Origin of the sequence: Solibacillus sp. FSL W7-1472 (assembly GCF_037969775.1) — a bacterium.
Lineage (GTDB): Bacteria > Bacillota > Bacilli > Bacillales_A > Planococcaceae > Solibacillus > Solibacillus silvestris.
On sequence record NZ_CP150208.1, the window covers coordinates 3,383,746 to 3,499,088 of the forward strand.

The window sequence follows — 115,343 nt, forward strand, 5'->3', positions numbered from 1 at the left end:
AATATAAACATCATATTCGATATTTTTTGTTTTTAGCTTTTTGGATTTAACCGGTAAGCTGGATGGATCACCTTCATGGAATGCCGTGCAGTAATCACGCACTGGGCATAATAAGCATTTTGGTGAAGTTGGTGTACAAATTAACGCACCTAGCTCCATCAGTCCTTGATTAAATGCAGATGCATTTTCAGGATCAATCAGCTCTGTTACCGCTTGTTCAAAAATTTTCTTTGTTTTTGGCAAAGCGATATCGGCATCAATATTTAATACGCGACTTAAAACACGCATGACATTTCCATCTACAGCATGCTCCGGCTTCCCGTAAGCAATACTTAATATTGCACCTGCAGTATATGGTCCAACACCTTTTAGCTTTGAAATATCAACGCGGTTATCCGGCACTTTTCCGCCGTACACCTCGACTACTTCTCGGACACCTGCTTGTAAATTACGTACACGGGAATAATACCCTAGACCTTCCCACATTTTAAGCAGCTCTTCTTCCGGTGAATAGGCTAAGCTTTCCGCTGTCGGGTATTTTTCGATAAAACGGTTGTAATATGGGATGACTGTATCAACTCTTGTTTGCTGCAGCATGACTTCAGACACCCAAATTTGATAGGGTTCTTTCGTACGACGCCAAGGCAAATCTCGTTGCTCTTCCAAAAACCATTGCACTAATGCTTGGCGAAACTGTTTTGTATATTGATAGTTCACATTGTCCTCCAAAAATTCGATTTTATTTCCTTAAAAAAGGGTATATTATAATGTGGATACGATTGCTAAATTTTTCCGTTCTCGAACGGTTTTAAGATCGAGGGGTTGATACATTTGGATTCTGGCACACATTTCGTCATGGGGATTGCTATTGGAGGCCTAGCACTTGTAGACCCGACTGTCGCAAGTCATTCTATGACCTTTACGGCTGTAATGGCAGGAACGATTATCGGACAACAGGCACCGGATATTGATACGGTTTTAAAACTTCGTAATAATGCGGTTTATATACGCCATCACCGAGGGATTACACATTCAATACCAGCCGTTTTACTATGGCCTCTATTAATAACAGGTGTTCTCGCCCTTATTTTACCTGATGTCCATCTGTTCAATGTTTGGCTATGGACTCAAATCGCCGTATTTTTACATGTTTTTGTAGATATTTTTAATGCATACGGCACACAGGCATTGCGCCCTTTTTCAAAAAAGTGGGTTGCACTCGGTGTTATTAATACATTCGATCCATTAATATTTACGATGCACTGTATTGGTATTTTACTTTGGTTATTAGGGACAGAACCCGTCCTCACATTTACGGTCATGTATATCGTTATTTTCTTCTATTATATTTTACGTTTTGCTCTTCAAAAGGCGGTTAAAACTGCTGTCCATCATGAATTGCAGGACGAAGAGTTTGTAATTGTCGCTCCGACAATGCGCTTTTTCCATTGGAAAGTTGCCGCTAAATCGAAAACGCATTTCTATGTTGGCCGTGCCTATCGCAGATCTGTCAATATTTACGATAAGTTCGAGATTGAACCTATCCCAAAAACAGAACTCGTTGAAAAAGCGTTAAAAGATCCAAATTTAGATGCCTTTTTATCGTTTTCACCACTTTACCGGTGGGAAATTTCAGAGCTTGAAAGCGGCGTGACAGAACTGCGTTTAATCGATTTACGCTACCGAAGTAATGATCGCTATCCATTCGTTGCAGTCGCCCATTTAGATGAAGAGCTTAACATTGTCAATTCTTATACCGGCTGGATTTTTACAGAAGAAAAATTGCAGAAACGACTGCAAATAGGGGCCGGCAATGACTAAATAAAATGACGTAAAACCACCAGCCACAACTGGTGGTTTTATATTGGAATCAGCTGTAAATAAAACAATTACACTAAAGCTGACTGGTTTTAATTTAACGTATCATCACTGTCATTTAATAAATGCGCATATTTCGGATTTTGGGCCGCAAATAAATGAAGCTTATCCCCATAGCTTTCAATTAACTGACTCACTAATTTAGCTGTATATTCGGCACCGCGGTAATCCGCCCCAGCCTTGGCAGATGTAGACTCGAAATCGCTGCATAATAATTCCACCCACGTTCGGGCACGACCTGCCGGTAATTTAGGGTTTTTCGCTAGTAATTGTTCTGTTAGTCTTTGGTATAACTCTTCCATGCTACTTCCCTTCCTTCATCGGACGTAAAATAGAAACAGGTAATGCTTCTTCAAAACGTTCCGAACCTAATCGGTGTCCCCATGCAAAGCGACCTTTTAAATAATCTACTTGGAAAAACTCACCCGGCGATCCATTTAGACGATAGATTTCGCGTGGAATAATTGTTGAAAGATCAACTAAATATGCCTCTGCCAGTAATGCTTTACGCTCATAAACTGCATATTCATTAACAATCCCCAATTGCTCTGCTTTTCTCGCACGTTCACGTAAATTCGCAATTTCCTGACGTAATTCCGGTTCAGACATTGCACTATATGTTAATTCATTCATTTTGTTGTTGCTCCTTCTGTTCAATATATTCATTAATTTTCTCTATCGGAAAGCCCTTTTGATAAAGCGCCTGTTTTACTTTTTGCCGAAGATCAGATCCTGTTAATTTAGCTGCATATTTGCGCCAAATTTTATCACCTTGAGCTTCTATTAATTCGGACCATTCATCTTCGTCACGGTCTAATGTAATCTGTTCGAGTATTTCTTTAACAATCTCATAGGAATACCCTTTACGCAACAGCACATCCTGAATTTTCTGCTTCACTTGTGTCGGAGTTTTATTTGTATTGGAACGCACAGCTTTTTCCGCCAGTTCCATTGCAAGCTTTAATTGCTCCTCATGATCATATGTCGCCAATACTTTCTGTTGCAAATTTTTATCAATCCCTTTTTGCATCAGGTCTTGCCGAATTGCAGCCGGTCCTTTTTTTGTCGTACGCTTTCTCGTTTCAAGCAGTGCTTTGGAATAGCTTTCATCATTTAAAAAACCTAAGCCCGTTAATTTATGAATAGCTTCTTGTACAACTGCTTCCCCATGCCCTGCTTTCAGGAGCTTGGACTTCACTTCATGTTCACTGCGCATTTGGAAGCTAAGAAAATTGAGCGCTTTGTTAAACGCTTTTGCAATTTCATCTTCATATTGTATTTCATCTATTTCCATCTGCTCAAGTACTTTGCCTTTTTGCAGACCGAACTTAATAAGTGTCCCTTCATCAACTGCAAAAGCATACTGTTCGTTCAAATAAATATTGTAGCGCTCTTGATTGTTTTTTTGTCGACCAATTTTCGTAATAATTTGCACTTGCACCGTGTACACCTCACAATAACAATGTACATTCTAGTATACATCTTTTTACTTATAGTTTCATCGAACGGTATACTGATACTAATGAAATGAAATAAGGCGGTGTTTGTATGAAAGTTGCAATTGCAGGTGGGACAGGAATGGTTGGCAGAAGGTTGAGTAAGCTATTACTTGAAAAAGGTCACGAAGTCATAATTTTAACTCGTGGAGAGCAGCAAGTTAAAAATAACATCCACTATGTACAATGGCTAAACGATGACTCGACACCCGAGCTTTTCATGGAAAATACTGATGCATTTGTAAATTTAGCCGGAGTATCACTAAATGAAGGTCGATGGACAGATGAACAAAAACAAAAAATACTATCAAGCCGAATCGAATCTACCGATGAAGTCATCCGTATACTACAAAATTTAATGGATAAACCAAAAGTACTTATTAATGCGAGTGCTGTTGGTATTTATCCTGTTTCTGAAAAAGCTGTTTATACAGAACAAGCTCCTGAAAAAGCATCTGATTTTTTAGGAAACGTTGTAGTCCAATGGGAAGAAAGAGCAATGCAGGCTCAACAACTAGGCATTCGCACTTGTTTAACCCGTTTTGGCGTTATTTTGGAAAAAGGCGAAGGTGCATTGCCGATGATGGTACTTCCTTATAAGCTTGGTGTTGGCGGAACAATTGGATCAGGCAGACAGTGGCTTAGCTGGATTCATGTAGAGGATGTAGCACGTGCTATACTTTTTGCAATCGAAAACGATACATTATCAGGGCCAATTAATTTTACAACACCAAATGTAAAACGAATGAAGCAATTCGGGCAATCAATAAGTCATGCATTGAAGCGTCCACATTGGTTCCCGGTTCCAAGTATTGCTTTAAAGATCGCTCTTGGTGAAAAAAGTATGCTCGTACTGGAAGGGCAGCATGTATTACCCGAAAAATTGTTAAACGCAAATTTTGAATTCAAGTTTATTTCTGTGGAAGATGCAATTCGTGATCTATATGAATAAAACAATGCTTTTCACGCAACCTACCTTGTAAAAGGAGGTTGCTTTTTCATTGAAAAAACATATTTTAGGGATTAGCTTCGTGTTAGTTGCCACATTTATATCCTTTATGTCTGTTGCAAAAGCCGAGGAATTTCATTGGGGCTTCAAGCCAAGCCGTAATGGCGAGCCTGTAGAAATAGGTGAACCGCTTGAATCTATGTTAAGTAAATACGGTGCCATTTATAAAGGCAATGAAGAAAAGAAAATCGTTTACTTAACATTCGATAACGGCTACGAAAATGGCTATACCGAGAGTATTTTAAATACTTTGCGGGAAGAAAAAGCTCCGGCCACTTTCTTCTTGACCGGTCATTATTTAACAAGCGCGACCGATTTAGTAAAAACGATGGTTAAAGATGGCCATATTATCGGAAACCACTCTTATGGGCATCCGAATATGGCGCGTTTGTCCGCTGAAGAAATGAAGAAGGAATGGAAACGGTTTGATGATAAATTAAATGAATTGACTGGTGTCAAACGGACTTATTATGCCCGACCGCCAGAAGGTATCTTTAATGAAGAAGTTTTGAAAGTCGGCAATGAAGTGGGCTATCGCCATATGTTCTGGTCCATCGCTTTTAAAGATTGGCTAAAAGATGAACGACGCGGCGCAAAATATGCTTATGATGCACTAATGAACCAGCTACATCCAGGTGCAATTATTTTAATGCATACGGTAGCTCAGGATAATGCCGAAGCGATACCTCAATTCATAAAAGATGCTAAAGCACAAGGTTACACGTTTGGCTCTCTGGATGATCTGGTGCTTGAATACGAAAAAATTTCCCCGTATTAAAAAAGTAGCGTTCCTTTCTTTTCATTGTACTTTCCGCTATACTGAAATGATGAAGAAAAGGAAGTGACTCGCACTAAATTTTGGTGCGAGTTACTCTATTTAAAGGACGTGTAAACTTGAGTGAACTAAAAATGGAAGTCGGGCAAAAGTTCCCGTTAACGATAAAGCGCCTTGGCATTAATGGTGAAGGTGTCGGTTTTTATAAACGCAATGTCGTATTCGTAAAAGGTGCGATTCCTGGGGAAGAAGTAACAGTAAAATTAACAAAAGTATCCCCGAAATTTGCTGAAGCGGAAATTTTGGCAGTACGTAAAGCAAGCGAATTCCGCCAAGAAGCACCTTGCCCTGTGTATTCTGAATGTGGTGGTTGTCAATTACAGCATATGACTTATGAAGCGCAGTTAATGAATAAGCGTGATATCGTCGTACAGGCATTCGAAAAATACGCAAAAGAAATTGGACAAACTGCTGAAATCCGCCCAACGATCGGAATGGATAATCCTTGGCATTACCGCAACAAATCCCAGTTCCAAGTACGTAAAGAAGGCAAGCGTGTATATGCAGGTCTATTTACTGAAGGAACTAACCAGCTTCTAAATATTAATGATTGTCTTGTACAGCATCCTGTAACTTCAAAAATTACAGTTGCTACTCGTAAAATTTTACAGAAACTAAATATCCCGATTTATGATGGGAAAACGTTAAATGGCTTAGTTCGAACAATTGTTGTTCGTACAGGTATGCGCTCTGGCGAAACACAAGTATGTCTTGTAACAACTCGCCGTGAGCTTCCGCATAAAGAAGAGTTAATTGAACGCATTAAAAAGATTGATCCTTCAATCGTTTCCATTACACAAAACGTCAACCGTGAGAAGACATCGCTTATATTTGGACCTGACACTTTTATTTTAGACGGAAAAGAAGCGATTCATGAAAAGTTGGGTGAATTTGCATTTGATTTATCAACTCGTGCATTTTTCCAGCTTAATCCTGAACAAACAGTACATTTATATAATGAAATTAAAAAAGCTGCAGCACTGACAGGGAAAGAAAATGTTGTCGATGCATATTGCGGTGTTGGAACAATCGGTATGTGGCTGGCAGAAGGTGCCCGTGAAGTCCGCGGTATGGACAATGTCGACGAAGCAATTGCTGATGCGAAGTATAATGCACGTACAAACGATAATCTGCAGCATGTACGTTTCTTCCCAGGCTCTGCAGATAAATGGCTTTTCCGCTGGTCAAAAGAAGATTACCGTCCAGATGTCATTTGTGTGGATCCACCCCGCACAGGTTTAGAGCCAGGCTTTATTAGAACTGTATTAAAAATTAAACCAAAGCGTTTTGTTTACACATCGTGTAACCCTTCAACACTAGCGCGTGATTTAAAGGAATTATCAAAGAGTTACAACGTTGAATATATTCAACCAGTCGATATGTTCCCGCAAACAGCACAGGTTGAATGTGTCGTGAAACTGACATTAAAAAAATAATAGGTTCCATACGCCTACACAAAATTTTGTGTAGGTTTTTTCTCTTGGTAAAAACTTGCATATACACTTCAATTAACGCAATATTAAATCAAATATACTTTCGGAGGGATTATTTTGGGAAGAATCATACATTTTGAAATTCATGTAGATGATATGGAACGCGCGAAAAATTTCTATGAGGCTGTTTTTGAATGGAGTTTTGAGGATTATAGTGAATATGCAGGCATGCCGTATTTGGGAGCGATTACTGGCGACGATCAATATCCGGGAATTAATGGTGCTTTAATGCAGCGACAAGGACCTTCCCCTGCAGAAGGACAAAGTGTTAACTCTGCAGTATGTACTTTAGGCGTAAGCAATTATGATGAAACCGAAGCAAAGATTTTAGCAAACGGCGGCAAAGTAGCAATGCCGAAATATGCGCTGCCAGGTATGGCTTGGCAAGGATATTTTCTTGATACTGAAAATAATATATTTGGTCTACATCAACCGGATCCGGAAGCAAAATAACATAAATTGAATTAGCGAACCGCTAGCTATTTTAGATACTACCATACTATGTGTAAGGATTTCACGAAGGCCTATTATGAATAGGTCCTTCGTAATTACAAGTAATTTTATTTATTATTGAGCGCAAAATTAAAGAAATTAAGCTTTAATCTCTTATCTAAGCCCTACCCTTTCATATAGTTGCGGGAAAGAACTTTAACTTACGGATTAGTTAGTTAGTGCTTTGCTCTAGAATATATTTAAAATCCTTTAAAGCATAAAATGGATAAATCCCCTGCCTAGGAATCTCAAGGATATGTTGAGATGATTCAGCGTAACCAGGCTTAATGGTAAAAGCCATTTTAATATCCAACTCTCTTAATATATCTAATGTATTGGTATTATAATTCCCGTAAGGAGCTGCAAAGGCTATTGAATTTCCTAACCATTCCTTTGCTTTAGCAATATCAGCCTTCACCTTTTCAACTTCGTATAATACTAAGTATGATTCTCCGTTATCGTAAACCTTATGAAAGGAGTGAGTATGGTTTTCATAATCAAAGACATCCGCTGCTTCTTTTAATTCTTCAATGCTTGCATATTGGTGATCGAGAGGGTTATATAAAATATTTTTCTCTGTAATTAAACTAGTAATGATAAAATTAACAGCATTATACCCATGATTTCGTAAAATTGGATAAGCAAATTCAAATATATTCTTATATCCATCATCGAATGTAATCAACACACTTTTTGCTGGCACTTTCTTCTGGTTATTCATAAAAGATTCGAATTCCTTTAATGATAAAACAGTAAAATTTTCATCCTTTAAATAATTCATTTGTTCAATAAATTGTTCAAGTGTCACGACTTCATCAATTATGTCCCCCGATTCTGTGAAATGGTGTTTTTTTAATTGATTCTCAGGAATAATTTGATGATACATTAAAACTGTTACCTTGTCGGCATACTCCTCAAAATCAGAAAAATTACGGTTAATTGAAATGGAAGAAATGTTAGCATTACTTAATGATTCTTTAGCTGCTACAAAGGGAACATCGAAAGATAAAATGTAATTGTAAAGTATATAACATAAAGGTGTAAATATAATGAGGAAAGAGAGGGTAAATAAAAAGTTTGATATGATGTATTTTTTCAATACATTAACCTCCGAGAGTATCTTTAATATTAATTTCCACTCTGGTATTAAGAATTATTGGCTGTCCAATACGTTCTGAAGGGTTCCATCCATCCTTTTTAAAAAAGTATAAAATTGTTCCAATCGAAACAAAAAATAACTCTGTAAGTCGATATAAGATTACCTCGAATGGTAAAAATAAAAACAGTAAAAATTTATCTTTTAAGCTATAACTGTGACCAAATCTTTTTGAAACTAGTAATGAAGCTATCACCTGCATAATTACCAATACAAATGAAATTATAAAAAGAATAAGGAAAAATTTAATATGATTTAAAGAAAAGAATATGAGAATTGGAATCATGAGGGTTGGGAAAGCCGAGAGTGTTCCAAGGAGTAGTGAGTCTAAAAGTAAGTAGGTTGATACTTTAAAATTCATTTTTCGATACAATGACTTACGATAGGTTATAATGCAATCCATAAATCCTTTTTGCCAACGGATTCGCTGGGTGTATAAACTTTTGAAACTTGAAGGGCATTCAGTATAACAAACTGCTTCAGGAACAAATACAATACGTTTATTCTTCAAACATGTGCTAATTAATTCATGAATCCTCAACGTAATGTCCATATCTTCACCTACGGTTTGTCTGAAACCTTTTATTTGATTTAGTATACTTCTTTGAAAAGCACCGAATGCTCCAGCTATCACTGTAATCGATCCTAGTTTTGATTGCGTAGTCTTGTGTAAATAAAATGCTGTCAAATATTGCACTACTTGATAGCGGATTATGCCCGGTATTTTAAAGAAAGGAGTTAATTTTTCATCACTGTGTTTAAAACCCTGAACAACTTTTACTAATCCACCCGCTGCAATTACTGAATCATCTGAAAATATTCGATTCATTTCATTTAATGAATTTTCCTCGAGAATGCTATCGGCATCTAATGTAATTACAATTTCGTTTATCGCAAAGTCTATGCCAGCATTAAGAGCATCTGCCTTTCCACCATTACTTTTGTCAATTATCCAGATATTGTTATACTTTTGCGAATGGTAAATTTTCTTTACCTTTCCATAATTTAGTAACCCAGAATTAAATCTGGGGGTTTTAATTAGTCTAAGATGTTTGTGGAATATTTCAAGGGTGTCATCAGTGGAGCCATCATTTATAAATAGGACCTCAAAATTGGTATAATTTAAATTTTTAATTCCAACCAAACAATTTTCAATTACAAGTGCTTCGTTATATGCAGGAATTAATATGCTAATCCCCTTCTCCTTTGAAGGATGACCATACGCTTGCTGGCGGAGAGTATACAATGGTACAAATATATATAATATATGGAACAATATAAAAATACAGAAAAGACCAATTGTTATAATTAAAAACATTATTATAACCTCCAATTTCACAAAAGCATTTCTTGTGGGAAGAAAAGTAAAGAACCCTATTAATAATGTTTTTTGGTAAAAACATTATTAAAATTAATTTACTTTATTTCTTTTAAAAACTTTTACATAGTCAATTTCATAAATGGCCGGAAAACCCGTAGTATGATCCGGAGATCCAGGCCAATTCCCGCCAACAGCAGTATTTAAGTATAAATACATATTCACATTAGGAATATACATAGTGGATTTAAATCTTTCAATACCATCAATAAACCACGAAATTGTATCTGGCGCCCATTCAATACTAAAGGTATGGAATTCTTTAGAGAAGTCTTCACCTGTATAGGAGGAAAAATCACTCTTTAACTTCCCATTTTCACCTAGCCAATGTGAAACCATCCAGATTTCATTGGGTTGGTGACCTAACATTTCCATAATATCTATTTCCGGCAACCAAGTATTTTCCTTATCTGTTATCAACCAAAAGGCGGGGAATATCCCTTGACCAGTTGGTAATTTAGCCCTCATTTCAGCTTTTCCATACAATAAGTCAAATTTCCCTTTTGTGTGAACTGCACCAGAGGTATATTTCTTCCCTTTATACCTTTCATTTTTACTTATTAACTTTAAGACACCGTCTTCAACCTTGACGTTATTAGAAGTGTAATATTGTAGTTCATTATTTTTCTCGGCTGCGAAATCTTCTATATTCCAATTGTTTATATTTATACAATTGTCCTCAAATTCATCTTGCCAAATCAATACCCAATCATCATGATTTGAAGTAATTTGTTTTTTTGGTTCATTATTAGGGATATTAAATGTAGGAGTTTCTTTTAAACAACTTTTATTATCGTTCGGTAATAATATTGTTTCTTCAGATTTTTGAATACCTTGCTCAATTAGAGGTTTAAGTATTTTATCCTCGGTATCATTAAAAATAAATTTAAGTAGGGTGAGGAACATTACCAAAGAAAGTACTGTTAAGAAAAAAAATTTATAAAGTCTCTTCATTAATTCTCTTCACTCCCCAATTAAGATATTCTACTTAAATAAATAATATGCCAAAACACCTACACTTTAGAAATAATTATTTTAATTAAAAAGGTTTCGTATATCTTTTGAAGCAATATATAAGGATTAGTGAAACAAGAAGTTAATAATCTAATAAATTATTGGAGTTAATTAATAACCTGGTGCATAAATGCAGTTTCCAGAAACTTCGTACTTTTTAATATGAATTATTTTACAAGACCCCCCACTGCTTTACTTTTCATGTAAAATAGTAATCGCCAGGAGGTATTAATATGAAGAATTTTCTATTTGTAGTAATCACTTTTATTATTTCTTATTGGGCGATTTCATCTTTTGCAGGCCTCATCTTTCAAAGCAATGATGAAAATTCAGCAACTTCAGCAAGCTCACTTCAAGCTGCTGTTACATTTGGTGGTGTAAACTATTTAAATGTGTTCATCTACATAATTTTAGCAATGATTTTTACCGCAATAGTCTTCTTTTCAGTAAAAAGCAGACGTTCCAAGTAAGAGAACGTCTGCTTTTTTATATAGCTATTTTTTTCGATTTGCCAAAAAAGAGTATGACCACTGCAACTGTCAGCAGCATGACCGAAATAACAAATAAAAATCCGCTACTCGGGAAAACTTCCAAATATAAACCGCCTAAAAGCGGACCAGTTAAACTGCCTAAACTGAAGAATATACCACAAAGCAAGTTCCCTGTCGGCAGCAGCTCTTTCGGAGTCAAATCGGTCATATATGTAATACCGAGTGAGAACATCGAACCGACACACATTCCTGCACAAAAAAAGACAGCAGCTACAAACAGTTCCGAATGCTCAAAGAAATTGCCTATTAAGAAAAATATGCTTCCGGCAAAGAGCCCTGAAACAATGACTTTATGTCGACCAATTTTATCACCTAATGCACCAAGCGGAAATTGCATAACAATCGCTCCGATCGAAAAGCCAGCCAAAATAATAGATACAAATGCTACGTCAAAATCTTTTCGTAAAGCATACACCGGAAATAAAGCATTCAGTGACGATTCTAAAAAGCCATAAACAAACGGTGGCAAAAAGGCAATCCATCCGTATTTTATAGCTAGACTATAACGTTTGATACCTGATTCATTTGCATCTCCTGCCAACGCTTCCGGCTTTTCATTTTTCACGAAAAAGATTAACGACCATGCTAATAAACATAATGCCGACGAAATAATAAACGGAAAGCTTTCCGATATTTTAATTAGCGGGACAAACAATGGGCCAACAGCAAAGCCTACTCCAAAAGATATGCCGTATATTGACATGCTTTTACCGAGTTTATGTGTAGCTGTAGTTGATGTAATCCAAGTCTGTGTTGAAAAATGCAGTGCATGATCACCGATGCCAATTAACAGCCGGAGTATAAACCAAAACATGACACTTTTCCAAAATGGAAATAAAAACAGTGACATGAAAACGAGTGCCCCACCAAATAGGATAATAGGTTTATACCCATATTTGCGTAATGGCTGCTCGATAAACGGCGAGATCAATAATGTTCCTATGTATAAGCCTGTGGCATTCAAACCATTGAGCGTTGAGGATACGCCATCCCCTTCAAAAATCACCGAAATCAGAGGTAAAAGCATTCCTTGCGAAAATCCTGAAATTGATACAATAATAACTAAAATTGTAAACCTGCGCTGTTCATAACTCATTTCAATTTTCTCCCTTAGTTCATACAATTCATCGTATCACAGCTTTTAGGAGAAATAAAAGTAAACTCAAAAACCCCAGCTAACTTTATCTCTAAAAGTTAACCGGGGTTTTAAATATCACTATATTCCATTTCTGCGTTGCGTAAACAGTCGTATCGGCGAATAGCCGTAAATGTTTAAACTTCCTCCTTTTCTTGAGTTTGTCTATACATGTTTTTTCCGACCATCTCCTTCGTATTTAAGTATGAATTTACTTTATCATAACACTTCATTAATGTAAATATTCAAAATTAACAGAATGTTAAAATAATTAACAAGTACTATACAATTTCCTATTTTTTAAAGTTAATTTAATAGGTTAGTCCGATATATACTATAAGTTGTTGTTTAACTTTTAGAAAATAGCGTAGTATAATATTAATAAGTCAATACAAAAGGAGCATCATACATTATGAAGCCAATTACAAACAAAGAACAGCAAGTAACATATTTAAAAGAACGCCTGGAAATTTTCCTTGAAGTGCTTGATGCAATCGATCCTGAAACGACGGAAATTGAAGATATTGATCGCTTAATTCAAATGATGGATGATTTAGAAGAAAAAATGGATCAATTCCAATCCCGCGAAGATAAATAGAAAATTCAGCAATACCTGTACACTGGGTATTGCTTTTTTCATTCTTTTGACTAGTTCTGCTATTATTCGCCGTTTTTTCTTTTAATCTGACAAACATTCATGTAAGCGCTCTTTTTTTTCCACATTAAAAGAGTTATAATGTAAGATGGTTTATTAAGAAAGACATAACATTCATTTCTTCGTGAAAGTTTTGTTCTAACTTATATCAATTTTATTGATCAAAATACACATATTTTTCTGGGGGGAAAAATAAGATGGCATACTTAGAAACTTTAGAAAAAAGTCTTTATTCTTTAGTAACTGAAACATCTACTAACTTACCAAAAGACGTTCGTCGTGCTATTAAAGCTGCAAAAGAGGCAGAAAATGCTGGTACACGTGCAGCGATGTCTTTAGACACAATCACTACAAATATTGTAATGGCAGAAGATAATGTATCTCCTATTTGTCAAGATACGGGTCTACCAACATTTAAAGTATATACTCCGGTTGGCGTAAACCAAATCGAAATTAAAAAAGCAATCCACACTGCAATTGCTGCAGCTACTGGTGATGCAAAATTACGCCCGAATTCAGTTGATTCATTGACTGGTAAAAACTCTGGAACAAACATTGGCGCTGGACTTCCAGTAGTAAAGTTTGAGCAATGGGAAAATGACTATATTACAGTGAAGCTTATTTTAAAAGGCGGCGGCTGTGAAAACAAAAATATCCAATATTCTTTACCTACAGAATTAGAAGGTTTAGGCCGCGCTGGTCGTGACTTAGACGGTATCCGTAAATGTATTTTACATTCTGTATGGCAAGCACAAGGACAAGGCTGTTCTGCTGGTTTCATCGGAGTTGGTATTGGTGGTGACCGCTCTTCAGGTTATGATCTTGCAAAAGAGCAATTATTCCGTCATGTTGATGATGTGAATCCAATTAAAGACTTAGCAAAACTAGAACAGTATATTGTAGAAAAATCAAATACATTCGGTGTTGGTACAATGGGCTTCGGCGGTGAAGCAACATTACTAGGTTGTAAAATTGGTGTAATGGACCGTTTACCAGCTTCATTCTTCGTATCTGTAGCTTACAACTGTTGGGCTTACCGTCGTATGGCAATCGATATCGATCCGGCGACTGGCGAAATCACAAACTGGCACTACCAAGAAGGTGAAAAAATCACTTTCCGTGATGAAGAAAAACAAGAAAACTCGGACAACAAAGTAGTTGAATTGGTTGCACCGATTACTGAAGAAAAAATTCGTTCACTTAAAGTTGGGGACGTAGTAAAAATTTCTGGCCGTATGTATACAGGTCGTGACGCAATCCATCACCACTTAATCGGTGAAGATGTAGAAGCGCCAGTAGATTTAGATGGTCAAATTATTTACCACTGTGGTCCGGTAATGGCGAAAGACGAAGCAGGCAACTGGGTCGTAAAAGCTGCTGGTCCAACAACTTCAATTCGTGAGGAGCCATACCAAGGCGACATCATGAAAAAATTCGGTATCCGTGCAGTTATGGGTAAAGGCGGTATGGGACCAAAAACTCTTAAAGCTTTAGAAGAACACGGTGGCGTTTACTTAAATGCAATCGGCGGTGCAGCTCAGTACTACGCAGACTGCATTAAGTCAGTTGACGGTGTAGACTTAATGGAATTCGGCATTCCAGAAGCAATGTGGCACTTAACTGTAAAAGACTTTACTGCAGTAGTAACGATGGACTCTCATGGTAACTCATTACATGCTGATGTAGAGAAATCTTCTTTAGATAAATTAGCATTGCATGCAGAGCGCGTATTCTAATAGTTATGAAAAACGACTTCTTCCTAAATGGTTGAAGTCGTTTTTTATTTCCTTATTATAAATTACATATAATTCTAACTATTCTTTTTATTGGTATGCTATACTATTTTATTATATAAGGTATAGGTGGTGTTATATGCTCTATATTAAGATATTGATTAATGCATTATTTATAGCTGCCCAAATACACGTGAGTACTAAATATCAGTATAGACGCAGCTTTCTTGTTGCCCTTTCGTATACAATTTATGTGATTATTATTCTCCCTTACGTAACCTTTGAATATATATATCTATATCTTTCATTAATGCTTTGGCTATTTTTCAGCGCATGTTTTTTTATGCGGGATCGATTGTTTGGTTAAAAAAAGCAGCACAGAATTTGTCTGTGCTGCTTTACTTTTTCATGTTATTGAACTAATTGTGTATCGGCTGGTTCATTGTAGATTGTTGTATCGAGCTCTTTTGTTGCACGGCTTGATACGACACCTGAAACCATTGACCCGCTTACATTAAGCGCTGTACGACCCATGTCGATTAAAGGTTCTACCGAAATTAAAACACCTGCTAACGCAATCGGTAAATCCATTGCAGATAAGACGATAATGGCTGCGAATGTCGCACCACCACCTACACCTGCAACACCAAATGAACTAATCGCCACAATTAAAATTAATGTTGCGATAAAGCCAGGTGTTAACGGATCAATACCTACTGTCGGTGCAATCATTACTGCCAACATTGCCGGATAAACACCCGCACAACCATTTTGCCCGATTGAAAGACCAAATGAAGCAGCAAAGTTGGCAATGCCATCCGGAACACCAAGACGCTTTGTCTGCGTTTGAATATTTAACGGTAATGCTCCTGCACTTGAACGTGAAGTAAATGCAAATAGCAGTACTTCAGCTGTTTTTTTCAAATAAGTTAATGGACTTAAACCTGTTAATGCCACAATGATTAAATGCAGAATGAACATAGCGATCAGTGCAACATAAGAAGCTAGGATGAATTTACCTAAATCCATAATCGCCCCTAAATCACTCGTTGCAACGGTACGTGCCATAATGGCAGCTACACCATATGGAGTTAAACGTAAAATAATACGTACAACACCCATGATTAAACCGTAAAGTGCATCGACACCTTTTTTAACATTTGCCGCCGTTTCTTCTTCTTTTCGACGGAGTGTTAAATAACTAAATCCTAAAAATGCTGCGAAAATTACAACCCCAATTGTTGATGTTGCACGAGATCCTGTTAAATCCGCAAATGGATTTGCAGGAAACATTGATAAAATCTGTTCAGGTAAAGGTGTCACTTCTGCCGAACGTTCAACCAATGATTCACCACGTGCAATTTCAGCCTCACCTTGCATAATTTGAGATGCATCTAAGTCAAATAACACTGTTGATGCAATACCTAAACCAGCTGCAACAGCAGTTGTACTGATTAAAACTGATAAAATAACCGCTGCTGACTTACCTAAGTTTTTACCAAATGTCACTTTTGTAAATGCAGCTAATATCGAAATGAATACTAAAGGCATTGCAATCATCTGCAGTAACTTTACATAGCCCGTTCCGACGATGTTGTACCATGGCACAGTTTCATTAATGGCATCCGACCCTACCCCATATGCAAATTGTAATCCTACCCCAAGTATAATACCTAAACCTAAGGCGATAAAAACACGATTTGAAAACTTAACATGCTTTGTTTTAAGGAAATATAAAAAAGCAATGACAATAAGCAGCAAAGCAATATTAAGCAATACGTAGAAATTCAAAGTATACTCCTCCAATTTTATAAATGTACTTCATTATATTACTCTATAATCCTTATAAGTCAAGTAGGCATTATTTTTTTTAATTCTCTATTGTATGTTATTTACAAAATAAATGACCTATATTATAATTATTATAAATAAGAAATAATTCTAATCTAATTGAAATTCATTATCAGTCCTTATCAATAGTAATAATCATTATCAAGGAGGTATTTATGATTAATTCTAATCGAGAAAACTTATCATTAAATGAGAAAATCTTAGAACACAAAGAATTAATTGCAGCTTTAGTATCCGGCTTTATCATTTTGCTCGCGTGGCGAATGGAGTCAACAGAGCAAACGACAGCCGCTGTAATCGCATATTTAACAGCATTCTTTATCGGTGGATATGCAAAAGCAAAAGAAGGTATTGAAGATACAATAGAAAGCAAGTCTTTAAATGTAGAAATTTTAATGATTATTGCTGCCATTGGTTCTGCTATTATCGGTTACTGGATGGAAGGTGCTATATTAATCTTTATATTTGCCTTAAGCGGCGCACTTGAAACATATGCAATGAATAAAAACAATCGTGAAATCTCTTCATTAATGGACCTGCAGCCAGAGGAAGCATGGCTTGTACGAGGCGGATTTGAACCGATTAAAGTTTCCGTAAAAGATTTGAAGGTAAACGATCATATATTAGTAAAACCAGGTGAACGTATACCGGCAGATGGCGAAATTTATAAAGGTATTTCAACAGTTGATGAGGCAGCGATTACCGGTGAATCAATGCCTATTACGAAAAAAGCAGGTAATGAAGTTTTTGCCGGTACAGTAAATTTAAACAGTGTGTTAACTATAAAAGTAACAAAGCCTAGTTCCGAAACATTGTTCCAAAAAATCATTACACTTGTTCAATCTGCACAAAGCGAAAAATCACCTTCCCAACAGTTTATTGAACGCTTTGAAAGTGTGTATGTAAAAGCAGTATTATTGGCCGTAGCACTCATGATGTTTTTACCGCACTATTTATTAGACTGGGATTGGACGACAACTCTTTACCGCGCAATGGTATTACTTGTTGTTGCTTCTCCTTGTGCATTAGTTGCTTCTATTATGCCGGCTACCCTTTCAGCGATTTCCAATGGTGCGAGAAACGGGATACTTGTTAAAGGCGGTGTGCATTTAGAAAATTTAAGCTCGATCCGCGTATTGGCAGTAGATAAGACTGGTACATTAACACAAGGAACACCTGTTGTGACAGATTTTATTGTTCGTGATGATTTAGACAAACAGCAGACGTTAGCTTTAATAGCAGGGATTGAAGGACAGTCAAACCATCCCCTTGCACAGGCGATTAACGCATTCGCAAAAGAGCAGGGTGTCATCAACGAGCAAAATATTACCATAGAAGATATTCCTGGTTACGGAATGAAAGCGCAGTTTAATGAACAATCCTATATAATCGGAAAACCTGACTTTGTTGGAGCAAAATTGGCAAAACAATTTGCTGATGGAGCGCTCGAACAATTAGCGAATGAAGGTAAAACAGTTGTATTTCTTAAAGATCACCAAGGCATTGCAGCACTTATCGCCCTTAAAGATGTCGTTCGGGAAGAGGCAAAAAAGGCGGTAGCTGCACTGCAAGAGCTAGGTATTAATGTAGCCATGCTGACTGGTGACAATGAAACAACCGCAAAAGCAATTGCAAAAGAAGCTGGTGTTTCGACTTATGTGGCGGAGTGCTTGCCGGAAACGAAGGTCGAGCATATTAAGCAATACGAAAAAACATCCGGCCATGTCGGCATGGTTGGTGACGGTATCAATGATGCCCCTGCCCTTGCTACTGCCTCCGTCGGTATTGCAATGGGTGGCGGTACAGATGTCGCACTAGAGACAGCGGATGTAATATTAATGAAAAACGACTTATCTAAAATTGCCCATGCCGTTAAGCTTTCGCGAAAAATGCAGCGTATCGTGAAACAGAACATTATTTTTTCATTAACGGTTATTGCTCTGCTGATCATTTCGAACTTCTTCCAAGCAATCAGCCTTCCTCTAGGCGTTATTGGTCATGAAGGCAGTACAATTTTAGTTATTTTAAATGGATTACGTATGCTAAGTAAAAATGTTTAGTCCAATAATAAAGGTGCATCCCAACAACAGGATGCACCTTTTGCTTTCTCTATTAAACTAGTACAAACCATAATGCCATTGTGAAGATAATTGTCGTTAAACCCATCAGCAATGTTGCCATCGTTTGCGCTTTATATGCATCCGTAACTTTCATTCCGCTGTATTGAGTAATTACCCAGAAGAAACTATCGTTTACATGACTAACTGTCATAGATCCCGCACCAATTGCCATAACGACTAATGCTAACGGCACTGCCCCTTCGATTCCTAAAGTCGGTAGCATCGGTGCGATTAAAGAAGATGTAATAACTAATGCTGCAGTTGATGAACCTTGCGCTGTTTTTAGAGCAGCGGCAATTAAAAACGGAATTAATAAAAATAATGCGCCTGTTGCTAATGCACCTAAATCCATTTCCTGAAGTTTATCACCGACACCTGTATTTTTAATAACCGTACCAAATGCGCCACCAGCACCTGTGATTAATAAAATTGGCGCTGCTTCTTTTAAAGCTTCACCGATCCAGTTTGATAATGTTTCTTCACTCATTTCAGGCAATAGTAAAAATGCAGCAAATACCCCTAGTATTAGTGCGACTGTCGGTGAACCGAGGAATCTGAAGAATGTATTAACTCCCGCTTCCGGGTCACCTACTAATGCAGCGACAGAACCTGCCCCGATCAATACAATCGGCAATACAATCGGTAAGAATGACTTGAATGTAGAAGGCATTTTACCAAACGACTTAATAATTTCATCGTAATCCAATGCCGGCTCATCATCTGCCTCAACCCGAATTTTCGATGCTACTTTCGTCGCCCAAATATAGCCTACGATTGTTGCTGGAATAGCAACGATTAATCCTATTAAAATGATTGTGCCTAAATAATCTGCTGCACCAATATTTCCAGCAGCCGCAATCGGTCCTGGTGTAGGCGGTACGAGTACGTGGGTCGCATATAAACCAGTAGCTAAAGCAACTGCCATTGAAGCAATTGTTACGCCTGCGCGTTTAGCCAGCGCTTTCTTTAAACTCGTTAAAATGATATAGCCTGAATCGCAAAATACCGGAATGGATACAATGTAGCCAATGATCGACATTGCTAATTGCGGTCGTTTTGGTCCAATTACCCGCAATACGACTTCAGCCATACGATATGCAGCGCCGGATTTTTCTAAGATAATTCCAATAATCGTACCTGCTACGATGACGATACCAATGCTCGTCATCAGCCCTCCAAACCCTGTGTTAATACTTTCTACAACTGTTAACAAAGGCATACCCGCTGCAATACCAACAAAGAATGAACTAATTAATAATGCAAGAAAAGGATGCAGCTTTAGTTTTGCCGTTGCAAAGACAATGAACAACACACCAATCAGAATAATTAGAAACAACATTTCTCCCCACTCCTTATATTAATCTTTTTATTAAATCCGTAACCTTTTGTTCCAAATAATAACTTGGATTATTTAATGATTGCTCCGCCGAAATATCATTACCGACAATACTTTCAACTTGATGAAAATAGGTTTTTAGAATACTGGAATTTTCAATCATTCCCGAAATTAAAATTGTTGGCACACCTTTTTCTTTTGCCAGCTTAGCAACCCCTATTGGCGCTTTTCCGGAAAGTGTTTGCTCATCCGATTTCCCTTCACCTGTAATGACAAAATCCGCTTTTTCCAGGTGATTTGTAAATTGCACTGCTTCCAGCACAATATCTACACCAGGCTTAAACTGGTGCGGAAAAAAGGCCATAAACGCCGAGCCAATTCCACCAGCCGCGCCAGCTCCTGCACGATGACGGACTTTTACGTTTTGTTGTGATTCGATAATAGTAATATAATGATTTAAATTTTGATCAAATATATTAATATCATGCGGCTCTACCCCTTTTTGCGGCCCAAATACAGCTGTAGCTCCATTCGAACCTATTAACGGGTTATCTACATCACAGGCAATCATAAATGTACTTTCAGAAATTCGTGAATCAAAATTAGACAAATCGATTTTTTTAAGTGCATTAAATTGGTATACGTCGTTTAAAATTTCATTACCATCTTTGTCTATGAATTTCATTCCAAGTGCCCTTAGCATTCCCTGGCCACCATCATTTGTAGCGCTTCCTCCAATACCGATAATAAAGTGACGATAACCTGTATCCATTGCATGTTGGATTAATTGACCTGTTCCGTATGTTGTTGCAAAACGAGGGTTTTTTTCTTCTTCATTTATAAGTGTTAACCCTGACGCCTGGGCCATTTCTATCACACAAGTTTTCCCATCGCCCAGTACTCCATATTTTGCTTCAATCCGCTTCCCTAAAGGATTTTGAACCGACGCTGTCAAATACTTTCCTTTTGTAGCTTTGACTAATGCATCAAGGGTTCCTTCGCCGCCATCTGCAATCGGTAAACAAATTGTTTCAATCTTATTGTCCACCTTTTTAATTGCTTCCTTTATCACTGATGTAACCTCTCCGGAAGACAATGTCCCTTTAAAGGAATCCGGACTTATAATAATCTTCATTTGATTCCTCCCTCACATAAATAAAGCGCTTACAAAAATTATAGTAGTAATATTCTGAATTTACTTTATACTTGTTGTATAATTTTTTATTAATTATTACTTTATTTTTATACGAGGTGTATAAATTGTTAACAATAAGACTGGCAAATGAAATTGTAGAACAAACAATGCTGCGGTTAAAGCGTAATGTAAATGTAATGAGCATTGACGGCATTATATTAGCTTCCGGTGATAAGGAGCGGGTGGAAAAGTTTCATGAAGGCGCGAAGTTTGTAGCAGAATCGAAGAAAACGCTCATAATATCAGACGACAATATTCATGATTTCCCGCAAACAAAGCACGGGATAAATTTGCCGATCTTTTTTCAGGAGGAAATCGTTTGTATTATTGGAATTACCGGTGTGGTCGATGAGGAACTGCTAAATATTTCTTCATTAGTTCAGTTAACAGCAGAGGTATTAGTCCATCAGGCTCTTATTGAATCTAAAAGCGAATGGCAGCGGAAAATGAGTGTACATATTTTTGAGGAACTAATTAGTGGCACTTCTATAAATCGGTTTGTAAAAGAACGGATAAATAAACTGACCATACCCTTTATTGCCCCCTATTGCATCATATTATTAAAGGCCGAACAAAAGACTGGTTCCCATCGGACACTTATACAATATATCGATGATTTCTTTTATAACAAACCCGTTATCTTTGGACATTTTCAGCTAGATGAATACTTTATTTTAACTACAGAGTTGAATCAAACATTTTTAACAAAAATAGTGGAAGCATTTAATACTTATATAAAAAGCAAATTCAGTATTAAAATTGCTGTCGGTGAACATGTTGAAAATCTTGAACGGTTACCGCATTCCTATAAAACAGCGCAGTTAGCTTTAAAGCATCACCATACCGTCTCGAAAGTAATCTACCATCAGGAAGTTGAAGTATTCACCTTATTTAATACAGAGGTAGCCCATCACTACAGTATAAAAACATTGAACCAACTGGATGATAAATTAATTACTACATTGCAATGCTTTTTTAATAATAATAAGTCAGCTTCAGCGACTGCCGACGAATTGGAAATACACCGACATACGTTAGCTTACCGGCTTTCTCAAATTAGAGAGCATACCTATTTAAATCCTACTGAGTTTCATGATGCATTAAAACTGCAAATCGCACTATGGCATCGTGAAGGATTAAACCAATAAAAAAGTGCCATTTCCATAAAACGAAATGGCACCTTTCTGTATATGATTCCAATTAAAAAATAGGGGATTTAGCTTGCTTTTTACTTTCTTTAGCAAGCTGCCTTTTTTGGAATGATGCATTAAGCAAGCCGCCTAATATGATGATCATTCCTGTGAAATATAGCCAAAGCATTAAAATAATGACCCCGCCGATACTGCCGTATGTTGAACTGTAATTGCCGAAATTATTAATATAGAATGAGAATCCGTACGTTAATACAAGCCAGCCCAAAGTCGCAAAAACAGCACCCGGAATCACACTGAACATCGTTAACCGAGGATCTGTATTCGGGACAATCCAATACATGACTGATATTACGATGAAAATAAGTGTTGGCGGCGTAATCCAGCGCACAAAGGTCCAAACGTTTGCGAATGACTCCTCTACACCTAAATAGCCGAATACGATATTGCCAATCTGCTGACCAAAAACCGGGAATACAAGTGCTATTAAAATAACTGCAACTAATGCAATTGTAAAAACAAGTGACCATAAACGGTTTAAAAATCCTGCTCTGCCTTCTACATCATAGGCACGGTTTAATGATTTCATCAGTGCATCTACACCTCTAGAGGCAGACCATAGTGTACCAATAATACCGATTGAAAGTAAACCGCCGTTTTGATTGTTCAGAACATCTGTTAATGTCGTTTCGATCAGTCCATATACTTCTCCAGGCATAACATCACTTAAAAAATCGAATATTTGCCCTTGTTCCAAATTTAAGTAAGGTAAAAGCGTTACCATAAAAATAAGCATAGGGAAAAATGATAACAGGAAAAAATAGGCCAACTGTGCCCCCATGCCTGACATGTCCACATTTTTAGTTCGATAAATTAAATCTTGGATAAACCCTTTTGTCGTCAGTATATCTATTTGGCTACGATCCGGTGAAACATATGATTTAACTAGCGAAATCTTTTCTTTTAGTTCTCCCTTTTCTTCCATGCTGCCACCACCTGTTCACATTATGTTGATTCAGTGGATATCATGGACATCCGATTACCCGATTTGTTCATCCTTTTTTGAGAAAGCCTGAATCGTTTCTGAAACCATACTTTGAATTGTAGCAGGTAACTCTTTAATATCATTTTCATTTTGCATAATTGATTGGACACCATTATTTACTGTCCCATACAAAGATTGTGCTTGTTCCATCTTAGTTTCTACTAACGCCACTAATTCATCACGATTTTCAGCATAGTATGCTACTGTATCTTTTGCTTTCTTTGCTGTTTCTACAGTATGCTCACGTGTTTGTTTATCCAACATACTAATTGCTGCACCTGTTACTGCTCCAATTGCTATAAAAGGTAATAGTTTACTTTTCATTAGTTTTCTCCTCCTACTATATGCTTTCGTATTCCCCTAATACTTTTTCATAAAACTTATCTATATGTATTTTAACGAATATCCAATATTATTAAAAGTATTCAGTCAACTTTATCCTGTTGACAAGTTGATGGTTGCATGAAATGATATTTTTGTAAACATTGAAAGGTAGGGGCAAAAATTATGGACTTATCCAACCCGTCGCAACAGAATGTCATCTATATGATCGAGCAAATTAAAGAAAAACTTCGTATGGTAAATGTTGATGCTATGCAGTCTTCTGCATTTGATGAAGAAAAATACGAAGATCTGCAATATTTATACGAAATGGTTATGAAACGCGATTCATTTAGCCCAAGTGAAATGAATGCCATCGTAGCTGAACTAGGCGCCCTTCGTAAATAACATCAATAGCATAGTGTGAAAAAGAAGCTCATCGATTAATTCGACAAGCTTCTTTTTTTATTCCCTATTCCCCAGGAAATATTAATTATTTATTTAATTCGACAGCAATTTTTGCACCTACACGGGCATTATGTTTAACAAGGGCAATATTGGCATCCAGTGATTTACCTTCTGTCAGCTCTTTCACTTTACCTAATAAGAATGGCGTTACATTTTTGCCTGCGATGCCTTGTTCTTTCGCTTCATTTAATGCATTGTCAATAATTCCGTCAATAACACTTGATTCCATAGCATCTTCTACTGGGATCGGATTTGCGATCAATGCACCGCCACGTAAACCTAAATCCCACTTAGCACGTAGAATTGCAGCAGTTTCTTCTGCAGAATCAACGCGGATATTTACATCGAATTCACTTTCACGTGCATAGAATGCAGGCAATTTATCTGTTCCGTAACCAATTACCGGTACACCTTTAGTTTCAAGGTATTCCAATGTTAAGCCGATGTCTAAAATTGATTTGGCACCTGCACATACTACAGCCACATTTGTCATTGCCAGTTCTTCCAAGTCTGCAGAAATATCCATTGTAGTTTCAGCGCCACGGTGAACCCCACCAATACCGCCTGTTACGAATAGTTCAATACCAGCTAGCTCAGCACAGATCATTGTTGCCGCTACAGTAGTTGCACCGATTTTCTTTGTTGCAAGTAAATAGCCAATATCACGACGGCTTGTTTTTGCTACACCTTGAGCATTACCGAACATTTCTAATTCTTCATCAGATAGGCCGATTTTAATTTTCCCATCGATTAATGCGATTGTTGCCGGTACTGCACCGCCATCACGAATAATTTGTTCTACTTCACGAGCTGTTTGTACATTTTGAGGATATGGCATACCGTGTGAAATAATCGTTGATTCCAACGCTACGATTGGTAAGCCTTTCTCTTTAGCTTCTAATACCTCTTGTGAATATGATAAATATTGTTTCATTATAAATTCCTCCATTCAATTAAATTATCTTTTGTTAAATCTTCACGTACTGTTTTATCCGATTGCAATGTTTTCGATGCATTTACCAACCCGAGCTGGATTGCTTCTTCAAGCTCTTCATCGTTTAATACACCATGTAAAAATGCACTAACAAAAGCATCTCCGGCACCTGTAACATCTACTATATTTCTAGTTGCAATGGCTTTGTAGTGTACTATATTACCTTCGTTCCCCACCATTACTCCATGTTCGCCAAGAGTGAGCACAACATGCTCCGCTCCTTTTTGCAACAACATGTTAACAGCCTTTTCATATTGGCTATATGTTTCCAGCTTCACATTTAAATAGCTTTCCGCTTCATCTCGATTGCAAATAAAGTAACGGATACCGTGCAGATCCTGCGACATATTTTTCATCTTAGGTGAAGAAACAGGGATAACCGCCAATGCGATATTACGCTCTATTGCGAAATTCCTAATATATTCTACTGTTTCTAACGGGCTGTTTAAGTCAATGACAATACAGCTGGCATTTTGTAGTATCGCTTCGTGCTTTTTTAAAATACTCGGCAACAACTGATCATAAATCGCCATATTTGCCATCGATATTACCAGTTCACCCATATTATCAAGTACTGCTGTATAAGAACCTGTATTATAATCGTTTAATTTCTCTACTAAATCCACATTCATCATACTCTTACAATTTTGTTCAATAAATGCACTATCATGATCTTCACCCATTACAGTAATTAAGGAAACACGGTTACCTAACCGCCCTAAGTTTTCAGCTATATTGCGGGCAACACCGCCTACCGATTCTGTAACAGAAGCAGGATTGGAAGTCCCTAATTGGACATTTTGCTCAATAGTGAATTTACGATCGATATTGGCACCACCAATTGCAATGATTTGATTTTTCTCTGGCAAAACATAGGCACGTCCTAAAATTTCCCCTCGTTTTATAAGCGATGAGATTATATTAGCTAGCGCTGGCCTGGACATTCCCAGTTGTTCTGCCATTTCCTGTTGTGATAAGTAGGGATTCTTCTTTATTAATTGGAAAATCAATTTTTCCTTTTCATTCAACTTTATCACCTCTAATCAAACATTTGTTTATAATTATAAACTTTTGTTTACGTAATGTCAAATTAATATTAAATTTTTCGTCTTGCGTAGTATGGAAGTACTTTCTTCTTTTATGAGCTGTGACATAATAAAAAAGCTGTTTGGAAAGTTTCCCTTCCAAACAGCTTTCTTGCTATTCTACTATTACATCGCCATTTTCTGCTATACGTGGCTGTACGAGCACCTCAACACGGCGGTTTTTAGCTCTGCCTTCTTTAGTATCATTCGTAGCTATCGGCTGGAATTCTCCGAAACCTTTTACACTGAAGTATTTGGAATCAAGTTGTTCATTTCCTGAAACGATTTCTTTCATGAAGTTTACTGCACGCATTACAGACAGATCCCAGTTGGAATCGAATTCAGGTGTCTTAATCGGTACATTATCTGTATGACCAGTAATGACAATATTACGCGGTGGATCAAACATTAATAATTGAGCAAGCTCGTCAGCAATTGTTGCATATTCCGCTTTCACATCTGCTCGTCCCATATCGAATAAAATACTGTCCCGGATGGTAATTAATAATCCCTCTTCTGTCATTTTCGTTTCAAACTGGTCTTCCAGCTCATTAATCGCAATAAACTCGTCCACACGGTTTTGCGTTTCATGTAGGCGTTGCTGATCTTCCATATATTTAGAGATACCTGTTGGTGTAGAGTTATCCGGTGTTTGTATGATAGATGAGTTGTCCATTACACCTGTGCCACCGGTAAAAATATTATTAAATACTGCAGACATTTGCTCCAATTTTTTCTCATCCACTGAGCTTGATGCAAAAAGTACAATAAATAATGCTAGTAATAACGTTAATATATCTGCATAAGGTACTAACCAGGACTCGTCAATATGTTCCTCATGCTTTTTATGTCTTTTACGCTTCTTTGCCAAGGCCACCCGCCCCGCTTTCGGTAATTTGCTTACGTTCTTCCATTGTTAAATATGAAGCCAGCTTTTGCTCGATTACTCTAGGTGCTTCACCTTCAAGTACGGATAAAATCCCTTCAATCATCATTAGCTTTTGCTTAACTTCTACAGCGGATTTACGTTTTAACTTGTTTGCAAAAGGATGCCATAATACGTACCCAGTAAAGATACCTAATAATGTCGCAACAAAGGCCGCTGAAATGGCGTGTCCTAATTTATCAATATCAGACATATCTTTTAATGCAGCAATAAGGCCTACTACAGCACCTAATACCCCAAGTGTCGGTGCATAAGTACCTGCTTGTGAAAAAATGCCTGCTCCACTTGCATGGCGGTCTTCCAGCGCTTCAACTTCCTCTGTTAAAACATCGCGAATATAGTCTGCGTTTTGTCCATCAATCGCTAATGTCAGTCCATTTTTTAAAAATGGATCTTCAATTTCAGCTGCTTTGCTTTCTAATGCCAATAGCCCTTCACGACGAGCTAAATCTGCCCATTGTGAAAACATTTTGATCAAGTCGATATCACTCGCGAGTTTTGTTTCTGAAAATAAAATTTTAAAAAGCTTTGGAATTCTTTTTAATTCCTTCATTGGGAAAGCGATTGTAACTGCAGCAATCGTACCAAAAATAATAATTAAAATAGCAGCAGGGTTTATTAACACTTCCGGTGTAACGCCCTTTAAAAACATCCCGAATAACAGGGCGATAAAGGCGATGATAACCCCAACAACTGATGAAATATCCATATGTAGTACCTCCAAATTACGATGTCTTTTCTTATTTCGGTATATTTAAATTTTTATTAACTTCCTTTACACTAGTTATAAGAAGATTTTTTTATTTTTGACACATTATTGTTCTTTTCTGAGCTGGAATATGAGTAATAATAGGTTAAGAATTAACTAATTTTTAAGATAATTATTGGAGGAATGAATCAATGAATTCAACGTTCGAAGCAAAGCTAACGAAATACGCAGAACTAGCAGTAAAAATCGGTGTCAATATTCAGCCAAATCAATATTTGTATATTGCAGCCTCTATCGAATCGGCACCCTTTGTACAAGTAGTGACAAAAATCGCTTATGAAATTGGAGCCAAACAAGTATTTGTAGATTATACAGATGATCAAATAACACGTACTCGATATGAGTTGGCACCGGCGGATTCTTTCGATTTCTTCCCGCCTTGGAAAGTACAGGAACGTGAATGGCTTGCTGAAGAAGGTGCGGCATTTATGAGCATCGTATCCCAAAGCCCCGATTTACTGTCTGGCATTGATTCAAAACGTATTGCATCATTCCAAAAGGCTTCAGGCACTGCATTGAACAAATATCGTCAATATGTTCAGTCAGATAAAATTAGCTGGACGGTCATTGCAGCTCCATCTAAACAATGGGCTCGTAAAGTATTTCCTGAATTGCCGGAAGAAAAGCAAGTAGAGGCATTATGGGATGCCATCTTTAAAGCAACACGTGCGGATCTGGATAACCCGGTAGAAGCATGGGCACAGCATAATGACAACTTGCATGAAAAAGTTGATTACTTAAACAATAAAAACTATGCAAAATTACACTATACAGCTCCAGGGACGGACTTGACGATCGAGCTTCCTAAAGGACATTTATGGTGCGGGGCAGGCAGTATTAACGAAAAAGGCGAAGAGTTCATGGCAAATATGCCGACAGAAGAAGTTTTCACAGTACCACATAAAGATGGTGTTAACGGGTATGTATCTAGTACAAAGCCATTAAGCTATGGTGGTAATATTATCGATAACTTTAAACTTACATTTGAAAACGGTCGTATCGTTCAAGTAGAGGCAGCACAAGGTGAAGAAGTATTAAAAAATCTTGTTGCTACAGACGAGGGATCACATTATTTAGGAGAAGTGGCGCTTGTTCCATTCCATTCTCCAATTTCACAGTCGAATATTTTGTTTTACAATACACTATTCGATGAAAATGCATCAAATCACTTGGCAATTGGCAGCGCCTACGCATTTTGTATCGAAGGCGGCAAGTCAATGTCGTCTGATGAATTAAAAGCTCACGGTTTAAATGAGAGCATTACACATGTCGACTTCATGATTGGCTCTGAACAGATGAATATTGATGGTGTTACAGCTGATGGGCAAAGCGAGCCAGTTTTCCGTAATGGGAACTGGGCATTTTAACCGCTGTTTCACTTCCGGCTTTACCGATAAATAAAATTTCAAGATGTCGCCATATTTACAGTTTTTTCTACATTAACTAACTAAATTACCCTACAATGTTCCAATTTAATAGGGTATAATTGGTTAATGATTGTTATTACTAAATAGAGAGGAGTTTTTATAATGTTTGATCACCATTATCCGTTCTTATCTGACTACTATACGTTAGTGATAGGGTTTACGGTTATACTTCTTGTATTCTTATTTATGTTTATTATGTACTTACGTATTGGTTTACAATCACACGACTCTGTTATAGTAGATTCAAAGGCAAATACATTTGCGCCAAACGAAAAATCATTGGATGGTCACCATCATCATTAAATTTTTTTACAACCACTCTATTGAGTGGTTGTTTTTTTGATATTAATACATCACTTCTTCTTTATTTATTTTATTTTTAACTTTATTAGTGCGCATTTGTTTGAATTATCTAAAAAATATTTTAAAATAAAACAAGAATCGAAAGGGGTTTGAAGAACAATGTCTGCATTGCAAACGATTTTAGAATTTAACGAAAAATTCGTAGAAGAAAAACAATATGAACAATATGCCACAACGAAGTTTCCAGATAAGAAAATTGTAGTTTTATCTTGTATGGATACACGTTTAGTAGAATTACTACCTAAAGCTATGAACTTGCGCAATGGGGATGTCAAAGTTGTAAAAAGTGCAGGGGCAATCGTAAATCACCCATTCGGCGGGATTATGCGCAGTTTACTTGTAGCCGTTTATGAATTACAGGCAGATGAAGTATATATTATCGGCCACTATGACTGTGGAATGAGTGCAGTTGATCCGAACGTAATGATCGGCCATATGCTTGAACGCGGGGTTAAACAGGAAACGATTGATGTCATCAATTATGCCCGTTTTGATTTAAAAGAATGGTTACGCGGTTTTGGGGATGTTAAAACAAGTGTATTAAAAAGTGTGGACTTAGTCAGAACACATCCATTAATGCCAAAAGGCGTTCCAGTACATGGTCTTATCATCGATCCTGCAACAGGAAAACTTGATTTAGTAACAGACGGCTCAGTTGAACAAAAATAGATAATAAGTAATTAGCGACAGCGCTCAATATAATGAGCACTGCCGCTATTTTTTATAATGTGGCCCCTTTATATTCCCGCTGTAAAATGGCATACATATAATGATCCACCCATTTTCCGTTTATATACAATAGCTCTCGTAATAACCCTTCTCTTGTAAAGCCCGACTTTTCCAATACACGAATAGAAGCAGAATTTTGCGGCGCGACATATGCCTCAATCCGGTGAATATTTAACGTAATAAAAGCGAATTCCATTATTAGACGTACTGCTTCAGTGACAATTCCTCTACCTGTAAACTTCTCATCCATCGAATAGCCGATAAAACCGCTTGAATAAGGTAAACGTTTAATCGAATAGAGAGAAATATGCCCGATTAACTGACCTGTTGCATTATAAAAAATGCCAAATGAAAATTCCCTGTTTGACTGCAGTAAATGTATGCTTTCTAAAATTTTATTGTACTGTACTTGTTCTGTATAAAATTCATCGTGATGTAATGGCTCAAATTCGGACCAATACATTTTATTGTCATTTAATAATTTTGCCAATCCTTTCGCATCCGACGGGGTAAACGTACGAAGCGAACATTGTTGCCCAATAAGTTGAACCATTGGACCCTCCTTCTTGTGAAATAGCTTGAATAAGCTTTTCATTGAACCACCTACATTTCATTTCAAAGCTTGCTACCGTTTTTTCAACTTTTTCTTTTTTGATTTTACAGGCTTTGGTATTATATCTATAAATTCCGATTTTTCTTTATGTGCAGTTGTTTTATTACCGCTTTCGAAAATGTTCGTTAGCTTTAATCCGCGCTTTGTAATTTCTTTTTCTATATGGGTAACTACTTCTTTAAGTACTTGAACACGTGCATAGTTTTTGTCGTTCCCCGGAATTAAGTGCCAAGGAGCGTTTTCCGAATCAGTTTTTTCAAACATTTCATCGGCTGCCTCACAATATAAATCAAATTTATCACGGTTCCGCCAATCTTCAGCCGTCAATTTCCATGATTTATATGGATCAGCTGCTCTTTCATTAAAACGTTTAAGCTGTTCATCCGAATCGATATGAATCCAAAACTTTATCATTATATAATCTTCATCTGTCAATTGCTTCTCAAAACTATTTATTTCTTCATAAGCACGCTTCCATTCTGCTTCTTCAGCAAAACCCTCTATACGCTCCACCAGCACCCGACCATACCAAGAGCGATCAAAAATCGCAATCTGGCCATGCTGCGGCAACTTTCTCCAAAAGCGTTGCATATAATGATAGCGCATCTCATGGGGCTGTGGGGCAGAAATTGGCCATACCATTAACCCACGCGGATCGATACGCTCTGTTAAACGCTTAATCGCTCCCCCTTTTCCTGCTGCATCCATTCCTTCAAATGCAATAATAAGGCCAATTTTATTATTAAATAAAAATTGCTGGGCATTTAGCATTTCATATTGCAAAGCTTTCAATTGCTTCTTATAGACTTCCTTCTCCAGTTTTTGCGATAAATCCACATCTTGTAGCTTTTTCAAATAGTGCTGCCTCCCCTATTCCATTTATTATGTATATTTTACTCGAAAGTGTATGGAATTGGTAATTGTTGCGTTTATTTATTTGAATCATTTGATTATTTTATGTTGGCATCCTGTTTTAATAGAACAAAAAAACGCGGGCGCACTTATATATGCACCCACGGTTATAATTTAGTCTTCCAATGTTGTTAAAATAATTGGTTTATCTTTTGTTACAATAATCGAGTGTTCGATCTGGGCAACTAATGATTTATCCGGTGTAATAAATGTCCAGCCGTCACCTGATTCTACGATGTGCTCAGCCTTCGCCGAAATGAACGGCTCTACCGCCAACACCATGCCTTCTTTCATGATTGTCGTATCCCAAGCATCGTAATAGTTCAAGACATGGTTTGGTTCTTCGTGTAATGATTTACCTAAGCCGTGTCCTGTTAAGTTCATAATTACCGTCAACCCGTGATCACGTGCTTCACGCTCTACTGCTTTACCGATCTGATTTAATTTCGAACCTGCTTTAACCTTTGTCATCGCACGGTCAAATGCTGATTTTGCTACAGAGCAAAGTTTTTCTTTATCTTCATAACCTTCACCAACAACAAAAGAAATACCTGTATCTGCAAAGTATCCGTTTAAAGAGCCAGAAACATCAATGTTTACGATATCGCCGTCCTGAATAACCTTGTTCCCTGGAATGCCATGTGCAACTTCGTGATTTACTGAAATGCATGTATATCCCGGAAAATCGTATTCGCCTTTAGGACCAGAAACCGCGCCTGCTTCCGCAAACATACGGCCTGCAATTTCATCTAATTCTTTCGTTGTCACGCCAGGTACTGTCGCAGCTTTCATTGCCTCGCGAATTTCAGCACAAATGCGTCCAATTTTTTTAAACGCTTCTATTTCTTCTTGTGTAGTAACAATCATGTGTAACTTCCTTCCTCTTAAACAATGTCTACCCTTAACTATAGCATACTTAATATCGGTTGTAATTGTTCAAGGATTTTAAAATTATTTGGATTTATGATCAAATTAATACGACATTGTACAATAGAAATTAGAAAAGGCTTGCAACGGGAAAATAATCCCTTGCTGCAAGCTTTGAGTTTTTCATTCATTATGGTGTTTGTGCTTTTTGGAGTAAACGGGGTGCAGATGTGAATAATATAACTGCAATAACCGCTGTAATTATTGTTGCAGGTACCATATAAGTACTGTTATAAATTATTGAGTAGATCCACACATTATCATCGCCTGCGTACTCTTTAAAGAACACGACACCTGCGAGCAAGTGCGAAACAAATCTTAAAGCTCCGCCTATTAGAGCTCCTATAACGATATAAATTGCCATTTTTACTTTATTGAGTGATTGTGTTGCCTGTAATAATGGCTTTCTTACAATTGCCGCTAACCCTACTACTGTAAAGGCAAGACCGTAATCTAAAATCGCCTGAAGCCAGTGTACTATGTAAGCGCCAAACATCATTTGCATAACGCCAATCAGCAAGCCAGTTGCAAGTCCTGCTGTTAGCCCCCAACGAATGGCCATTAACATAATCGGTACCATAACAAAGCTGATTGACCCGCCCTGTGCCCACATTTTAAAAGATACTTGGTCCAATACAAGTCCGATGGCAGCAAATATCGCTATCTCCACCATCATCAATAATTTTTTTCTGTCCATAACAATTCCCCTTTCTTTTATCCGATGTAACAAAAGTGAAGAGGGATAGAATGGAACTTTTACTTCTTCTAGGTATTTAGAAAAAGCAAAAAACGATAATCAGGACAAAAGCCTGACTATCGTTTGAACAGTCGGATTCTATCCACATCCCTACGCAAGTGCTAACTTACAGGTTCAAAGAGTCAGTGCAATCCCGTGCACAATCTCAGCCGACTTTCTCGGCACCCCTTGTGGTACATCTAAATTTTTATTGTTTGAACATGCTCATTGTAACGAATATTTCTACAACTTTCAACAGCTATTATTTTGAAACGTACTAGAATTACATATAATAGATACGAAGGAGTGATAAATGATGGATCAATCGAAAGGTTTAAGTGCATTAAGCTATTTGAGCTTTTATTTTGCACCGTTTATTTTACCGGTAATTATATTTATCGTTACGAAAGATCAAGCCGTTAAAGGCCATTCTAAAAAAGCTTTTATTTCTCAACTTATTCCAATACTGTTAGGGATTTTGTACATGATTTACTTTTTCACTTCCGTTCTTTCCTGGAATAATACTTTGACAGTGAGCGTGCAGGATTTCTTTATTAGTTCACATTTTATCGGATTTATTCTTTTAGTCCTTATTACGTTTATTCTGGCGATTTGGAATCTAGTCCAAGCGATTAAAGTTTTACGTTAATGTTTATGATAGCTCCTTCTTTGGGTATATTTTTTATACGAAATGTATTCGTTAAGGAGTGTATATCATGAAATTAAATAAACTCATTAAAACCGCAATTAAATATGGACCGATCGTGTACCCGATCATTAAAAAAATGATGGATAAAAAATCTGCACCCCAACCAGCAACTACACGACGAACGCCAAAACGTTAACGCAGAAAAACACATTTCGCACTAAAACTCGTGTGAAATGTGTTTTTTGTTGTCTTTTATTTAATAATAATTTCTGTTTTACTGTAGCCTTCTTTTAACTTTTGGACTTGTAAAATGGCAGGCATTGCTGCTTTTAATTCGGCCACATGGGAGATGACGCCGATTAAGCGGCCTGTTTGCTGAAGATCGATCAAAATATCGATTGCCCGTCTTAACGCCTCCTCATCCAATGTACCGAAGCCTTCATCGATAAACATCGTATCGATATGCACACTTCCTTGAACACTTTGAATAACATCGGCCATTCCTAATGCTAATGAAAGTGAGGCATTGAATTTTTCACCGCCGGACAATGTTTTTACATCCCGCGTTTGTCCTGTATGGCTGTCATATACATCGATACTGAGCCCGCTTTGTGCATTTCCTTCTTTACGACCTGTCGATTTCAGGAAGTATTGACCATTTGACAGGACACGTAAACGTTCATTTGCCGCATGGGTTACTTTTTCCAAATAACCAATTTGCACAAATCGCTCAAATGAAATTTTCGAATCGTTTTGTCCGCGGATTAAATTATAAACATGCTCCACCTGCATCAGTTTCGCTTTATAGCTTTCGATCTGCTGTGCGGATTGGTCAAGTTTTTCGAGGGTTTCTTCACATTGCTCCACATAGGACTGGGTTAATGTAATTTTAGAATACTGTGCCTCGATTTGCTCATTCAGCTCATGAATCTGTTGCTCACTTGCCGTTAAATCAGCCCGTTCTTTTCCTTCGAGCAAAGGTTCTTCCTCGGCAATTTGAACAGATAATGTATGAACATTTTGCTTGTAAGCTTCAACTTCATCCTGAATTTGCTGCTGAACATTTAATGGCAGTAATGCATTCTTATATGTTTCCAAGTCAAAACTTTCTTGCTGCAATGCTGTATCAAACGCTTTTTGCGCTGAAAGAGTCTCCTGCTGTTTTTCTGTTACAAGGTTTTGTGCATGTAGATGGTTCACTTCACAAGATTTTTCATCTAATTGGATTTTTTGCATTGCCTCCAGTGCACTTTGAATTGCACTTTTTAAATGGCGGTGTTTTTGCTGCTGGCTGGCCAATTCTTGTGTTACTTCATCCAATGTAGAAAACTGAGGCAATAATGACTGCTCACTTTGCTCAAGCTTCCCTTTTTCTTGTGCATATTGTTTATCGATATCGACTACATATTGCTGCCCTTTTTCAATACGGCCTTGCAGCACTTCTTTACTTTCAATAAGCTGTGCCATCGTTTTCTTTTCAGTGATGAGCTGTGCCTGCTGCTGCTTTTGCTTTGTCAATTGCTCAGTCAGTTCGGCCAATTGCTGTTCATAATAATGTAGTTGTGAAAGCTCGACGCTCAGTAACTCTAGAGCACTTCTTTTCTGTTCCAATGCTGCCTTTTCTACATCCAATTTCGAGTTGACCTGGTAAAAGCTTTGCATAGCACGGTCGCCTTCTTGACGAAGATGTTCCAGTGCATTTTCATCAATGGTAAACGCTTCGCTATTATGAATGGCTGGATGCTCCGTGCTCCCACATACAGGACATGCTTCTCCATGATGTAATGAAGCCGCTAGAAACGCTGCCTGATTGCTGCGTATTTGCTGCTCCATATTTTGCAGCTTCTGTTGCGCTCCATCGGCAATTTGTTTCTTATCAGCAAGCTGTTTCACTAAAGTTTCTATATTCATTTGTATTGCAGCCACTTCTTTTGCCATTTCAATTTTTCGTGTTAATACAGCCTGTGCTTCATACGTTTCATGGTACGTCACTGTCGCATCTTCCAGCTCATTTATAATAGCCTGCTGCTGTTGATGTTTTTCTTTTAAAGAAGCTGCTTCCTTTTGGAGCTTATCAAATAATTGCTTTGCGTTTTTCTGGTTTTCTGCAAGCTTTGCCACCTTTTCCCGCTGCGTATTAATCGATTGATAGATCGGGACAAGCTGTTCAAGCTGTGAAATTGATTTCGTAAATTCATCCAACAGTGGCTCATGCTGCTTTTGCTCCTGATAGTGATTTGTCGCCTGCAGAAGTTGTGCCTGTGCACGTTCATAGTCAGCCTTTGCTTTCTGTAAGGAAACTTCCGCTTGTTCAAGCTGCCGTTTTACCTTCTCATATTCACGTTCTAAAGGTTCTATTTGATTAGCCTTTTTTGCAAGTACAAGTTTCTGTTGTTCTGCTTGTATTTTATCCTTTTGCTGCAGCAATTCATCGAGCCGGGCTTTCCTGATTAAAAACTTTTCAATTCGCTCATTTAACAGCCTTTGCTCATTTAATGATTTAACTAACGTTTGTAAATGCGTTTTCGAGGCTGCATATTGCCCTTTTAATGCCGCACATTGCTCTTCATAAAATTGCTGTTCTGTTTCCAATGCCGTTTTTACTTGATACAGATTAATGACATCATTGTTCAGAGCTGTAAACAGTTCCGAGTCTCTGTGCGGGAGGCGGGACCGAATATCATGAATCGTATTATCCTGCTGCATCCTTGCTTGTTCATAATGCTTTTCAGCAATATTCTTTTTCTCTTTCAGCAGTTCCACCATTTTCGTAAAGCGTTCCGTTTTAAAAATTTTTCGGAAAATCTCTTCTTTATGCTTTGATTCCGAAGTGAGGAGCTTTTGAAATTCTCCTTGCGGCAGCATGACGATTTGATTGAACTGGGACTGTGTTAAGCCGATCAGTTCTTCAATTTTCGACTGAATGAGCTTCACTTGAAACTTCTCTACAGCGGGCACAGTGACCCCATCCGTAATTTCAAAAAACTCGCGCTTTGCACTTGCCCCGTCATGACCAAATTTCCGCCAAATACGGTAAAGGCGACCGCGTACTTCAAATTCCAGTTCGACTTCCGTATCAACTGTTTCATCCGCAAAATCACTGCGCAAAAACAGCGACTTTTCCCGATCCTCTCCACTTCCAGAATCATAAAGCGCAAACGTAATCGCATCAAAAATAGTCGTTTTTCCCGCGCCCGTTGCACCGGAAACGACAAAAATTCCATGTTCATGGAGTTTAGTAAAATCAATGACTTCTTTTTGATGATATGATCCAAATGCTGTCATCGATAATTTTATTGGTTTCATCGTTACAGCACCTCCTGTTTTTCACGTTCATTTTCGATTAGCTGCTCTAAAACATCTGTATAAATCTCTTTTATTTCATCACTTAAAGGCTTGCCTGTCATCTCCGTATAAAATAGCTCAAACAGTTCCGAATCATCCATCTGAACACGGTTCATTGTTGTCGCATGCTGTTCAAGTTGTTCATACACAACCGTTCGTTCAATATGCAAAGCATTGGGATAAACTGTGCGGACAAGTTCGGCAGCACCTTTTACATAATGTTCATCCTGTAATTTTACAAATACATAATCGTCGTTTACTTTATGCTGCAATATATCCTCAAGCATTCCCGTCACGACACGCATATCCCGTACTGGGGTAAGCATTCTTTTTTCAATCGTCACTGACCCATCTTCATTTAAATCAACAATCAAAAATCTCTTTTTATGTGTCACTTCAGATTCTGAATACTTAAGTGGTGATCCTGCATATTGGATTTTCTCGTTTGCGACAAAGTGGGCCTGGTGTAAATGGCCTAACGCTGTATAACAGAATGGTTCAAACAACGCTGAACTGATACACTCCGTCCCGCCAATCGTCAACTTGCGTTCAGAGTCACTCGTATTCGGTTCCGGCATCCCGTCTTTTGTAATGAAAGCGTGGCCGATAATGATATTACGTTTCGTACAGTCCATTGTCTGTTTAATCTGTTCAATGATTTTCGCCATCGCCGCTTCATGAGTTGTAACGGATTGATCGTCAAATACTGCCCGTACAATTGAAGGCTCCGCAAATGGAACTAAATAAAAATGAACTTCTCCGTATTCATCGTGCATTATGACCGGATCGATATTCTGTTCTAAATGGCCAACGATATGTAACCCGCTCGCCTTCATAAATTCACTGCCAAAATTTAAACGTGTAGCGCTATCATGATTTCCAGCAATTGCTAAAATCGGTGTTTCCTCATCGACTAAAATTTCCTTCAACGTTTTATTTAATAGTTGGATTGCATCTGTCGGTGGTACAGAACGATCGTACAAATCTCCGGCAATAATGATGACATCCGGCTTTTCTTTTCTGATTTCTTCGATAAACTGTTCAAGCACAAATTGCTGGTCTCTTGTCATCGATACACCTTGTACTATTTTTCCTAAATGCCAATCTGCTGTATGAAAAATTTTCATGAATACCGCCTCCTATCTTCTAACTATAAGTGTACATGAGGAAAAATAAAAAAACCACATTGTACGAATATTCGTTCGTACGATGTGGTCTCCTCCAATAAATATTGTCGGAATGCTTTTTATACTAAGATCGGGATTGGTCGATCAAGATTATGCAGTGCTATAAATGGTACGTCTTCTACTGCTAACTTATTTTGTTGGATCCTCAGCATTTCTTCAAATGTTTTCGGATTTGGTGCTGGCATTGCATCGATTGGCAATATAAGTGCCTCATTACCACTATAGCTTTTCAGCATTTCATTAGCCATAATACGGTACCCAAGCTGGTTTGGATGCACATCCGCCACGTTCGGCAAATATGTTGAACGCTGCTGGTCAAATGTTTCATAAACATCTACAAATATATGGCCTGCCGCTTCTGTTTCCTGCTTTAATATCGCATTTAAAAGCTGCACCGCTTCTACTGCTCCGTCTACCTGTTCTTTATGAACACCTACATAAGGGAAATAATAGCCAAGTACATATACTGTCGCTTTCGGGGCCTTTTCGTTAATTATTGAAAGCAGCTCTCTCATCTGATTCCTTACTTCATTTAAAGCGAAATTGGCGTTAAGCTGACTAAAAGCGAGTGTTCCCTGTTGAGGGTTATGTGTAATGAGCGGCAGTAAATTATTCGCTCCGGCTGACAGTGTGATCAATGTTGCTTCACTTAGTAATGGTGCTGCCTTTTCGGACTGAACTGTTTCCATTACATTTCCAACACGGTATCCGGGGAAAGTAAGCTCTTTTGAAAAATGTGCGAGCTTACCATGTCGCTCTAGCTGCAAAGCAATGTAATCCGTATATCCTGCATCAATTTGACTGTAAGGTGTTTGCCCTGCTGCCAAAGAGTCGCCAAGTGCAATATAAACTTCTCGTTCATTGGCTAATGCTCCCGTTGGAAACAGGACAATACAAAAAATAAGAATCCCTATTATTTTTCGCATTTATTCACCCCACTTCTTTTGTTAGAATGCCCAATTACCTTTTCTGAAAATCGGTTCTGTTGTGCCATCTGCCAGAATCCCGTCAATATCCATTTCCGCACTGCCGATCATGAAATCCTCATGTGTAATCGACGTATTAATGCCCAGTGCTTCCAGTTGGCCCTTTTCAAGTTCCTTGCCACCTTCATAGCACGTCGGATATGCTTCTCCGATTGCTAAATGGTTAGAGGCATTTTCATCGAATAATGTGTTGTAATATAAAATATTAGATGAAGAAATAGGTGACTCATGCGGTACTAATGCAACTTCTCCCAAATATGAAGAACCTTCATCGGAAGCAACTAGCTGCTTTAATAAGTCCTGACCTACTTTTGCCTCAACATTAACGATTTTACCCTTTTCAAATGTCAGCTTAAAATCATCAATAATATTCCCTTTATAAACGAGCGGTTTCGTATTGGATACATAGCCGTTTACACCATATTTTGCAGGCAGCGTAAAGACTTCTTCTGTCGGCATATTCGCGATGAATGTCGTGCCATCAGGTGCTTCGCTGCTTCCGCTTTTCCACAAATGTTTTTCCGGTAGTTCAATCGTCAAGTCTGTACCAGGAGCCGTGTAGTGAAGCTTCGCATACTTTTTCTTGTTCAGCTGATCTGCACGTGCATGTAAGTTTTCAATATGAGTTTGCCAGTTTCCTACTGCATCCCCTTCACCAATACGTACTGTTTTGAAAATAGCATCCCATAGCGCAGGAACCTGCTCCTTTTCCGGTAAATCAGGGAATACTTTTGCCGCCCATTTCGGCGAAGGAACAGCAATAATTGACCAGGCGATATCATCATTCATAACAGCTTTACGGTAATTAACTAATGCCGTACCTGCTGCTTTTTGCTGTGCTCCGATCTTTTCTGAATCAATACCTGCCAGTAAATCAGGATTTTCCGCATCGATCCAAAGAAGTGCACCTTTACGTTCAATTAATTCTTCACGTTGTGCGACAACCCATTTCGGGAAATTAGCTGTTTCTTCCACCGTAACATTCTCATAATAAGCACGTTCAAAGCTGGCATCAGTTAAATTAACATGAACACGGCTTGCGCCTGCTTCATATGCTTTTTTAACGACAATACGTGTAAAGTCCAGCGTATCCGTAGATGTGTTAATTAATAAATATTGTCCTTTTTGAATATTTACTCCGATTCGAACGGCCAAATCTGCAAATTGCTCTAACTTCTCTTGGAATGTCATGAATTATTTCTCCTTTTTCTTACTGAAAGTCATGCCTTTTTTATTGGACTTTGGTTGATACGGCTTTTTCTCTGATGCTTTGTTTGCTGCGGGTGCCGCTTTTGAAGTTACTGTCTTAGCATTTCCCTCGACAAGTTGCCCTTGTGTCCAAACTTTTTGAACACCTTTTAAGGAAAGATCACGCAACCATTTTTTGAATGTCTTTTCGTCCTTGTAAGATAGTAATGTCAATACTTCTCCGTCTGCACCGGCACGTCCAGTACGTCCTGAACGGTGTGTATACTGCTCGATTGTACGAGGTACATCAACATGAATAACATGTGTTAAACCTGAAATATCTAAACCTCGTGCTGCAATATCTGTCGCAATTAAAATGCGCGCTTCCCCTTTTCGGAACGCGTCCAACGCTTTTTTACGCTCATCTTTTTTCATGTCCGAGTGAAGTGCTACAATCGGTGCATCACGGTATTCCAGCTTGTTCTGTTTCATTAGTACTTGGTCGATGTTATTAACAAATGCCAATCCGCGCAATCCTTCAATATTAGCTAAACGACGAAGCATATCTGTTTTGTCCCGCTCTTCTACTTTTACAAAAGAATGCACAACTTTACCGAACTTCACCATATCTTCCGGTTTGATCTCGATGCTGATCGGTTCAAACATTAATCGTTCCGCTACAAGCTTGATCTCTTCTGTAATCGTAGCCGATACAACAACGACTTGACGACCGAATGCGGCATTTTCAATAAATGATTTTACGACAACACGGTACTCGCGGCTAAGCAGCTGATCGCATTCATCCAAAACAATCGTCTCGATTTCTTTAAGTTTTAATTTACCTTGGCGTGCCAATTCATTTAGACGTCCTGGTGTCCCGACTACAATCGTTGGCTTTTTCTTTAATTTTTCGATTTGGCGTGCCGAATTCGCTCCGCCAATTAGTTGCTGAACAGTGATGTCTGTCCCTGCTGTCCAGTCACGGATTACTTCAACAATCTGCATCGCAAGCTCTTGTGAAGGTGCAACGATTAATGCCTGAGTTTGTTTCTTGTTACCGTCTACTTTATTTAAAATCGGTAATGTGTAGGCTAGTGTTTTCCCTGAACCTGTCGGTGATTCCGCTACGATATCTTTTCCTTCAACCATCGCAGGAATCATTTCCTCTTGTATTTTCATTGTCGTTTCAAACGACCATTTATTTTGAAGTGTTTCGTTTAATAAGCTAATTGCTGACATATTGTTTTACCACCTTTTATTCGTTGGCTTTAGTGTACCATATTCCGTTATTAATGCGGAAATTTGGCGGGTTGTCAGTTACTGTTTTAAAACGAAATTAGGAGGCGATGTGTCAAATGAAAAATGGAGCATGGAAGCTGGGGGTTTTTCTAATAAATTCGGAAATCATCTAATATATTTTAATTTGTTCTAATAAAATGGCGATCTTCTAATATATCCGTCCGTTGTGCTAATATCGGTTCGGTTCGGTTCGCTTTGTTCTAATATCACCTAGCCTTTTTCTAATAAAGCTCCGACATTTTCGAATATCCCGTATAATTGTTCTAATAAAACTTAAACCGTATGCTTTTCCACACGATTTGCACTAAAAAACTCGCCCATAAACTTCAAGCGTTCACCGAAGTTCTAATAACCTCCTCATTTCTCTCACAACAAAAAAGCATGCCAGAAATCTTTTTCCGGCATGCCTAGTTTTTACACTCTCTCAATAATTAAAGCAATTCCTTGGCCGCCACCGATACATAGACTTGCAACGGCATACTTTCCGCTGCGTCGTTGCAGTTCGTATGCAGCGGATAAGATGATTCTTGTTCCACTTGCACCAACCGGATGACCAAGTGCGATTGCACCACCGTTTACATTCGTTTTCTCACGGTCCAGACCAAGTTCCTTTTCCACTGCAATATATTGAGCTGCAAAAGCTTCATTTATTTCAACTAAATCCATGTCTTCAATTGTTAAATTTGCACGCTCCAATGCTTGACGAATTGCCGGAGCCGGGCCGATTCCCATAATCGTCGGATCAACGCCTGCTATTCCCCATGATACAATGCGGGCTAACGGCTTTAACCCTTGTTCATTTACAAAATTTTCACTTGCAACAACGATAGAAGCTGCCCCGTCGTTAATGCCGGAAGCATTCGCAGCAGTAACGGATCCGTCCTTTTTAAATGCCGGGCGTAATTTTGCCAAGCTTTCCATTGTGCCACCTTCTTTAATATGTTCATCCTGATCTATTAAAATCTCGCCTTTTCTTGTAGCTACTGCAACAGGCACGATCTCTTTTGCAAACGTACCGTTCTCGCGTGCTATTGCCGCACGTTCGTTTGATAGAAGTGCAAATGCATCTTGCTCCACGCGGGAAATCGTATATTGTTCAGCAAGTTTCTCTGCCGTCAAGCCCATTCCTGAGCCAGTATACTGGTCAGTTAATGTCGCTTGAAGCATATCTGTAAACTGCAGGTTGCCAAGTTTGGAACCGCTGAAGCGTTGTTCGAAATTTGAGTATGGCGACTGTGACATATTTTCTGCTCCCCCAGCTAGTACGACTTCCCCTTCACCTAGCTGAATCATCTGTGCAGCCGATACGACCGATTGCATACCGGATCCGCATAGACGATTTAATGTTAATGCCGGCACTTCCTTTGGCACGCCAGCATAAAGTCCGATATGACGGGCTAAATATGCTGAGTTTGCACCAGTTGTAATTACACCCCCGTAAATGACATGGTCGACTTGCTCAGGCTGTACGTTCGCACGCTTTAACGCTTCCACTGCTGTTTTTGTGCCAAGCTGTACTGCATCTGTTGTTGCAAAAGAACCTCCAAAAGCTGTAAATGCTGTACGTGCCCCGTCTACGATATATACGTTTTTCATTATTCTATCCCCTTTGTCAGTACTATTTAATAATTTGCTTTGCGATAATCCCCTTCATGATTTCGGTAGTACCCGCATAAATCGCAGCTACCGGAATATCACGATATCGTCTTGCGATTTCGTATTCCTCCATATAACCGTAGCCACCATGCAGCTGCAGACAATCTGCTACGACACGCTTTGCCATTTCACTAATCCACCATTTGGCCATCGACACTTCCTTTACGATATCCTGTCCTGCAATATGTTTGGCAATTAAACTATCGACATATGTACGGCCAAGGTCAATTTCAGTTGCCATTTCAGCTAACTTGAATTGAGTATTTTGGAAATCGGCAATGCGGCTGCCGAATGCTTTACGTTCTTTTACATAGTCAACCGTCAGTTTTAAACAGCATTCTGCCTCGATTTGTGTTTCCAGTGCGACAATCAGTCGTTCCTGCTGCAGTTTTTCCATTAAATAATAAAAGCCACGGTTTTCTTCCCCTAAAAGGTTTTCTGCTGGTACACGAACATCCTCAAAAATCAGCTCCCCGGTATCTGCGCTATGCATGCCGATCTTATCTAGTTTTTTTCCGCGCTTAAAACCAGGTGTACCGCTTTCCACAATTAACAGACTAATTCCTTTATATGCCGGACTTGCCTGCGGGTCTGTTTTACAAACGACAACCACATAATCTGCATGAATCCCATTCGTAATAAAGGTTTTTTCTCCGTTTAAAATATAAAAATCCCCATCTTTTTTCGCTGTCGTTTGAATGCCTGCGAGGTCAGATCCTGCACCGGGTTCCGTCATAGCAATAGCCGAAATATACTCTCCTGTAACGCTCTTAGGTAGCCATTTTTCCTTTTGTGAAGCTGTCCCATATGCTTCAATATAAGGTGTCACAATATCGGAATGAAGCGATATCCCACTTGCTAACCCTGCACCAACACGCTCTAGTTCCTCCGTTAATATAGCAGAATAGCCAAAATCGAGCGCAAGCCCCCCATATTCTTCACTGACCATTGGACATAAAAAGCCATTCTCCCCGAGCTTCAGCCAAAAATCCCGTGGAATATCGCGATCTTTTTCCCATTGCTCGAAATAAGGATACGCCTCTTTATCCAGCATTTTTCGTAAAGCTTTTCTAAACATCTCATGCTCTTCTGTATAAATGCCCATTTCCCCGCCCCTTTGTTTTTTCTGAATATTAGTACACTTCAATATTAACAGGCACAAAAAATGGAAACAATGGTTTTATAAGAAATATTATTGCACTATACAGAAATTCAAGTAAAAAACAAAAAAAGAGTTGCCAGAATTATTCATGACAACTCTCGATATTAACTATTGTTTAACAGTAAAATCGCTTTTCTCGTATGCCCATCTACTTGTTCTAACGCATGGATTACCCGATCATAATTTTGATTTGTTTTTAGCATGACAATGGCAGGTTTAACAGCAAATTTTGTTTTTTCAAGCATTTGTTCCGCTTCCACATATTCACAATCCGTAGCAGCGATGACAATTCTTTTAGCCCGCTCTATTAATTTTTTATTGCTGGCATGTACATCGACCATTAAGTTTTCATACACTTTGCCTAGCTGCACCATCGAAGCTGTACTGATCATATTTAAAATCATTTTATGTGATGTAGCCGCTTTTAACCTTGTTGAACCTGTTAATATTTCGGGACCTACGACGACTTCAATCGCTTCTTCCGCATGGCGACTTACTTCGGAGTTAATATTGCTCGTCAAACTTACCGTAAAAGCCCCGACAGATTGCGCATATTGTAAAGCACCCATTACAAATGGCGTTGTACCGCTTGCTGTAATACCGATAACGGAATCGAACGGTGTTATGTTTTTTTCCTTTAATTTGTTTATTCCGTCTTCCAAACGGTCTTCAGCATTTTCCACTGCCTGGAAAAAGGCTTCCTTTCCGCCTGCCATGACGGTTTGCACAAGTTCCGGATCGGTCATAAAAGTAGGGGGACATTCTGATGCATCAAGCATACCTAAACGACCACTAGTCCCCGCTCCGATATAAAAAAGGCGTCCACCGTTACTTATATTTTCAACCACTCTTTTAATTACTTTTTCAATAATAGGCAAAACTTGTTCGACACTTTTCACAACCTGCATATCTTCTTTATTCATTATTTGCAGTATGTCCGAGATAGGCATTACATCCAAATTCAATGTTTCGTCATTCCGTTTTTCAGTCGTTAATTGATCGTAATTCATGTTATCTCACCTTCCAATAGACGCCATGTTTGTTGAATCGTTTGTTTAACTGGATCACTTACTCCAATTTCACTTTCATGTAATGCTAATAAGTAAGCTCCAACTGTCCCCGAAATTGGTGGCTTCAAAGCAATCAAATCAGGAAATCGCAATGAAAAACGTACGGTAAACCGTTCAAAAAATGGCTTATTCGAAAATAATCCGCCATGTAAAACTACCGGTTTTGTCCGATCAATTCGTGAATAGGCACTTTCAATAAGTTCTAATAATGCTTCTTGAACAGTGCTAACGATGGATTTTGCTATTAGATCTTCCTCAAAAGCGTCTAGCACAATCCTGCCCACAGAAGAAATAGCGGCCACGGAGTTCGTGCTGCCGTAAACTTTTGTAATGAGCTGATCAGGTGACAGTATATTAAAATGGGACAATATCTTTTCCTGAAATAGCTTCAAAGGCATTTTGTTGTCATGCGCCTTTAAAACAGAACGAATGGCCAGCTTCCCTAAGTGATAGCCGCTTCCTTCGTCACCTAATAAATAACCCCAGCCTCCGACACGAAATGTTTTTTGCTGCTCATAACCGAATATAATTGCTCCGGTTCCCGCAATAAGTAAAGTACCTTCTCTGCCCCATGTTCCCGCTGCTAATGCTGCATGGATATCACTCTGTACTCTAAGTTTTTCCAGAACGGGTGATTGCTTAAATGCATCATATATTTTCTGCTGCTCAGCTTGTCGATCTGCACCTGCCATTGCAGCAAATACTGTTTCAACGTCCGATAATGTCGCACCTGTTTGTATGAACAACTGGTCGATCAAATTATTTATAAGTGTGTACAACTGATCTATTGAAATCGCTGTTAAATTGCCGGAACTTCCCTTGGCAACCGCAAGTAAATGTCCGTTTTCATCACCGATTACAGCGGTTGTTTTCGTGCCGCCACCATCTATACCAATCCATAATTTCCCTGCCATTTACTCACCTTATCTATTCATTTTCAAGTGCAACTAAGTTGTGCACAATTCTTCGAAACCTTTGAATTTCGCAACCACGTCCAAAATGAACGCGATTTGTTACCAAAATAATTGCTAATTGCTTCTCATCCGATACCCAAATTGAAGTGCCCGTAAAACCGGTATGCCCAAAACCGTCTCGCAAATATTGGCCGGAAAATGAAGGCGAAGAATACAACTGCCACCCTAAGCCACGCTGTTCCTCATGCTGCTCTGTAAAACTTTGCTTTGCTAATTGTTTAGTATGCTCGCGAAAAATAGAATCTTTATTTTTCATAAAAGATTGAGCAAACTTCGTTAAATCCTCAGCAGTCGAAAACAACCCTGCATGACCGCTAACTCCGCCAAAATGGAGAGCATTTTCATCATGCACTTCACCCCACTGATGTTTCTTTAAATAGGTGCGGTATTCAGTTGCCGCAATTTTCCCCTGTAACTGGACAGGCGGATTAAATAGAGTATTGTGCATACAAAGCGGCTGAAAAATAGTTTTACTGGCATAGTCGGCCAATGAGATACCTGTAACCTTTTCGATCAGCTTCCCTAATAAAATATAGTTTACATCACTATAGATCACCTGCTGCTCTACATTTTTTCGTCCTGTTTCCTGTGCAATACGTTCTATGACATCTTCATAAGCTACCTCTTCTTTATAGAACTTGATTTCTGCCCGAAAGCCGCTTGTATGTGTTAATAAATGACGAATCCTAACTTCTTCATGCATTTCCTTAAATTCTGAAAAGTAGTAACTAATGGACTCATCTATATCAATAACCCCCTGCTCAAGCAATAATAAAACCGAGCTTGCCGTTGCTACTACTTTCGTTAATGAAGCACAATCAAATATCGTCTGTTCCGACATCGGAATTTGCTGCTTTGTATGTGCCATCCCAAATGCTTTACAGTAAAGGACATCCTTTGCATTTGCCACAGACAATACTGCACCGGGCAGTTCTTTGTTTTGGATTGCTGTTTCAATAAATTGTTCAACTCGTGAAAAAGCCATGATCTCCCCCCTATTTGATTGCTCCTTCTGTCATACCTTTTACGATATGGCGTTGGAAAATCGAATAGAAAACAATTACCGGTATGACAGCAATACATAATCCCGCAAACAAGACACCCCATGCACTATCGTATTGTGCGTCTATTTTCAGTAAGTTCATCGCAACACCTAACGTATTTTTGCTTTCTGTCTGCAGTAAAATTAGCGCCATGAAAAATTCATTCCAATAAGAAATGGCATTCAAAATCGTCACGGTCATAATTCCTGACTTTATAAGCGGTGTCACAATTTTAAAGAGGATTCCATATGGACTCATACCATCGACGACCGCTGCTTCTTCAAGCTCTTTAGGAATATTGCCGATAAATCCAACAAGTATGAAAATTGTAAACGGTACATGTGAAATGGCATATACAAGCGATAATGCCCACAAGTTATCTAATAAATTAAACTTCATTAATAAGAAAAATAGAGGAATCCAACCTAAAACGGATGGAATCATCATTGAAGCCAAATAAACATTAATCAGCACTTCACCAAATTTTGAACGAACACGTTCCAGCGCATAAGCCGTAGGAATCGATAAAATGAGTGTTAAAAAAGAGCCAAGCACTGTTACAAAAAAACTGTTCAAAAATGCACGCCCGATATTATAGTCGTTCCATGCTCGTTCAAAATTTGTAAAACTAAAATCAGTCGGCATTGACCAAGGTGACGTGAAGATTTCTGCATTCGATTTAAACGCACCCATAAACATCCATATTAACGGGAAAATTACGATAAACGCCCATAGGATTAACGGGATACGTACTAAAATTTGTGAAACTACTTTCATCTCAATTCCCCCGTTAATATTCGACTTTTTCTTTTTTCAGAATAAATTGTGACACGAGAACGGTAATGAGCGACACGACCAAGATTAGAACACCAATCGCTGCACCATAGCCAAATTGAAAATCTTCAAAAGCGCGCTGGTATAAATATGACCCCATTACTTCTGAAGCGCTTCCCGGTCCACCACCTGTCATTACTTGCACAAGGACAAACGAACCGTTCAGAGAAGTAATGATGATATAAAGAATGGATGTTTTTATTTGTGGCCAAACGAGTGGGACCGTAATATGCCAAAATTGTTGCCACTCGGATGCCCCATCAATATCTGCCGCCTCATATAAACTTTTCGGAACATTCGAGATACCACCCATAATAAGTAGCATAAATAATCCAATCCCTGCCCAGATTGCAGGAATGGCAATACTAGGAAGTACCCATGTTTTATCACCTAACCAAGGGCGGGCCCACTCAGTTAATCCAATCTGATTTAATAAGCTATTTACAATCCCCATATTCGGATCATAAATAAATTGCCATAAAATCCCTATAACTACAACCGACATAATATTCGGAAAGAAAAATACAATCCGGTAAAATGGCGCTTCTTTAATCTTAAGCTGCGTCAATGCCACAGCAAAAAATAGAGCGAGCGTCATAATCCCAATAACTTTTACAAATACGAAGAAAAAGTCATTTATGATCGCCTTTTTAATTATGGAGTCATTCCATAGACGAATATAATTATCTAAGCCGATAAACGTTTTGTTTGCACTTGTTCCGGACCACTCAAAAAATGAGTAATACAATCCGCCCAACATCGGATAAACAGTAAAAATTAAAAAGAGCAGAAAAGTCGGCAGTAAACAAAATGCTAAAAACAAATATTTACTTTTGGAAGAAAAGGTCATTGTTCATTACTCCTTTCTCTACTGATTAAATAAGGTTGCTAAAAAGCTTTTAGCAACCTCATTTCCAGCAGTCATTTATTTGCAAAGTGACTCTCTCGTTATTTTCTTAGCTCTTCTGCTTTTTTCACCATCTTATCGACAAATTCTTCAGCAGTAATTTCACCAAGTAAGATATCAATAATTAATAATTTAATTTCATTTGTAATTTCAACTGCAATTTTTTGCAGTTCAGCATCTGGTGTGTAACGTTTGTACGTATGAACAGCACCTGGATTGTTAATCATTTCATTAATATTTTTCAAGAAATCCTGAACATTTGTATTCGAAGATAAATCAACGTCCTTCATGTTCATAATCGCACCTGTTGATTCAGCAAATGCCTGCGCATATTCTTCCGTAAAGATGAATTCCAAAAATGCCTTTGCAGCTTCCGGATTTTGCGATTTTTCAGCAATTGCAATTGTACGAATATCCGGTACAAGTGCTAATGGCTTACCAGGATCATTCATCGGTGTTGGTGTGAAGCCGAATTCAAAACTTTCCGGCGTATCATTTTTCATTTCATTTGGTAACCAGAAACCTACTGGAATATAGGCATTTTTATGCATTAAAAAGTTCATTTGTGATTGCGTATGATTGTAGGCAGCAAAACCGCTGTCAATTAGTCCTGCTTTAGCAATTTTTTCTACCTTTTTCAATACTTCAAGCGTTTCAGGTTTTTTCCAAGCCTCTACTACACCATTATTTAAGTCATTTAATAACTCTTCACCGCCTGCAGCAGCAAAAGCCGGATTCAATACGCCACGGTGGAAGTATTGTGTATGTTGGCCTGTCGTTACAAATGGTGCAATTTTCGTATCGGCTTTAATTTTTTCCATAGAGCTGATCCAGCTGTCAAAATCTGTTGGTACTTCCCATCCGTTTTCTTCAAACCACTTCGCATCATACCAAGTTCCCCACGTATCGAATACTAATGGCAAACTATAGATTTTCCCGCCATCTACTTCTTCTGCCGGTGAGATAAAGCTATCTAATAATGCTGTACCATTTTCAAGTTTAATTCCTTTTGCAAATTCACTAATATCCATTAACTGACCTTCAGCGATCATTTGTGTTTCACTAGCTCCTGCTCCATCGATATAGACGACATCAGGTGGTGTTTCCGAAATCCAGCGTGTGTTCATCTCCGTATTAATATTCGGACCTGCATGTTCTACAATTTCTAAATCCGGATGCTGTTTTTGGAAGTCCCCTATAACTTGCTTCCACCATCCGTCACCATATCCTCCAACGAAATATTGAATTTCCAGTTTTCCTGATAACCCATCCCCTGTACTTTCTGTAGAAGTATTATCCGATGAAGTCGTTGATTGTTCTGTACTGCTGTTTCCTTCAGTGTCGCTGTTTGATTCCTCGTCATTCGAACACGCTACGAGCAATAGCATTAAACTCATTAATGCTACTAAAAACCAAGTCTGCTTTCTCTCTTTGATAACAAACATACATTACACCCCTTCATTTTCATTATGTTAACTATATGAATATAGTCAGCACCAATATTAACGAGAAAAACCCTTAATTACCTCGAGTGTGCGATTTAACGCAACAATCGATTTATCATAGTTTAATGTTGCGATTCCTGTATATAAAATATCAATTAATGTCAGTTGGGCGATGCGTGATGCGGTTGCCGAGCTACGAATATCTGCTTCGTTAGAAACGACGTACAGAGCAGAATCTGCAAAGCTTTGTATTGTATTTCGCTTGTTTTGTGTCATGGTAATAATCGTTGCTTGATTCTCTTTTGCAACGGTAAGCGCATTAATAACTTCCTTCGTTTCACCTGAGTACGAGATCGCGAATACAACATCTTCGCTCGTTGCATGTGCTGCTGCAATCAGCTGCCCATGACTATCGAAAATTGTTTCACAGTTTTTATTAATCCGTTTCAATTTATGTTCAAAATCTTGCGCAACGATTGCTGAGGCCCCGATGCCGATAAAGATAATCTTTCTTGCATTATTAATTTGGTGAATAATTTTCTCCAATTCCCTTTCGCCATTAATCATTAGCGTTCGTTGGATTGCATCGATATTGTGCATTTCAATGGTCTGTATCATTTGCAATATGGTCGAATCTTTTTCCAGTTCAAAATTGTGGTTGTGTTGAATTTCCAGAGTAGGTGCTGTAGCAATACTTAGTTTTAAATCTTTGAACCCGGAAAAGTTTAATGCCCTGCACATTCTCACTATTGTTGCTTCACTTGTTTTAGCTTTTTCAGCGAGTACAGCAATCGGCATGCGAATAACATCCTCTAAGTGACTTAAAATATATAAAGCTACATTTCTTTCTGCAGGCTTCAGCAATTCCATCCCCGAACGTATTCTTTCAATACTATTTTCCAAATTCATTACCTACTCTCAAACAAAATGTTGTAAAACTTCCTTTTTAATGTAAAATATATGAAATTTAACTCCATAATAAAACCTATATTGCTAGTCGTCAAGATTTTATTTTAAATTTTCTGAAAATAAAAGGAAATAAATGTTTTATTTTATCGATTAATTGACTATTGCTATACTATTGTAGAAATTCAAATATACGGTGGTGATTCTTAATGAAGTATGCAATTTTAAGTGACTTACATTCGCATTATAAAAATACTAAAAAGGTGTTAAACCATATACAGCAAGTAGCACCAAATGCAGAGATTATTGGCTTAGGGGATTTATTCGAGTGTAAAATCGGCAAGAAAAAGGCGAAAATGGTTCGTCATGCAAAGCTAAAAGATGCGGCAATTATTGATGATAAGTTTATGAGCCTCTTAACATTCCCTTCTATCATCGGCAACCAGGAAGAACGGATTGCTCTTGTAACAGGCGATAATCGTTTTCTCCAATATAAAAATGCGCTTGTAATTGAACATGCAACTTTAATTCACGGGCACCAAATAGAGTGGGATAAAACATTCAATCCTACCTTCCCTAACATCCAAACGCCATTGCTGTTTTTTGGACATAGTCATGAAGCAGCCATCTATAAGGATGGGCTACGACAATCTGTCCCTTACGATATCCCTCTGGCAGTTGGAAAAAAACAATACCAGATTAATGTTGGTCCTGTCGTAGATAATAAAGAATGGTGCCTATATGACAGTGAGGAAATGACGGTCACTTTTATGCAGGCGCAATAGGAAAAGGCTGCCCTGAAGTAAATTCAGGACAGCCTTTTAATCTATTTATATAGCCGATTACAAAACATCCGGCAGTTCTGAATCCATGCCAAACTTTTGGCGGAAACCGCATTTTTTGCAAAGTTCTTCAATTGCTTCACGACGAGAAAAACCATCTACTAAGTTTTGTGCACGGTCGGTAGTAATAATTTCGCCGAATTTTTGATCGTGGACATTCCCTAGATTAATGACACCCTCGCCATCCAAACAACAAGGAACAACAGAACCATCTACTAAAATAGCTGCATGTGTACGCAATGCATGACAGAACCCTTTTCCTTCATCCGCTTTTTCAAGTAGACTCGGCCAGCGGAACTCATGATCCTGGTTCAAATAGATGTTTTTTGCAATTTTTACTCCTGAGCCCATTTCTACCCGCTCTTGAATTTCATAGTCCAGTTCATACTCTTTTTCGAGAATTTCAAGTGTTTCGCGGTTTCTACGGTTTGCAAGTTCAGAAACATTATTGCGCTGCAAATTCCATAGCCTGTAAGAAATAATGACATTATGTTTTCGTACATCCCGTACAAATTCCAAAATATCACTTAAGTACTTTTCGCGGTTTTCAGAGCCTTCATGTCCATCAAAACTATGAAGCGAAAAATTTATTTGTCTGAGTGCAGGCTTGCCTAAAAGCTTTTCACGGTTCTTTTTAATTAACGTCCCGTTTGTCGTAATATTGACTTTAAAGCCCTTTTCATGTGCAATATCAAGTAATTGCCCAATGCGCGGATGCAATAAAGGCTCCCCTTTTACATGTAGGTATATATATTTTGTATAGCCGCTAATTTCATCTAAAATATGAGCAAATTGCTCTACCTTTATTAATCCTTTTGCGCGCTCTGTAGGTGGACAAAAGCTGCATGCTAAATTACATACACTTGTAATTTCGATATACACTTTCTTAAAAGTTTTCAACGCTCGTTCACCATTCCTTTTTTTGATCCTAAACAATACTTTTCATTGTAACAAATTTCTTATGTAAAAAGGAAGCTGTCTGTTTGGCTTAATACACAATGCAAATAAAAAACCGCCTAGAATATGAATGATATTCTAGGCAGTTCGTATTTTTATCCGCGGTAGCGAACGGATAGGCCTTTAAGGAATTTACGGGCAAAGTTGTCGCCGCATTCTTTGTAATTACGGTGACCCGGTTTACGCATAATGGCGCCAAGTTCGCCTTTTGATACTGCAATACCCCCGTCATCAAGCACATCCAGCATCTCTTCTGTCGTCAGCTGGCATGCAACTTTCAGCTTTTTCAGCATCATGTTGTTAACATGATCCGGCTTTTCCTGCACAGGCGCTGGCTGCCCTTCTTTTTTCGGCATCGGTCCACGCTTATACGTAATCAACCCATTGAAAAATGCTTCCAAATTTTTATGATTCACTTTCATTTGGTCATAATCAGCAGGTGCTTCCTCATCTTTTTCCAAAGACTTCGTTAAAATTTTCGGCATATCCTCCGGGGAAACTGTAACGCCACCTAACTTAAAAATTTCAATCATTTCTTTATTTTTCAAATCCAATGCATAACGCGTTCGGATGAGAATATCATTATTATCCATAATAACCTCCATACTTCTTTCGCTAGCAAATATTATATCAGAGGTTGGACTTGGAATGTTAGCGCGATCTCTTAAACGTTCCATATCTTTTAGCGTATTTTTTTATACATTTCCACTCAGCAAAAACTAGTATTCACAATATTCCGAATCCAGAAACCCCGCGCAAAATCAATAACACTAAATAGTAATTTTATGCTCTAAACAGAAAATTTACGTGATTTATAAAAAATAGGTTTATAATTATCTGAAGATTTGATATAGTTATATTGCATTAATTTGCAAAAAATATCATGTTTTTACACAAAATGGGGGGTTTTAAGATGAAATTGAACAAGTTTCTAACACTTTTCATGGCACTTGTACTATCTGTAGTACTTGCGGCATGTGGTGGGGACGACAGTAAGGACAATGAAACATCGGAAGGTTCTACAGGTACTGAAACAAACAATGAAGGGTCTACAAGCACTTCATCAGAACCAAAAGAGCTTAACCTAGTATTTATGTCTGAACCACCGTCTTTACACCCGGGTTTAGCATCTGATACTACATCAAGTACAGCAATCAACAACATTTTCGAAGGTTTAATGACAATGGAAAACGGCGTTCCGGTTGAAGCTGCCGCAGAGAGCTATGAAATTTCCGATGACTTATTAACTTATACATTTAAATTACGTGATTCAAAATGGTCTAACGGCGACCCTGTAACAGCAAACGACTTTGCTTTTGCTTGGAAATGGGCATTAACGCCAGAAAACGCTTCTGAATATGCTTCAATTTTATATCCAATCAAAGGCGCTGAAGCTTACCACTCAGGTACTGGCTCTGCCGATGATTTAGGTATTAAAGTTGTGGATGACAAAACTTTAGAAGTAACATTAGAAGTTCCAACACCATATTTCTTGGAATTAACTGCTTTCAAAACATTTTCACCAATTCACCAAGCTACTCAGGAAGCAAATGCTAACTGGTACACTGAGGCAGACACAATCGTATCAAATGGTGCTTACACTTTAACGGAGTGGGTTCACAATGGTAACTTGGTATTCACTAAATCAGAAAATTACTGGGATAAAGAGAACGTGAAAATTGATACGGTAAACGTAGCAATCGTTGAATCTGAAGCTTCTCAAATGAACATGTTTGATGCTGGGGAAGTTGACTTCTTAGGGACAAATTATGGTTCGATCTCCCTTGATGCAATCGATCGCTTAAAATCAGAAGGCACGCTTAAAGTAGCAGAGTACTCTGGTGTTTACTGGTATAAATTCAACACGACAGACAAAGTGACAAGTAACGTAAATATTCGTAAAGCTTTAACTTTAGCAATAGACCGTGCAAGCTTAATTGCCAACATTACGAAGGCGGAACAACAACCTGCATTAGGATATGTTCCAAACTCAGTAGATGGATTTGGTGATGATGAAGGTTATTTCAAAGATGCTGATTTCGAAGGTGCTAAAGAGTATTTAGCAAAAGGTTTAGAAGAACTTGGTTTATCAGATCCTTCTGAATTAGAAATTACAGTTTCTCACAATACTTCTGAAGCTCATGCTGCAATTGCACAATTCGTTCAACAAGGATGGACAAAAGAATTAGGTATTAAAGTAAAACTTGATAACTCTGAATGGCAAGTATATTTAGATAAACTTTCTAGCTTAGATTATCAAGTAGGTCGTTTAGGTTGGATTGCTGACTTCAACGATGCTTATACATTCCTGGAAATGTATAACTCTGCAGAAAACGGAAACAACGATACTGGTTGGGAAAATGCTGAATACTCTGACCTATTAAAACAATCAGTTACTGAAACAGATCCAGACAAACGTACTCAGATTATGTTACAAGCAGAAGCAATTATGGCTGAAGAAGTTCCAGTTGCGCCAATCTACTTCTATACTAACCCTTACATCGTAAAAGATTATGTAACAGGCATGGAGCCAGATGCATTAGGTAATATTTCACTTAAAAATGTTGATATCAACAAATAATTTTTAACATATCAACACAACTTATTGTGTATGTTTACATGAAAGGCTGCTCAGAATCCATGTGATTTAGGGCAGCCTTTCTATATATTTCAGAATATTCATTTCATTCTAACAAAAAGGGGGTCTGTTTAGTGCTTAACTACATTTTCAAGCGATTAATTTATATTTTGGTAGCATTATTTTTCATCATATCGGCAACGTTCTTTTTAATGAAGCTTGCACCAGGTAGCCCATTTGCCAGCGAGCGTGAGTTATTACCAGCAATCGAACAGCAACTTAATGCAAAATACGGACTTGATAATCCATGGTACATCCAATATAAAGATTATTTAATCTCATCCCTTACATTTGATTTTGGAGAATCCATGAAATATAAAGGACGTTCAGTAAACGACATGATTTCCGAAGGATTCCCTGTTTCATTAGTACTAGGTTTAGAGGCAATGTTCTTAGCAGTAGGTTTTGGAATTTTACTAGGTGTTATTTCTGCACTTTATCACAATCGATTTCCTGACTATGTGTCGACTGTCATCGCTGTTATAGGAATTTCTGTCCCTTCCTTTATTCTTGCAGCGATATTACAGCTCTATTTATCACTAAAATTGGGGTGGTTCCCTGTGACTGGATGGAAAGGCTTTAGCTACACGGTTTTACCTGCAGTCGCTATTGCCCTGACACATGTTGGATTTATTGCGAAGCTAACTCGATCCAGTATGCTGGAACAAAATAACAGTGAATATGTAAAGCTTGCACGTGCTAAAGGAATCGGAAAATGGACAATTGTATTTAAACACTCGCTTCGTAATGCGTTGTTGCCGGTTATCACCTATTTAGGACCTTTAACTGCAGGCGTACTGACAGGAAGTTTCATTATTGAACAAATTTTTGCCATACCGGGTATTGGCCGTCACTTCGTACAATCTATTACAAATCGTGATTATACGACGATTATGGGTGTAACTGTTTTCTATTCAATTATTTTACTCTTTGCGGTATTAATTGTAGACATTTTGTATCACTACATTGACCCTCGTATCAAATTGAAAGGAGCGAAAAAATAATGACTTTAGAAAATAAATTTAATGAACAAATCGCTCCGGAGCGTTTTGAAATTGTAGGCGCCCGTCCAAGTGATGCGGATTCTCTAAACAGAAAGCAAATTTCATTTTGGCAAGAGGTAATGTACAGGTTTTCACATAACAAGCTAGCAATTATAGGCTTGGTTATTTTATCGTTTATTACAATTATGGCTATCTTTGCACCGATGTTTTCCTCTTGGAGTTATGAAGAAAATACGGGTCTTTACAATACAGCCCCTTCAGCTGCCCACTGGTTCGGTACAGACGACCTTGCACGCGACTTATTCGTTCGTGTCTGGATTGGCGCAAGAATTTCGTTATTCATCGGTCTTGCCGCAGCTGTGATTGATTTAATTATTGGTGTTCTCTGGGGAAGTATTTCAGGATTGCTTGGTGGGCGCGTTGACAATATTATGATGCGTATTGCTGATGTGTTAACAGCGATTCCTTATTTATTAGTTGTTATCATTTTACTAGTCGTTATGGAGAAAGGATTAATTCCTATGATTATCGCCCTATCCTTTACGGGATGGGTAAACATGGCACGTATCGTTCGTGCTGAGGTACTTTCAATTAAGAGTCGTGAATTTGTTTTAGCTTCTCGCACATTAGGCGCTGGTTCATGGCATTTAATTAAACGTCACCTAATTCCAAATGCAATGGGCGCTATTTTAGTAACAATGACATTAACTATTCCAGCTGCAATCTTTACAGAATCATTTTTAAGCTATATTGGTTTAGGGGTACAGCAGCCGCTTGCAAGTTGGGGCACAATGGCTTCAGAAGGAAATAAGGCAATCCAATCTGCACCTTGGCGATTAATGTTCCCTGCCCTCTTCATTTCGTTAACGATTTTCGCTTTTAACGCTGTTGGAGATGGTCTTCGCGATGCTTTAGATCCGAAATTACGTAAGTAGAAAGGGGTGTATGAGATGAAGAAGAAAATTTTAGAAGTTAATGATTTACATATTCACTTCAAAACGTACGCCGGTATTGTCCAGGCTGTACGAGGCGTAAACTTTGAATTATACGAAGGCGAAACATTGGCTATCGTAGGTGAGTCGGGCTCAGGTAAAAGTGTTACGAGTAATGCTTTGATGAAGCTTATTCCTGAGCCACCCGGTATTTATGCCAATGGCGAAATAAAATTTAACGGTCGTGATCTGATTCCTCTTTCTGAAAAAGATATGTTATCTATCCGGGGCAATGAAGTGGCAATGATTTTCCAAGATCCGATGACTGCACTAAACCCAACAATGCGTATCGGCAAGCAAATCATGGAAGTTTTATTAAAGCATAAAAAAGTTTCCAGTAAAGGGGCTGCGAAAACGCGTTCCATTGAATTATTAAATCAGGTTGGTATACCTTTTCCCGAAAAACGGTTTGCTTCTTATCCACACGAGCTTTCGGGGGGGATGCGTCAGCGTGTTGTCATCGCAATTGCCCTTGCTGCAGATCCTAAGCTTCTAATTGCCGATGAACCAACAACAGCACTTGATGTAACGATTCAGGCGCAAATTTTAGAATTGATGAAGGACATTCAGAGAAGTTCGAATACTTCGATTATTTTTATCACTCATGATTTAGGGGTCGTAGCAAACGTGGCTGACCGTGTTGCCGTTATGTACGCCGGACAAATTGTTGAGTATGGCACAGTAGAGGACATTTTCTACAATCCTAAGCACCCTTATACTTGGGGGCTGCTAGGTTCAATGCCCGACTTAAACAACTCTACAGATGAGTTATTACGTGCAATACCTGGTTCGCCGCCAAACTTGATTAATCCACCTATCGGCTGTGCATTCGCCCCTCGTAATGAGCTGGCTTTAGCAATCGACTATGAGGAAGAGCCACCGATGTTCCAAGTTTCTGACACTCATTATGCAAAAACTTGGTTACTCCATCCGAACGCTCCAAAAATTCCACTTCCTGAAGCGGTTGCTCGCCGGATTGAAATGGCAAGAGGAGGCACAGCTAATGCGTAAAAAGATTTTAGAAGTAAAAGGATTAAAACAATATTTCGGTACTGCTAAAGAGCCTATTAAAGCGGTTGACGGCATTAGCTTCGACGTTTATGAAGGCGAAACACTTGGACTAGTGGGTGAATCAGGCTGTGGTAAATCAACAACAGGACGTTCAATTATTCGCCTGTATGATATTACAGAAGGTGAAATTTTATTTAACCAAAAAAACGTGAATTCTTATTCTTCACGAAAGGAATCGATGCAATTCAACCGCGACATGCAAATGATTTTTCAAGATCCCTACGCATCGTTAAACCCGCGGATGACAGCTGGTGAAATTATTGCGGAAGGCTATGATATCCACGGCCTTCACAAAAATAAAAAAGAGCGTCAAGAAAAAATTGGAGAGCTGTTAGAATCTGTTGGTTTAAACCGTGAGCATGCAAACCGTTATGCACATGAATTTTCAGGCGGTCAACGTCAACGTATTGGGATTGCCCGCGCATTGAGCTTGGATCCAAGCTTCATTATTGCGGATGAGCCAATTTCTGCTCTAGACGTATCTATTCAAGCTCAAGTCGTTAACTTATTAAAGCAGCTACAAAAAGAACGCGGTTTAACATATTTATTCATCGCCCATGATTTATCGATGGTGAAGTATATCTCGGACCGTATTGCTGTTATGTATCGCGGGAAAATTTTAGAGTTAGGTGATGCGGACGAGATTTACAACAATCCGATTCATCCTTATACAAAGTCTTTACTTTCTGCCGTACCTCAACCAAACCCTGAGTATGAGCGTAAACGTGTTCGTATTCCATACAAGCATGAAGAAACACCAGAAAATGCGGAGACTTTAGAAGCACGTCCCGGGCATTTCGTATTTGCTACAAAACAGCAACTTGCCAGCTGGTTATAAATAGAGAGCCGAGTATCCAAATTGAGTACTCGGCTTTTTCCATTATAGTGGTCCAATTTCTCTACCATTTTCTCACTCCTTCATTGCAAAGGATTGGAAAATGACCCTTATATTTTTCATGAAAAATAGCCTCGACAAAAATCGAGACTACGTTTGTTTATATGGTTTGTTTTGGTCTTAATGTATGCTTCAGTACTTTACCGGAAGCATTACGTGGCAGTTGATCGATAAAGTCAACTTCAAATGGAACTTTATATTTTGCGAGCTGTGTCATGCAATAGTCCAGTACATCTTGTTCCATTAGTTGTTTGTCTTCCTTTAATACAACAAACGCCTTAGGAACTTCACCGTAAACTTCATGTGGGATCCCTACGACCGCGGCTTCCAGAATTTGAGGCATTTGGTACAGTACTTCTTCCACTTCAATTGGGTAAATATTTTCGCCTCCACGAATGATCATATCCTTTTTGCGATCTACAATATATAAATAGCCTTCCTCATCAAAACGGCCTAAATCTCCTGTATACAGCCACCCATCCTGAATCGACTTGGCTGTTTCTTCCGGTGCGCGCAAATATCCCTTCATTACTTGGGGACCTCTCATGCAAATTTCACCGACTTCCCCTAGTGGCACAATTTCACCATTCGCATCGCGCAACTGAATATCCGTCCGTGCTAACGGTTTGCCTACTGAACCGATTTTAAACAGTGCCGCATCATCCAGCAATGAGCTGGCTGCGGGTGAATTTTCCGTTTGCCCATATAAGTTCTGTACTTTTACATTAGGGAATGTATCCTTTAGACGCTTCACAAGCTCATACGGCATTGGTGCAGCCCCATAGCAGAACAGGCGCAGTTCACTAAAATCATAGGACTGCAGCTCTGGTTTGTTTAATAAAATGGTATACATTGCCGGTACCCCAAAGAAAATAGATGCCTTTGTTTCAACTAAATTTTTCAAAGTCTGGTCTGGTGAAAATGCCTCTTCAATAAGAACTGCACCCCCCTTATAAATTGTCGGCACTGCAAATACATGACTGCCTGCACAATGGAATAAAGGTGTACAAATAAACATGCGCTCCTCACTTGTCATCTTCATTGAGTCAGACCAGATTTGCGCCGTCTCTAAAATGTTCCGGTGACTGAGCATAACCCCTTTTGGTTTTCCCGTCGTTCCGGATGTATACATAACAACTGACGTGTCCTCGAGCTCTAACTCCGGCATTGTTGGAGAATTGCTTTGTTCATTTAAAATATTTTTGATTTGTGATAGTGAAAGAATTTCCTGAAAACCATGTGTCGTGAGATCAATCGTCTCTTGCAGTTTTTCATCATAAATTAACACTTTTGCTTCTGAATGCTTAAATATAAAATCGACTTCAGGAGGAGCAAGTTTTGTATTCACAGGCATTACGGTTAAGCCTGCGAGCTGCACACCATAATAAACAGCCATAAATAAATGGGAGTTTAGGGCAAACTCTGCTACAATATCATTCTTTTGAAAACCTTTTTCAATTAGATAACCGGCAATTTTCCGGGAATTATCCAGAAGTTCATCGTATGTCCATACTTCATTTTCAAATTGAATAGCCGTTGCATTCGGTGTCTCCAGAGCTTGGTCAACTAATGCCTGTAAAACCGTCATTTAACATCCCCCTTAGTATATAAATATACAAATATCTTAATATTCTAAATTTTAACAATTTATAGCTGCCTAATGCAATATTTTCATTTTTTATTTTTTTCAACTAATGAAAATTGAATTATTTATTAGGTTCCGCGAATGGTATACGTTTATTTTGGATAAGCTAGTTGTCAAATAAAGTTAATACACCCATTTTATTTGAACATAAAAACATTCAGAGTGGACAAATTAATGATGAAGATTTTAAAAGGAAAGCAATCAAGATCAAGCGCCTTTTTCTTCATTATTGCTAAATCAAAGAGGAGGAAAGCTAATGCCAACTTTAGAGGTGAAATGTACTGTATCAGATTGTTTTTTCCATGCAAAGGGAAATTTTTGTGGGGCAGAAAAAATAGAAATTGATATGGAAGGTATAACCAACAAAAAAGAACGGACGGAGTTTGCTTCTGATTTTGATTTGCAAGCCCCTAAACAAAAAGAAGCGAAATCGTCCAGCGACACTTGCTGCAAAACGTTTATTTCTAAAAAAGATAAGCAGCACTAATTAATTTTGAAGAAGCTGTCTAGAAAGTATACACTTTCAAGACAGCTTCCTTTTTCATAAAATTTAATGTGGACCATTGCCACCTAATTGCCCACCAGGTACCTCACTGATTTTATAAGTACTGCTGTCGACTTCCAGATTTTCTGTTAATGGTCGAAGCGGCATTTCATCAGTGGTCTTTACTTCCTGTTCCTTGGCAAGTAAAGCAAGCGTGTCATTATAAGAAAGACCGGACGCTGCATTCAATCTCTTTACTTCATCAACATCTGTTCCTGCTTCTGTGAATTTTTTCTCGTTCATTCATCCACCTCCTCAATTACTAGGATGTGCGATGAACAATTGTTTATGTAATTACTTGCTCAAGTCGACATTGTTTCAGTAACAGATCCTTCTTTGTATAACATAATTCCAATTAAACCGACTGAAGAAAAAATAACTGGAATAATAAACCCGTAAAAGTACCCATTTTGTAAATTTAACGAGCTTGCCTGAACATAGTCTAATATTGCACCTAAAAAAATCGGCAATAGGACGGCACTTAAAAAGCCTCCTGTATTGGCAAATCCCGATACAATGCCAGACTCTTTCATTGGGAATGACTGCCGTACAGCAGCAAATGTCAATGCACTTGCTCCATATCCGAAGCCGATGAGGAAGAAAAGAACAATAACTCCGATCAGGGACGGATATCCTTGAAATAAAAGAAATGTAAACCAGCTTGCAAAAACAATCGTTTGCACTGCTATATAAGGTTTTTTAATCGATTCATACATACTTGCAACCCAGCTCATAAAAGGCGCACCAATAATTGCACCAACGAGCCCAACCATAATTAACTGACTCGCCTGTGACCGGCTCATTTCGTAAAGATCCATTCCGTACGGCACCGCCCACGAACTGATAAATCCAACATAGCCGCCCACTACCCCAAAATGGCATAAAAATAATGCCCATGCTTGACGGCTGGAAAAGACTCTTTTTACGATGCCAGCTGTTTTTTCGCGTTGGACAGGCTCAGTTACTACAGGCGTAATTTGCGGGAAAGCCTTTTTTGCTTGTTTTATCAGGACAACATATAATAGTACTCCGCATATGCTTACAAGAAGTCCCAATGAGAAAAATGCCCCTCTCCATCCAAGCAGTCCAATCCATGCCGAAAATGGAACAGTCGCCAACAAGAATCCTAAACTGCCTGTCATACCGGCAAAACCAACTAAACGGACAAATTCCTTTTTATAAAACCACTGTCCTAATATGAGCATCATATTAACCCAAATGGTCGCATCCCCTATTCCGGTAAAAATTCGCGAAAGAAATAATACCGATTCATGCGTTCCTATACTGTAAAGAACCGTTCCCACCCCGGCAAGGACTGCACCAAAAATAAGAAAAAAATTGGGTCCAAAGCGATCCGCCAAAATCCCCATTGGAATTTGCAGACTTGTATAAACAAAAAATTGAACACCTGTAATTAATCCGATTGTGGTGGCCGTGATATTAAAGTCATTCATTAATTGATCAGTAATCAATCCAGGCGCTGTCCGCTGACTAGCCATTAACAAATACGTAAGCAATACCGAAACAAATACTACCCATCTGTACTTACTGTTCTGTTTTTCCAATGATCACGACTCCCATAATGTTTTTCTTTACACATTGAATTGTTTAATTACGAGTTCCTTATCATCATCCATTTTATGAAAGAACTTTGCATGTTATCTTTTCAAGCCTTCACTTTCATAAAGTTATATACACTACATATAAATAACAGTATGCAGGGTATGATGCATATTGTTATTTAAGAAAAAAAAATGAAGGAAGTGAAACTATTCTTCAAATTGGTCCAATGCCTGTTAGTACTGTTCGATTAGATTGTGGACCGAATCAATTGGTATATTATCCTCATGTTTCTTACAAGTGGGATCATTTATGGGAAAACGAGATGAATGAGGCGATTAAGGAGCAAGTACAAAAGCAAATTGCACAGCAAGTTGGTGAAATGCCGACAACTGTAGAAGAAATGCTGGGGCTATACGAAATAAAAAACAATCAGCGGCAAGTGCTAAGTTTGAGTCTTTCCAATTATACGTATCATCAAAAGGCCGCGCATGGGATGACGACAATCCAATCACTGACATTTGATATTGAAAAAAAGAAGCTATGTACACTTAAAGATTTATTTAAACCGGGCAGCAACTATGTTAGAAGACTTTCTGCTCTTGTCGATATTCAAATACAGGAGCGAGACCTCCCGACATTAGGAGATTTTCGGGGTATAAGTCCAGATCAGGATTTTTATATTGCAGATAAAACACTCGTTATTTATTTTCAATTATATGAGATTACTCCATATGTAGTAGGTCTGCCAATGTTTCCGATTTCTGTTTTTGATTTGGCTGATATTATCGACGAATCCGGCCCGCTCGGCAGATTGGCAACTAACGGTTAAAGTTAAGTGAAATGTACTATATTTTCACATTCAAAATATAGTACATTTTTTCAATTTAGTTAATGGTCATCAATATGCGGTGGCTGCACGGGATGGGCATCGTTAATAACGCGAATCGGTCGCATCATATCATGATCTTCATGCTCAAGAAAATGACAGTGCCACATATAATCCCCTGTATGTTCTTTCCAATGCATAATAATTTTCGTTACTTTTCCAATGTCCGCTTTTACAGTATCCTTCCAACCTCTTTCATAATCTCTCGGTTTTTCCGGCTCACCTGTAAACTCTAATTTCCCTTCCGAAACATATAGATCTACATTAAACGGTCTACGCTCCAATATTTTGAACTGTACTAAATGGAGATGGATTGGATGATGGACTGGTGTCGTATTTATAAAGTTCCAAATTTCTATACTATCTAACGAAGGCTTTTCTGTTGCGGGATCATGGTACATTTTATTATCCAGCATGAGCATAAGCCTGCCATAACGGTCTAGAGAAGATGTTAAAGGCAGATTACGAATGGTATGTGCATGATGCTCATGTAAATCCATCGCTGGTTCCAACAATGTAGGTATTTGGCTTGTATCTTCTCGCCTTAGAGGTAAGTTCACAATGAATTTCATAATGACATTCGTATGTTCATCTGCAAACTCCTCATCATCATTCATCAGAAAAATTTCTTCATTCGCAAATTTACTAAAATCAATAATTACATCTATACGCTCAGCAGGATTTAATTCAGCTGTGATGATTTTCGTTGTTGCAGCTAAAAATCCGCCATCTGTTCCAATCTGGTTCATTTCTTCTTCATTTGAGAGACGTAGTTTGTAACTTCTACGGTTTGAGCCATTTAATATTCGGAAGCGATATTTTCTCGGCTCAACATTTAAATATGGCCATACCTTCCCATTTACAATAACTGTATTTCCAACATAGCCTAACGTAACAGTCGGATCCGGCAGTGGAAGCTGGTCAGGGACAGGTAGAGGAAATGGGGGATCAAGTTTCGTTGGATAAAAAATAGAACCATCTTCATTAAAGGAGCGATCCTGAATGAGCAATGGTATTTCGTAATCTCCCTTTGGCAGTTTTAATCTTTCCTCCAAAGAATCACGAAGCAAATAAAATCCTGCCAATCCTGCCACAACGTTTATTCTTGTAAGTGCCATCGCATGGTCGTGATACCACATAGTCGTACCCGGCTGATGGTTCGTATATGCATGCACTTCCTGTTTAAATAGTGGTCCTGTAGCAGCATAGTTTTTTGTATACCATGCTTCAGGGTGCCCGTCACTTGCAGAAGCGACATTCGCCCCATGTAAATGAACTACTGTTCGGACTTCTGCAGAATTGTTTACTCCATGCAAACTGTAATCTACCGGCAGAAAATGTTTATCGGGAAGTTTATTTAAATATTTCACATAAGTCGTAACATCTTTTTTTGCTTCAATTGTTGGACCAGGAACGATTCCATCATAGCCCCACACATCAGTATAAGGAAAGTCTTTATGAAATCGATGCCTTGCTTTAAGCATCTGGATTTCATAATAGGAATTAGGCGGATAGTTATTGTTTGGTTTAGATCTTGCAACTCGCGGTATAACGAGTTTATCTTCAAATTTTGATATTGTAGCAGGATCTGCTGGGTTCACCGGCTGATCATTAATTTTCAAATTGTCCCATCCTTCATTGTTTATTACTCTATTTTATTCTCTATATAATTAGGCGTTCCACATTATTTGAAATCCGACATTTATTCAAGTTTCCCGGACAGCAAACATACTGCAGCGAGTGGTTTGTTATATCCGTGTAACATGTTAGATAATGAAAAGCGCTACAATCGTCGTTACGATTAGTCCGATTATTACCGGTACAAGATTTCTTCGTGCCAGTTCAAATGGGCTAACATTACAAATGGCCGCTGCAGGAATTAACGCCCATGGAACAAGTGTCCCGCCACCTACCCAAATAGCCGCAATTTGACCAAGAGCAGTCAATGTGGCCGTACCTTCTCCGATTGCCGTACCAAATAAATTTCCGAGTGAACCGACTAAAGAAATTCCGGAAAACCCTGATCCGTCCAGCCCTGTAATGGCTCCTACACCCGTCAGTGTTACAACTGCAATTTCGGTTGTTAATGGTACGAGTGCCGCCAGTCCCATCCCTAGATCATTCACAATACCATGTGACGTTTCAGGCAGATGATTCCCGAGAATTGTAAGGAAACCTGCATCTCCTAAATAGAAAAACGCCGCAATCGGGATGACCGGTCCAAATACTTTAAAACCAAACTGAAACCCTTTAATAAAGTAGCTTGTCGTTTGGTCGAGCCCTTTCTTTTTAAAAGCAATAACACAAAGAATAAGCAGGATAAATACAGAAGTTCCTCCTACCAGCGCTGTTGCATCTCCCCCTTGGAGATCAAAAATAGCCATTGCAACAACATCCAATACAAAGGCAACCGGAATGAGCAACGCAAACAATTTTTTCTGAGTCATCGATAATAGATTTTCTGTTTGCTCCAGCTCTTGCTCCGTACTATTATCGTACGTTCCTACTAAAGGAATAGTGCCGCGCTTCATATCCCGTTTCAAAAAGTAAAATGCGACAACTGTCGTTACAACCCCCATCGTTATGACAAGCGGTATACTTGCCATCACGACATCCCCAACTGGAAGACCGGCAGCATCAGCCGTTAATTTTGGTGCACCTTGAATAATAAAATCACTGGATAACGCAATCCCGTGACCGAATAAGTTCATCGCCATAGCCACACCTAATGCCGGCAGCCCCGCCCGTATTGCTACAGGCAATAAAACAGCTCCGAGCAGAGCTACTGCAGGAGATGGCCAGAAAAACCAGGAAATGATCATCATTAATATCCCGATTGTCCAAAATCCTAGTGTCGGGTTTTTTATGATTTTTGTAAAAGGTGCAATCATTACTTCGTTAATTCCCGTTTTAGTTAGTACCCGACTCATGGCGACGATAATTGAGATAATTAAAATAGTAGATAAAAGTTCGGTAATTGCATAAATAAAGCTATTAAATACACCGCCTATTGACGCTACAAAATCCCCTGTTGCGACGAGAGCAATAACAAAAATCCCCACAATACTAATCAATGTTGTATCCAGGCGCCTCACCATAAAGATAATGATCAGCATGATAAAAACAACATAGATCCAGTGGAGAGCTGTTATCTCAATTCCCATACTCCAACCTCTTTTCCTTTTTTACTTAGCATATGGAGAAAAAAGAAAGGTTGTGAGCGCCTAGTACCAATATATATATTTTAATCTTTCATGGTATTCGCCTAGATTCTATAAAATGGGACGCAATGTTAGTAAGGCATTATTAAATGTAACTTCATCGGGCAATTGTGTTTAATTAATGGTGGAAAAGAGACATATTGCATACATACGATAAAAATAGAGGTGTGTTTATGGCGATTTGTCCGTTGTGCAATGCATTAGAAAAAGTCAGCAAGGATTGTCCTTCTTGCAACAGTCCACTGCAGGATGGAGGAAAGGTAGCCGATTATTCGGATCCATATGGACATTATAATGATGAAAATACCGTTAAGCTTGGGGATGGCTACCCTAATACTGCAAAAGATGAAATTTGTCCGCATTTACTTGTTTGCAAAGAGTGCAGCTTTGAGCAGGTTCTGTTTATACAGGAACAGTAAAAAACATGTCCGAAACAAAGTTTCGGACATGCCATAATCAAAATTATTAAATAAATATATCCAAAATTAATACTACGCAAAGGCCGACAATCGATGTCGTGAATAGTAAAAGACCCCATGTTTTAAATGTATCTTTAATCGATAAGTTAAAGTACTCTTTAAACAGCCAGAAAGATGCATCATTAACATGTGTAATTGTATTACTTCCCGCTGCTGTTGCCAAAACCATCAGGACTGGATTGACATCAAACGTATGGATTAACGGTCCTACAATACCTGCAGCTGTAATTGCCGACACAACCCCAGTACCAGTCGCAATACGAATAACGGCTGTAATCAGCCATGCCATAATTAATGGGTTAATGGACGTATTTTGCATCACACCTGCAATGAGATCACCAATGCCTGTATCTAAAATGATTTGTTTAAACGCCCCACCGGAACCAACGATAAAGATAATCATTGCAATACCTTCTATTGCACCCGAGAACGAATTCATTACTTCCTTCATCGTACGGCCAAGACGGATACCGAATACATAAATTGCGATCAGCACTGCCAGAATCATACTAATTTCAGCACTGCCTAAAAAGTTGATGAATTGACCGACTGCCGACTCTTTATCGAAAATCATATTGTAAATCGTAGCACCTGTAATAATAATTGCAGGTAATAATGGAATTAATAAACTAATTCCAAACCCTGGTGCCTTGTCCAGATCTACTTCTTCAGATTTCTTCAATAATGGAGGTATTGGCAAATCCAAATTCTTTAAAACCCGCGGAAGAATAATCCCCGCAGCAATAATCGCAGGTACAGCTACAACAACCCCCAGCAGGTAAACCATCCCCATATCTGCACCATATGCTTCTACAAGTGCAGTTGGACCAGGCTGTGGCGGGAATATACTATGCGCCATCGTAGCGGCAGCAACCATCGTAATCCCTAAACGCAAGTAAGGCATTTTTGCTTCAATTGCAATTGAAATAACTAAAGGCGCCAAAATAATAAATGCCACTTCATAGAAAACGGAAATACCGAAAATTGCACCGACAATTAAAATTGCCCATTCTACATTTTTTGCTCCGAATTTTTTAAGCAATGTCGAGGCAACTCGTTGTGCGGCTCCCGAATCGACCATTAACTTCCCGAGAACTGCACCCATCCCGATAATAATCGCTAAACTTCCAAGTGTGCTCCCAAAGCCTGTTTTAACAGATGTCACAACATCCGTTAATGATAAACCATTTAAAACCCCAACAAGAATTGCAACAATAAGTAAAGCTAATACACTATTTAATTTGACAACGATGTTTAAATATAATAATAAACCGACACCAAGTGCGACCCAGATGATCGGTAAATAGTCTACTATGAAATCCATGTTTTCCCCCTAGGTTAATAGCTGTACATCCAGTCTATCTATCAACACAGCTTATTGTATTAATGACTTTGACGCATATTAAGTTGGCCACCAAAGCGGATTGTTTTAGACAGCTTTTGTTCCCCTTTGATTTGCTGTAATAACAACTCCACGGCTTTATTCGCCATTTTTGTTGTTGGCTGTGAAATGGTCGTAAGTTGGGGTGTAAACAAGTTTGCAAATGACACATCATCTATTCCAATAACAGCTAAATCTTTTGGAATGACAAGTTGATACTCTTTTGCAAAGTTTAAGATTTCGACTAATACACGGTCACTGCCTGCGATAATCGCTTCCGGCCGCTGATCCAGTTCAAACATATTACGAAGAGATACTTTCATTTCTTCGACTTCGACACTATGTATATATTCATCCCGTACTTGTATGCCTCTACTCACTAAAGCTTTTTTATAACCTTCAATTCGCTCCAGCCGTGGTGTAATATTACGTGTTACCGGTGCGGTCAGTATGGCAATCCGGCTATGCCCGTTATCGGTCAATGCCTTTACCGCCACTTCTGCCGCCTGTTCATTTTCCAGTAAAATAGAGGGAATTCCTAAGCCCTCTATCGTACGGTCCATGAAAACAATCGGATATTTTTTCTTTTTCATTTGCTCATATAAATCCAAATTGTCGCCAGTAGGAAAGATTATCATCCCATCCACCTGTTTTGCCATGAGCATTTCAATATACTGCCGTTCTTTCTCAGGTTCGTCGTCAGCGTTACATACAATTGTATGAAAGCCGTGTTTATTAAAGTTCAATTCAATTGCGCGAATAATATGAGTGGAGAATGAATGTAGAATATTCGCGACAATAATCCCAACAGTGAAAGTAGATTTTTGCGACAAACTACGAGCAATAATATTTGGTCGGTAATTAAGCTCGCGAATGGAATATTCCACTTTTTTTCGGGTATGCTCACTCATATATTCATAGCGGCCATTCAAATATTGTGAAATAGTACTTTTAGAAACCCCCGCATGCTTTGCGACATCGGAAATCGTGACATTTTTCAAATATCACACCCCCGAATACGCGTTAAAGCCACCATCTACTGCAATTGTTGTACCCGTAATAAACGAAGAATAAGAAGAGTCCAGTAAAAATAGCAGAGCCCCTAATAATTGATCTGGCTCACCAAATTTTTTCATCGGTGTTGCTTCAATAATTTTTTTTGAACGTGCTGTATACTCTCCTTCTGCATCAACGAGCAGATCTTTATTTTGCTGGGTAATGAAAAATCCAGGTGCAATTGCATTTACACGTAAGCCTGTTTCAGCAAAGTGAACAGCCATCCAGCTTGTAAAGTTGTTTATCGCCGCTTTTGCTGCACTGTACGCAGGGATTTTCGTTAATGGTGTGTATGCGCTCATCGATGAAATGTTGATGATGGCTGGATTTTCTGCCTGTAAAAGTGCCTCTCCAAATACTTGGCATGCCAGGAATGTTCCTGTGAAATTTAAAGAGAATACATCGGAAAAGCCATTTTCCTGCAAGTCAAAAAATGAAAGACCAGTGGAATTCGCCTCATAATATTCTTTTTCGGTAATCGCATCCGGATGGTTTCCGCCTGCACCGTTAATTAAAAAATCAATACGTCCAAAATGCTCAAGAATTTGCTCTTTTGCTGCAAGTAAAGAATCTTTGTTAAGTACATCAGCAGTTATTGCCACAGCAGTACCCCCTGCCGCAACGATTTCCTCTTTAACTGCTTCGACCTTTGACTCAGTACGACCGATAATCGCCACCTTTACTTGCTGGCGTGCCAATTCCTGTGCCATCTTTGAGCATAGAACACCGCTGCCACCTGTAATTACTGCTACTTTATTTGCTAAATTTTCGTGTATTGGAATCATTATTTGCCTCCTGTTTGTTCGCTGTAAGCATCCCATAAACCATTTAAATACATAATACCGAGTGCACGATCATATAAACCGTAGCCAGGGCGACAAACTTCTCCCCATAAGTGACGGCCATGATCCGGACGTACATACCCTGTATAATTTTGTTCATGCAATGTTTTAACGATCCCTTTAATATCAATTGAACCATCTGATGTAAAATGAGAAGTTTCTGCAAAGCTGCCATTTTCGTAGATTTTCACATTACGAATATGGGCAAACGGTGAACGATATGCATATTTTTCAGCAATTGCGACCATGTCATTATCCGGTGATGCACCCATCGATCCAGAGCAGAATGTAAAACTGTTTGCTAAAGAATCATTAATCTCGATTAATTTTTCATAGCTTGCTGCTCCTGTAATGATGCGAGGTAAGCCAAAAATTGAATACGGCGGATCGTCCGGATGGATTGCCATGCGTATTCCAACCTCTTCTGCAACAGGAATAATGGCATCTAAAAAGTAACGTAAGTTGTTCCATAGCTTTTGCTCATCCACTTCTTTATACGCTTCGAAAAGTTCCGCGATACGGGCCATACGTTCAGGCTCCCAACCTGGCAAAGTTAAATCAGAAGCTTCACTAACCGTTTTTACAAGCTGCTGCGGATCAAGACTTTGTACTTTTTCTTTATCGAAATAAAGTGCTGTCGACCCATCTTCAAGCGGGTGGAACATATCTGTACGTGTCCAGTCGAAAATCGGCATGAAATTATAACAAATTACTTTAACGCCTACTTCCGCCAAGTTCCGTATTGTCTGTTTATAATTTTCAATATATAAATCGCGATTACCAAGACCGAGCTTAATATCTTCATGAACGTTGACACTTTCAACAACATCAATATGGAAACCTTTTGACTGTATATACTCTGCTTCTCCTTTAATCTCTTCTTTCGTCCAAAGCTCGCCTGCTGCCTTTTGATGCAATGCCCAAACAATTCCTTTAACATTCGGAATCTGACGGATATGGTCGAGCGTTACTGTATCATTGTTTCTTCCGTACCAGCGAAATGTAATATTCATCTTTTACACCTCTCCTTGTTTTGCTGCTTCTACATATTTTCTGCTCGCTTCTACTACTGCTGCATGTCCGCCTGTTGCATAAGCTTTATTTAAATCACTGCCAATCCCTACTGCGATTGCTCCCGCATCAAGCCATTCACCGATATTGTCAGTATTTATGCCACCAGTCGGCATAATCTGTACATGCGGTAATGGACCTTTAACAGACTTAATGAACGATGGCTTAAAGTTATTTGCAGGGAATAATTTAATCACATCACAGCCATACTCAAGTGCCGATACCATTTCCTGAATCGTCATACAACCAGGGAAATACGGAATAGCGTAGCGATTGCATACTTTTGCTACTTCTTTGCTGAACTGTGGACCTACAACAAACTTTGCTCCATTCATAATTGCATGACGAGCTGTTTCCGCATCAAGCACCGTCCCAGCACCTACTACTGCATCAGAATTGCGAAATGTTTCCAGTACTTGCTGCGTATTTGGCGTTGTATAAGTGAGCTCAATTAAATGAATGCCCCCTTCAATCGCTGCATTAGAAAGAGCGATTGCTTCTTCTGCTGAACTTCCTCGAATCACTGCTACTACTTTCGAACTTGTAATCGCTGCTAATGTTTCAGCCTTTACCATATGTTCATCTCCCTTTTATATGATTAACGTTCAATTGCTTTTTTATTGTTCATAAAGTCGAGCACTTCCTGTAGTTCCGGCAATCCTTCATTATCACCTTTTACAGTCGTTACTAGCGCACCCACCGCATTCGCAAACGTAAGACTTTCTATTGGTGAATAATTGTGAAGAGCTGCGTATATATAGCCTGCATCAAACCCGTCTCCGGCACCTACTGTATCAATTGGAGTGATTTTGAAAGCTTCCTTTTCATGCCACATATTTTCTGAATAAAGCTTTGCACCATTGGCTCCGTCTTTAATAACAAGTTGTCCGATTCCGTGCTGCTTTGCGAAAGCTTCCAGTGCTGGTTTGCTTACATCATGTTGAATAAGCTCCACTTCCTCCATTCCTGCCAGCAGAATATCTACATAAGGGAAAATTTGCTCATATGCTTTACGAGCGTCTTCAATCGTCCATAGTTTTAGTCGAATATTCGGATCGAATGAAATCTTTATATTTTTTTCTTTCGCCTTTTTTAGTACAGCTAGTACAATTTGCAGATTCTTTGGTGCGATTGCCAAAAATACACCTGTTAAATGGACAATCGACACGCCATTCAACAATTCGTCCGTAATATGCTCCGGTTCTATTGTTAATACCGGAGATTGATGGCGGTAGTAAAACGTTTTTCCGGAACCGTCTTCGCGGATTTCTTTAAAATTCAGAGATGTCGGATACCCATCAACGAACTCAACTTCCGATACATCAATGCCTTCTCCGCGAGCAAACTTGTAAATGCCTTTACCGAATTCATCATTACCTAGGCGACTCATCCATTTCGACTGCAATCCAAGTCGGGCACAACCAATAGCAAAGTTTAACTCTGCCCCACCCGCTTTCTTAGCAAAGCTTTGCACATAACGAAGCGGACCTGTTTCGGATGGGTTAAACGTAACTAATGCATCTCCTAATGTAAAAACAGTTGGATTTGTAGTCAAAATTATTCCTCCTTGAGAAAACTTTTAAGCTAAATATTTTACTAAACCGGTTTAGTAATTTGAATTATTCAAATCTTACATTGAAAGTGCTTTCATTTCAATAGTAAAATTTAGAATATTTTAAATGTAAAGTGTTTTTCGATAGTACTGAATGCTGTTATATAAGGACTCAATACGCTTTTTCAGGCCATAAATTTCTTTTCAATTTTTTGGCGATTAAATTTACGGGATAGTAATTCTTAATATCCAATTTTGTTTAATATTAATAAGCCCATTTTATTTTTAATATCATATACTGTTATGACATCAAATTTAAAAAATCATTATAAAAATACCAAAGCTGCTAACTTCTAGCCGGAAATGTGTTGAACGTTCTGAATGATTATAAGGAAGGAGAGAACGAATGATTGTAGACGGGGTTTTTTCAGGCGGCGGTATTAAAGGCTTTGCATATGTAGGTGCCATTCGGGCGCTCGAAGAAAAGGGCGTGAAGTTCGAACGTGTAGCCGGTACAAGTGCCGGAGCCATATTGGCAACTTTTATCGCTGCGGGATTTAATACAAAGGAACTTGAAGAAATTTTTGATGAACTAAATTTAAAGGTTTTACTCGATCCCCCGAAATTCATAATCGAGTTACCGTTTTTAAAATGGCTTAATTTATATAAAAGAATGGGCTTGTATCGTGGTAAATCCTTGGAAAACTGGTTTCTCGAAAAACTTGCGACAAAAGGCATCTACACATTCGGAGATTTACCAAAGGGCAGTTTAAAACTAGTAGCCTCCGATTTAACAAACGGCAAGATTCTTGTTCTCCCGGATGATTTGCATCACTATAATATAGATCCCAAAAGTTTTCCGGTCTCACGCGCTTTACGCATGAGTTGCGGTCTTCCATTCTTCTTTGAGCCTGTCTATTTAAAAAATGGGAGAAGGGAGTCTGTTATTGTAGATGGTGGTGTTTTAAGTAATTTCCCAATGTGGATTTATGATAATGGAAATAGAGTACGGCCCGTTCTTGGAATGAAGCTTAGCAGTTCAAGCGAGGATAAGAAACCTCATGATATTAATAATGGAATTCAACTATTTGAAGCGTTATTTAGTACGATGCAAAATGCTCATGATAATCGGTATATTTCTCGAAGACACGAGAAGAATATTATCTTTATTCCGGTTGAAGAATATAGTGCAACCCAATTTGATTTAGATGAAGCGACAAAAAATAAATTAATGGGCATCGGAAAAGAGCGGACAATTCAATTTTTAAAAACCTGGTCTCCAGTTTGGTAAATTACCCAAAAAAACTGGATGCTTTCATAGTTATGATTCACCCAGTAATTGAAGTATCCACTTTTTCAAATCAACTAGTCGATCAGATTCAGGTAATTCACTTTCCCCAGTCACTATAATCGGAACAATCGAATCTACTTTATGAAGAGATCCATGTGCGCCGCCACCCGCATGGTCATGGCTATGCTTTTCAATAAACTCATAAGATGGTTTAGCATCCACGATAATAACACGCCCTTCCTGTGAATGAAGCGCTCCATGCAGCCTTGCAAGTGCATCTGGATAATCCTGATATACAATACGTTGTTCTTTCGTAATGTTTAAATCCAAAATTGAGGCATCGCCAGCAATTCGCCATGCTTGATTGTATTCATCAATAAATTTACCTTCTCTTGAAAATTCTAACTCTCCGTCACTTTGTGGGCTGACAACATAGTTTGTTTGTCCACTCTTCCATGCGATAAAGCCAATTCGCTCATCCTCTTTTAAAACATTTACAATTTCCGATAGCTCAACTTGGGGGTCAGTTAAGTAAATGTATGACATACGCTCGTTAACAGCGACAGCAAGTTGGGCATTCGGATTTTTCCTTTCCCAAAAAGTATAATCCTTCAATAACTGATTTAAATCAATTAATGCCGTTTCTTTATCATCAGTTACAATCGATTGACCACTATCGCCCAGTATAATCCAAGTTACTTCTTGTATAGCCTCTTCCCATGATGGAAAGCGATTTAGAATGTTTTGTACTGCTTGATCCGCTTTCTGTATTCCCTTTAAATCTTCAGGCCCGTGTTTGTGTATAGAAGCATCTGCATCCGGTAAATAGGCAAGTGTAAAGGGCGGTAACATTTTTTGGTCAATCAAGTAATTCAGTTCATTCGCAGTAAATTGGTTATTGACACCTAAACGATTCCATACAAATTTATAACGATTATTTTCTGAATTATATTGAGATAACGTTCCAAGTGAAAATATTGCAGGACCATTAACATCAATATTTTTCGGCAAAAGATCTGCTACCGTAATTAATTTAGGTATATTTAGGCGATGTTGAAAATTTCCACGATATAATAGACCGTTGATCGAAGCTGAAGAAAGATTCCGATGAGCCAGCTCTTCATGGATTGTTTGCACTTCTTTACTTAAATGGCTGCTATTCAAATGAACAACACTATCAAGAGCAACATTTTTAACTCCATTACTCCAGATTTCGCCGATTCCGCTGCCGTAGCTAATCATTCGATTTTCTTCTTCTTTAAACCAGATTAATCCCGGCACTTGATGCTGATCTGGATATGTACCCGTTAGTAACGTACTGTCAATCGTGACTGACATCGTCGGATAAGAGCTAATCATTTCCTGATGCAGCTGTCCGTTGTTCATTAAATATGCTAAAGCAGGTGCATCACCTTCTTTTATCACTTTTTGCAATGGTTCATTCATTAAGGAATCTACGACAATGAGAACTACAGGTTTATTCGGGTTTTTCATTATTTGACCTTCCAGTTTTTTTAATGGCGAAATTGAAAGCGCTAATAAAAAACTAGCACAGATAACAGCAACAAAGATTGCTGCAACTATTAATTTTCGTTTCATCGTGTCACCTTCAAATTAATTATATAAAGAATAGTATGGTTTGAACTTTATGAATGTATGCCGCTAATAACAAATCCTGGCCTGAAATAATTTTTTTTGAAATGGGCAAAGTAATTAATATTGCGATCATATTGCCTTGAAAGGTGGTTTTCCATCATGAATAATACAAAAGTCAAACTATGGACAAACCAATACTTAATAATTATTTTACTGTCTTTAATAATGTTCGTTTCTTTTTATATGATTACAGCAGGTTTTCCAATTTATGTAGCCACGATTAGTGAGAACCCTGCAATTGCAGGAATTATGACGACAACTTTAATGACTGCATCCCTGATTACACGCTTCTTCGCTAGTATAATTATCCAAAAAATTAATATGAAATTGCTGCTGATTATTTCTTTGCTTTATTTTATAGGAACAATCGCCCTCACTTTCGTCAATGATTCAATCGGATTTTTAATCGTCATTAGAGCTCTTCAAGGGATTGGATTTTGCATGCTTACAAATTTGGTGTTTACTATATCCAGTACTATTGTGCCAAAGTCCCGCTTAGGTGAAGGAATTGTTTTCTTTGCAATGTCTACGAGCCTTGGGACAACAATTGGGCCTCTTATTGCTATTTCCTATTTAGCAAATTTTTCATTCCAGTCTATGATGATACTAACATTAGGTCTTATGGCATTTTCATTTGTGTGCAGTCTTTTTACAAAAAATACGAAAGTTGAAAAGGAACATCCAAAGGAGAGAAATAAAGAGCCGTTCTATAAATATATGTTCGATAAACGTGTTCTTCTTCCGTCTATTTTAGTAGCATTCAATTATATGACGATTGCAGGGATTGTGAACTTTATGGGGGCATTTGGGAAAGAAATTAATGTAGGGGCAAGCATATCACAGTTTTTTATTGCTCAAGGAATTACAATGGTGATCATCCGTTCTTTCTCCGGTAAGATTTTCGATAAGTTCGGGCATAGAATTCTCATTATTCCGGCTGCAGTTTCAGGTGCTGTCGGGTTGGTTGTATTAGGCTTTTCAACTAACATGATCATGGTTTTACTGTCAGGTGTACTGTTCGGAATTGCTTTTGCTATTCTTCATCCCATTATTCAAGCTTGGGCATTAACACTTGTTCCACCGGAGAAAAAGGCAACAGCCAATTCGATGCTTCTTATATTTATCGATTCCGGTTTAGCTATTGGTTCAGTAGGATTAGGTTTTATAGCAAGTATAGTTGGCTACGGCATGACCTTCAGTTTTTCTGCGGTACTTATGATTCTTATTTTAATCATCTATTTAATTGGAAGTAAGAAAATGACCGTATATAACGATAATTAAAGCATAAAAAAGGTGAAATCTTTTCGATTTCACCTTTTTTGAATTACTTATTCATTACTTTAAACATTTCCGGTACTGAATTCAGATCAATATCCCACATAATTGGAAGCAGGAAATAAATGGCCAGTGTGATGAATACTACACCAAACACATTCAGTGCAAATCCAGCCTTCATCATGTCCTTAATCTTAATATACCCTGATCCAAAAACTGCCGCATTTGGCGGTGTGGCTACTGGTAGCATGAATGCACAAGATGCTGCTACACCAGCAGCAATCATTAATGCGTATGGATGAACTCCTAACGCTACAGCCAGCGATGCCATAATCGGGAACATCATAGAAGCAGTTGCAGTATTTGAAGTAATTTCAGTTAAACCAAGAACAAGTGCTGCTACAAGGAAAATCAGGACGATAACACTTACGCCTTCAAGCCCCATAAGTTGTGTACCAATCCACTCAGATAAGCCCGTTCCTACAAAACCGGAAGCAATCGCAAGCCCTCCACCGAATAGTAGCAGAATGCCCCATGGTAACTTTACTGCTGTTTGCCAATCCATTAAGCGTTCTCCTTTACGGTTTGCAGAAGGCAACGCAAATAACACAAGCGCAAAAATAACTGCAATCATACCATCTGTTAAACCGTCGACAAATTTGCTCAGTAAAAATGTACGCGTAATCCAAGAAAATGCAGCTAATGCAAAGACAATGAATACAAGTTTCTCTTCGAATGATGCTTCTCCAAGATCTTTTTTCTGTTTATCAATAACAGCACGTCCACCAGGCATTGTTTTTAATTTTGATGGGAACGCAATTTTAACAAGGTAAATCCATGTCACAAAAATAAAAATCCATGCAAATGGTACACCAAACAGCATCCATCCAGCAAATGATAGTTCAATGCCATACATTTTATTAATCGCTCCAGCAAGCAATGTATTTGGCGGTGTACCGATTAATGTGGCGATTCCACCAAGTGAGGCAGAATATGCAATTCCGAGCATCAATGCTTTACCAAATGCAAAACGCTGTGGAGATGTATCAATCGACGGGTCATTTTTTAATCCGTCTGCAACTTGGTTGATGATGGCAAGTCCAATTGGAATCATCATCATCGCTGTAGCGGTATTAGAAATCCACATCGATAAAAATCCTGTTGCAATCATAAATCCTAGAACAATTCGGTCCATATTTGTACCGACCATTGAAATAATTGAAATTGCTATACGTCTATGTAAGTTCCATTTCTCCATTGCAAGAGCGATGATAAATCCACCCATGAACAGGAAAATCGTTTCATCCCCATAAGAAGATGCTGTCACCTTCATATCCAAGCTATTCGTTAACGGAAACAATACGAGCGGCAATAACGATGTTGCCGGAATCGGAATCGCTTCCGTAATCCACCATGTCGCAATCCAAATAGTACTTGCCAATACTCCCCTTGCTTCTGTTGAGAGACCTTCTGGCTGGAAGAACAATAATGTTAAAACAAAAAGCAGTGGACCTAAAAATAGACCAATCATCTGCGCTGTTGTATAACTGCGAGGCGTATATCCACCACCATTACCTGAGTTTTCGTTACCAGACTTTCCGGTAACACCCTTTGATACGACCTTTGAAGAATTTGGTTTTATGAAAAAAGTAAACATGTCTTTTACTTGATCATGCATTTCCCATAACCGATTCCAAGTTGTTGAAAACAATTCCTTACCCCCTAAAATTTGATTATAAATAGCCTTATACCTATTTTTGATGCTATATTGTTATTACCTTTTACATTTTTACTTAGGTTAAGAAAAAAAGCAATAGTATTTAAAATATTTCGATTTAAGTATACAAATGAATATTAAGAGGGAAATATACAAAAAATCCCACTATTTAATCGATGTAAATAGTATTTTTATACATAAAGCATTGTTATATAACACTTTAATATTATATTAAAAAAGTAAATATTAATAGCAAAACAAATAAATTTACTGTCTATAAGAAAATATTTATTTCTTTCAAAATTAGAAATCCTTATGAAATGCATAAAAAAGAACGGACTCCCTTAATAGGAATTCCGTTCTTCTATCCAGAAATTAACGTGCATTCGCTCTTTTAAAACCATCATAGACAGATATTACAGCACTTACGATGAAAATGATAATAGCACTGCCAACCACCCATATACTAAATTGCGTCCTCGTCATCGTAAATAATTCCATCATATAAGTTACAAAATGATCGTTCATTATATCAGGATTGATTACAATTACTACAAAGACAATAGTTGACAATAATTGGAGAACAGCATTCCATATTGCCATTCCTTTTGTCCATTGTTGTTTTAGTAATTTATAAAGTGCAAAGGAAATCTCCAGTCCAATGATTAAAATAACTAGCGGCAAATATTGGAGTAAAACTTCTTGATTCAGCGCAATCATAACGAACTGGAGTCGGGTCCCATCACCTTCATATACCCCTATAAGCTGGTTGGCATAAAAATAAAGAGTTGCCCAAATAGCTGTCCACAATAAACTTCCAAAAACCTCAAACTTTGAGATCGCCCTTTTTTTAGGTATATAGGGGACATTTTTTAAATCATCTGCTGTCCATTTTTGCATGCTTGCAGTTAGCGGTTGCTGTTCTTTATCTTTATCAACCCTTTCAATAATCGCAAACGTTAAAGTTGCCCAGAAAAAAACTTGGATTGCAGCATTAAATATCGACCAGATGCTTTCTCCAAAAATAGATAACACACTCATTAAAATTGCTTCTTCACCATTATAACTAACAATATATTTCGTAATAACCGTAATCAGAGTAATGATAACGGCAATAGGGACAATCATTTTAAGCAATGAGACATATACATCAAAATAACGAGGACCAATCAGATGCATCGGCTCATCTTTATAACCATTCGCCAGGACGGCAGGATTGCCCAACTGATTAATAACCTGTTTTGCATCCTCCTCACTATATTGTTCCGGCAACATGTCCTCGATCGTTGAACGTAACTCCAGTGCAATATCCGTACGCATTTTTTCAGGCAATCTCCGAGTGACTTCTTGAATATATACATCAATGATCCTCATTTTCTTCATCCCCTCTTAATAAAGCATATAGTTCCTTAGAATTATCAATCCATTCCTTTTTTAGTTGCAGAAATATTTCCGTACCATATTCGCTCAACACATAGTATTTTCGCGGTCTGCTTTCAGAAGTATCCCAGCTGCTCGTAACAAGTTCCTGCTTTTCTAGTCGGCGTAGCAACGGATACAGAGTACTTTGATCAATTGAAATACCAGCACCTTCTAATAGCTGAACCAATGAATAGCCATACTGCGGAGTTCTTAATTGACTTAAAACAGCTAAAGTCAATGTCCCTCTTCTAAGCTCTGTCGTTAAGGAATTTAGTAAATTACTCATATATACACCTCAAATCATTATAATGTATGTCATACAGTATTATTCTTATACTATGTATCATACAGTATTAACGTGAAGAAAATCCATTATAACTTCAGATAAAAAAATAAAACCAATGAATCCTTAAAAGAATCCACAGGTTTTAAATAAGCAACCGGAGATAAGTTTGTATCCACTTTATAGCTGCTTACAAAAACGGTGAAAAATAGGCTTGATTCCATTTACCGGAATCAAGCCTATTATTATTCTTCTTTATTCAACTCAAAGCTATTAAGCAATGAACGTACTTCATCTGTAGATTTTGTATTCATCAACTGGTTTCTCAGTTCACCGGCACCTCGGAAGCCTTTTACATAAATTTTGAAAAAGCGGTGAAGACCTGACATTGAACGTGGCAGTTCTTCCGCATACTTGTCCTGTAGATCAAGCTGCAGTTTTAGAAGGTCAAGGTACTCTTCTGGACTGTGCTCCTTTGGAACCTTTTCAAAAGCAAACGGATTTTTGAAAATACCGCGCCCAATCATTATCCCGTCAATTCCGTACTTTTCTGCAAGTTCTAAACCAACTTGACGGTCCGGAATATCGCCGTTAATTGTTAACAGTGTATTTGGCGCAATTTCATCACGCAACGCTTTAATTTCCGGAATAAGCTCCCAATGTGCATCAACAGCACTCATTTCTTTTCGTGTACGTAAATGAATAGAAAGATTTGCAATATCCTGTTTTAAAATATGTGTGAGCCACTCTTTCCACTCATCTATTTCTTTATAACCTAGTCGTGTTTTCACGCTGACCGGCAGACCACCTGCTTTAGCAGCTTCGATTAGCTCTGCTGCCACATCGGGACGTAAAATCAGACCGCTGCCTTTCCCTCTGCCTGCAACATTCGGTACTGGGCATCCCATATTAATATCAATTCCCTTGAAGCCCAATTCTGCCATACCAATGCTCATCTTGCGGAAATTGTCGGGATTGTCTCCCCATATATGTGCAACAATCGGCTGTTCGTCTTCTGTAAATGTTAAGCGACCACGGACACTTTTAATTCCATCAGGGTGACAGTAACTTTCCGAATTAGTAAACTCGGTAAAAAATACATCTGGTCTTCCTGCTTCAGCCACTACATGCCGAAAAACTAAATCTGTCACATCTTCCATCGGCGCGAGTACAAAAAATGGTTTCGGTAGCTCCTGCCAAAAATTCTCTTTCATATGTTAAGTTCAATTCCTCTCATTACAAACAATCATCTCTTACTTTTAAATTTCCTCTAACAATATTAGCGTAAATAGTGCAGAAAAGTAAAAGCAGATGATTTAAAAAGCTGTCTTTTAATAAATAGATTGATTTTTTGCTTCATTAACCAATTAGCAGTTTCTGTTTTATTTTTTTAAGTGTTCCTAAAATACTCATCGCTGCTAAATAACTCGTTTTAGGATTTGCAGGTAGCGGATTATTCTTAATTGTAAATGTTGCTTCCCCAAAATCCCCTGTCATTTCAACTTGGTGAATGTTTTTATCAATTTTCGGGTCTGCCACTAAAGTTACACTCGTTTCGTCAAATCCAATTCCAGCCAGCGCAAGCACAATCGATACATTCATATTTTTAGGGTAACGTCTGATCGCTTCTGTCGCACTCCCTTTAAATATCACTTTCTCTATCTCGATTGTTTCCTCAATTAATGAGCTCGCCGGTTTGCGTGTTGTTAGCGCAACGGATGTAACTGTACCAAGCACATGGGCGTTTTGCAGTAAATCCAATCCTCCGATTGCACCTGATGGCAAGTAAAGTCTTCGCTTGAATTCATTCGCTAAGGTGTTCAGCTCTGCCAACAGTTCCTCATCCACTAATGCACCAATACTAATTAAGACAACATCCTTTCTCCTGATTGCCGCCGGAAGTAATGAATGAACTGCTTCAATATTTGCAGCCTCCACAACAATATCAATTTCTGAATCTAAAAATGCATCTATTTCCGTGTACAGCTTTACTCCATAATTGGATTCAAGTAAATGATGCTTTTCCCTGTCCCTCACAAAAACACTTGTAATACGCAAGTTTTCTTGCCTCTTTTCATTTATTTCTTCCAACAGGAAATGAGCAATTGCACCCGCGCCGATTAAACCGATTTTCATTGTGTACCTCCATTAAATCATCTTCTATTTTCAATTGTACTCTTCTACAACCATATCATAATTTCAGCAATGCATTCTCCCATCCTTTAACAGAGGGTTTACTTCAAATATATAGATGAATTCGTTAGTATGAATATAAGGCAAGAAATTAGAGGAGGCATTCGTATGGAACTGACAGTTTATTTAGCAGGACAGATACATGATAATTGGCGTGAAGAAATCGCACAAAAGGCGAAGGTGAAAAATCTTCCACTCCAGTTTGTAGCACCACAGACAGACCACGATCGTTCAGACAATATTGGCGAGGAGATTTTAGGCATACAGCCTTCTGCATATTATAAGGACAATGCTGCTTCTGATATTAATAATTTCCGGACACAGGTATTAATGCAGAAAGCAGATATCGTCATTGCATTATTCAGTGAAAAGTATAAACAATGGAATACCGCAATGGATGTAAGTACAGCGATTGCATTGAATAAACCGACAATCATCATCCGTCCCGAGTCATTAATTCACCCTTTAAAAGAGTTATCCAACAAAGCAAATGTGACAGTGGAAACTGTTGATCAGGCAATTGAAGTAATCCGTTATATATTTGATTAAAGTACCCGTTAAAACTAAAAAAGAACGAACTCCCTTTGGAATTCGTTCTTTTTTATAAGTATCTATATAATTAAATACGCTTCAAGGCACCATTAGGCTGTGGTAATTCTTGCGCTGTTATTTCATTCATTTTACAGAAATGTGTAAAGAATTGTTGAGCAAGCTCTTTTTCCTGAGGGTCTGTTTTCAAGGAAACAATATCACGTAAAATTTGAGCCATCCATACATTATCAAAATAACGATGCTTACCTGTATTCCACGTCATTTTATGAGTGAACTTCTCGTTTACATAATAGTTCCAGAACAGCATTTGCTCAGCTTCTTGTTCTGTCAGTTGAATTCTGTACTTTGAATGTGCCGGAATATATCCATCTTCACTCAATTTCCCGATAAAATTCTCTTCTACCATATACACACCTAAAATGCGTCGTTCCTTTTCAGGCGAATTTTCATCCACTGCCGTTAACAACACAGCACTGTTCAGGTGCAGACGAATTGGTTTTACAGGCTTCCCTTTATTTACACCGCTCTTCGTTAATCCCGAAAAAACCTTCCAATCTGAAAAAGCTGTTTGCTGTTCTTCAGTGTCACACCAGAAAACCAATTGTGATTCTGGATGAAGTTTAAAGTTTTTCATATGTTTTTCATGAATTAATCGTTGTTCCTGGTTTTTACGCTGGAGTTTTAATTTCTCTTCTTTTTGCCATTCTTCTTCTCTTCGCTCAAGTTCTTTTTTCTGAATGATTTTTTCAAGCGTTTGCACATCATCTTTATCGTGAAGTACTAAATGCTTTCCAAATACATCAGGGAAAACAAACTTTTTACTTTCCGATGCGAAATGTATTTCAATGCTTGATTCATTCTGTTTAACGATACTACCCATTCCGAAATGCTTATGTGTAACTTTTTTATTGATTAGATTCATTATTTAAATCCTCCTTGTAAAATAAAAACACAGTTACGTTCAATCGTCAGCCAATAATTAACTCTAGTTTAGAGCTTAGACAACTGTTAAAATTTTTGCTCTCGTGAATAAAAAAAGTACATAAATACGTATCCTTAATAATGAATTCAAAAAGAACAAAGAATACATAATACGCACCGAAAACAATTGTAAGACTATTATAACATTTTTTTATAGAAATTACAAAAATTTTATTGACATATTATTTTACGTTAGGTTAAAATGAAATTTTGCTCTAAGTCAACTAAAATATTTATCCCTTAAAATTATAGTAGGCATCTGGTTCGGACGTGTAAAAACGCGTTTTAACCGGATGCTTTTTTATTTATTAAATAGATGAATACAGCATTTACTTAACGCTTCCTTTCAAAAATTCACATATTACGAAGCACTTTAAAACCTGTCCTTACATATGTTGCGTATATACAAACATACAAAGTGCTACCTTGTTTTAGTTCAAGCCTACATTTGCATATAAGTAAGTAATTGGCTGGACGATGATCATGAAACTTAAGGAGTGGGTGAATGGGTGCAATTAATGGTGAAAATTATATTAACCGATTAAATGCGTTAAATAATGAAATATGGTTGGACGGTGAAAAGTTGGAAGGGTTGATATCTGAACACCCTGTTTTTAGAGGACTTATTCAGACGAAAGCTTCTCTTTATGATTTACAGCACAATCCTAAAATAAAAGATGAAATGACCTTCGTATCCCCCCTTACCGGAGAACGTGTCGGCCTTTCTTATTTGATGCCCAAAACGAAAGAGGATTTAATAAAAAGGCGAAAAATGATGGAACATTGGGCTAGACATACACATGGCATTTTAGGAAGAAGTCCCGATTACTTGAACTCTGTTTTAATGGGCTTCACCTCCTCTGCTGCAATGCTTGAAGGCCAGGAAAAATGCTACCCGGAAAACCTTCTGGCATTTTTTGAAATCGTAAGGGAAAATGATTTATCGCTTACCCATACGTTTATTACCCCTCAAGTAAATCGTTCTCAAAGTTATATTGAAAACACGAACGAACCTATTTCGGCAAGGGTTATCGCCGAGACTGAAGAAGGCATCATCATAAAAGGCGCACGTCTTTTAGCAACACAAGGCGGATTAACAGATGAAGTATTTGTATTTAATGTTGGTAAGCTTGTATTTGGTGAAGATGAAACTTTTTCCTTTGCCGTCCCATCGAATACAGAAGGTTTAAAATTTATTTGCAGAGATTCTTTTATAGGCGGGGAGTCTGCATTTGATCATCCTTTAAGCTCAAAATATGAAGAAATGGATTCCATTGTCGTCTTTGACAATGTATTAGTACCATGGGAACGTGTCTTTTTTTACAACAATGTTGAGGTTGCCGAAAAATTTATTATGCAAAGTGGTTTTCATCATTTTGCCAAATCTCAAGTTTTAATTAGGCAGATTGTAAAAACAGAATTTATTTTAGGAATTGCCGAACTCCTCATCAATACGATTAAAGTTTATGAATATCAGCATATCCATGAAAAAATGTCGGAAATTATCGTTGGATTGGAAACGATGAAAGCACTATTGGAGAAATCGGAGAATGATGCAGCACTAGATGAATACGGCTATTTACGGCCTGCAATTTTACCATTGAAAGTTGCCGGTCATACGTTTTCGAAAATTTATGCCCGCCTCACCGAAATCATTCAGCTCATTGGTGCCAGCGGAATAATTACACTTCCAACTGAAAAGGCATTTCACTCTGCTATAAGAAGCGATTTAGATCAATATCTTCAAGCCGCAACTAAACCTGCTGAAGAACGGGTAAAAATATTCCGGTTAGCTTGGGATTTAACGATGAGTTCATTTGGAACTAGGCAAACTCAATATGAACGTTTCTTCTTTGGCGATCCCGTCCGGTTAGCAAGCGAATTATATTTCAATTATCCTAAAAAAGAATATGTAGAGGCTGTATGTAAATTTATAAATCTAAAATAATTAGAATAGTTGATGATCCTAGTAGGTAGGTACATTCATCACTCCTTCTTCAGTCATTAACTAAAACGGGTTTATTGCATAAACTAAATAAGAATGATTATAAAAAGGATGATGAATAAAATGAAGTTGCGGAAATGTTGCGGAAATACCCATCCAAACGACAAACATGCAGATTACATTGAAAATGATGAAAGCAGTGACATGAATCGCTGGGAAAACGATGGCGGTAGCACTGCGGGTACTTTAAACCTCGTAACCTGTACGAAAAATTTCATATTCGCTAAAATATCACTTTTTATTAAAAGTGATATTTTAGCGTTGTACAAACCCATTTAGAGTTGTGATCCAAAAATTCAATTACAGTCCGCCCTTTTGGTCAATATTTGATTAATACCCCCTCTACTTACAGTGGGACTTGTATATAGCTTATCTGTGATAAAACGATAATTCTTGTTATACTTTCCCTTTCGTAGGTATTAATAGATTCAGTTAAAATTAGAAAGTCCTGTTTAACCGCTTCCAATGTTCCTGTAATCAGGTCTTCTCCCACTGCTACTGTAATTTCCCTTTTTAAAAACATCTCCAGCTGCGTATTCAATAATTTGCGGCTCATTACACCACCTCCTCTTTAATAAGCTACATTTTCAATACTGGTTAATGGAATGTATAGAAAATGCGTGTTCATTCTAAGTGTTATAAAGTCCAAGTCCACTTCTACTAAAATACCGGTTACCTTTGAATATTCCGTTGTAACTGTAAGGTTTGACCCTTTCAAAGAATTAAGAAATGCACGCAGTTGCCCCATATTGCACCCCCCTTTATGTTGGTATGTTAAATGATATGTTTACTGCAGAAACTTCTCTGGGTAAAGATTCAATTTTCCATAATTCCCAATAAAATATAAGCATGTCGCACAGTTGGTATTAAATAAGGTTCATATCATAATTGGGAGGTGATAACTATGAAGGAAAGGAAGGAAGGATTAGTGAGTGTTGTAATTCCATGCTATAATGCAGCGCAATTTATAGAAGATTGCCTAGATGGACTGAAGTGTCAAAAACACGATAAAATTGAAGTAATAATTGTTAATGACGCTTCTACTGACAACACACTAGACGTAGTTGAAAAGTGGCTGGAAAATTCAAATCCCCACTTTCAAACTATTATATGTAATCTTCCTGTGAATACAGGGTTTGCCGGTGCTCTTACTGTCGGCTATTTTATGAGCTCGGGCGAATATATTGCAGTAAATGATGCCGATGATATTTCGCACCCGTTACGTTTAGATAAACAGGTAAACTTTCTCCTGGAAAATCCAGACTATGATTTAATTGGAGCAAACTACAAAGTATTTTATAACGCAGATTCAATAGAAGATGGACAAAAATCTAATTGGTTGCAATACGGAGATTCTATACAAGAATGTTATGCGGCTGGAGGTCATTGTGTCTGTCACGGAACGATTTTATTTCGCGGAAAGGTTTTTGACATGATAGGTGGTCCCACACGAAGGATTAACGGTGCAGAAGATTATGAATTTATCGTAAAATTTCTGAATGCAAAATTAAAGATAGATAATCTTACAGATGTTCTCTATTACTATCGAAATCATGATCAGCAACGCTCCAAGACGTTTTATGGAGGCGAGAAGAGTGACTGAAAAAAGGATTTTGCTTGCCGTTGATGCCTTCTATATCGGCGGAACTGAAACTCATGTATTAAGTTTGGCAAAAGAACTTATTAAAAATAATATCTTTGTGGCAATCGTTGCTAATAAAACAGGTAATTTAGTCAATTCATATGAAGCATTGAATTGTCCCATATATCATATTGAATTTCCAAAATCGATTACTTTGGAAGAAACCTATGAGACGGAATTGATAAAACAAATTGAACTAATAATTGAAACAGAAAAAATATCCCATGTTCATATTCATCAAACTTCATCTGGCTACTTGGCTGGAAAGGCAGCGAAAAACAGAGACATTCCTACAATTATAACAATACATGGGACGTATTATCCAAATCATGAGATAGAGGAACTTCTCAAATTATCAGATGTAGTCATCTGTGTAAGCCCTCCATTATGTGACTATGTAAAAACATTCGGTGTAGAACACCCTTTCTTAGTACCAAATGGAATCAACTTAGAAGACTATCCCATAGATCTAGCTGAAAGAGATATAAGAAACGAATTGAAAATACCGGAAGATGCCACCATTCTTCTGTATGCAAGTAGAATTACATGGGCTAAGGCACATGTTTGTTCCATTTTTTTAAGAGCTTGCAAGGATTTAAAAGTAGGTGAAATTCCTAACCTTCATGTCATAGTGGTAGGCGATGGAAACAAGTTGGATGAAATTACATCTTTGGCTCGAACAATTGAGGGAATTTGCGGTGAGGCTTTTATCCATATAGTTGGAGAACAAAATAATATGCACCCCTATTATTCAATTGCAGATTGTGTAGTTGGCACGGGGCGAGTAGCATTAGAGGCGATGGCTTCGGAAAAGCAAGTGGTTGCAGTAGGGAACCATGGTTATTTCGGTATTGTGGATACTAACAATTTTCAAGAAGCATGGAGTCATTATTTTGGAGATCACGGTTCAAAGGCTGTTTGCAATAGACATCAATTAAGTGATGATCTAAAAAAAATTTTAAGAGATACAGAGCAGCTCAGACATAATGGAATAAAAGCCAGAGAGATTATCGAGGAAATGTTTAACATTCAGACGATTGTAAAAAAGATTTTAAAAATCTACTCTCAACAAACGAAAATAAGGTGGGATGGAATAAGAAATATATTATATATAGGCTGGATCGGCTTTAATAATTTGGGTGATGAACTATTGTGGAATATGTTTAAAGATACATGTGCCAAATATTTAGACGTGGGAAAATTCACAATTAAGCCATCACTACCAGGTACTGATTTAAAAAATCTTGATGAATTTGATATGGTTGTATTAGGTGGAGGCTCCCTCTTCTTGCCCGGCTATCTTCAAATTCTCCAAGACGCCATTCATAGAGGAAAATCAGTACTCATTTGGGGCGCAGGAATAGATTGGATTGAAGAACCAACGTTAGGCTTACTGTTAAATGATCAATTGACTTCCTTAAACCCAAGCTTTACACAAAAAGATGTGGATGTACTAGAAGAGGTTTTAGAACATGCGCTTTTTGTAGGGGTCAGAGGTCCCTTAACTAAAAAGGCCATTGAACTTATGGTGGGCAATGAGTTATCTGCAAAAGTAAAAGTGATTGGCGATCCTGCCTTACTATTGCAAAATGCACATTTATTGCAAACTCCAGAAAAAGAAAAAATAATCGGCATCAATTGGGGAACAACATTTAATCGTTTATACGGCGCAAATGAAGAATCAGTAGAAGAACAGTTGGTTGAAACGGCGAAGAGATTAATTAACAAAGGATATAAAATATTGATTTACACAGTGTGGAATGACGATATCCTACATTGCGAAAGACTTTACAATAAAATTAATGATCCGGACAATGTAGTACTAGACAAAAACCTTTATACCGAACAGCAATTGATCACTCAATTATCAAGGTGTAAAGCAACGATTAACTTCAAGCTATATGCCAACATTCTATCTCTGATAGCAAATGTCCCCTCTATCCCATTAGGCTATCGGTTTAAAGTATTTGATTTCGCTGCATTATTAGGGTTACCGCACTTAGTCGTTTCTACAAGTTCTCAACAATTAACAGATGACCTGTTAGAACGCGTCATAATGATTGAAAAAAACGAATTAGAGCCAGTAAAACAATATAACACAATCCAACAAAAATATATTTCTCTTTTGGAATCACCCTTCACAAAAAAATAATATGAACTTTTCAATTCATTTAAATTCCATTTAAATAAGACTCCTACCTCCAACAAATCTAACACATGTCGCAAAATGGTTAGTTTATGTTTGTTACCCATTTTAAGGGGTCTTATTTTTTTATAAAATCTAAGTGGACGAACATATGCAAATGTCTTCCCGTTGCTATCTGCTGCAATTATTCCCACCTCATAAAATCCCTGTTCTCAAGACAAACTAAACCAAAATAAAGAGAAGGTGTTGTGCAAAAAACATGAATAAACCTTTCATCCCTCAGCTTGTTTATTTTGAACCGAAGGCATTGGACTATCCGCTTGGCAAAGAACTAAAAGAAAAGTTTGAAGCGTTAGGCATTGAGATACGGTATACAACTTCCCATAATCAAATACGGGACTTTCCCGGAGAAAATGATTTGCAAAAGTATCGAATTGCAAAATCCACTCTTGTCGTTGGTATTCGCAAAACGTTGAAGTTTGATACGTCCAAGCCTTCCGCAGAATATGCTATTCCACTTGCTACAGGTTGTATGGGGCACTGCCATTATTGCTATTTACAGACAACAATGGGAAGCAAACCGTATATTCGCACATATGTGAATGTCGAGGAAATATTTGAAGCGGCTGACCGGTATATTGAAGAACGTGCACCTGAAATTACAAGGTTTGAAGCAGCCTGTACTTCCGATATTGTAGGTTTAGATCACTTAACCCATTCATTAAAGAAGGCGATAGAGCATTTTGGTCAAACCGAGCTCGGCAGGTTAAGGTTTGTCACAAAGTTTCATCATGTTGAACATTTACTCGATGCTAAACATAATGGTCATACGAGATTTCGTTTTAGTATTAACGCGGATTATGTTATAAGAAATTTTGAACCCGGTACATCCTCGCTTGCCCAGCGTATTGAGGCAGCCGGGAAAGTAGCGAGAGCGGGCTATCCGCTTGGGTTTATCGTAGCGCCGATTTATCTTCATGACGGTTGGCAGGAAGGTTACTATCATATGTTTGAACGACTTGACGCCGAACTCCCCCAAGACGTTCGGGAAGATATTACATTCGAATTTATTCAGCACCGTTTTACAAAGGCTGCTAAAAATGTGATTAATAAAAACTACCCGAAGACGAAGCTAAAGCTGGACGAATCAGCAAGACGAGTGAAGTGGGGAAAATACGGAATCAGTAAGTATATTTACCAAAAGGACGAAGAAGATGAAATGAAAGAAACACTCTACAGCTACATGGAAAAATTCTTTCCAAATGCAAAGCTGGAATATTTCACTTAATGCAAAAATAAAAGCAGACATTCATTTTTGAACTGTCTGCTTCTTATATTTAACGGTTTTTTAATTATTATTTAGTAAAATCAATTTTCTTTTGCAATAAATAAATTGTGACGCCGCCTACTAGCATTGAAAAGGCTTCCCCCACTGCTACCATTCCGTACGTTGGCCAAAATGGCATATCAAAAACGACCATCAGCTGTGCTGCCACTGTAAACATGGATGCTGTAAAAATAACTCCGGTTACAATAATTTTCAACACTAAGTTTTCCATATTTTTTGTAACGATACGGCAAATTACTAACACAATCAGTGTAGCGATCCCGCCTACCGGTACATCAACCCACCACATCGGCGAAAAGAAGTTTGCAATGACCACACCTAATGTTACTGCTACTATGTAACGTTTATGGAACAGAACTAAATAGTTAAACATCTCCGACAGCCTTAATTGTACGGCTCCGAAACTTATGACAGCCAAAACAAGCGTCACTGCTACATAAAGAGAAGCAACGATCGCAACTTTAGCTGTTTCATGCACGTTGACACGTGATGATGAAACAGAATTTTCCATTATTTAATTTCCTCCTTTATAAAATAGCTAGTTGCTATTTTACTGATAACTATGACCAAAGGAGCATGGGTGCTAGTACCCTACCAAAGTGCCATAGTGTGATTTTGCACCAATTCATTATGGAGTAAATATTAAATAATGGCAATACTTTATTTGTTCATCCATCCACCATCGACCGGTAATATTGTTGCATGCATATAATCGCTTGCTTCACTCGCTAAAAATAACGTAACATTTGCAACTTCTTCCGGCTTTGCCCATCGACCAGCCGGTGTTTGCTCTGCAACTAACTTCGCCATTTCTCCTGACCCTTCAAAATCGGCCGCATTCATCGGTGTTTCAATCGCTCCCGGTGCAATTCCATTCACACGTATACCTTCCTTACAATAATCATAGGAAAGCTGCTTTGTATAACCGATTACAGCATGTTTGGATGCCGTATATGCCGCTCCACCGCCACCAGCAACCATTCCTGCGATGGACGCCATATTTACGATAATACCGCGCTTTTGTTTGAGCATTTCCTTTAATACTGCGTTCGTTACAAAGAACATCCCTTTTACATTCACGTTAAAGATTTTGTCCCATAGTGCTTCTTCTGTCTCCAGTGACGGAGCATAACCATCAAGTACGCCGGCTGTATTGCATAAAATATCAATAGACTTTAATTGTCCAATCGTTTCTTCAATAAATTGGTTATCCGCTACACTTCCTACATAGTGATGATACTTATCGTCTGTTATAGCTGCTTTCTGAATATCGATCCCAACAACAGTGGCCCCTTCTGTTAAAAAGGCAGCTGCCTGTGCACGACCAATCCCGGATGCGGTCCCTGTTATGACGACCACTTTATTTTCAAATCGGTTTCCCACTGTATTCCCTCCAAAAAAAGAACTGACTTGTATAAAACAAGCCAGCGTAAATTTCTTATAGAACAATTTCCCAATCATCCGCTAAAATATCACAAACTGTCGGTGTAAACATTGTATATCCTTCACCAGTTACATTAATAACAAAGTACGGGTTCATGTCTAAATCATCCAATGTAGTCGCCGGCACATATTTTACATATAGTTCAGCACCGCCCCAGCCTTTACGGATTATTTTTTCTCCATTTTTTAAACGTGGCAAAATTTCTTCAAATGTCATATTCATCTTCCTTTATGTATTCATATTTCTTATACATATTATAACAATAAGTTACGAAAATCACATGCACCGGGTATCAAAATGATATTCCGGTGCACCACATCCTTATGTTCCTCTATGCTTTGTCACTTCTTGCGGCGGGTTATTATGAATTACTTGATTAAACTCTTTTGAATACTCTTCACGGCGGTTCGTGTCCTTTTTTTCCTTTTTGTTCTTAGTGAAGCTTGTTTTACTTTTTTTCGCCAACTTATTTCACCTCCGAAAACGAATTGGATTCTTATCTATTTTGCGTAAAATTAATGAATGTATGCTGTAATCAAATGAACACCAATTTATTTATATCAAGACAATTTTTAGCGCTTTGAGTATCCAAATTATTTGACGGGAAAATTTTATAACTTTTTGTATAAAAAATAATATATGACCTATACTATTAAAGATTTCACTTCAAATCTAAGTGACTGGAGGGTTAACCCGATGAGTGCGAAAGATCAATCTCAAAAGGACCAACAAGAACTGAATAAGCTTACACAGAGTATTTTTGGAGTAATCTAAAATTAATCTGAAAGCGAGGCAGTGTGTCATGGAGGATCATAAGTGGTAATCAAAAAAAGAACCTGGAATTAAAAATCCAGGTTCTTTCTTATTTTTGCCTAAATAGTGCCCTACGTGGAATCTCCATCGTATTATAAAAAAACTTTTTTGATTAACGTTTAAAAAATAAAATAAGGCCTATACTATTAAAGATTTCACTTCAAATCAAAGTGACTGGAGGGTTAACCCGATGAGTGCGAATGATCAATCTCAAAAGGACCATCAAGAACTGAATATGCTTAAACAGAATATTTTTGGAGCAATCTAAAATTTAATCTGAAAGCGAGGCAGTGTGTCATGGAGGAGCAAAAGTGATAATCAAAAAAGAACCTGGAATTAAAACTCCAGGTTCTTTCTTATTTTGTTCACTAACGTTCTATCCCCGCAATACCAAATCCTCCTGGACCTGCATGAGTAGAAATCATCGCTCCGGCCTGCATCCATCTTACATTCTCAAAGCCGTTTTCCTTCGAGACTTCTTCCAAACGTTCTTTAATACGTTCATCAAGTCCTATCGAGTAAATTAAATATAACTGTTTACGATCTATATCGTATTCATTGAAATAATCGTTCATAAGCTTTTCTGCCACACTATCCATTTTGCCACGGTATTTTCTAGTTGAAACAAGTTTCCCCTCTTTTAACTCGATGCAAGGCTTTATTTTAAGCAATGCGCCACCTATATATGCGAGATTACTCACCCGTCCCCCGGCTTTTAAAAAGTCTAAACTTCCTGGCAAGAAAGCCAGTCTTGTTTTAGGAACGATTGAATAGATTTTTTCAATTAAGCACTCATGGCTAATCTCAGGTTCTTCTTCAAGCAAATTTGCTGCATACATCACCACTGCACCTAATCCACCCGTTACATTTAACGTATCAATAAGATAAAGATCGTCAAAATCTTCTGCTGCAATTACCGCACTTTGAAAGGAAGCAGATGCTTTTGACGTATAGCCAATGTGAATAATAATGCTTTCAGGATACTTCAATCGAATATTTGTAAACAAATCATGGTATTCATGGACATTCGTCGCAGCTGTAGAGGGAATTGCTTTCGACCGGTCATAAAATTGAAAAACATCTTCTACAGATACCTTACCATCCAAATAATCTTTTCCATCCATAATAACGTGCATCGGTACTACTTGAATTTGATGTTTTTCAACTAGGTCCTTCGGTAAATCCGCGCCACTCTCAGTCGATAAAATAATTCTCTTCATTGTACCTTCCTTTCAAAAAGCGCAGTCACTGCTGCAATCTTTTTTTGCGTATTCACCTTAAATATACACTAAAAAGGAAGTGCGGGAAGCACAACTTTTAGAATGAGTGTTGTATAAATGACATATAGTAAAAACGAAGTGCGAATAAGACTATTCGCATCGATAATTGGAAGGCATCAAATTTTTATTGCCGTAAAATTGGCATCGAACAGCATCTGAATGAGCCGCCAGATTTAATAATTTCTGAGAAATCAACTTCCAGCACTTCATAACCATGCTGTTTCATTTGATAATTCACATCACGATTAATCGGCAAGCTCAGCACACGGTTTTGTCCAATAGAAAGCACATTCGTCCCCATTGAAAACTGCTCGGTTTCACTTACTTCGATCAAATGATACATACTCGACAAAAGATTGACTATTTTTGGTTCGAACGCTTCCGGAAAAATAAGAGCATCTTCTGATGAGAGAATATTGAATACACAGTCTAAATGTAAATATTTTGGGTTAAACGGGATCGGAATAATTTCATAATCGGGTAATTCTTTTTGTAAATTTTGAATTGCTTTTTTGCATGTACGATCACTAATTCCGACAAAGACCCTATTGCCATCAACAATCACATCGCCACCTTCAATGGAATGTAAAGAAAGGTTTTTGTAAGCAATTTTATTGTTGTTCAGCCATTGAGCCAATACTTCCTCTTCACCTTGACGGATGGGATTGGCCATTTCAGAAACAAACAAGTGATTTCCAATTGTAAAACCAATATCTCTTGTAAACACTTGTTCCGGATGGTCTTTACTAGGCGGCAGTTTAATTATTTCTACACCGGCATTACGTAACGCTTGCTCAAAGTTTCGGTGCTGCTTAACGGCAAGTTCTTGATCAATATTGTCATCTTCATATTTTTTTTGAACATCATTTATCACTTCTTTAATTTCCATATATTCAGGCTCGCATAATACGACTTGTTTTAAAATTCCATATTCACTTTGACATTGTACGTTAGATTTATTTGAAACTGTTTTAACCATAAGTCATCCTCCAAATTTTCAATTCACCTTTATACCATTCCCTAATTTCTCGATTTCATAAACTATTTCCGATCATTACTAGGTGAATGCTGTTGTTTCAGGAATTTTCCGTTGGGGTATGGACTAGCAATAAAAATTAAAATTAGGCGAAGAACATCAATGGAGGAGATTATATGATTACGAAAGGGCAGGCACTATTAACAAAAGAGGATTTTCACAATCGAACAGACTTGCCAAGTTGGCTGTATAGCGAATATGAAACTTTTCATAATACGGTAACGGATAAAACATTCCCATGCTTTTTTGGTATGAGCGGCGAACTAAAAGGCGAACTCCGTTATGCGTATATTACACAGGACGACTGGAGTAATCTGCCTCAAGCAGTTGAAGGTTTTTTAGATTTGTTTAAACAGCCCAATTATAAAAGACACGGTCTCTTTGTTTTTGTGGAGCCTTTTGAACAAGAAGGTGCTATAGATGATTACCGCAAACAGTTTTGGGATATCCTTCAGTACCTGCATACGGTCGATAAAGTAGAATGGCCGGAAAACAGTCCTCGTGATCCGGATCATTACTTGTGGGATTTTCATTTCGCTGGAGAGCCGATCTTTGTGTTTGGAAATGCTCCCGCATATAAGAAGCGCAAAACCCGCCATTTAGGAAATGCAATGGTACTTGGATTTCAGCCCCGTAAAATATTCCAAGGTTTAGAGGGTACTGAAAAAGGCGGGATTATGTCGAGGGAGAAAGTGCGGAAACGTGTGGAAGTTTGGGATCAGCTTCCGAAGCATCCTGATATCGGCCACTTTGGAGATCCGACACATAACGAATGGAAACAATCCTTTATCGGTGATGACATAGTGCCAATTCAAGGAAAATGCCCTTTCCAGCATAAATCATTACTATAAGTTTATAGTTCAAAACAAAAGAACGAATCCACTGGAAGATTCGTTCTTTTGTTATTCGGACTAACCCTGTCTTTTTGACCGAAATAACATAATAAGCGCAAATAAAAACATAAAAAAAGTGATAATCCATACTAAAAAAAATACTAATCCCAACCCGATATTCGCATCCTGATAATCCATAATTTTATTATCGATTAATGTCCAAGTTAATAATACAAGGGCTGCAATACCGATGAAGCTGACTATCATTCTGGAAAGTCCTTTACTTATATAATAGCTGATAATAAGTAAAGCGATTAAAAGAAAATAAGTTAGTGCTGATAACCATATAATTTTATCCATACTGTATCTACCCCTCAACAATCGAAACATTTACTACCGTATGCTAACGTTCTAATCCGGCAACCCCAAACCCGCCTGGACCAGCATGCGTAGATATTCCCGCTCCGGCTTGCATCCATTTCACATTTTCGAATCCTTTCCCTCTTGCAATTTCAACCATCCGATTTTTAATACTTTCATCAAGTCCAATAGAGTAAATCAAAAATAGCAGTTTTCTATCAATATTATATTCATTTAAAAAATCCCGCATAAACTTTTCTGCTACAATACTCATCTTCCCGCGATAGTTTCTTATTGAAACAAGTTTCCCATCCTTTAATTCAATACAAGGCTTTATTTTCAACAATGCTCCACCAAGATAAACTAGATTACTTACCCTTCCACCCGCTTTCAAAAAGTCGAGACTGCCTGGAAGAATCGCAAGCCTTGTTTTCGGAACAAAGGATTCTATTTTCTCTATTAAACGATTATGGTCAATGGAAGGTTCATGTTCAAGCAAAATGGCCGCATACATGACGATTGCAGCTAATCCCCCTGTTATATTTAATGAATCAACAAGGAAAAGGTCGTCAAATTCTTTTGCAGCTATGACCGCACTTTGAAAAGTGACGGATGCTTTTGATGTACAACCAATGTGAATAATGAGACTATCCGGAAAATCCGATCTGATTTTTGAAAAGAAATCATGATACTCCTGTACATTAGTTGCTGCAGTAGATGGGATTTTCTTAGTGCGATTATAATATTCAAAAACTTCTTCTACAGATAGCTCTCCGTCCAAATAATCTTTTCCATCCATAATGATGTGCATGGGAGCTACTTGAATTTGATATTTTTCAACGAGTTCTTTCGGTAAATCTGCTCCACTGTCAGTTGATAAAATAATCTTTCTCATCGTATACACCTTCCACTTTACGCAGCCATTTATGCGTACTTATTATTTTTATCTATAGTTATTACTGTAATATAAACTTACTTATAGATTAATTGAACCTCTACTATATTTATATGTAAGAGTTAGATTAGCATTACCTGTTATGACATGTTCAATAGAAAAAAACGAATTCTTTTTCAAAAATTCGTTTTGTAATTTTAGTACTCATAATTTTTTTGTTCTACTTCCAATTTAAAAACGTTCCTCAGTAAGATCAACATTTACAGAAACTGCCGCTTTATTTCCTCTGGCAGCCGAAATCATTAAGGAAGACGGTCGGGCTGTTTCGGTTTCTCCTGCAATATAAACATTTTTTTCAGATGTTCTGCCAACGCCATCTGTTATAACTTTCCCATTTTCATGTATTTCACATCCTAACATTTCCACTAGTTTATTAGGACGGTAATAGGTCGGCGCTACAAAACCATATGAACGCTTTACTGTTTCTCCTGACTCAAATTCTATTTTTTCTAAATAGCCGTCATTCCCAATTAAAGTTTTTATCCGATCCTCTATTATTTTGATCTTTCGTCTTTCTAACTGTGACACCGCCTCTTTCGATAGTTTAAGGCCATTCGTTAGAACAACTAAATCTTTTGACCAGTTATAAATTAGTTTAGTTAAATGCATTACATGATCTTCTTTTTCCGCGATCACAACTAAAGGTTTATCCCGCTGTTCCCAACCATCGCAGTAAGGGCAGCTAAATAAACTTTTTCCATAATAGTTTCTTATGCTCGGTATGAAAAAAACCTCTTGAATTCCTGTAGCCAATATAATTTTTTCTGTCACATACTCCTGCTTGTTAGATGCTTTGACAGTAAATCTTTCATTATCTGTGTCCTTAATTATTTCAGTAACGGTTGCATTCACGTAGGATACCGATGGATAGTTATCCAATTCTTGCAATCCCATTTCTCTGAATTCCTGTGGATTTGTCCGATCCCGCGTAATAAATCCACGGGCCTCATCTGTCACGCGATTGCGATTCGTTTTATCATCGAATAATACAATCTCTCTCCTAGCTCTACCTAAAACTAAACTCGCACTTAATCCTGCCGGTCCACCGCCGATAATAATACAATCCAATACATCCACTTTTTTTCACCCACTTAATTTGTTTCTAATTCCATTAAATTCCCAGTATTTATATAGAAAAAACATCCATAATTCTTTATGCCCTATCTTGGATATTTTGAACCAAAAAACCAGAAGTATCCTTTAGTAAAAAATTTATATTAAATATTTAATGAATAGTAAAATAAATCAAAAAATTATAACTTTTAAATATATATTATAATTTACTGAAAAATTAATAGACAAAAGTCCCGTGATAATATATCCTTAATTCGTCTCAAACCCCTCATTTTGGGAATGAAAGTAAATACATAGGTAAAAGGTAGATGTAAAACATGAATATATTTAACAATTTAACTATTAAAACTAAGTGGATGATGTTCATTTCACTCACTGTTATTTTAGCAGTTGTCATCACAGTTATTTTTAGTCAGTGGACAGTTCGAAATATTTTAACGGAAGAAAATGAGCAAACTTCTTCTAATAATGCAAAAAATGCTGTTGATCAAGTATCCTTAGGCTTAGAAAATTATGAAACAAATCTTCTGCAGTTCGGTCAGGTTATCGAAACGATTTTACAAAATGAACAGGTTGATTATTTACAAATCGATAAAATTACCCGCACATTGAAAGAGAATAATAAAAATTATTTATCCGTATATTACATGGACTTTAATACCGGAAAATTACATGTCACACCTCAAATCGATTATGAATGGGATGTACGTGATTCTCAAACATTCTCGAAATTGAACGCAAACCCCAACCTACAATGGATGGATGTCTATTTGGATACTGGTGTAAACAAGCTGATGACTTCTGTTATCGCCCCGGTATTTAAAAACGATGAACTTGTTGGTGCGGTCGGCTATGATATTGATTTCTCAACAATTGGTACAATTCGTGAAGGAATTGAAGCCAAATCATCTTCAAAATTAATGATTGTCGATCCAAATGGATTGATTATATCTTCATTTATTGAAGATGGGGACGGGAAAAATATTATTGCGGATAATTCCGGTGAAATTGAAGGGGTTACGGACTTATTAGATACTGCCAAATTAGAAGCAGAGTTTAAATGGCTCTCCGATGCCAAAAATGGAAGCAATAAAATTGAACAGTTTGAATGGAATGAAGTGAATTATACAGGTGAAGTTCAGGTAATCGAGAAAAATAATTGGCAAATTGTTTCATTAGTAGATGCTAATAGTTATGCACAGCAGTTAAAAGATTTAACAATTGCAGGTTGGATATCATTAGTAATCGGGCTAATAATAGGGTGTTTAATTGCCTATTTCATGGCACGAAAATTAGTAGAGATTTTTAATAACTTTAAAAAAGTATTCGAAAAAACAGCAAGTGGCGACTTTATTTCACGTTTTGAAACAAAGTCAAATGACGAAATTGCAGACTTGGCAAATCACTACAACAAAATGCTTGATGAGGTCCGCAATTTAATTAACCAAGTAAATGAAAATTCATTACAAATTCAACATTCTTCAAACAGTTTAGCGATTATTGCGAAGGAAAATGAGCAAGCGTTAAATAATGTCTCAAACAGCATTGAAGAAATTGCTATGAATACAAGCACACAAGCAGAAAAAATGCATGATGGTTCTACAGCTATTCATGTATTGGCCGATGGTATAGAATCTATAGAATTAAAAACTCAGCAAATGGTAAATGATGCAGACGAAGCATTGGTTGAAGTGCATTCGAGTATTGGTAAGGTTCAACAATTGGAAACATCCTATGCGAATTTAGAGCGAGCGTTCAATGAAGTAACGGTTGTAACCGGACAGTTAGATGGGAAAACTAAATCCATTTCAAAAGTAACGGATGTAATTGCTCAAATTACCGAACAAACAAATTTACTTGCACTTAATGCTTCAATTGAAGCTGCTCGAGCAGGTGAACATGGTAAAGGTTTTGCGGTTGTGGCAGATGAAGTAAGAAGCTTAGCAGAAAGTTCTAAAGCGGCAACAACTAATATTCAGCAAATTATTCTAAGTATTTTAGAAGATACTGAGCAACTCGTTCAAGTAATGAAGCAAACAAATGAGATTAGCGAAGATCAGAAGTCAGCAGTTAATACTGTAGATAATGCTATTAAACAACTGTCCGATACATTGGAAAATATGAAAGTATCAATATCAAACACGATGGAGAATGTATCAACAATGCAACAGCAAAAAAATGTCGTTGTATCTTCAATTGCAGTTGTTAATGAAATGACAACAGAAGTTACAGCAGAGACTCAAGAAATTGCAAGTTCAATTGAAGAACAAACGTCTGCTACTTCTGAAGTAACGATGCATGCTACTCATTTAAATAACCAGGTTGAAAAATTAACTGAGTCGGTTTCTAAATTTAAGCTCTAGTCAACAGTAAGATAGTAATAGGCAATTTTTCAAAATTAAAAGCAGTTCAAATTTTAACTAAAATAAAATTTGAACTGCTTTTTATATGTCGTAAATACATCGAAGAGAAGAATTCCTATGATCTAAATTATTATTCAAATACAGCTACTAACCGGCCTTTCACCTCATGGTTTTTCAGTTTCTCGATACCTTTGTCGACTTCTTCAAATGGAATTGTAATCAGATTCGGGCACATTTTTCCAGTAGCAAAACAATCATATACACCTTGTAAGTCCTCGACTGATCCGCCATTACTTCCTAAAAGTTTAATTTCTTTTGTAATCATTAAGTACGTATTGATATTGGATTCCAGTTTCCCCATTCCAACAATCACAACTGTGCCTTGTACTTTTACAGCTTCCAACGCATCAGATGTGGTTTGACCGAAACCCGCAAAGTCAACAATGACGTCACATTCCGCTTCTTTCATATCAAGAATCGTATCGTAAACTTTATGAGCACCCAGTTCATCAGCAAGTTTACGCGCGTCCGGAGAAACATCGGTAGCATATACTTTGCATCCTTTAATTAATGCCATTTGTAGAGCAAATTGTCCAAGTCCGCCGACTCCGATGATTCCTAATTTTGTTCCTTCTTTTGCTTGCCCGATACTAAAAAGAGCTCGATAAGCTGTGATTCCGGCATCTGTTGAAGCAGCACCTTCTACAAAGGACACGCCCTCGGGAATAACTACACATTGATGTTCAGGTACACGCACTTTTTCTGCGTACCCACCATCATAGTTGTATCCGGCTGTTACTTTCGTGGCCCTATCCATCGGGTTAACGCCAACGCGGTCCCCAACTTTAATATTTTTTACACCTTCACCAACTTCAATTACAACCCCGGCAAACTCATGTCCCATAATAACAGGGCCGTTAGGGAAAAGTGGCATCCACCCTGGATCTTGTAATGCCGCTACATCTGAATGACATAGGCCGGCAGCTTTTACATCAATCACAACCTGACCCGGAATTGCTTTTGGATCCTCTTTCTCAATCAATTCTAACGGTTTGTTTGTACCTGAAAATAACCAACCTTTCACACAATTCCCTCCCATTAACTTTATATTTCCGTTTTTAGAATAACCTCTTCATTTCAAAACAGATCCGTCTTTGTGTCTGGCTGTATAAAACGATAATATTACGCATAATAAACCAAGCCCCAATAAACATTTTCAAAATGAGTATTGGGGCTGGGCTTATAAAAAATTAACAGTCTTTTTTATTCTGTTTTTGGTTTTTATTTTGATTTTGGTTGAAGTTTACTTCCTCAGCAAATTCTTCTCTGTTTTCACGTGGTCTGTTAGCATTTTGATTTTGATTCTGCTGTTTTTTGTTATCCTGAGTTTTATTGTTTTTATGTTTATTGTTCCCCATTCCAACTCACCTCCACTAACAGTGTGTGTGGAAATAATTTTTCTATCCGCATTGTCTACTTAAAAGCATCTAGCTAGTTCATGTAAGAATGGATGCATTAAGAGTAAACAAAAAATTTACGATTTAACAATGTAAAGGCACCCGAAATCGAACAAACGATTTGGGTGCCTCTTACACTTACAAACTAGCTTACTCTTATTCTGCTGCAGGAGGAGTGATACCAGGAAGAAGGTCAGGGACTACTGATGTCAAGGCACCACCAGCACCTACGTTAACTTGCTGAACTTGTAATACTTTTACAGTAAGGTCAAGTACGATTTTTTCACGCAGTGTGTGGAAAGATCCATCATGATAAGTGGAATTTGGTGAAAAATCAAGTTCAAAGAAGTTGGCAGCGACTAACTCACCGTATGGCTGCTCATTGTATCTCACAAGATTTTGGAAGAAGTATTTATCCAAACGAGCATCCATTTGAGTTTTTTCGTTAACGAAATTAGATTCTGCATTTTCTGATACACCAAAAATTGGTGGGCTCAGGAAATCACCAACTGTTAATTCTGCAAAGCCTGAGAAGCGAACATTTGCGATTCGATCTTGTAATGGTGCATTGTAATCTGCTGAAGCATATTCAATATTTTTACGAATATGACCTCCAACAAATAATTTCGCTCTTGTTACTGTGAAATAGCCAGTTGGCGCGCCAGCAGCAGTCAAAATTGGTGCGAATGCTACTGGTACTAATTTTACTTGATCTAAAAATACATGTTTTTTAACACGCTTAATTTCCGTAGCTGGTGGATAAAGAGAAATGTCTGACTCTACGACGATTTGAAGTGTTCTCTCTGCAACTACTACTGGAATTTTAAAAGTAGGTGTTGTAAGTGGAGATGTAACTAAAGTTACGTCTGAATCAGTTACAGGAATTTGCTGATTTGATTTAACCCCATGATCCTCCGCTTGCTTATGATTTTTGGCTGGCTTGCAGCTATCGTCCATTGAATAGCCGCCGTCATTCTTAGAATAATTTTGATCCATTATTTTATACCCTCTTTCTTTTTTGTTAGAGTCAAAGTTTCACTCTACATTCCTAACATATGTAATGATGTATTTATGTCATAGGCTAGTAAAATAGTCATATGATTCAATTTCAAAAACATTTTTTCTATATAATTTAAATTTTTAGTTTTCTACGTGTAAAATACTTACTCCTGAAAAAAGCATGTCCTTATTATTCCCATAAAAAATGCTACTCAATAATTATTTCGAGTAGCGATTCAGGTCAACAAATTGTTCTTGAAAAAATTGAATAGACAATTGAGCGAACCCGTTAACTTGAAGTTGTTTTTCCGTTGAATTTAGTTCTTGATGCCAAACAAAATGGACTTGTTTTAATTGACTTTGAATAGATTCTGCAAATTTTCGTTTAGCTTCATAGTGGTAATTAGAATCGTGGGTATCGTGGGTGTGGAACATAAATTCTTCTTGTTTGCTGAAAGGCGTATCAGGTAAGGTTAGCCAGTGAATATTTTCAGTTTTTTTCCATGGAATAGTGACTTTCAATGATTCGATATTGTTTTCATGCTCTTTGTTGCTGAATGAAACTTCTGCAGTGATGTCACCTTTTAAAAACACTGTCGTCGAAGGTAATACAACATTGCAATCAAGCGATTGGACGGACCATTCTACTTTCAATATATTATGAAGCGGCATTAGCAAATCAATTGTTTCAATAATATCTATATCTGTCTGTAATTCAGTCAGCAATACTGGCATTTTGACAGTTATTTTTTTTGTATTTTCGATAGAATCGTTAAAGTAAGTATTTTTTTGAAGAAGTTGCTCACCGTCATCTTCCTTAAAATCCGCTATGTGATATGGGTTATTTTTGTTAATACAATACTTTCTATTCTTCTTTTTGGAAGAATTTTTTTTTTGATTTAGTTGAGGCTCATCGGTTGAGATATCTTCTATTTCAACGTACTTTGTCTCTTCAACATTTGTAATTGAACTGTTTTGTTTTTCTTTCTGTAATTCATCGTTTTCTGAAAGTATTGTAAAGAATTTTTGTGCAAGCGTATCGGTATTTTCATTCGCCCCGTCAATCTCTTCTGCAATTATATTGCCCTCTTGTTCTTCCTGCAGTTCATCGTTTTCTAAAAGCATTGTATAGAATTTATCTGCAAGCGTATCGGTATTTTCATTCGCCCCGTCAATCTCTTCTGCAATTATATTGCCCTCTTGTTCTTCCTGCAGTTCATCGTTTTCTAAAAGCATTGTATAGTATTTATCTGCAAACGTGTCGTTATTTCCATCCAACTTTTCAACATCTGCTTCAGTCTTGGTACTGTCCTGTTCTTCTTCCCTAAACTCATCGATTTTTGAAAACAAGTCAAAGAAATTGTCTTCTGTCTTGTCATTATTCGTTCCAACGTATTCTTCAATCATGTTTCGCATTTCTTCATGGGATTCTTTTTTTTGCTTTCCTTCCTGCAGCTCATCACTTTCTGAAAGTATTTTGGAGAACATATCTTCCAAAATGCTCGTATTTTCATTTAATGAATGCTTTTTACGTCCAGACTCAAACTCGTCAATTAGCATGTTAGTATAATGGTCGCCTATTGTAAGATCGTTATGTTCAGTATAATTTTTATCATCCTCGTCACTAGAATATTCATCAGCGTATTTATTTTCAGATATGGATAGACTTTCACTCGAATTTAAAAAGGAATCGTTCTCAAATTCGCTTTCTGGAAGAGCTGTAAATTCTTCATTTTTTGAAGACGTATCATCAAGCATGAGAGAGAATTCCTTCGTTAAATTGGAAACTACTTCTTCCTTGTCCTTTTCGCGGTTTTTACTTTCAGAAGTAACTAATGGTAACCCCTCCTTTGAATTTTCATTCAGAGGCTTCTGTACCGAATCAACTTTAGGTGGTGAAAAAAGAACTGGTTTTGAATCTGTTCTTTTTCCTAACTGATCATTTAAATAGATAGAATGGTTTTTTGTTTTTTCATACTTTTGACTATGTCGAGTTTCATTCTGTTCAAATCCTTGATGATTGTTTAAAGAAAATTGGATACTATTCGGGGTTGATGGATTTTTATAATATTCATGAACCTTACCTTGATATGTGTCGGGGCCTACATATTGATTTCGGAAATTATTCATGGCTTTTGGAAGGAATGCTCATACGCACCCCCTCCTTCCCCTCCTTACGAAAAGTTAAAGATTCTTTTTCAGTCTTTCAATCTAAAATCTTTAACAATAGTCATCACAATCATCATTTGTTGTTGAAGATACGCGTATTTGTTGGTTTTGAAGTACTTTTAACGTTATATCAACAACCATTTTTTCTTCAACTTGAGTAAAAACTCCTTCACCTATAGGAGCATCCTTTGATAAATGTGTTCGATCAATCGCTTCATCCCATTCAATAATATTACTGGAAACTAACTCGCAGAATGGTAATTCATTATAATACTGAGTGGAGTTTTGATGAAACTGAGATAGATCGTTTGATAAAAATTCATCTTTTTCCGGAAACCCGCTTGGCAATGTATCTGCAATTAAAAAATCGAACTCACTCCGAGTGTTGAATGAAGGTTGAACAGGTTTTCTCAAATAGTGTTTGATCTCTGTTACACAGCTAAAAGGAACATCAACCGTCAAGGAATTTATGCTGGATGAAATGGTTTTTAATGTACATTCCGGCTCTGTCATCGGAGTCGCATATTGGATATTTTTTCGCACAAACCCTTTAATAAATAATTTATTCGTCGGCAGAAGCAATCTGCATTGTACTAGTTTAATCTGTTTTTTAACATCTTTTATTTCCAAGACAGGCTTGGGAAATTTAATACAGGCATCTAAGTTTACTTGTACTGTGAGTTCAGCCAATACTACCGGAACTTTTGTATAAATCTTCCCAATACTTACATGGGGGTTATGAGGTTTATTATCACACTCATTTAAATTTGACGGGATTTTACATACATCACTTTTTTTATCTTCGTACATCTTGCCCCTCCTAAATATCAATTAGTGCATCATATGCGGGCCAAATGCCCATTCTCTGGGCGAATACCTAAAATCATATTTAGCAGGAAATTAATAAGTACAGGCACGTGTGGGCCAATGTTCTGCATACAATTAAAAATGAGAGGTGAGTGAAATATGGAAGGGAAAAACCTTCTTGCGGTGGATTGCGGGAATAGCTGGTATAAAGCTTTGTCATCTGATGACGGATATTATGGGGATTATCAGATACCAAACGCAATCTCTTTGTACGATGAGGAGTTTCATGAAAAACCTTATGATGAGGAAGATATCAAATTTGAAGAAAATCTGATTGTTGAACTCAAAAGCCATGCCATTATCGACAAAAGAGAAGTATTCTATATCGGGAAGGCAGCCACTAAACAACGTGATGTAAGTTTAACCGGATTCAATAACCAAAAGGTTGCCGAAGATCGCACTTATATTCTCTTATTTGGTTTGGCTGCTTTCCATGCCATATGCATAAATCCTAATGAAACTGAAATACACTATCACATTGATCAATTAGCGGTATCTTTGCCAACTACTCAATATAAGCAAATGAAGGAAAAATTTAGACAACAGTTATTAGGGACACATACAGTTATTTTTCATAAGGTACCGGGTGTCTCAGATCCAAAAGAAATAACTGTAAAATTATATGTAGAAGATGTCATTATTGGCGCGGAAGGTGCTTGTGCTTACCTCGGGTTAACACGAGATCAAGAGACACTAGGAATCAAAGATGATGACCTAGTCAAGGATTCACAGAAAGGGATTATTATTGGGGATCTAGGTGGAGATTCTGTTGATTTTGTCGGAATCAAGAATAATAAACCCGTTGCTTCTGTAGAAGGCGAAACATTCGGCATCAATCAGTTCCTCGATAATATTATTCAAAAGGTGAGTAAAAATGAATTTTATAAATTTGATTCTCGTGCAGAATTAGAAGAAAAACTGGCTGCCGGACAATCAGAATGGTATGTGGAGCCATTTGCAGGTGTCAGAAAAGATATAAGTAAATATATTGTTCCACAATTAAAATCACTGGCCATCAAGTATTTGGAACATTTTGATCGGGTTAGAAGCAGTTCTAGCGAAATTAAAGGAGCTACGCGATATATCGCTGTCGGAGGCGCTGCCAAACTAGCACAGAAGCAAATACAGGAAGTAGCTGTTCGTTGGGCAGATAGAGGACGGCCAATTCAATTGACATTCCCCGAAAATATGGAAAAATTGAATGTTCATGGCTTGATGATTCTTGCAAAAATGAAGCAAATTAAGGCTCAAACAGAAACTGAAAACCTCATCTCTGTGAGAAATTAAGGATGATGGATATGTCTAAATTATATACAGACTATTTCAATAAGACTGCACTAACAGTTCCATCACATTTTATCGATGTTAAAAGCGGAGAAACAGTGGGGGTTTCTACAGAAATCTTAAAACAAATCGAATACCATGCCGAAAATCAGACACTTAATCATTTATTATTATCAGCACTTACTGAATATTTTCATCCAGCTAAAAAAATCCAGCCAAATGAAGATATTTTAGTGGCTTTGGTCGAAATCAAGCAATTGCTGCAGGGACATCAAGTAAATAATGTATATGCAAGCATTCCAACGAGAAAGGTCAAAACAAACTCAACTCATTTAGATATACAGGAAGTCGACGATATTCTGGATGTTTTTGGAGGGTAAATTGTATAGGTGAACTTTAGGGGAGAGTTCACCTATTATTAAAACACTACCACGTTTCTATAGTCGTACAGCTGGTAAAGTAGTAACTGCACAGAAACAGGATAAGTCTACAGTAATGCAGATTCCTGTTTTCATTAAGTCGCTAACATATTGATGGTTAATTTGTTCACAAGGGCTCATGAACTTATTGCACCGATCTCTTTTTGGTTTAAACGTTAAAAGTTCCAATTCAGCACAATTGCCTTTTATTTCTCTGACCTTGAAAATAAAACTAGTAATGCAGATGAATTTTTTATCCTTCATTCCTGCCAGACAAGCCGTTACGCCTTCACCTTTAAATGGTTCACATCCACAATACAGAATAACCGGAATAGTGTTTTTACTAAATTTCCTGTGTTCTTTTTCTTCTAATCGTTCTTCAAACGATTCATCGCATGAAGAACATTTCTTGTCATGATCATTCTCGGCTTTCCTTTGTGCTTTTAAAATTGCCTCAAGAATTTCTTCTACGCATGCGCCTTTATGTTTATCCTTATTGCAATGCCCCTTGCAATGCCCTTCTTCTTTGTAACTTGGAAAATATTCCTGATTATAACTACTTTCTTTTTCATGGTTATACATGTCTTTCACTCCCCAAAAATAATATTTTCTTTTTATCATATGGGTAGATTTAGTGTTTTGCTTGAATACATCGCCTATCGACAGAGGAAAATTGAGTATTCCTCAGAGACTCTCTCCAAGACATATGACTTGTCAATTGTTGACTCATCAACTAAAATAAAATCCTATTCCAATTTCGATAAAGAAGGGTGAAAAAAATGTCACAACAAAAATCAGCTTTAGAAAAATTAATGGATGAACGTAAATCAGTTCGTAAATATGAACCTGGTGTTACGATTCCCCGTGAGACAATTCAACATATTTTACAGCAAGCAACATCAGCTCCTTCATCAAGTAACTTACAGCCTTGGCGCTTCCTTGTTATTGACAATCAGGAGCAAAAGAAAGAGTTGCGCATCGCTGGATTTAATCAGGAACAAATTGAAACATCATCTGCAATAATTGCAGTCATTGGCGATATCGAAATGTATAAAAATGCTAAGCAAATTAATGATTTAAATGTTGAGTTAGGCTATATGCCACGTGAAATTGCAGATATGATGATTTCAAATTCTGAAGCATCGTACAGCAATTTTTCGGATGCTGAACGCAGTAATATTGCACATTTGGATTCAGGTTTAATTTCTATGCAAATCGTACTTTTAGCGAAGGACATGGGCTATGACACAGTAATAATGGGCGGCTTTGATAAAGCAGCATTCGCTAAAAGATATGAGTTGCCTGCAAATGAGGTTCCGATGATATTAATCGCTATCGGAAAAGCTGCTATGCCAGCACGTAATTCATCTCGTTTACCATTCGACCAAATTATTCGTTTTTCTAGCTAATGGACTTATAGGAGCCTTTGCCTGACATGTTCAATTAAAATTTTTTAGACTTTATCCGAATGAACGGAAATGCTACCATATAGGGATACTTGGAACGAAAAGCAATCAATGTAAGGAGGTATAGTATGGAAGTTTGTTTGGATGATAAAAAACAGATGATCATGATGTTAAAAAGATTAGACCGTCATGTAACACAAATATTTGAAAAAAGAACAGAAGTCAGTTTAACGAGATATGAAATATTAGTTTCTTTAATAAAAAAAGGAAGCGTTTCTCAAAAGGTTCTGCAACAATCTTTAGCTATTGATCAATCTGCAATTACGCGCCATTTAAAGCTGCTTGAAGAACAGCAATATGTGGAACGTCAACGCAATGCAAAGAACAACCGAGAAGTTCTTGTAACGATTACCGATAAAGGACGAGCATTACTTGAAGGTTGCACAATGTTTAAAGATCAATTTCTGAATGACCTTTATGAAGATTTTTCAGATAGCGAATTACAGCAGCTTAAACAGTTTCTTACGCGCTTAAATCATAATGTAGAGAAGCTTTAATCTTTGCAGAATAATAAAGTAAGAAGAACGATTTTCTGTATCCAGGAAATTGTTCTTCTTTTTTTGCTCTCATAACCCTTTTACTACTGGCGTTCCACTAAATTAATGTAATTACGGATAGTTTTAAATGAGAATGTTTATCATCTGTGATATACTATAACTATAAAGAAAATATGCATTACTTAAGGAGAATGTATCATGCAAATATACTGGACGAAAATAAACAAAATTATTGATGAAACACCAGAAGTTAAAACGTTTTTGCTCGACCTTCCTGAAGGCTTTACATGGGAAGAAGGTGCCCACACCCACCTTGCATTAGAAGGTTTCAATGCTGGTGATCAGCCAAATAAAAGCTTAGTTCGTCATATGTCAATCTCCACATTACCAAATGAGAAGACTGTCGGGATAACAACTCGTATTAAAGAACTGTGCTCTGAATTTAAATCGATTTTAAGAAATCTCGAAGTCGGCGATAAAGTTGCACTCTTTAAAATCCATTCCAATGTACCGCTGAAAAGACAAAATAGAAATATTTACTTATTGTCTTCCGGTGTAGGTCTTGCAACGTTTAGACCTCTTGTACTTTCTTATTTGGAACGTCCTGACAACATCAGTCGCATTCATTCTCTAAATATTGATTCAACAAAAGACTACTTATTTACCGATATTTTCGAATCTGCACCTGTTAAAAACTTCACATCACAGTACGTCGATAATCGTAAAGATTACTATGAAGAAGTGAAAAAACTTGCCGCTGATCGAGACGGTCTGTTTTATGTTGTCGGCAGCGACGAGTTTATTATGCAAAACATTGATACGTTACGTGAACAAGGTATCAAACCAGAACAAATTGTCCTCGATAAACGTGAACGACAATTACCTAACTTTTTCCCGGTGGAAACTACAATTTAAATGATTATATGAAACGGGGCTATCCGATAAGAGTTGTTCTACTCTTAGGATAGCCCCGCTTTTTTATCTTTAGATTAAACTAACTCCAACCAAGCGACCGCTACAACATGTGGCGGGTGTAAAGTGAGCAATAGTTTACTTTAAATATTCCGCAAAGAAGTCTACCAATGCATTATAAAATTCAATTCGGTTTTCTTCATTTGCAAAGCCGTGTCCTTCATTGTCTTTTACCATATACTCAACTTCCACACCTCTATTTTTAAGTGCCTGTACGATTTGGTCTGATTCTTGTTTATTCACACGCGGATCATTCGCCCCTTGTGCTACAAATAAAGGTGTTTTAATTTTATCGACATGGAATACCGGTGAAGCAGCTTTTAACAGTTCTTTATCCTTTTCAGGGTGGCCTACACGCTCATAGAACATATTTCGTTGTGTTTCCCAATATGGAGGGATTGTTTCCAATAATGTAAAGATGTTCGAAACCCCTACATAATCAACTGCTGCAGCATATAAGTCTGGTGTGAATGTTATACCGGCCAATGTTGCATATCCCCCAAAGGAAGCACCGTAAATACCGATCTTTTCTGCATCAGCAATGCCCAAATCAATTGCCCATTGTACTCCATCTGTAATATCATCCTGGATTTTTAATCCCCATTGCTTGTTGCCCGCTTCAAGGAATTCTTTACCGTAACCTGTAGATGATCTAAAGTTTGCTTGAAGTACTGCATAGCCTTGATTTGCTAATAACTGTACTTCATTATTAAAGCCCCACATATCCCGAGCCCATGGACCACCATGCGGAATGACAACTAACGGTAAATCTTCAGCTATTTTATTTTTTGGTAATGTTAAATAACCGTGAATTATTAGACCGTCTCTCGCTTCATAGGAAATAGAATGCATCTCCGCCAAATTACCAGCATCCAACCATGAGCCTAACTCTGCTAATAATGTCATTGTTTCTGTTTCAGCATCATAATAATAATACTTTCCATAAACAGTATCGCTTGAAACACTTACGATAAATTTCGTCATTTCCTTATTGTAATCGTTAATCCCAAATTCACTTGCACTTACACCAAGTTGGTCTTTCATTTTATTGAAAAGATTTTCAAACTCGCTATCAAAGAAATTATAGTGAACTTTATCTGTGATATACGCAGCGTAAAGAAGTTGATCTTTTGTTGAGCTGTAAAGAGCCCCTGAAATATCAACGAGTGGATTTGAGAAAACTACTTCTTCTTTGCCCTCTAAATCATATTTTACTAGTGCCGCTTTATCTCGACCCTTATCAGATACGGCATAAATAGATTGATTGTCTCGAGAAAATCCTAGCGGTGAAACTGTTTCACCAGCATCAATTGAGATAAATGGCTGGAACTCATCTTCTTCTGTTTCACGATATAAAACAGCACCTACTACACCGTCAGATGCTACAGCCATTCGAATTTGTCCATTGCTATCGGGAATCCAGCTTAAAATATTCCCAGGG

General features: G+C 37.7%; 112 protein-coding genes and 1 riboswitch (2 of these 113 only partly in view). Of the genes, 39 read left to right on the plus strand and 73 right to left on the minus strand.

Features of this window, described 5'->3' with window-relative positions:
• On the minus strand, positions 1 to 717 hold the 5' portion of the coding sequence (gene mutY, locus MKY07_RS16975; RefSeq protein ID WP_339263224.1) for an A/G-specific adenine glycosylase. The gene continues 342 nt to the left of window position 1, outside the view; 717 of the gene's 1,059 nt are visible here — the first part of the coding sequence; the start codon lies at positions 715 to 717; the stop codon falls past the left edge of the window.
• Between the two features lie 114 nt (positions 718 to 831).
• On the opposite strand from mutY, the gene MKY07_RS16980 reads away from it, so the two are divergent.
• A complete protein-coding gene (locus tag MKY07_RS16980; protein WP_014822712.1) occupies positions 832 to 1,821 on the plus strand; it encodes a metal-dependent hydrolase in 990 nt (329 codons plus the stop codon).
• An 89-nt stretch (positions 1,822 to 1,910) separates the two neighbouring features.
• Here MKY07_RS16980 and MKY07_RS16985 read toward each other — a convergent pair whose 3' ends face one another.
• Genes MKY07_RS16985 through recX form a run of 3 tightly spaced genes read right to left on the minus strand, consistent with a single transcriptional unit; the run spans position 1,911 to position 3,319 of the window.
• Positions 1,911 to 2,180 (minus strand): YfhJ family protein, encoded by a 270-nt coding sequence (locus MKY07_RS16985; protein ID WP_008405720.1) that lies wholly within the window; start codon positions 2,178 to 2,180, stop codon positions 1,911 to 1,913.
• Position 2,181: 1 nt separating this feature from the next.
• Positions 2,182 to 2,511: a YfhH family protein gene (locus MKY07_RS16990; RefSeq protein ID WP_339263225.1), complete on the minus strand. Its 330-nt coding sequence runs from the start codon at positions 2,509 to 2,511 to the stop codon at positions 2,182 to 2,184.
• Positions 2,504 to 3,319: a recombination regulator RecX gene (recX, locus tag MKY07_RS16995; protein WP_008405718.1), complete on the minus strand. Its 816-nt coding sequence runs from the start codon at positions 3,317 to 3,319 to the stop codon at positions 2,504 to 2,506. Before recX ends, MKY07_RS16990 begins: the two co-directional genes overlap by 8 nt.
• A 107-nt stretch (positions 3,320 to 3,426) precedes the next feature.
• Here recX and MKY07_RS17000 point away from each other — a divergent pair, with 107 nt between their 5' ends.
• From MKY07_RS17000 to MKY07_RS17015, 4 genes are all read left to right on the plus strand, one after another.
• Positions 3,427 to 4,326: a TIGR01777 family oxidoreductase gene (locus tag MKY07_RS17000; RefSeq protein WP_014822711.1), complete on the plus strand. Its 900-nt coding sequence runs from the start codon at positions 3,427 to 3,429 to the stop codon at positions 4,324 to 4,326.
• Positions 4,327 to 4,375: 49 nt separating this feature from the next.
• Entirely contained in the window at positions 4,376 to 5,161 is a 786-nt protein-coding gene (locus MKY07_RS17005) for a polysaccharide deacetylase family protein (RefSeq protein WP_014822710.1), read from the plus strand.
• Between the two features lie 131 nt (positions 5,162 to 5,292).
• Positions 5,293 to 6,654, plus strand: coding sequence for a 23S rRNA (uracil(1939)-C(5))-methyltransferase RlmD (gene rlmD / locus MKY07_RS17010; RefSeq protein ID WP_339264666.1), 1,362 nt, complete (start codon positions 5,293 to 5,295; stop codon positions 6,652 to 6,654).
• A gap of 114 nt (positions 6,655 to 6,768) precedes the next feature.
• Positions 6,769 to 7,164, plus strand: coding sequence for a VOC family protein (locus MKY07_RS17015; protein ID WP_014822708.1), 396 nt, complete (start codon positions 6,769 to 6,771; stop codon positions 7,162 to 7,164).
• A gap of 211 nt (positions 7,165 to 7,375) precedes the next feature.
• Here MKY07_RS17015 and MKY07_RS17020 read toward each other — a convergent pair whose 3' ends face one another.
• The 3 genes from MKY07_RS17020 to MKY07_RS17030 all read right to left on the minus strand — a co-directional run bounded on the left by MKY07_RS17020 (position 7,376) and on the right by MKY07_RS17030 (position 10,691).
• Positions 7,376 to 8,302: a polysaccharide deacetylase family protein gene (locus MKY07_RS17020; RefSeq protein ID WP_339263226.1), complete on the minus strand. Its 927-nt coding sequence runs from the start codon at positions 8,300 to 8,302 to the stop codon at positions 7,376 to 7,378.
• A gap of 4 nt (positions 8,303 to 8,306) precedes the next feature.
• Positions 8,307 to 9,677: a glycosyltransferase family 2 protein gene (locus MKY07_RS17025; RefSeq protein WP_339263227.1), complete on the minus strand. Its 1,371-nt coding sequence runs from the start codon at positions 9,675 to 9,677 to the stop codon at positions 8,307 to 8,309.
• Between the two features lie 93 nt (positions 9,678 to 9,770).
• Complete coding sequence (locus MKY07_RS17030) at positions 9,771 to 10,691, minus strand: glycoside hydrolase family 16 protein (protein WP_339263228.1); 921 nt, start codon at positions 10,689 to 10,691, stop codon at positions 9,771 to 9,773.
• Positions 10,692 to 10,984: 293 nt separating this feature from the next.
• Here MKY07_RS17030 and MKY07_RS17035 point away from each other — a divergent pair, with 293 nt between their 5' ends.
• On the plus strand, positions 10,985 to 11,221 hold the full coding sequence (locus MKY07_RS17035; RefSeq protein ID WP_014822704.1) for a carboxypeptidase: 237 nt from the start codon (positions 10,985 to 10,987) through the stop codon (positions 11,219 to 11,221).
• Positions 11,222 to 11,237: 16 nt separating this feature from the next.
• Here MKY07_RS17035 and MKY07_RS17040 read toward each other — a convergent pair whose 3' ends face one another.
• Positions 11,238 to 12,398, minus strand: coding sequence for an MFS transporter (locus MKY07_RS17040; RefSeq protein WP_339263229.1), 1,161 nt, complete (start codon positions 12,396 to 12,398; stop codon positions 11,238 to 11,240).
• A 448-nt stretch (positions 12,399 to 12,846) separates the two neighbouring features.
• Between MKY07_RS17040 and MKY07_RS17045 the strand changes: the two genes are divergently transcribed.
• Positions 12,847 to 13,035, plus strand: coding sequence for an SE1561 family protein (locus tag MKY07_RS17045; RefSeq protein ID WP_173364527.1), 189 nt, complete (start codon positions 12,847 to 12,849; stop codon positions 13,033 to 13,035).
• A 254-nt stretch (positions 13,036 to 13,289) separates the two neighbouring features.
• Positions 13,290 to 14,828, plus strand: a complete 1,539-nt coding sequence (locus MKY07_RS17050; RefSeq protein ID WP_339263230.1) for a fumarate hydratase — start codon at positions 13,290 to 13,292, stop codon at positions 14,826 to 14,828.
• A gap of 408 nt (positions 14,829 to 15,236) precedes the next feature.
• On the opposite strand, the gene MKY07_RS17055 is transcribed toward MKY07_RS17050, so the two are convergent.
• Entirely contained in the window at positions 15,237 to 16,616 is a 1,380-nt protein-coding gene (locus MKY07_RS17055) for an L-cystine transporter (RefSeq protein ID WP_065217578.1), read from the minus strand.
• Between the two features lie 215 nt (positions 16,617 to 16,831).
• On the opposite strand from MKY07_RS17055, the gene MKY07_RS17060 reads away from it, so the two are divergent.
• Positions 16,832 to 18,736: a heavy metal translocating P-type ATPase gene (locus tag MKY07_RS17060; RefSeq protein ID WP_008405706.1), complete on the plus strand. Its 1,905-nt coding sequence runs from the start codon at positions 16,832 to 16,834 to the stop codon at positions 18,734 to 18,736.
• Positions 18,737 to 18,788: 52 nt separating this feature from the next.
• Here MKY07_RS17060 and MKY07_RS17065 read toward each other — a convergent pair whose 3' ends face one another.
• Together MKY07_RS17065 and MKY07_RS17070 are read right to left on the minus strand one after the other, a co-directional pair.
• The gene (locus MKY07_RS17065) at positions 18,789 to 20,135 is read right to left on the minus strand and encodes a GntP family permease (protein WP_339263231.1); all 1,347 of its coding nucleotides are present in this window, start codon (positions 20,133 to 20,135) and stop codon (positions 18,789 to 18,791) included.
• A gap of 13 nt (positions 20,136 to 20,148) precedes the next feature.
• Positions 20,149 to 21,267, minus strand: a complete 1,119-nt coding sequence (locus MKY07_RS17070; protein ID WP_008405703.1) for a glycerate kinase — start codon at positions 21,265 to 21,267, stop codon at positions 20,149 to 20,151.
• Positions 21,268 to 21,383: 116 nt separating this feature from the next.
• On the opposite strand from MKY07_RS17070, the gene MKY07_RS17075 reads away from it, so the two are divergent.
• The gene (locus tag MKY07_RS17075; RefSeq protein ID WP_339263232.1) at positions 21,384 to 22,475 is read left to right on the plus strand and encodes a sugar diacid recognition domain-containing protein; all 1,092 of its coding nucleotides are present in this window, start codon (positions 21,384 to 21,386) and stop codon (positions 22,473 to 22,475) included.
• Between the two features lie 52 nt (positions 22,476 to 22,527).
• On the opposite strand, the gene MKY07_RS17080 is transcribed toward MKY07_RS17075, so the two are convergent.
• Positions 22,528 to 23,463: a YihY/virulence factor BrkB family protein gene (locus MKY07_RS17080; protein WP_339263233.1), complete on the minus strand. Its 936-nt coding sequence runs from the start codon at positions 23,461 to 23,463 to the stop codon at positions 22,528 to 22,530.
• Between the two features lie 54 nt (positions 23,464 to 23,517).
• Positions 23,518 to 23,847, minus strand: coding sequence for a hypothetical protein (locus MKY07_RS17085; protein WP_008405697.1), 330 nt, complete (start codon positions 23,845 to 23,847; stop codon positions 23,518 to 23,520).
• A gap of 183 nt (positions 23,848 to 24,030) precedes the next feature.
• Between MKY07_RS17085 and MKY07_RS17090 the strand changes: the two genes are divergently transcribed.
• On the plus strand, positions 24,031 to 24,252 hold the full coding sequence (locus tag MKY07_RS17090) for a DUF1128 domain-containing protein (protein ID WP_008405695.1): 222 nt from the start codon (positions 24,031 to 24,033) through the stop codon (positions 24,250 to 24,252).
• Positions 24,253 to 24,337: 85 nt separating this feature from the next.
• Here MKY07_RS17090 and MKY07_RS17095 read toward each other — a convergent pair whose 3' ends face one another.
• The 4 genes from MKY07_RS17095 to motA form a co-directional block, all read right to left on the minus strand.
• Complete coding sequence (locus tag MKY07_RS17095) at positions 24,338 to 25,246, minus strand: pseudouridine-5'-phosphate glycosidase (protein WP_008405693.1); 909 nt, start codon at positions 25,244 to 25,246, stop codon at positions 24,338 to 24,340.
• Complete coding sequence (locus MKY07_RS17100; RefSeq protein WP_014822695.1) at positions 25,246 to 26,334, minus strand: carbohydrate kinase; 1,089 nt, start codon at positions 26,332 to 26,334, stop codon at positions 25,246 to 25,248. Before MKY07_RS17100 ends, MKY07_RS17095 begins: the two co-directional genes overlap by 1 nt.
• A 172-nt stretch (positions 26,335 to 26,506) precedes the next feature.
• Positions 26,507 to 27,262, minus strand: a complete 756-nt coding sequence (gene motB, locus MKY07_RS17105; protein WP_065217582.1) for a flagellar motor protein MotB — start codon at positions 27,260 to 27,262, stop codon at positions 26,507 to 26,509.
• The gene (motA, locus tag MKY07_RS17110) at positions 27,246 to 28,046 is read right to left on the minus strand and encodes a flagellar motor stator protein MotA (RefSeq protein ID WP_008405688.1); all 801 of its coding nucleotides are present in this window, start codon (positions 28,044 to 28,046) and stop codon (positions 27,246 to 27,248) included. Before motA ends, motB begins: the two co-directional genes overlap by 17 nt.
• A 191-nt stretch (positions 28,047 to 28,237) precedes the next feature.
• On the opposite strand from motA, the gene MKY07_RS17115 reads away from it, so the two are divergent.
• From MKY07_RS17115 to MKY07_RS17125, 3 genes are all read left to right on the plus strand, one after another.
• Positions 28,238 to 29,473 (plus strand): aminopeptidase, encoded by a 1,236-nt coding sequence (locus MKY07_RS17115; RefSeq protein ID WP_339263234.1) that lies wholly within the window; start codon positions 28,238 to 28,240, stop codon positions 29,471 to 29,473.
• Positions 29,474 to 29,635: 162 nt separating this feature from the next.
• Positions 29,636 to 29,836, plus strand: a complete 201-nt coding sequence (locus MKY07_RS17120; RefSeq protein ID WP_339263235.1) for a hypothetical protein — start codon at positions 29,636 to 29,638, stop codon at positions 29,834 to 29,836.
• Between the two features lie 159 nt (positions 29,837 to 29,995).
• Positions 29,996 to 30,565, plus strand: coding sequence for a carbonic anhydrase (locus MKY07_RS17125; protein WP_014822691.1), 570 nt, complete (start codon positions 29,996 to 29,998; stop codon positions 30,563 to 30,565).
• 52 nt (positions 30,566 to 30,617) lie between these two features.
• Here MKY07_RS17125 and MKY07_RS17130 read toward each other — a convergent pair whose 3' ends face one another.
• The 4 genes from MKY07_RS17130 to thiT form a co-directional block, all read right to left on the minus strand.
• Positions 30,618 to 31,178, minus strand: coding sequence for a GNAT family protein (locus tag MKY07_RS17130; RefSeq protein ID WP_008405680.1), 561 nt, complete (start codon positions 31,176 to 31,178; stop codon positions 30,618 to 30,620).
• Positions 31,179 to 31,250: 72 nt separating this feature from the next.
• Positions 31,251 to 32,093 (minus strand): polyphosphate kinase, encoded by an 843-nt coding sequence (locus tag MKY07_RS17135; protein WP_339263236.1) that lies wholly within the window; start codon positions 32,091 to 32,093, stop codon positions 31,251 to 31,253.
• A 171-nt stretch (positions 32,094 to 32,264) separates the two neighbouring features.
• Positions 32,265 to 33,017, minus strand: coding sequence for a type I methionyl aminopeptidase (gene map, locus MKY07_RS17140; protein ID WP_008405676.1), 753 nt, complete (start codon positions 33,015 to 33,017; stop codon positions 32,265 to 32,267).
• A 190-nt stretch (positions 33,018 to 33,207) separates the two neighbouring features.
• Positions 33,208 to 33,774, minus strand: a complete 567-nt coding sequence (thiT, locus tag MKY07_RS17145; protein ID WP_014822689.1) for an energy-coupled thiamine transporter ThiT — start codon at positions 33,772 to 33,774, stop codon at positions 33,208 to 33,210.
• A 130-nt stretch (positions 33,775 to 33,904) separates the two neighbouring features.
• Positions 33,905 to 34,013, minus strand: a riboswitch (TPP riboswitch).
• A gap of 116 nt (positions 34,014 to 34,129) precedes the next feature.
• Here thiT and MKY07_RS17150 point away from each other — a divergent pair.
• Together MKY07_RS17150 and MKY07_RS17155 are read left to right on the plus strand one after the other, a co-directional pair.
• Complete coding sequence (locus MKY07_RS17150; protein WP_014822688.1) at positions 34,130 to 34,462, plus strand: DUF4870 domain-containing protein; 333 nt, start codon at positions 34,130 to 34,132, stop codon at positions 34,460 to 34,462.
• Positions 34,463 to 34,529: 67 nt separating this feature from the next.
• A complete protein-coding gene (locus tag MKY07_RS17155) occupies positions 34,530 to 34,658 on the plus strand; it encodes a hypothetical protein (protein ID WP_008405671.1) in 129 nt (42 codons plus the stop codon).
• A 56-nt stretch (positions 34,659 to 34,714) separates the two neighbouring features.
• On the opposite strand, the gene MKY07_RS17160 is transcribed toward MKY07_RS17155, so the two are convergent.
• The 14 genes from MKY07_RS17160 to MKY07_RS17225 form a co-directional block, all read right to left on the minus strand.
• Positions 34,715 to 37,768: an SMC family ATPase gene (locus MKY07_RS17160; protein WP_339263237.1), complete on the minus strand. Its 3,054-nt coding sequence runs from the start codon at positions 37,766 to 37,768 to the stop codon at positions 34,715 to 34,717.
• Between the two features lie 2 nt (positions 37,769 to 37,770).
• Positions 37,771 to 38,934 carry an exonuclease SbcCD subunit D gene (locus tag MKY07_RS17165; RefSeq protein ID WP_339263238.1) on the minus strand — a complete coding sequence of 388 codons (1,164 nt, stop codon included), beginning with the start codon at positions 38,932 to 38,934 and terminating at the stop codon, positions 37,771 to 37,773.
• 119 nt (positions 38,935 to 39,053) lie between these two features.
• Positions 39,054 to 39,920 (minus strand): SGNH/GDSL hydrolase family protein, encoded by an 867-nt coding sequence (locus MKY07_RS17170; RefSeq protein WP_339263239.1) that lies wholly within the window; start codon positions 39,918 to 39,920, stop codon positions 39,054 to 39,056.
• Between the two features lie 21 nt (positions 39,921 to 39,941).
• Positions 39,942 to 41,171 (minus strand): aminopeptidase, encoded by a 1,230-nt coding sequence (locus MKY07_RS17175; RefSeq protein WP_008405664.1) that lies wholly within the window; start codon positions 41,169 to 41,171, stop codon positions 39,942 to 39,944.
• Between the two features lie 3 nt (positions 41,172 to 41,174).
• Positions 41,175 to 42,407, minus strand: a complete 1,233-nt coding sequence (locus tag MKY07_RS17180) for a DEAD/DEAH box helicase (protein ID WP_339263240.1) — start codon at positions 42,405 to 42,407, stop codon at positions 41,175 to 41,177.
• 474 nt (positions 42,408 to 42,881) lie between these two features.
• Positions 42,882 to 44,063 carry an acetyl-CoA C-acetyltransferase gene (locus MKY07_RS17185; RefSeq protein ID WP_339263241.1) on the minus strand — a complete coding sequence of 394 codons (1,182 nt, stop codon included), beginning with the start codon at positions 44,061 to 44,063 and terminating at the stop codon, positions 42,882 to 42,884.
• A 22-nt stretch (positions 44,064 to 44,085) separates the two neighbouring features.
• On the minus strand, positions 44,086 to 45,228 hold the full coding sequence (locus MKY07_RS17190; RefSeq protein WP_339263242.1) for an acyl-CoA dehydrogenase family protein: 1,143 nt from the start codon (positions 45,226 to 45,228) through the stop codon (positions 44,086 to 44,088).
• Between the two features lie 161 nt (positions 45,229 to 45,389).
• Entirely contained in the window at positions 45,390 to 46,295 is a 906-nt protein-coding gene (gene murQ / locus MKY07_RS17195; protein WP_339263243.1) for an N-acetylmuramic acid 6-phosphate etherase, read from the minus strand.
• Positions 46,292 to 47,269, minus strand: a complete 978-nt coding sequence (locus MKY07_RS17200) for a BadF/BadG/BcrA/BcrD ATPase family protein (RefSeq protein WP_339263244.1) — start codon at positions 47,267 to 47,269, stop codon at positions 46,292 to 46,294. The genes murQ and MKY07_RS17200 overlap by 4 nt, the downstream gene beginning before the upstream one ends.
• A gap of 13 nt (positions 47,270 to 47,282) precedes the next feature.
• A complete protein-coding gene (locus tag MKY07_RS17205; protein WP_339263245.1) occupies positions 47,283 to 48,314 on the minus strand; it encodes a serine hydrolase domain-containing protein in 1,032 nt (343 codons plus the stop codon).
• A 10-nt stretch (positions 48,315 to 48,324) separates the two neighbouring features.
• Entirely contained in the window at positions 48,325 to 49,149 is an 825-nt protein-coding gene (locus MKY07_RS17210) for a carbohydrate ABC transporter permease (protein ID WP_008405651.1), read from the minus strand.
• Positions 49,150 to 49,162: 13 nt separating this feature from the next.
• On the minus strand, positions 49,163 to 50,056 hold the full coding sequence (locus tag MKY07_RS17215) for a sugar ABC transporter permease (protein ID WP_014822677.1): 894 nt from the start codon (positions 50,054 to 50,056) through the stop codon (positions 49,163 to 49,165).
• 98 nt (positions 50,057 to 50,154) lie between these two features.
• Positions 50,155 to 51,558: an extracellular solute-binding protein gene (locus tag MKY07_RS17220; RefSeq protein ID WP_008405647.1), complete on the minus strand. Its 1,404-nt coding sequence runs from the start codon at positions 51,556 to 51,558 to the stop codon at positions 50,155 to 50,157.
• A gap of 57 nt (positions 51,559 to 51,615) precedes the next feature.
• Positions 51,616 to 52,461 carry a MurR/RpiR family transcriptional regulator gene (locus MKY07_RS17225; protein WP_065217661.1) on the minus strand — a complete coding sequence of 282 codons (846 nt, stop codon included), beginning with the start codon at positions 52,459 to 52,461 and terminating at the stop codon, positions 51,616 to 51,618.
• A gap of 212 nt (positions 52,462 to 52,673) precedes the next feature.
• Between MKY07_RS17225 and MKY07_RS17230 the strand changes: the two genes are divergently transcribed.
• Entirely contained in the window at positions 52,674 to 53,249 is a 576-nt protein-coding gene (locus tag MKY07_RS17230) for a metallophosphoesterase family protein (RefSeq protein ID WP_065217596.1), read from the plus strand.
• A 57-nt stretch (positions 53,250 to 53,306) separates the two neighbouring features.
• Here the strand turns inward: MKY07_RS17230 and MKY07_RS17235 are convergent, their stop codons facing one another.
• Both MKY07_RS17235 and MKY07_RS17240 read right to left on the minus strand, forming a co-directional pair.
• The gene (locus MKY07_RS17235; protein WP_008405643.1) at positions 53,307 to 54,206 is read right to left on the minus strand and encodes a radical SAM/SPASM domain-containing protein; all 900 of its coding nucleotides are present in this window, start codon (positions 54,204 to 54,206) and stop codon (positions 53,307 to 53,309) included.
• 152 nt (positions 54,207 to 54,358) lie between these two features.
• Complete coding sequence (locus MKY07_RS17240; protein WP_008405641.1) at positions 54,359 to 54,856, minus strand: DUF1456 family protein; 498 nt, start codon at positions 54,854 to 54,856, stop codon at positions 54,359 to 54,361.
• A 320-nt stretch (positions 54,857 to 55,176) separates the two neighbouring features.
• Between MKY07_RS17240 and MKY07_RS17245 the strand changes: the two genes are divergently transcribed.
• The 5 genes from MKY07_RS17245 to MKY07_RS17265 all read left to right on the plus strand — a co-directional run bounded on the left by MKY07_RS17245 (position 55,177) and on the right by MKY07_RS17265 (position 60,806).
• Positions 55,177 to 56,844: a peptide ABC transporter substrate-binding protein gene (locus MKY07_RS17245; RefSeq protein WP_065217597.1), complete on the plus strand. Its 1,668-nt coding sequence runs from the start codon at positions 55,177 to 55,179 to the stop codon at positions 56,842 to 56,844.
• A gap of 131 nt (positions 56,845 to 56,975) precedes the next feature.
• Positions 56,976 to 57,905 (plus strand): ABC transporter permease, encoded by a 930-nt coding sequence (locus MKY07_RS17250; RefSeq protein ID WP_014822673.1) that lies wholly within the window; start codon positions 56,976 to 56,978, stop codon positions 57,903 to 57,905.
• A complete protein-coding gene (locus MKY07_RS17255) occupies positions 57,905 to 58,840 on the plus strand; it encodes an ABC transporter permease (protein WP_065217598.1) in 936 nt (311 codons plus the stop codon). Before MKY07_RS17250 ends, MKY07_RS17255 begins: the two co-directional genes overlap by 1 nt.
• Before the next feature lie 15 nt (positions 58,841 to 58,855).
• A complete protein-coding gene (locus MKY07_RS17260; RefSeq protein WP_008405634.1) occupies positions 58,856 to 59,908 on the plus strand; it encodes an ABC transporter ATP-binding protein in 1,053 nt (350 codons plus the stop codon).
• Positions 59,901 to 60,806: an ATP-binding cassette domain-containing protein gene (locus MKY07_RS17265; protein ID WP_008405631.1), complete on the plus strand. Its 906-nt coding sequence runs from the start codon at positions 59,901 to 59,903 to the stop codon at positions 60,804 to 60,806. The genes MKY07_RS17260 and MKY07_RS17265 overlap by 8 nt, the downstream gene beginning before the upstream one ends.
• 157 nt (positions 60,807 to 60,963) lie before the next feature.
• Here the strand turns inward: MKY07_RS17265 and MKY07_RS17270 are convergent, their stop codons facing one another.
• Positions 60,964 to 62,451 carry a long-chain fatty acid--CoA ligase gene (locus MKY07_RS17270; protein ID WP_339263246.1) on the minus strand — a complete coding sequence of 496 codons (1,488 nt, stop codon included), beginning with the start codon at positions 62,449 to 62,451 and terminating at the stop codon, positions 60,964 to 60,966.
• A gap of 313 nt (positions 62,452 to 62,764) precedes the next feature.
• On the opposite strand from MKY07_RS17270, the gene MKY07_RS17275 reads away from it, so the two are divergent.
• Positions 62,765 to 62,995, plus strand: coding sequence for a DUF1540 domain-containing protein (locus MKY07_RS17275; protein ID WP_008405628.1), 231 nt, complete (start codon positions 62,765 to 62,767; stop codon positions 62,993 to 62,995).
• Positions 62,996 to 63,058: 63 nt separating this feature from the next.
• Here the strand turns inward: MKY07_RS17275 and MKY07_RS17280 are convergent, their stop codons facing one another.
• Together MKY07_RS17280 and MKY07_RS17285 are read right to left on the minus strand one after the other, a co-directional pair.
• Positions 63,059 to 63,295: a hypothetical protein gene (locus MKY07_RS17280; RefSeq protein WP_008405626.1), complete on the minus strand. Its 237-nt coding sequence runs from the start codon at positions 63,293 to 63,295 to the stop codon at positions 63,059 to 63,061.
• Positions 63,296 to 63,354: 59 nt separating this feature from the next.
• Positions 63,355 to 64,617, minus strand: coding sequence for an MFS transporter (locus MKY07_RS17285; protein WP_014822670.1), 1,263 nt, complete (start codon positions 64,615 to 64,617; stop codon positions 63,355 to 63,357).
• Between the two features lie 224 nt (positions 64,618 to 64,841).
• Here MKY07_RS17285 and MKY07_RS17290 point away from each other — a divergent pair, with 224 nt between their 5' ends.
• Positions 64,842 to 65,444: a DUF3298 and DUF4163 domain-containing protein gene (locus tag MKY07_RS17290; protein WP_173364515.1), complete on the plus strand. Its 603-nt coding sequence runs from the start codon at positions 64,842 to 64,844 to the stop codon at positions 65,442 to 65,444.
• A 59-nt stretch (positions 65,445 to 65,503) separates the two neighbouring features.
• On the opposite strand, the gene MKY07_RS17295 is transcribed toward MKY07_RS17290, so the two are convergent.
• Positions 65,504 to 67,123, minus strand: coding sequence for a multicopper oxidase (locus MKY07_RS17295; protein ID WP_339263247.1), 1,620 nt, complete (start codon positions 67,121 to 67,123; stop codon positions 65,504 to 65,506).
• 144 nt (positions 67,124 to 67,267) lie between these two features.
• The gene (locus tag MKY07_RS17300) at positions 67,268 to 68,665 is read right to left on the minus strand and encodes a hypothetical protein (RefSeq protein ID WP_008405619.1); all 1,398 of its coding nucleotides are present in this window, start codon (positions 68,663 to 68,665) and stop codon (positions 67,268 to 67,270) included.
• 230 nt (positions 68,666 to 68,895) lie between these two features.
• On the opposite strand from MKY07_RS17300, the gene MKY07_RS17305 reads away from it, so the two are divergent.
• Positions 68,896 to 69,141, plus strand: a complete 246-nt coding sequence (locus MKY07_RS17305) for a hypothetical protein (protein WP_008405617.1) — start codon at positions 68,896 to 68,898, stop codon at positions 69,139 to 69,141.
• A gap of 46 nt (positions 69,142 to 69,187) precedes the next feature.
• Here the strand turns inward: MKY07_RS17305 and MKY07_RS17310 are convergent, their stop codons facing one another.
• The 6 genes from MKY07_RS17310 to MKY07_RS17335 are packed head-to-tail and all read right to left on the minus strand — an operon-like array spanning position 69,188 to position 75,106.
• Positions 69,188 to 70,525 carry a gluconate:H+ symporter gene (locus tag MKY07_RS17310; protein WP_014822668.1) on the minus strand — a complete coding sequence of 446 codons (1,338 nt, stop codon included), beginning with the start codon at positions 70,523 to 70,525 and terminating at the stop codon, positions 69,188 to 69,190.
• Between the two features lie 59 nt (positions 70,526 to 70,584).
• Complete coding sequence (locus tag MKY07_RS17315; protein WP_014822667.1) at positions 70,585 to 71,583, minus strand: substrate-binding domain-containing protein; 999 nt, start codon at positions 71,581 to 71,583, stop codon at positions 70,585 to 70,587.
• Between the two features lie 3 nt (positions 71,584 to 71,586).
• Positions 71,587 to 72,423, minus strand: a complete 837-nt coding sequence (locus MKY07_RS17320; protein ID WP_339263248.1) for an SDR family oxidoreductase — start codon at positions 72,421 to 72,423, stop codon at positions 71,587 to 71,589.
• The gene (uxuA, locus tag MKY07_RS17325; RefSeq protein WP_339263249.1) at positions 72,423 to 73,493 is read right to left on the minus strand and encodes a mannonate dehydratase; all 1,071 of its coding nucleotides are present in this window, start codon (positions 73,491 to 73,493) and stop codon (positions 72,423 to 72,425) included. The genes MKY07_RS17320 and uxuA overlap by 1 nt, the downstream gene beginning before the upstream one ends.
• Positions 73,494 to 73,496: 3 nt before the next feature.
• A complete protein-coding gene (locus MKY07_RS17330) occupies positions 73,497 to 74,126 on the minus strand; it encodes a bifunctional 2-keto-4-hydroxyglutarate aldolase/2-keto-3-deoxy-6-phosphogluconate aldolase (protein ID WP_014822664.1) in 630 nt (209 codons plus the stop codon).
• A gap of 23 nt (positions 74,127 to 74,149) precedes the next feature.
• Entirely contained in the window at positions 74,150 to 75,106 is a 957-nt protein-coding gene (locus tag MKY07_RS17335) for a sugar kinase (RefSeq protein WP_065217604.1), read from the minus strand.
• A 403-nt stretch (positions 75,107 to 75,509) separates the two neighbouring features.
• On the opposite strand from MKY07_RS17335, the gene MKY07_RS17340 reads away from it, so the two are divergent.
• Entirely contained in the window at positions 75,510 to 76,394 is an 885-nt protein-coding gene (locus MKY07_RS17340) for a patatin-like phospholipase family protein (RefSeq protein WP_014822662.1), read from the plus strand.
• 30 nt (positions 76,395 to 76,424) lie between these two features.
• On the opposite strand, the gene MKY07_RS17345 is transcribed toward MKY07_RS17340, so the two are convergent.
• Positions 76,425 to 77,993, minus strand: a complete 1,569-nt coding sequence (locus tag MKY07_RS17345) for an alkaline phosphatase family protein (RefSeq protein ID WP_014822661.1) — start codon at positions 77,991 to 77,993, stop codon at positions 76,425 to 76,427.
• 156 nt (positions 77,994 to 78,149) lie between these two features.
• On the opposite strand from MKY07_RS17345, the gene MKY07_RS17350 reads away from it, so the two are divergent.
• Positions 78,150 to 79,331: an MFS transporter gene (locus MKY07_RS17350; RefSeq protein WP_014822660.1), complete on the plus strand. Its 1,182-nt coding sequence runs from the start codon at positions 78,150 to 78,152 to the stop codon at positions 79,329 to 79,331.
• A 43-nt stretch (positions 79,332 to 79,374) separates the two neighbouring features.
• Here the strand turns inward: MKY07_RS17350 and MKY07_RS17355 are convergent, their stop codons facing one another.
• From MKY07_RS17355 to nadX, 5 genes are all read right to left on the minus strand, one after another.
• Positions 79,375 to 81,036, minus strand: coding sequence for a DASS family sodium-coupled anion symporter (locus tag MKY07_RS17355; RefSeq protein ID WP_014822659.1), 1,662 nt, complete (start codon positions 81,034 to 81,036; stop codon positions 79,375 to 79,377).
• A gap of 381 nt (positions 81,037 to 81,417) precedes the next feature.
• Positions 81,418 to 82,416, minus strand: a complete 999-nt coding sequence (locus MKY07_RS17360; protein WP_014822658.1) for a hypothetical protein — start codon at positions 82,414 to 82,416, stop codon at positions 81,418 to 81,420.
• A complete protein-coding gene (locus MKY07_RS17365) occupies positions 82,403 to 82,750 on the minus strand; it encodes a PadR family transcriptional regulator (RefSeq protein ID WP_014822657.1) in 348 nt (115 codons plus the stop codon). Before MKY07_RS17365 ends, MKY07_RS17360 begins: the two co-directional genes overlap by 14 nt.
• A 242-nt stretch (positions 82,751 to 82,992) precedes the next feature.
• Positions 82,993 to 83,961, minus strand: coding sequence for a tRNA-dihydrouridine synthase (locus MKY07_RS17370; protein WP_014822656.1), 969 nt, complete (start codon positions 83,959 to 83,961; stop codon positions 82,993 to 82,995).
• A gap of 145 nt (positions 83,962 to 84,106) precedes the next feature.
• On the minus strand, positions 84,107 to 84,883 hold the full coding sequence (gene nadX / locus MKY07_RS17375; RefSeq protein WP_014822655.1) for an aspartate dehydrogenase: 777 nt from the start codon (positions 84,881 to 84,883) through the stop codon (positions 84,107 to 84,109).
• 165 nt (positions 84,884 to 85,048) lie between these two features.
• On the opposite strand from nadX, the gene MKY07_RS17380 reads away from it, so the two are divergent.
• Entirely contained in the window at positions 85,049 to 85,489 is a 441-nt protein-coding gene (locus tag MKY07_RS17380; protein ID WP_014822654.1) for a YtoQ family protein, read from the plus strand.
• 70 nt (positions 85,490 to 85,559) lie between these two features.
• Here the strand turns inward: MKY07_RS17380 and MKY07_RS17385 are convergent, their stop codons facing one another.
• A complete protein-coding gene (locus MKY07_RS17385; protein ID WP_008405590.1) occupies positions 85,560 to 86,414 on the minus strand; it encodes a hypothetical protein in 855 nt (284 codons plus the stop codon).
• Positions 86,415 to 86,978: 564 nt separating this feature from the next.
• On the opposite strand from MKY07_RS17385, the gene hpaB reads away from it, so the two are divergent.
• Entirely contained in the window at positions 86,979 to 88,421 is a 1,443-nt protein-coding gene (gene hpaB / locus MKY07_RS17390; RefSeq protein ID WP_339263250.1) for a 4-hydroxyphenylacetate 3-monooxygenase, oxygenase component, read from the plus strand.
• Positions 88,422 to 88,824: 403 nt separating this feature from the next.
• Here hpaB and MKY07_RS17395 read toward each other — a convergent pair whose 3' ends face one another.
• Both MKY07_RS17395 and MKY07_RS17400 read right to left on the minus strand, forming a co-directional pair.
• Complete coding sequence (locus MKY07_RS17395; protein ID WP_008405583.1) at positions 88,825 to 89,034, minus strand: hypothetical protein; 210 nt, start codon at positions 89,032 to 89,034, stop codon at positions 88,825 to 88,827.
• Positions 89,035 to 89,049: 15 nt separating this feature from the next.
• A complete protein-coding gene (locus MKY07_RS17400) occupies positions 89,050 to 89,226 on the minus strand; it encodes a DUF2642 domain-containing protein (RefSeq protein ID WP_008405580.1) in 177 nt (58 codons plus the stop codon).
• 156 nt (positions 89,227 to 89,382) lie between these two features.
• Between MKY07_RS17400 and MKY07_RS17405 the strand changes: the two genes are divergently transcribed.
• The 3 genes from MKY07_RS17405 (at position 89,383) to splB (ending at position 93,554) form a co-directional block, all read left to right on the plus strand.
• Positions 89,383 to 90,081 carry a glycosyltransferase family A protein gene (locus tag MKY07_RS17405; protein WP_065217613.1) on the plus strand — a complete coding sequence of 233 codons (699 nt, stop codon included), beginning with the start codon at positions 89,383 to 89,385 and terminating at the stop codon, positions 90,079 to 90,081.
• Positions 90,074 to 92,272, plus strand: coding sequence for a polysaccharide pyruvyl transferase family protein (locus MKY07_RS17410; protein ID WP_339263251.1), 2,199 nt, complete (start codon positions 90,074 to 90,076; stop codon positions 92,270 to 92,272). Before MKY07_RS17405 ends, MKY07_RS17410 begins: the two co-directional genes overlap by 8 nt.
• 253 nt (positions 92,273 to 92,525) lie before the next feature.
• Complete coding sequence (gene splB / locus MKY07_RS17415) at positions 92,526 to 93,554, plus strand: spore photoproduct lyase (RefSeq protein WP_339263252.1); 1,029 nt, start codon at positions 92,526 to 92,528, stop codon at positions 93,552 to 93,554.
• A gap of 67 nt (positions 93,555 to 93,621) precedes the next feature.
• Here the strand turns inward: splB and MKY07_RS17420 are convergent, their stop codons facing one another.
• From MKY07_RS17420 to MKY07_RS17445, 6 genes are all read right to left on the minus strand, one after another.
• A complete protein-coding gene (locus MKY07_RS17420) occupies positions 93,622 to 94,125 on the minus strand; it encodes a QueT transporter family protein (RefSeq protein ID WP_339263253.1) in 504 nt (167 codons plus the stop codon).
• 149 nt (positions 94,126 to 94,274) lie between these two features.
• The gene (locus tag MKY07_RS17425) at positions 94,275 to 94,997 is read right to left on the minus strand and encodes a 3-oxoacyl-ACP reductase (protein ID WP_339263254.1); all 723 of its coding nucleotides are present in this window, start codon (positions 94,995 to 94,997) and stop codon (positions 94,275 to 94,277) included.
• Between the two features lie 55 nt (positions 94,998 to 95,052).
• On the minus strand, positions 95,053 to 95,274 hold the full coding sequence (locus MKY07_RS17430) for a DUF2829 domain-containing protein (RefSeq protein ID WP_008405570.1): 222 nt from the start codon (positions 95,272 to 95,274) through the stop codon (positions 95,053 to 95,055).
• A gap of 105 nt (positions 95,275 to 95,379) precedes the next feature.
• Positions 95,380 to 95,523, minus strand: a complete 144-nt coding sequence (locus tag MKY07_RS17435) for a hypothetical protein (RefSeq protein WP_014822645.1) — start codon at positions 95,521 to 95,523, stop codon at positions 95,380 to 95,382.
• A gap of 716 nt (positions 95,524 to 96,239) precedes the next feature.
• Positions 96,240 to 97,091 (minus strand): DegV family protein, encoded by an 852-nt coding sequence (locus tag MKY07_RS17440; protein WP_339263255.1) that lies wholly within the window; start codon positions 97,089 to 97,091, stop codon positions 96,240 to 96,242.
• A 184-nt stretch (positions 97,092 to 97,275) separates the two neighbouring features.
• A complete protein-coding gene (locus tag MKY07_RS17445; RefSeq protein WP_008405565.1) occupies positions 97,276 to 98,130 on the minus strand; it encodes a dimethylarginine dimethylaminohydrolase family protein in 855 nt (284 codons plus the stop codon).
• A 173-nt stretch (positions 98,131 to 98,303) separates the two neighbouring features.
• Here MKY07_RS17445 and MKY07_RS17450 point away from each other — a divergent pair, with 173 nt between their 5' ends.
• Positions 98,304 to 99,038: a YqcI/YcgG family protein gene (locus MKY07_RS17450; protein ID WP_014822643.1), complete on the plus strand. Its 735-nt coding sequence runs from the start codon at positions 98,304 to 98,306 to the stop codon at positions 99,036 to 99,038.
• 60 nt (positions 99,039 to 99,098) lie between these two features.
• Here the strand turns inward: MKY07_RS17450 and MKY07_RS17455 are convergent, their stop codons facing one another.
• The 3 genes from MKY07_RS17455 to MKY07_RS17465 form a co-directional block, all read right to left on the minus strand.
• Positions 99,099 to 99,380, minus strand: a complete 282-nt coding sequence (locus MKY07_RS17455; RefSeq protein WP_339263256.1) for a potassium transporter Kef — start codon at positions 99,378 to 99,380, stop codon at positions 99,099 to 99,101.
• A 43-nt stretch (positions 99,381 to 99,423) separates the two neighbouring features.
• Entirely contained in the window at positions 99,424 to 100,275 is an 852-nt protein-coding gene (locus MKY07_RS17460) for a DegV family protein (RefSeq protein ID WP_339263257.1), read from the minus strand.
• Between the two features lie 231 nt (positions 100,276 to 100,506).
• Positions 100,507 to 101,412: an NAD(P)/FAD-dependent oxidoreductase gene (locus tag MKY07_RS17465; protein ID WP_065217620.1), complete on the minus strand. Its 906-nt coding sequence runs from the start codon at positions 101,410 to 101,412 to the stop codon at positions 100,507 to 100,509.
• Between the two features lie 314 nt (positions 101,413 to 101,726).
• Between MKY07_RS17465 and MKY07_RS17470 the strand changes: the two genes are divergently transcribed.
• Complete coding sequence (locus tag MKY07_RS17470; RefSeq protein WP_014822639.1) at positions 101,727 to 103,772, plus strand: methyl-accepting chemotaxis protein; 2,046 nt, start codon at positions 101,727 to 101,729, stop codon at positions 103,770 to 103,772.
• A 130-nt stretch (positions 103,773 to 103,902) separates the two neighbouring features.
• Here MKY07_RS17470 and MKY07_RS17475 read toward each other — a convergent pair whose 3' ends face one another.
• The 5 genes from MKY07_RS17475 to MKY07_RS17495 form a co-directional block, all read right to left on the minus strand.
• Positions 103,903 to 104,856: a zinc-binding dehydrogenase gene (locus MKY07_RS17475; protein WP_339263258.1), complete on the minus strand. Its 954-nt coding sequence runs from the start codon at positions 104,854 to 104,856 to the stop codon at positions 103,903 to 103,905.
• A 166-nt stretch (positions 104,857 to 105,022) separates the two neighbouring features.
• Positions 105,023 to 105,190, minus strand: a complete 168-nt coding sequence (locus tag MKY07_RS17480) for a hypothetical protein (RefSeq protein WP_014822637.1) — start codon at positions 105,188 to 105,190, stop codon at positions 105,023 to 105,025.
• Positions 105,191 to 105,385: 195 nt separating this feature from the next.
• On the minus strand, positions 105,386 to 106,186 hold the full coding sequence (locus MKY07_RS17485; RefSeq protein ID WP_339264667.1) for a CsxC family protein: 801 nt from the start codon (positions 106,184 to 106,186) through the stop codon (positions 105,386 to 105,388).
• Positions 106,187 to 106,447: 261 nt separating this feature from the next.
• Positions 106,448 to 108,358, minus strand: a complete 1,911-nt coding sequence (locus MKY07_RS17490) for a hypothetical protein (protein WP_339263259.1) — start codon at positions 108,356 to 108,358, stop codon at positions 106,448 to 106,450.
• Between the two features lie 90 nt (positions 108,359 to 108,448).
• Positions 108,449 to 109,207 carry a CsxC family protein gene (locus MKY07_RS17495; protein WP_065217624.1) on the minus strand — a complete coding sequence of 253 codons (759 nt, stop codon included), beginning with the start codon at positions 109,205 to 109,207 and terminating at the stop codon, positions 108,449 to 108,451.
• A gap of 156 nt (positions 109,208 to 109,363) precedes the next feature.
• Between MKY07_RS17495 and MKY07_RS17500 the strand changes: the two genes are divergently transcribed.
• Together MKY07_RS17500 and MKY07_RS17505 are read left to right on the plus strand one after the other, a co-directional pair.
• On the plus strand, positions 109,364 to 110,551 hold the full coding sequence (locus MKY07_RS17500) for a ParM/StbA family protein (RefSeq protein WP_339263260.1): 1,188 nt from the start codon (positions 109,364 to 109,366) through the stop codon (positions 110,549 to 110,551).
• Between the two features lie 11 nt (positions 110,552 to 110,562).
• Positions 110,563 to 110,928: a hypothetical protein gene (locus MKY07_RS17505; RefSeq protein WP_014822632.1), complete on the plus strand. Its 366-nt coding sequence runs from the start codon at positions 110,563 to 110,565 to the stop codon at positions 110,926 to 110,928.
• A gap of 57 nt (positions 110,929 to 110,985) precedes the next feature.
• Here MKY07_RS17505 and MKY07_RS17510 read toward each other — a convergent pair whose 3' ends face one another.
• On the minus strand, positions 110,986 to 111,549 hold the full coding sequence (locus MKY07_RS17510) for a CotY/CotZ family spore coat protein (RefSeq protein ID WP_339263261.1): 564 nt from the start codon (positions 111,547 to 111,549) through the stop codon (positions 110,986 to 110,988).
• Positions 111,550 to 111,746: 197 nt separating this feature from the next.
• On the opposite strand from MKY07_RS17510, the gene MKY07_RS17515 reads away from it, so the two are divergent.
• The 3 genes from MKY07_RS17515 (at position 111,747) to MKY07_RS17525 (ending at position 113,845) form a co-directional block, all read left to right on the plus strand.
• Positions 111,747 to 112,376: a nitroreductase family protein gene (locus MKY07_RS17515; protein WP_339263262.1), complete on the plus strand. Its 630-nt coding sequence runs from the start codon at positions 111,747 to 111,749 to the stop codon at positions 112,374 to 112,376.
• A gap of 125 nt (positions 112,377 to 112,501) precedes the next feature.
• Positions 112,502 to 112,930, plus strand: a complete 429-nt coding sequence (locus tag MKY07_RS17520) for a MarR family transcriptional regulator (protein ID WP_014822630.1) — start codon at positions 112,502 to 112,504, stop codon at positions 112,928 to 112,930.
• Between the two features lie 198 nt (positions 112,931 to 113,128).
• A complete protein-coding gene (locus MKY07_RS17525) occupies positions 113,129 to 113,845 on the plus strand; it encodes a dihydropteridine reductase (protein ID WP_339263263.1) in 717 nt (238 codons plus the stop codon).
• Positions 113,846 to 113,980: 135 nt separating this feature from the next.
• Here MKY07_RS17525 and MKY07_RS17530 read toward each other — a convergent pair whose 3' ends face one another.
• Positions 113,981 to 115,343 carry the 3' portion of a S9 family peptidase gene (locus MKY07_RS17530; protein ID WP_339263264.1) on the minus strand. Its footprint extends 896 nt past the window's final position, so only the last 1,363 of its 2,259 coding nucleotides appear in the window; its start codon lies beyond the right edge, outside the window; it ends in the stop codon at positions 113,981 to 113,983.

Bases quoted from the DNA above. Each gene is read 5' to 3' on its own strand.
- MKY07_RS17000 (WP_014822711.1), top strand. From the start codon at position 3,427: ATGAAAGTTGCAATTGCAGGTGGGACAGGAATGGTTGGCAGAAGGTTG.
- MKY07_RS17490 (WP_339263259.1), bottom strand. From the start codon at position 108,358: ATGAATAATTTCCGAAATCAATATGTAGGCCCCGACACATATCAAGGT.
- MKY07_RS17070 (WP_008405703.1), bottom strand. From the start codon at position 21,267: ATGAAGATTATTATAAGTCCGGATTCCTTTAAAGGGACATTGTCTTCC.
- MKY07_RS17460 (WP_339263257.1), bottom strand. From the start codon at position 100,275: ATGAGAAAGATTATTTTATCAACTGACAGTGGAGCAGATTTACCGAAA.
- MKY07_RS17150 (WP_014822688.1), top strand. From the start codon at position 34,130: ATGGATCAATCGAAAGGTTTAAGTGCATTAAGCTATTTGAGCTTTTAT.
- MKY07_RS17125 (WP_014822691.1), top strand. From the start codon at position 29,996: ATGTCTGCATTGCAAACGATTTTAGAATTTAACGAAAAATTCGTAGAA.
- hpaB (WP_339263250.1), top strand. From the start codon at position 86,979: ATGGGTGCAATTAATGGTGAAAATTATATTAACCGATTAAATGCGTTA.
- MKY07_RS17300 (WP_008405619.1), bottom strand. From the start codon at position 68,665: ATGGGAATTGAGATAACAGCTCTCCACTGGATCTATGTTGTTTTTATC.
- splB (WP_339263252.1), top strand. From the start codon at position 92,526: ATGAATAAACCTTTCATCCCTCAGCTTGTTTATTTTGAACCGAAGGCA.
- rlmD (WP_339264666.1), top strand. From the start codon at position 5,293: ATGGAAGTCGGGCAAAAGTTCCCGTTAACGATAAAGCGCCTTGGCATT.
- MKY07_RS17510 (WP_339263261.1), bottom strand. From the start codon at position 111,549: ATGTATAACCATGAAAAAGAAAGTAGTTATAATCAGGAATATTTTCCA.
- MKY07_RS17360 (WP_014822658.1), bottom strand. From the start codon at position 82,416: ATGAGGATCATTGATGTATATATTCAAGAAGTCACTCGGAGATTGCCT.
- MKY07_RS17480 (WP_014822637.1), bottom strand. From the start codon at position 105,190: ATGGGGAACAATAAACATAAAAACAATAAAACTCAGGATAACAAAAAA.
- MKY07_RS17455 (WP_339263256.1), bottom strand. From the start codon at position 99,380: ATGGATAAAATTATATGGTTATCAGCACTAACTTATTTTCTTTTAATC.
- MKY07_RS17420 (WP_339263253.1), bottom strand. From the start codon at position 94,125: ATGGAAAATTCTGTTTCATCATCACGTGTCAACGTGCATGAAACAGCT.
- MKY07_RS17210 (WP_008405651.1), bottom strand. From the start codon at position 49,149: ATGAAAGTAGTTTCACAAATTTTAGTACGTATCCCGTTAATCCTATGG.
- MKY07_RS17395 (WP_008405583.1), bottom strand. From the start codon at position 89,034: ATGAGCCGCAAATTATTGAATACGCAGCTGGAGATGTTTTTAAAAAGG.
- murQ (WP_339263243.1), bottom strand. From the start codon at position 46,295: ATGAATTACGATCAATTAACGACTGAAAAACGGAATGACGAAACATTG.
- MKY07_RS17215 (WP_014822677.1), bottom strand. From the start codon at position 50,056: ATGACCTTTTCTTCCAAAAGTAAATATTTGTTTTTAGCATTTTGTTTA.
- MKY07_RS17060 (WP_008405706.1), top strand. From the start codon at position 16,832: ATGATTAATTCTAATCGAGAAAACTTATCATTAAATGAGAAAATCTTA.
- nadX (WP_014822655.1), bottom strand. From the start codon at position 84,883: ATGAAAATCGGTTTAATCGGCGCGGGTGCAATTGCTCATTTCCTGTTG.
- MKY07_RS17470 (WP_014822639.1), top strand. From the start codon at position 101,727: ATGAATATATTTAACAATTTAACTATTAAAACTAAGTGGATGATGTTC.
- MKY07_RS17065 (WP_339263231.1), bottom strand. From the start codon at position 20,135: ATGTTGTTTCTAATTATTCTGATTGGTGTGTTGTTCATTGTCTTTGCA.
- MKY07_RS17170 (WP_339263239.1), bottom strand. From the start codon at position 39,920: ATGCGAAAAATAATAGGGATTCTTATTTTTTGTATTGTCCTGTTTCCA.
- MKY07_RS17160 (WP_339263237.1), bottom strand. From the start codon at position 37,768: ATGAAACCAATAAAATTATCGATGACAGCATTTGGATCATATCATCAA.
- MKY07_RS17330 (WP_014822664.1), bottom strand. From the start codon at position 74,126: ATGGTAAAGGCTGAAACATTAGCAGCGATTACAAGTTCGAAAGTAGTA.
- MKY07_RS17515 (WP_339263262.1), top strand. From the start codon at position 111,747: ATGTCACAACAAAAATCAGCTTTAGAAAAATTAATGGATGAACGTAAA.
- uxuA (WP_339263249.1), bottom strand. From the start codon at position 73,493: ATGAATATTACATTTCGCTGGTACGGAAGAAACAATGATACAGTAACG.
- MKY07_RS17270 (WP_339263246.1), bottom strand. From the start codon at position 62,451: ATGACGGTTTTACAGGCATTAGTTGACCAAGCTCTGGAGACACCGAAT.
- MKY07_RS17220 (WP_008405647.1), bottom strand. From the start codon at position 51,558: ATGTTTGTTATCAAAGAGAGAAAGCAGACTTGGTTTTTAGTAGCATTA.
- MKY07_RS17485 (WP_339264667.1), bottom strand. From the start codon at position 106,186: ATGGACGATAGCTGCAAGCCAGCCAAAAATCATAAGCAAGCGGAGGAT.
- MKY07_RS17340 (WP_014822662.1), top strand. From the start codon at position 75,510: ATGATTGTAGACGGGGTTTTTTCAGGCGGCGGTATTAAAGGCTTTGCA.
- MKY07_RS17400 (WP_008405580.1), bottom strand. From the start codon at position 89,226: ATGGGGCAACTGCGTGCATTTCTTAATTCTTTGAAAGGGTCAAACCTT.
- MKY07_RS17500 (WP_339263260.1), top strand. From the start codon at position 109,364: ATGGAAGGGAAAAACCTTCTTGCGGTGGATTGCGGGAATAGCTGGTAT.
- motA (WP_008405688.1), bottom strand. From the start codon at position 28,046: ATGGATATTTCATCAGTTGTTGGGGTTATCATCGCCTTTATCGCCCTG.
- MKY07_RS17130 (WP_008405680.1), bottom strand. From the start codon at position 31,178: ATGGTTCAACTTATTGGGCAACAATGTTCGCTTCGTACGTTTACCCCG.
- MKY07_RS16985 (WP_008405720.1), bottom strand. From the start codon at position 2,180: ATGGAAGAGTTATACCAAAGACTAACAGAACAATTACTAGCGAAAAAC.
- MKY07_RS17230 (WP_065217596.1), top strand. From the start codon at position 52,674: ATGAAGTATGCAATTTTAAGTGACTTACATTCGCATTATAAAAATACT.
- MKY07_RS17025 (WP_339263227.1), bottom strand. From the start codon at position 9,677: ATGTTTTTAATTATAACAATTGGTCTTTTCTGTATTTTTATATTGTTC.
- MKY07_RS17385 (WP_008405590.1), bottom strand. From the start codon at position 86,414: ATGAATCTAATCAATAAAAAAGTTACACATAAGCATTTCGGAATGGGT.
- MKY07_RS17050 (WP_339263230.1), top strand. From the start codon at position 13,290: ATGGCATACTTAGAAACTTTAGAAAAAAGTCTTTATTCTTTAGTAACT.
- MKY07_RS17040 (WP_339263229.1), bottom strand. From the start codon at position 12,398: ATGAGTTATGAACAGCGCAGGTTTACAATTTTAGTTATTATTGTATCA.
- MKY07_RS17405 (WP_065217613.1), top strand. From the start codon at position 89,383: ATGAAGGAAAGGAAGGAAGGATTAGTGAGTGTTGTAATTCCATGCTAT.
- MKY07_RS17030 (WP_339263228.1), bottom strand. From the start codon at position 10,691: ATGAAGAGACTTTATAAATTTTTTTTCTTAACAGTACTTTCTTTGGTA.
- MKY07_RS17120 (WP_339263235.1), top strand. From the start codon at position 29,636: ATGTTTGATCACCATTATCCGTTCTTATCTGACTACTATACGTTAGTG.
- MKY07_RS17035 (WP_014822704.1), top strand. From the start codon at position 10,985: ATGAAGAATTTTCTATTTGTAGTAATCACTTTTATTATTTCTTATTGG.
- MKY07_RS17190 (WP_339263242.1), bottom strand. From the start codon at position 45,228: ATGGGCATTTATACAGAAGAGCATGAGATGTTTAGAAAAGCTTTACGA.
- MKY07_RS17175 (WP_008405664.1), bottom strand. From the start codon at position 41,171: ATGACATTCCAAGAGAAGTTAGAGCAATTTGCAGATTTGGCCGTTCGA.
- MKY07_RS17350 (WP_014822660.1), top strand. From the start codon at position 78,150: ATGAATAATACAAAAGTCAAACTATGGACAAACCAATACTTAATAATT.
- MKY07_RS17520 (WP_014822630.1), top strand. From the start codon at position 112,502: ATGGAAGTTTGTTTGGATGATAAAAAACAGATGATCATGATGTTAAAA.
- MKY07_RS16990 (WP_339263225.1), bottom strand. From the start codon at position 2,511: ATGAATGAATTAACATATAGTGCAATGTCTGAACCGGAATTACGTCAG.
- MKY07_RS17275 (WP_008405628.1), top strand. From the start codon at position 62,765: ATGCCAACTTTAGAGGTGAAATGTACTGTATCAGATTGTTTTTTCCAT.
- map (WP_008405676.1), bottom strand. From the start codon at position 33,017: ATGATTGTTACTACACAAGAAGAAATAGAAGCGTTTAAAAAAATTGGA.
- MKY07_RS17445 (WP_008405565.1), bottom strand. From the start codon at position 98,130: ATGGTTAAAACAGTTTCAAATAAATCTAACGTACAATGTCAAAGTGAA.
- MKY07_RS17115 (WP_339263234.1), top strand. From the start codon at position 28,238: ATGAATTCAACGTTCGAAGCAAAGCTAACGAAATACGCAGAACTAGCA.
- MKY07_RS17265 (WP_008405631.1), top strand. From the start codon at position 59,901: ATGCGTAAAAAGATTTTAGAAGTAAAAGGATTAAAACAATATTTCGGT.
- MKY07_RS17440 (WP_339263255.1), bottom strand. From the start codon at position 97,091: ATGAAGAGAATTATTTTATCGACTGAGAGTGGCGCGGATTTACCGAAG.
- MKY07_RS17430 (WP_008405570.1), bottom strand. From the start codon at position 95,274: ATGACATTTGAAGAAATTTTGCCACGTTTAAAAAATGGAGAAAAAATA.
- MKY07_RS17095 (WP_008405693.1), bottom strand. From the start codon at position 25,246: ATGAAACAATATTTATCATATTCACAAGAGGTATTAGAAGCTAAAGAG.
- MKY07_RS17380 (WP_014822654.1), top strand. From the start codon at position 85,049: ATGGAACTGACAGTTTATTTAGCAGGACAGATACATGATAATTGGCGT.
- MKY07_RS17185 (WP_339263241.1), bottom strand. From the start codon at position 44,063: ATGAAAAACGTATATATCGTAGACGGGGCACGTACAGCATTTACAGCT.
- MKY07_RS17505 (WP_014822632.1), top strand. From the start codon at position 110,563: ATGTCTAAATTATATACAGACTATTTCAATAAGACTGCACTAACAGTT.
- MKY07_RS17240 (WP_008405641.1), bottom strand. From the start codon at position 54,856: ATGGATAATAATGATATTCTCATCCGAACGCGTTATGCATTGGATTTG.
- MKY07_RS17305 (WP_008405617.1), top strand. From the start codon at position 68,896: ATGGCGATTTGTCCGTTGTGCAATGCATTAGAAAAAGTCAGCAAGGAT.
- MKY07_RS17155 (WP_008405671.1), top strand. From the start codon at position 34,530: ATGAAATTAAATAAACTCATTAAAACCGCAATTAAATATGGACCGATC.
- MKY07_RS17085 (WP_008405697.1), bottom strand. From the start codon at position 23,847: ATGAAAAGTAAACTATTACCTTTTATAGCAATTGGAGCAGTAACAGGT.
- MKY07_RS17205 (WP_339263245.1), bottom strand. From the start codon at position 48,314: ATGGCTTTTTCACGAGTTGAACAATTTATTGAAACAGCAATCCAAAAC.
- MKY07_RS17320 (WP_339263248.1), bottom strand. From the start codon at position 72,423: ATGATTCCAATACACGAAAATTTAGCAAATAAAGTAGCAGTAATTACA.
- MKY07_RS17310 (WP_014822668.1), bottom strand. From the start codon at position 70,525: ATGGATTTCATAGTAGACTATTTACCGATCATCTGGGTCGCACTTGGT.
- MKY07_RS17255 (WP_065217598.1), top strand. From the start codon at position 57,905: ATGACTTTAGAAAATAAATTTAATGAACAAATCGCTCCGGAGCGTTTT.
- MKY07_RS17245 (WP_065217597.1), top strand. From the start codon at position 55,177: ATGAAATTGAACAAGTTTCTAACACTTTTCATGGCACTTGTACTATCT.
- MKY07_RS17345 (WP_014822661.1), bottom strand. From the start codon at position 77,993: ATGAAACGAAAATTAATAGTTGCAGCAATCTTTGTTGCTGTTATCTGT.
- thiT (WP_014822689.1), bottom strand. From the start codon at position 33,774: ATGGACAGAAAAAAATTATTGATGATGGTGGAGATAGCGATATTTGCT.
- MKY07_RS17080 (WP_339263233.1), bottom strand. From the start codon at position 23,463: ATGGAAGAAAAGGGAGAACTAAAAGAAAAGATTTCGCTAGTTAAATCA.
- MKY07_RS17280 (WP_008405626.1), bottom strand. From the start codon at position 63,295: ATGAACGAGAAAAAATTCACAGAAGCAGGAACAGATGTTGATGAAGTA.
- MKY07_RS17090 (WP_008405695.1), top strand. From the start codon at position 24,031: ATGGACTTATCCAACCCGTCGCAACAGAATGTCATCTATATGATCGAG.
- MKY07_RS17165 (WP_339263238.1), bottom strand. From the start codon at position 38,934: ATGAAAATTTTTCATACAGCAGATTGGCATTTAGGAAAAATAGTACAA.
- MKY07_RS17290 (WP_173364515.1), top strand. From the start codon at position 64,842: ATGCCTGTTAGTACTGTTCGATTAGATTGTGGACCGAATCAATTGGTA.
- MKY07_RS17495 (WP_065217624.1), bottom strand. From the start codon at position 109,207: ATGTACGAAGATAAAAAAAGTGATGTATGTAAAATCCCGTCAAATTTA.
- MKY07_RS17450 (WP_014822643.1), top strand. From the start codon at position 98,304: ATGATTACGAAAGGGCAGGCACTATTAACAAAAGAGGATTTTCACAAT.
- MKY07_RS17180 (WP_339263240.1), bottom strand. From the start codon at position 42,407: ATGTCAGCAATTAGCTTATTAAACGAAACACTTCAAAATAAATGGTCG.
- MKY07_RS17200 (WP_339263244.1), bottom strand. From the start codon at position 47,269: ATGGCAGGGAAATTATGGATTGGTATAGATGGTGGCGGCACGAAAACA.
- MKY07_RS17525 (WP_339263263.1), top strand. From the start codon at position 113,129: ATGCAAATATACTGGACGAAAATAAACAAAATTATTGATGAAACACCA.
- MKY07_RS17365 (WP_014822657.1), bottom strand. From the start codon at position 82,750: ATGAGTAATTTACTAAATTCCTTAACGACAGAGCTTAGAAGAGGGACA.
- MKY07_RS17260 (WP_008405634.1), top strand. From the start codon at position 58,856: ATGAAGAAGAAAATTTTAGAAGTTAATGATTTACATATTCACTTCAAA.
- MKY07_RS17370 (WP_014822656.1), bottom strand. From the start codon at position 83,961: ATGAAAGAGAATTTTTGGCAGGAGCTACCGAAACCATTTTTTGTACTC.